Here is a 115,343-nt window from a genome sequence, read left to right on the forward strand (position 1 = left end):
CCAGGGCGGAGCGGGCCATGAAGGCGATGTTCGGCATGCGGAAGCTGGACATCCAGGCGCTCCGGGACGCCTGAGCGCCTTTCGGGGGAAGCGGTGCCGTGCCGTCACACGGCCCGGCCGCGCCCGGGGCAGTGCCCCGTGGATGTCCGACAGAACCGCGACCCGGTTCACCGTGTTCAGCATGGTGTCTGCCCTGCCCCGGTGTTCACGGCCCGTCACCTCCGGGTGCGGGCCCGGTCGGTAGTGTCTGGGCCATGCCACGTCGTTCACCGCTTCCCCCGCCCCCGCCCCCCGTGGAGCTGCGCTCCTGGCCCGACCGGCAGGCGATGCTGACCGACCGGGCGGTGGTTCTCGGCGCGTTGGTCAGGATGCACCTGGGGCACGCGCGGCTCGCGACGCTGTGGCTGTGGGGGATGCTGGCGGCGCTCGGCTGGTCGTTCGTGGGCGGGGCGATCGTCTCGTTCCAGGAGCCCGACGACCCGTTCGCCGCGATGCTGGGCCTGGTCGGTTTCGCCATCGGCGCCTGCCTGCTGGTGCCGTCGGTCGCGTTCGTCGCCGTCGGGCTCGGCCGGGACCGCCAGGTCCGCAGGCTGCTCGTCCAGTGGGGCGCGCTGGCCCGTGACCCGGCGGGCGATCTGCGGCTGCGGATTCCCGGCGTCAGCCTCCTCTGGATGCTGACGTCCTTCGCGCTGTGCGCCCTCGGCCTGTACGTGTGTGTGGTCGTCCCGGCGGGCGCGGAGGCGGGCGAGGAGACGTACGGGGAGGTGGCCCTGTTCATGGGCCTCGGTCTCATCTCCTGGCTGACCGGCCTGATCGGCGTGGTCAAGGCGTTCGCGCACCGCCGCTGGGTGCTCCGGGTGCTCGTCGGGACGCCCGGGACGCCCGGGACGCCCGGGACGCCCGCCGAACCGCCGGTCAGGGCCGCTTCAGGGGCTGACCGACCAGCATCGTAGGCGCCCCCGCCACCCGGGTCAGGAACACGGTCGCCGCGTTCGGCCCCTGGAGTTTCATCTTCCGGCGCAGCTCCTCCGGTTCGACCGCGGAGCCGCGCTTCTTGACGGTCAGGACGCCGACCTCCCGCTCCCGCAGCAGGGCCTTGAGCTTCTTCATGTTGAACGGGAGTTCGTCGGTGATCTCGTACGCCGTCGTGTACGGGGAGTCGTACACCTCGTCACTCGTGACGTACGCGATCATCTCGTCGAACAGCCGGCCGCCGCACCGGTCCACGATGCCGGCGACCAGATGCGCGCGGATGACGGCGCCGTCGGGTTCGTACAGATAGCGGCCGACGGGGCCGACGGGCGGGGCGGGCAGCGGGGCCGGGGCCGTCAGGGTGGCGCCCGCCGGGAGCAGTGTCGCCCGGAACGAGCCGGGTGCGAAGCCCTCGCCGAACCAGAGCACCGCCTCCTTCACATCGCCACCGTCCGAGATCCACTCGGCCTCGGCCCGCGGCCCGATCGCCTCGTGCGGGACGCCGGGGGCGATCTTCAGCGCGGCGCGGGGGGCCTTCAGCGCGGCCGCGGTCGCCCAGGACAGCGGGGGCGAGTACGCCTCCGGGTCGAAGATCCGGCCGCGGCCGCCGCGCCGGGCCGGATCGACGAAGACCGCGTCGTACGGAGCGGTGTCGGTCTCGGTGACATCGGCGCACCGCACCTCGATCAGCGCCTCCAGGCCGAGCGCCGCGGCGTTGGCGCGGGCGACCTCGGCGGTCAGCGGGTCGCGGTCGACGGCCAGCACCGCGATGCCCGCACGCGCCAGCGCGATCGCGTCGCCGCCGATGCCGCAGCACAGGTCGGCCACACTCCGTACCCCGAGTCCGGCGAACCGCTGTGCCCGGTAGCCGGCGACCGAGGTGCGGGTGGCCTGCTCGACACCGTTGGGGGTGAAGAACATCCGGTACGCGTCCTCGGCGCCGAACTTCGCGACCGCCCGCTGCCGCAGCCGGGCCTGCCCCAGGGCCGCCGACACCAGGTCGGCCGGGTGGCTGCGGCGCAGCCGGGTCGCGGTGGCCAGTTCCCGGGCGGGGTCGTGGTCGCGCAGCTCGGCCAGGAGCGCCGCGCCCTCGGGGGCGAGCAGGGCATGGAAGCCGGCGAGCGGGTCGGGGGCATCGGAGGGCGGGAGAGCGTTCACCCGGCCCATTGTGAGCCAGCCGGGGGACCGGGCGGGCCCGGCGGCGGTGTCGGGCCCGGCGTCCGGGCACGCACTGGCAGGATGCGGCGCCATGCAGCTAGTACGACAAACGGAAGAATCCGCCATGAAGCGGCACGGAACCGGCCGCCTCCTCCGTGAGCCGGTCCGTGCGGTCCTGATCGCCCTCCTCGTCACCGCCGTCGCCTCCGGGTGCGCCGCCGAAGGCGCGGACAGTGCCGCAGGCGGAAAGCATCCGGCGGCGCCCGCCGCGGGCCGGGAGGGGCCGCCCGCGCTGAAGGAGGCGCCGGCCGGGGCGCTGTCCGTGTACGCGGAGAAGCTGAAGCGGAAGCAGGCGGCGCGGGTCGCGGCGGCCAGGAAGTGGCGGCTGGCGAAGGTCCCGCTGATCGCCCCCGAGCCCCCGGCCGCCAAGCCGCGCATCACCACCCGCAAGGGCTTCGAGGTCACCGGCGGGGACGCGCTGCCGCCCGTTTTCACCACCGTGCCGACCAAGGAGAAGATCGTCTTCCTGACGATGGACGACGGGGCCGAGAAGGACCCCGCGCTGCTGCGGATGATGACGGAGCTCGGCATCCCGTACAGCGCCTTCCTCAGTGACTACCTGGTCAGGGAGGACTACGGCTACTTCAAGAAGATGCAGGCCCGCGGTGTCACCCTCAGCAACCACACGCTGAACCACCGCTATATGCCCGGTCTGTCGTACGCCGAGCAGAAGCGGGAGATCTGCGGCCAGCAGGACAAGATCGCGAAGCACTTCGGGAAACGGCCCACGCTCTTCCGGCCGCCGTACGGCAACTACAACCGCGACACCCTGCGCATCGCCAAGTCCTGCGGCATCAAGGCGGTGCCGCTGTGGTCCTCGGAGGCGTTCCCCGACCACATGGAATGGCGCGAGTGGGACCGTGACCTGCACCCGGGCGACATCATCCTCACCCACTTCCGGGGGCCCGGGGACTGGAAGGGCTCCATGCCGGACATGATCCGACGGGTCATGAAGACGATCACGGACAAGGGGTACGCGGTCGCCAGACTGGAGGACTACGTCTGACACGGGAGAGCGGCCGGTCCGCCACGCGGGGGTGGTGAATTGGCACTCCGCTTGACCGAGTGCTAATCGCGGTCATAGTCTCAGTGCTGGCACTCCCCACTGGAGAGTGCCAGCACCACCGCGCGACAGGGCAGGTCCGGCACCCGCGACGACGGATCGACCTGGTCGCCACCCCAAAGACTGTTAAACCCCGTGAGATCTCCGAAGGGGGAGACCGGATCGTGTCGACCACCAGCTCCAAGGTTGCGATCAAGCCGCTTGAGGACCGCATTGTGGTCCAGCCGCTCGACGCCGAGCAGACCACGGCCTCCGGCCTGGTCATTCCCGACACCGCCAAGGAGAAGCCCCAGGAGGGCGTCGTCCTGGCCGTGGGCCCGGGCCGCTTCGAGAACGGCGAGCGCCTTCCGCTCGACGTCAAGACCGGCGACGTCGTCCTGTACAGCAAGTACGGCGGCACCGAGGTGAAGTACAACGGCGAGGAGTACCTCGTCCTCTCGGCTCGCGACGTGCTCGCGATCGTCGAGAAGTAATTCACCCACGTTTGCTTCTGTTCTGCGCCCCTGGCCCCCTGCGAAATAACTAGCCGGGTGGTCTGGGGCGCAGTTCGTTTTGAGAGGACAGAAAACAGCCCATGGCGAAGACTCTGAAGTTCGACGAGGACGCCCGTCGCGCCCTTGAGCGCGGCGTCAACAAGCTTGCCGACACGGTGAAGGTGACGATCGGCCCCAAGGGCCGCAACGTCGTCATCGACAAGAAGTTCGGCGCTCCCACCATCACCAACGACGGTGTCACCATCGCGCGCGAGGTCGAGCTCGACGACCCGTTCGAGAACCTCGGTGCCCAGCTGGTGAAGGAGGTGGCGACCAAGACCAACGACGTAGCGGGTGACGGCACCACCACCGCCACCGTCCTGGCCCAGGCGCTCGTCCGCGAGGGTCTGCGCAACGTCGCCGCGGGCGCCTCCCCGGCCGCCCTGAAGAAGGGCATCGACGCCGCGGTCAAGGCCGTGTCCGAGGAGCTCCTCGCGACCGCCCGCCCGATCGACGACAAGTCCGACATCGCCGCCGTGGCCGCGCTCTCCGCGCAGGACACCCAGGTCGGCGAGCTCATCGCGGACGCGATGGACAAGGTCGGCAAGGACGGTGTCATCACCGTCGAGGAGTCCAACACCTTCGGTCTGGACCTCGAGTTCACCGAGGGCATGGCCTTCGACAAGGGTTACCTCTCGCCGTACATGGTGACCGACCAGGAGCGTATGGAGGCCGTCCTCGACGACCCGTACATCCTGATCCACCAGGGCAAGATCGGCTCCATCCAGGAGCTGCTCCCGCTGCTGGAGAAGGTCATCCAGTCGGGTGGCTCCAAGCCGCTGCTGATCATCGCCGAGGACGTCGAGGGCGAAGCCCTGTCGACCCTGGTCGTCAACAAGATCCGTGGCACCTTCAACGCCGTCGCGGTGAAGGCCCCGGGCTTCGGTGACCGCCGCAAGGCCATGCTCGGCGACATCGCCACCCTCACCGGTGCGACCGTCATCGCCGAAGAGGTCGGCCTCAAGCTCGACCAGGCCGGTCTCGACGTGCTGGGCACCGCCCGCCGCGTCACCGTCTCCAAGGACGACACGACCATCGTCGACGGCGGCGGCGACTCCGCCGACGTCAAGGGCCGGGTCAACCAGATCAAGGCCGAGATCGACTCCACGGACTCCGACTGGGACCGCGAGAAGCTCCAGGAGCGCCTCGCGAAGCTGGCCGGCGGCGTGTGCGTGATCCGTGTCGGTGCCGCCACCGAGGTGGAGCTCAAGGAGAAGAAGCACCGTCTGGAGGACGCCATCTCCGCGACCCGCGCCGCGGTCGAGGAGGGCATCGTCTCCGGTGGTGGCTCCGCTCTGGTCCACGCCGTCAAGGTCCTCGAGGGCAACCTCGGCAAGACCGGCGACGAGGCCACCGGTGTCGCGGTCGTGCGCCGCGCCGCCGTCGAGCCGCTGCGCTGGATCGCCGAGAACGCCGGCCTGGAGGGTTACGTCATCACCTCCAAGGTCGCCGAGCTCGACAAGGGCCAGGGCTTCAACGCCGCGACCGGCGAGTACGGCGACCTGGTGAAGGCCGGCGTCATCGACCCGGTCAAGGTCACCCGCTCCGCCCTGGAGAACGCCGCGTCCATCGCGTCGCTGCTGCTCACGACCGAGACCCTGGTCGTCGAGAAGCCGGCCGACGACGAGGCCGAGGCCGGCCACGGCCACGGGCACTCCCACTAGTACGCACCCGGTACACCACTGAGGCCCGGTACCCCCGTCGCGGGGGTACCGGGCCTCAGTGCTTTCCGGGGGCGGGTCACGCCGAGTGGCCCAGCGCCTCCGGAGTCACCTGGTCCGCGAACGGCCGTCCCTGGGCGAAGCGTTCCAGCTCGTCCAGCGCCTGATCCGCCATGCGGTGCAGCTCGTTGCCCAGCGAGCCCGCGACATGTGGAGTGAGCAGGACGTTCGGCAGGTCGTACAACGGGGAATCCGGCACCGGAAGTTCGGGCTCCGTCACATCCAGCACCGCGTGCAGCCGCCCGCTCACCAGCTCCGCGAGCAACGCGTCCTCGTCGACCAGAGAACCGCGCGCCGTATTGATCAGCGTCGCCCCCGCCGGCATCAGCGCCAGCTCCGCCGCCCCGATGAGGTGGCGCGTCTCGGGCAGCTGGGGAGCGTGGACGGAGACCACCGAGCTGCGGGCGCACAGCTCCGGCAGCGTCACCGCCCGCACTCCGAGGGCGGTGGCCTCGGCGGGGGAGACGTACGGGTCGTAGAGCAGCACGTCCAGGTCGAACGGGCGCAGCAGCTCGATCACCCGGCGGCCGATCCGGGACGCGCCGATGATTCCGGCCGTACGGCGGTAGTTGCCGCTGGCGTCGAGGTCCCGGAGCCAGTCGTGGTCGGCCCGCAGCGCGCGGTAGCGCTGGGCGGCGTGCAGGACCCGCTTGTTGGCGAAGAGGATCGCGGCGAGGGTGAACTCGGCGACGGGCAGGGCGTTGGCGTTGGCCGCCGAGGTGACGGCGATGCCGCGTTCCCAGCAGGCGTCGGTGATGTGGTGCTTGACGGACCCGGCCGCGTGCACGACGGCGCGCAGCCGAGGGGCGGCGGCCAGGATCTCCGCGGTCAGCGGGGTGGCGCCCCAGCAGGTGAGGAGCACGTCCGCCTCGGCGAGCGCGGCGGCCACCTCCGGGCCGGGGGCGGCCAGATCGTGGGCGACGAGGCCGGGGTCCGTGCGGGTGAGGGCGGCCAGCCTGGTGCGGTGGCGTTCCGCGAACAGCCGGCCGGCGATGCCGGGCCCCATCGCCAGCAGAGCGCGGGGCCGGTTGTCAGTGGCGTGGTGCATGGTGGAACTCGACTCCTCTGAGGCTCGCCTGACGGTCACTTGACACTTCCGGCCGTCAGTCCCGCCTTCCAGTGCCGTTGCAGTGAGACGAAGGCGACGATCAGGGGGATGACGGCGAGGAGGGAACCGGTGACGACGAGCGGATAGAAGCTCGGCTCGCCATGGGTGTTGGTGTTCCAGGAGTAGAGGCCGAGGCTCAGCGGGAAGAGCTCGCGGTCCGAAAGCATCACCAGGGGGAGGAAGAAGTTGTTCCAGATCGCGGTGAACTGGAAGAGGAAGACCGTCACGAAGCCCGGCATGACCATGCGCAGACCGATCGACCAGAAGGTGCGCAGCTCACCCGCGCCGTCGATCCGGGCGGCCTCCAGTGCCTCGTTCGGGATGTATCCCGAGCAGAAGACCCGCGCGAGATACACACCGAACGGGTTGACCAGTACGGGGATCAGCACCGACCAGTAGGTGTTGACCAGTCCGGTCTTCGAGGCCAGGAGATACATCGGCAGGGCGAGCGCGGTGGTCGGCACCAGCACACCCATCAGGACGAGGCCGAACAGCTTCTCCTTGCCCCGGAATTCGTACGTGTTGAAGGCGTAGCCCGCGGCGACGCAGATCAGGGAGCAGACGAGCGCCCCGCCGCCCGCGTATAGCAGGCTGTTGACGTACCAGCGGAAGTAGATGCCGTCCCCGTAGGCGGCGAGGCCCGACAGGTTCTCGCCGAGCTTGAAGCCGTCGAAGGAGAAGGCGTTGCCGGCGAGGAGGTCGCCGGTGTCCTTCGTGGCGGCGGTGACCAGCCAGACGAGCGGGAAGAGCATGTAGACGACGGCGAGCAGCAGGAAGCCGTTGACGGCGGTCTTCGACATCCAGCGGGTCGGGGGAGCTTTCGAGGGAGCTGTGGAGGAGCTTGAGGAGTTCATGCCTTCCTGCCCTTGCGTCCGGTGAAGCGGGTGACGACGAAGGACAGCAGCGCGGCGGTGAGGGCCAGCAGGATGGAGGCGGCGGCGGCGAGCCCGTAGTCGTTGCGTTCGAAGGCCGCGGTGTACGCGTACATGTTCGGCGTCCAGGTGGAGGAGACGGCGGAGCCGGTTCCCTTGTTGAGGATCAGCGGCTCGGTGAAGAGCTGGAGCGAGCCGATGACCGTGAACAGTGCGACCATCGCGACCGAGGCGCGGATCAGCGGCACCTTGATGGAGAAGGCGATCCGCCAGGCCCCGGCGCCGTCCACCGTGGCCGCTTCGAGCACGGAGCGGTCGACGGCCTGGAGCGCGGCGTAGAAGATCACCATGTTGTAGCCGAGCCACTCCCACAGCGCGATGTTGACGATGGAGGGAAGGGCGCCTTCGGAGGAGAAGAAGTCGAAGCCGATTCCCCCGGACTCCATGGCGCTGACCACCGGGCTGAGCTGGGGCGTGTAGAGGTAGACCCAGATCAGCGCGGCGATGATGCCCGGCACGGCGTGCGGGAGGAAGAGCGCGAGCTGGAAGAACCGGCGCGCGCGGGCGAGTGTGGAGTCCAGCAGCAGAGCGAGTGCGAGGGCTCCGACGAGCAGCAGCGGAATGTAGAAGAGGCAGTATCCGAGCAGGACGGCGAAGCCCTCGCGGAAGGCCCGGTCACCCAGCGCCGCCGCGTAGTTGTCGAGGCCGCTGAACACGGTCTCGGTGCCGCCGAAGCCCAGTCCGGACTGCTTCTCGGTGAACAGGCTGAGCCAGACCGCGTAACCGATCGGCACCACCATGACCACGGTGAACAGTGCGAAGAACGGGCCCAGCAGGATTGCGGCGGCTCTGGTTGTCCGGGCGCGCTTCATCAGCCGGCGTCCTCGACCTTCAGGCCGCGCTTCTTGAGCTCGGCGACCGTGGCGTCATGGCCGGCCTTCACCGCTTCGGCGATCGTCGTGTCGCCGCTCGCGACCTTGCCGAACTGGTCCTTGATGATCGTGTTGGAGGTGCCGGTCGTGGGGCCCCAGGCCCAGTCGGGCCGGATGGACGTCGCGGCGCCCTCGAAGACCTGGTAGATGTCCGTGCCGCCGTAGTAACTCGCGTCGAAGGCGGCCTTCGCCACCGGGCGCAGCTCGGCCGCGGCCGGGAAGGCACTCGATGTGCCGGACGCGATACGGGCCTTGATGCCCTCCGGTGTGGTCGACATCCAGGTGGCGAACTCGACGGCGGCCTCGGCCTTCCTGCTGTTCTTCGACACGGCGAAGGTGGACCCGCCGAGCATGCCGCTCGACGGTGTGCCGTCCCAGCTGGGCATCGGCGCGACCGCCCACTTGCCGCTCTGCTCGGGCAGCGTGCCCTTCAGGACGCCGGCGCCCCAGGCGGCCCCGAGGTAGCCGACCGTGCCGCCGCTCTTGAGCGAGTTGGTCCACTCCGGGCTGAACGAGGCGTTGGCCCTGATCAGGTCGTCGTCGAGCAGGCCCTGCCAGTAGTCGGCGGTCTTCGTGGTCGCCGGGTCGGTGGTGTTCACCTTCCAGGTGTCGCCCTCGGCCTTGTACCACTGCGCCCCGGCCTGCCAGGCCATCGCCTGGAAGGTGGTCGGGTCGTCGGGGAAGAAGGTGCCGATGCGGGCCTTCTTGTCGGCCCGCTTGACCTTCTCGGCGGCCTTGCGGAAGTCGTCCCAGGTCTTGGGCACCTCGACGCCGTACTTCTCGAAGAGGTCCTTGCGGTAGTAGAACGCCTGCGGCGAGGCGTCGAACGGGACGGCCCAGTTCTTGCCGCCGAGCGTGGTCAGTTCCACCGCCTGCGGAAGGAGCTTCTTCTTGATGTCGCCGGTGACGTACGCGCTGATGTCCTGGACCGCGCCCTGGCTGACGAACTCGGGCAGCTGCGGGTACTCGATGCTGACGAGGTCGGGGGCGTTGCCCGCCTTCACCGCGTTGGAGATCTTGGCGTAACCGCCCGCGTTACCGGACGGGATCTCCTCGTAGACGACCTTGACGTTCTTGTGCGAGGCGTTGAACGCGTCAACGACTTCCTTCGATCCCTTCGCCCAGCCCCAGAAGGTGATGCTGACGGGCTTGCCGTCGCTTCCGGGTGCGGCTTCGTCCTCACCGCTGCCGCCGCACGCCGTGAGAACGGCGAGGGCGGTGGCGGCACCGACTATGACGTGGGACGTTCTGCTCCAACTGCGGCTCACAGCGAGGCTCCTGAACAGGCGGCGACATGGGGCGTTGGCCGTGATCCTTGAACCAGTGGTGACCGAAGTCAAGAGCGAAAGATTGATTGATCGAAAAAAGATCAGAACGGTTATGTACGGAAGAGGCCCGGAGGGTTACGTCAGGGGGTCACCGCACGAGCTCCGGACCCGGAGCTGCGGGAGCAGCGTCAGATGGCGCCGGGGCGGCCCGGCACCGGTGTCCCGGGCCTGCGTGAGGCGTTCCACCAGCAGCTCCGTGGCATGCCTTCCCACGTCCCGCTTGGGCGGTGCCACGGCGGTGAGGGGGGTGTCCGCGAGCGCCGCCACCTCGTCGTCGTAGGCGATGAGCGCCAGGTCCTGCGGCACGCGGACGCCGAGCTCGGCCAGGCGCTGCACCACCTGGATGGCGTCCACGTCGTTATGGATCAGGGCCGCGGTCGCCACCCCGGAGACCACCGCCTCGCGCAGGGCCTGCACGGCCTCCTCGAAGGCGTCCGGCGCCTGGTCGGCCGGTACGGAACCGATCACGTCCTGCGGTGCGCGCAGCCCCAGTACGGCGAGCGCCTCCTCGTACCCGGACCGCACCGCGACGGCTGTCGGTGAGTCGGCGCGGGCCATCAGAAGCGGCGCCCCGTGACCCAGACCCACCAGGTGACGCAGGGCGAGCAGCACTCCGTGCCGGTGGTCCGAGCAGACGCGGTCCAGGGCGTCCAGCGGCGAGCCGGCGGCGGGCTGCCGTTCGATGAGCACCGTGGGCACGGGCAGCGAGGTGATCCAGTCGCCGAACGCCGCCGGGTCCCCGGGCCGCCGCCAGCCGGGCGCGACCAGCACCCCTTCGGCGCCGGCGGCGAGCAGACCCTGGGTGCGGGCGTGGTCCTCCTCGGGCCGGTAGTCCGAGATCCGCAGGATCAGCCGGGCACCGGAGCGAGCCGCCGCCTCGTGCGCCCCGCGGATCACTTCGGCGAAGTAGTACGTCGCGGAGGGCGCGAGCATGCCGAGAACCAGCCCGCCGCCCGCCCCGCCCACGCCCTCGGGCGCCGCGGCCGTACGGTCCTGCGGCCAGGAGACCGAGCCGTGCACCCGGTCGAGCAGGCCCCGGCCCGCGAGGTCCTCCACGTCCCGGCGCACCGTGACGGGTGAGACCCCCAGCCGGGAGGCGAGATCGGAGACGCGGGCGGAGCCCCGTTCCCGTACCAGCCCGAGCAGGCGGTCATGACGTTCAGCAGCACTTTCGCGCACGGCAGCAGTCCCCTCGACTTAGGTGTCCCCGACCCTAGACCACAATGATCGAACGACGGGAGTTTCGATCATTCAAACGCTTTCCATTGACGTTCGATCAGTGCGAGTCCAGGATTCCGGGCGATGCCGGTCCGATCCGACTCTGACTCTTCGTACGGAGGAATTGTGAGACATCGCCTCACCGCGGCAGTGCTCGCCGCCCTGACCGCCGCCGGTCTGACGGCCACGGCCCAGAGCGCCGCGCAGGCCGCGCCCGCGGGCCGCACCTTCCGCGTCGACTGCTCCGCCACCGCGCAGGGTGGGGACGGAAGCGCGCGGCGCCCCTGGACGACCCTCGCCGAGGCCAACGCCGCCACGTACGGCCCGGGCGACCGGCTGCTCTTCAAGCGCGGCACCACCTGCACCGGGACGCTCGCTCCCCGGGGCGCGGGCGCGGCCGACGCCCCCTTCACCATCGCCGACTACGGCGACAGCCCCCGGCGCGCGAAGATCGACGGGGCGGGCGCCCACGATGCCGTGCTCCTCGCCGACACCGAACACGTCCGGCTGACCAGGCTGGAGATCACCAACGCCGCGAACCCCGGCAGCGAACGCAACGCCGTACGGCTGCGTCTGACGGACTACGGCACGGCCCGCGGATTCGAGATCGACCACCTGTACATCCATGACGTGCGCGGCGGCGACTACAAGACCGTCACCGGTTCCAGCGCCATTCACGTGGCTGTCCAGGGCACCGCGAAGGCCAGCAGGTACGACGGGGTCGACATCCACCACAACCTCATCGAGGACGTCGACCGGGAGGGCATCTACTTCAAGTCGACGTTCTCCAAGCGCGCGCTGGTCGGCAACCAGCAGGACCCGAACGTCTACCCGGGCGCCTGGACCCCGTCCACCGGCGTGCGTATCCACCACAACACCCTCAGGTCGCTGGCCGGCGACGGCATGAAGCTGGACACCACCGCGGGCGCCCGCGTCGACCACAACCGCATCGACGGCTTCCAACTGCGCTCGCCCTCCGCCAACGCGGGCATCTGGACCTTCAACACCGACGACACGACCGTGGAGTACAACGAGGTCTCGGGTGGCGGAAACACCCACGACGGCATGTCCTTCGATGCCGATGGCGCCTCCAACCACACGGTCTTCCAGTACAACTACAGCCACGACAACAAGGGCGGCTTCCTGCTGGTCTGCCCGTACAGCGGTGCCAAGACCCTCAACACGGTCGTCCGGTACAACGTCAGCCGCAACGACGGGGCCCGGCTCTTCCAGAACTGCTGGGGCCCCATCCTCAACACCCAGATCTACAACAACTCCTTCTACAACAAGGAGAAGATCCCCGCCTATCTGGTGCAGGACGACAACGGCAACCCGTCCGCCACCGTCCACGAGCAGTCCATCCGCAACAACGTCTTCGTCAGCGAAGGCACCGGCGGATACGGCTTCACCAACCCCACCCCGGGTCTGTCCTTCGACCACAACGCCTTCCACGGCATCACGATGACCCGCCCCAACCCCGGCGGCATCACCGTGAACCCGCTGCTGCGCGAGGACTGGAGGCTCGGCACGGGCTCCCCCGCGATCGGCGCCGGGGCCGTCGTCGAGGACAACGGCGGCAAGGACTACTTCGGCAACCCGCTGCCGGACACCGCCCCGAACCTGGGCGCCTACGAAGGCCCCGGGCTTCCGTAACGCCCTACTGGGGACCGTACTTGCGGCCTGTCCGGGAGCTGACACCTCCGAGCAGGCCGCGAGGCGCCACCTTCACCAGACCCATGAGCGCCTTGTACCGGGCGTCCGGCACCGACACGGTCCTGCCGCGCGCCAGATCCGAGAGCGCGCTCGTCACCAGCTTGTCGGCGTCGAGCCACATCCAGCCGGGGATGCTGTCCGTACCCATTCCGGCCCGCTCGTGGAACTCCGTCCGTACGAACCCGGGGCACAGGGCCATCAGCCGCACCCCCGACCCGGACAGGTCCCTGGCCGCTCCCTGGGTGAACTGCACGACCCACGCCTTGGACGCTCCGTACGTCCCGCGCGGCACGAAGGCGGCGACGGAGGCCACGTTGATGACTCCGCCGCGCCCGCGCTCCTTCATCCCGGCGGCGGCGGCGGACGTAAGCCGCAGCACCGCCTCGCAGTGCACCTTCAGCATCGCCAGCTCATCGGCCATGGAGACCTCCAGGTAGCGCCCCTTGTTGCCGAACCCGGCGTTGTTGACCAGGAGGTCGACAGCCTGGTGGCGGTCCCCGAGCCGGGCCTCGACCGCCGCGATCCCCGTGTCCTGGGAGAGGTCGGCCGTCAGGACCTCGGCCTCGATGCCGTGCCGGTCGTGCAGTTCGGTGGCCTGTACCCGCAGCCGCTCGGTGTCCCGGGCCACCAGCACCAGGTTGTGTCCCTCGCCCGCGAGCCGCCGCGCGAAGGCGGCCCCGATCCCCGCCGTCGCGCCTGTAATCAGTGCAGTCGTCATACGCGGCACGTTAGTGCCCCGCGTGCGCCCGCGGCCGACGAGTCCGCAACCCCCGTCAACTCCTGCGGCCGTCGGCCGTCAGACCCCGTGCTTCTCCACGTACGCCCGTGCGTCACGCAGGGCCTCGGGGTGCAGCGCGTCCCCCGCCGCGAGCAGTTGGGACAACAGCTTCCGCTCGGTCGTGACGGCCCGGAACACCAGGGAGACGGTGACGTCGTGGTCCGGCCGGTGCACTATCTCGATCGGGTCCCCGGCGCTGATCGTCCCCGGTTCCAGTACCCGCAGATACGCGCCGGGTGCCGCCTCCTGGGTGAACCGCTTGACCCACCCCTTCTCACCGAGATGACCGGCGAACGTACGGCACGGAATGCGCCCCGTGGTCACCTCCAGGACGAGGGCGGAGCCGATCCGCCAGCGTTCCCCGATCCTGGCCCCGCTCACATCGATCCCCAGGGTCGTGAGGTTCTCCCCGAACGCACCGTTGGCCAGGTCCCGGCCGAGCACCGCCTCCCAGGCGTCGAGCTCCTCGCGCGCGAAGGCGTACACCGCCTGGTCCGTGCCCCCGTGATGCCGCAGATCGCACACCGCGTCACCCGCCAGGCCGCTGCCGCCGCTTCCCTTGGGGCCCGGGTCCGAGACCTGTACGGGGCCATCGGCCGGGTGCTTGTCGATACCGGTGAGGCCATCAGGGCCATTGGTGTGTTCGGACGCCCTGGGGCGGCCCAGGTTCACGGTCAGCAGCTTCATGGCGTACACGCTAGCGAGTCGTCACCCAAAGACGCACAGCAATTATTCGCACCTGCTACAAGAGTCGCTTATGGTGGAAGGGTGATCGAAGCCCGTCATCTCCGAGTCCTGCGCGCCGTGTCCACGACCGGTTCGTTCTCCGCCGCCGCGCGTGAACTGGGCTGCACCCAGCCCGCGGTCAGCCAGCAGATGAAGGCCCTGGAGGCATCGGCGGGGACCACGCTGCTGATCCGCACGGGCCGCGAGATGAGGCTCACCCAGGCGGGCGAGGCCCTGGTGCGTCATGCGTCGGGCATCCTCGCCGGACTGACCGCCGCCGAGGAGGAGGTCGCCGCGATCGCCGGACTGCGGGCGGGCCGGGTCCGGCTCGTCTCGTTCCCCAGCGGCAGTTCCACCCTGGTACCGGGCGCGCTCGCGGCCCTGCGCGCCGCCCACCCGGGCACCCGGGTCTCGCTCGTCGAGGCGGAGCCGCCGCGCTCGGTGGAGATGCTCCGGGACGGCGACTGCGACATCGCGCTGGCGTTCCGTTACGGGGCGTCGGGCGGCGAATGGGACGACCTGGTCGTCCGCCCGCTGCTGGCCGACCGGCTGATCGGGCTGGTCCCCGAGGGGCACCGGCTGGCGGGCGCGGCGGCCGTGGGTATCGCGGAGCTGGCCGACGAGCCGTGGATCGCGGGCTGCCCCCGCTGCCGCCGGCAGCTCGTGGAGGTCTGCGAGGCGTCCGGCTTCACCCCCCGGATCGACTTCGCCACCGACGACTACCCCGCGGTGGTCGGACTGGTGGGGGCGGGCCTCGGAGTGGCCGTCCTGCCGGAGCTCGCCATCGAGTCGGTACGCCCGAAGGGGGCCCGGACCGTCACGGTCGAACCCGCCATCGAGCGCGAGATCGTCGCGCTGACCCTCCCGGACCTGGCCCAGGTGCCTGCGGTGGCGGCCACCCTGGACCAGCTGTCCCTGGCTGCCGCGCGCTGAAGCGGGCAGCCCCATGGGCCTGAAGCTGCCCGCGTCGGTGGATGTGTGGGGAAACGTTCACGAAGAAACGTTTCTCTGTCTGGGTGGGGGCGCCGGTGTCAGGCGTGTCCGGGCCCGGCCGCGAGGCCCGAGTGGGCCGTGATCAGCCGGTTGCGCGCCCGGCCCATGAGCTCTTCGCGCTCGTCCTCGGTCAGGCCGCCCCACACGCCGTAGGGCTCCCGTACCGCCAAGGCGTGTGCCGCACACTCGGCCCGTACCGGGCAGCGCATGCACACCTCTTTCGCTGAGGTCTCGCGAGCGCTCCGGGCCGCCCCGCGCTCACCCTCCGGATGGAAGAACAGCGAGCTGTCCACCCCTCGGCAGGCGGCCAGCAGCTGCCAGTCCCACAGATCTGCATTGGGTCCGGGAAGGCGGGAGAAATCTGCCATTGCTTGTCCCCTCGAAACCGTGCTGCGTCGGAAACGGCATCCTCGACCGTTGTTGATCGTCGGTGACCGGAGTCCCGACCGTACATCTACGGTGCTAGTAGATGTAAATATGACTGATTGCGAATCTAGCCACAGACACCCTCGAAAGGGAAGAAAACCCGCTAAATGGGGCATACCTTTAGGTGAAGTTTCCGTTGACGCCCGGACGATCCGCGCCGCTCTCCTCCGTGTGCGGCCCCTCACGTAGAGTGCCGAACTCGACCTTCCGACCCGTAACTCTTTCGAGTGACCATCGTTGAGAGTGCGGAGGCGGTTGACGAAGAACGAGCTCGGGCAGATGTCCGAGGGGGTCAACCGCACAGGTGACGACTTGTATCAGCCTGGAGGCTCAAGGTGACGCGCATCAGCTGCGGAGGACGGTCATGACATCCGTCCTCGTCTGCGACGACTCCCCGCTTGCCCGAGAAGCGCTCCGCCGCGCGGTTGCCACCGTGCCCGGTGTCGAGCGCGTGACGACGGCGGCCAACGGCGAGGAAGTGCTCCGCCGCTGGGGGGCCGACCGTTCGGATCTGATTCTGATGGACGTACGCATGCCCGGTCTGGGGGGTGTGGAGACGGTCCGGCGGCTGCTCTCCGCCGACCCGGGGGCCCGGATCATCATGCTGACCGTCGCCGAGGACCTGGACGGTGTCGCGCTCGCGGTCGCCGCCGGTGCCCGCGGCTATCTGCACAAGGACGCCTCGCGCGCCGAGCTGCGGGCCACCGTGACGCAGGCCCTGGCCGATCCGACGTGGCGTCTCGCCCCGCGCCGGCTGCGGTCCGCCGAGATGGGTGCCGCGCCGACGCTCACCGCGCGTGAGATCCAGGTGCTCGAAGGCATGAGCCACGGCCGGTCCAACGCCGAGATCGGACGCGAGCTGTTCCTCTCCGAGGACACGGTGAAGACGCACGCGCGGCGCCTCTTCAAGAAGCTCGGCGCCTCGGACCGCGCCCACGCCGTGGCGCTCGGCTTCCGCTGGGGCCTGGTCCGCTGATACCGGGCCACGGCCGACGGCCGCATCCACCCCCGTCCGCGCAACGGCGGGCGGGGTGACGGTGACGGTGGGGTGGCGGGCCCGCGATCCGGCCGCTCCGACCAGCGATATGTGACGCTTCCCGGCCGATGACGCATCCTTGAGACGTGGAGTTCCTCGGGAACGATTCGGTCGAGCGGAAGGGGAGGGCGCAGGACATGACATCCGGCGCACCCGCTCATAACGCTTCGGTGCACAACTCAGGACGCGGTGCCGCAGATCCGGCGGCACCAAGGCACCATGGTTCGATGCGCGACGACGAGACGACGGTGATCGGTGCTCTGGTGCACCGTGCCGTCGACGGCGACGCGCAGGCCACCCACGATCTATTGGCGCATGTCCACCCCCTCGCGCTGCGCTACTGCAGGTCCCGGCTGAACCGGCTGCCCGGTGATGCCCGTCACTTCGTGGAGGACCTGGCGCAGGAGGTCTGTGTCGCGGTACTGATGGCGCTGCCCCGGTACAAGGACACAGGCCGGCCCTTCGAAGCCTTCGTCTTCGCCATCGCGGGTCACAAGGTCGCCGACCTCCAGCGCGCCGCCATGCGGCACCCCGGGTCGACGGCCGTTCCCTCCGACGAGATGCCGGAGCGGCCCGACGATTCGCTCGGCCCGGAAGAGCGTGCCCTGCTCAGCAGCGACGCGGCCTGGGCCAAGAAGCTCCTGGCCAACCTTCCGGAGAACCAGCGCGAGCTGCTGGTCCTCCGGGTCGCCGTCGGACTGACGGCCGAGGAGACCGGACAGATGCTGGGGATGTCCCCGGGCGCCGTCCGCGTCGCCCAGCACCGCGCGCTGAGCAGGCTGCGCGCCCTCGCGGGACAGTAGCCGCGCCCGCCCGCGCTCACGTAGGAACGTACAGAACCGCTTACCGATCTTGATCGTGGAATGAGACACCCCGGAAGCCCGTTAGCATGGACATCCGCACCGATCAAGGCCATTTGGGGAAGGTGTCATGACTGCAAACGTCGACGGAGTGCCCGAGAAATTCGCGACGCTCGGGCTGACATACGACGACGTGCTGCTGCTGCCGGGCGCGTCCGACATGGCGCCCGATCAGATCGACACTTCCTCGTACATCTCGAAGAACGTCCGGGTGAACATCCCGCTGCTCTCCGCGGCGATGGACAAGGTCACCGAGGCGCGCATGGCCATCGCCATGGCCCGTCAGGGCGGCGCGGGCGTGCTGCACCGCAATCTCTCCATCGCCGACCAGGCCAACCAGGTCGACCTGGTGAAGCGTTCCGAGTCCGGCATGGTCACCGACCCGATCACGGTGCACCCGGACGCGACGCTGCTGGAGGCCAACGACCTCTGCGCCAAGTTCCGCATCAGCGGTGTCCCGGTCACCGACGCGGCGGGCAAGCTCCTCGGCATCGTCACCAACCGTGACATGGCCTTCGAGCCGGACCGTACGCGCCAGGTGCGCGAGGTCATGACGCCGATGCCGCTCGTGACCGGCAAGGTCGGCATCTCCGGCGTGGACGCCATGGAGCTGCTGCGCCGTCACAAGATCGAGAAGCTTCCGCTGGTCGACGACCACGGAATCCTCAAGGGCCTCATCACGGTCAAGGACTTCGTCAAGGCCGAGAAGTACCCGAACGCCGCCAAGGACAAGGAAGGCCGGCTGCTGGTCGGCGCCGCCGTCGGTGTCGCGGGCGACGCCTACGAGCGGGCCCAGGCGCTCGTCGAGGCGGGCGTCGACTTCATCGTCGTCGACACCGCGCACGGCCACTCCCGGCTCGTCGGCGACATGGTCGCCAAGATCAAGTCGAACTCCACGGTCGATGTCATCGGCGGCAACATCGCCACCCGTGACGGTGCCCAGGCACTGATCGACGCGGGCGTCGACGGGATCAAGGTCGGCGTCGGCCCCGGCTCCATCTGCACCACCCGTGTGGTCGCCGGCATCGGCGTCCCGCAGGTCACCGCCATCTACGAGGCCTCGCTCGCCGCCAAGGCGGCCGGTGTCCCGGTCATCGGTGACGGCGGCCTCCAGTACTCCGGCGACATCGCCAAGGCCCTGGTGGCCGGCGCCGACACCGTGATGCTCGGCTCGCTGCTCGCGGGCTGCGAGGAGTCGCCGGGCGAGCTGCTCTTCATCAACGGCAAGCAGTTCAAGTCGTACCGTGGCATGGGCTCGCTCGCCGCGATGCAGACCCGGGGCGACCGCAAGTCGTTCTCGAAGGACCGTTACTTCCAGGAGGGCGTCGCCTCCGACGAGAAGCTGGTCCCCGAGGGCATCGAGGGGCAGGTCCCCTACCGGGGCCCGCTCTCCGCGGTCGTCCACCAGCTCACCGGCGGTCTGCGCCAGTCGATGTTCTACGTTGGCGGCCGGACGGTACCGGAGCTCCAGGACAACGGCCGTTTCGTACGGATCACCTCGGCGGGTCTCAAGGAGAGTCACCCGCACGACATCCAGATGACGGTCGAAGCACCGAATTACAGCAGGAAGTAGCCGCACCGTCGCCCGAGGGGCGGCCCCGGGGGGTTCCCGGGGCCGCCCCTCCGACGTGTGTCGGGGATACTGGCATGGCAGACGTAGAGGGAAAGGCCACACCATCGTGACTGAGATCGAGATCGGGCGCGGCAAGCGCGGCCGCCGGGCGTACGCATTCGACGACATCGCCGTCGTACCGAGCCGTCGTACGCGGGACCCGAAGGAGGTCTCGATCGCCTGGCAGATCGATGCCTACCGGTTCGAGCTGCCGTTCCTGGCCGCCCCCATGGACTCCGTGGTCTCTCCGCAGCACGCCATCCGGATCGGCGAGCTCGGCGGCCTGGGCGTTCTCAACCTGGAAGGGCTGTGGACCCGGCACGCCGACCCGCAGCCGCTCCTCGACGAGATCGCCGAGATGCCCGTCGAGTCCGCGACCCGCCGGCTCCAGGAGATCTACTCCGCTCCCATCCAGGAGGAGCTGATCGGGCAGCGCATCAAGGAGGTGCGCGACTCCGGTGTCGTCACCGCCGCCGCGCTCTCCCCGCAGCGCACCGCCCAGTTCTCCAAGGCGGTCGTCGACGCGGGTGTGGACATCTTCGTCATCCGCGGTACGACGGTCTCCGCCGAGCACGTCTCGGGCGCGGCCGAGCCGCTGAACCTCAAGCAGTTCATCTACGAGCTGGACGTCCCGGTGATCGTCGGCGGCTGCGCCACGTACACCGCGGCGCTGCACCTGATGCGTACCGGCGCGGCCGGTGTCCTCGTCGGCTTCGGCGGCGGCGCGGCGCACACCACGCGCAACGTGTTCGGCATCCAGGTCCCGATGGCGACCGCGGTCGCCGATGTGGCCGGGGCGCGCCGGGACTACATGGACGAGTCCGGCGGCCGGTACGTGCACGTGATCGCGGACGGTGGCGTCGGCTGGTCGGGTGACATCCCGAAGGCCGTCGCCTGTGGCGCGGACGCCGTGATGATGGGCTCCCCGCTGGCCCGTGCGACGGACGCGCCCGGTCGCGGCCGGCACTGGGGCATGGAGGCCGTCCACGAGGACGTGCCGCGCGGCAAGCTGGTGGACCTGGGTTCCGTCGGGACGACGGAGGAGGTCCTCACGGGCCCCTCGCACACCCCTGACGGCTCGATGAACCTCTTCGGCGCCCTGCGCCGCGCGATGGCCACCACGGGCTACAGCGACCTCAAGGAGTTCCAGCGCGTCGAGGTGACGGTGGCGGACTCGCAGCACCGCCGCTGATCCCGCCCGGACATCCGGACACGACGGGAGGGCCCGGACCACACCTGTGGTCCGGGCCCTCCCGTCATGTGCGGCGCGGCGACTAGTCGGCCTTGCGGGCGCCACCGATCGCGGCGATCGGACCGAGGGCGAGGAAGAGGTACGTCATGAAGTCGGCCTCTTCCTTCCAGATCTTCGTCACGTCGCCGAAGTGGTCGAAGAAGACGCCGGAGAACGACAGGCCGGACGCGTCCGCCAGGATCATCGACATGCCGACGAGCTGGCCGAGGTAGACGGCGCCGAGGGAGAAGGCGGCGCCCGCGACGGTCACGATCGGGTTGGTGCCGCCGACCTTCGTCGCCGCGAAACCGACCAGGAAGCCGACGCCGACCGCCGCGTACCCGACCTCGCGCTCGATGGAGCCGGCGATGACGCCGTAGAGGATGGCCGCGACGATGGCGGTGCCGAGCGCGGTCAGGATGCCGAGGCCGAGGTTGTTACGGGCCGGGGGCGCCGGGGGGAACGGGGCGCCGGCACCGAACTGGCCGGGCTGCTGACCCGCGAACGGGTTGCCGGTCGGCGCACCGGGCTGAGCCGGCTGCTGGGCGTACGGGTTGCCGTCGGACGGCTGGCCGCCGTAGGGCTGCTGGGGCTGGTTCGGCGGCACGGGCTGGCTCATGGTGGATTTCCCCCTGGGACGGATGCGCACGACTGTGCGAGAAGCGACGCCGCAGGCTAGCAGTCCCCTCGGACATCGCCCACCAAAATCCCTTGCGGGGATTGGGCGGGTGGCCGGTGTCAGAGCCGGTGCGCGGCCCCCGCCGGGGTGGCTCCCCGGGTGTCCAGGAGGAGTTGGGCCTTCACCGCGAGGCCCTGGAGGTCGTACGTGCGGTGGTGCTGGAGGAGCACCGTCAGGTCGGCGCCGGCCGCTGCCTCGTACAGCGAGTCCGCGCGCGGGACGGGCAGTTCGCGTACGCGCCAGTCCAGGACGTGCGGGTCGTGGTAACCGATCTGCGCGCCCATGTCCATCAGCCGGCCCGCGATCTCGCGGGCTGGGGACGCCTCCTGGTCGGCGAGGTCCGGCTTGTAGGTGACCCCGAGGAGCAGCACGCGGGCGCCCCGGACGGACTTGCCGTGTTCGTTGAGGAGGGTGGCGCAGCGCTGGATCACGTACTGGGGCATCCGGTCGTTGATCTCCTGGGCGAGCGAGACCATGCGCAGGGGGTGGCCCGGGGTGCGGCTGTTGTACGGGAGGTAGCCGGGGTCCACGGGGGCGCCGTGGCCGCCGACGCCGGGGCCGGGGCGGAAGGGCTGGAAGCCGAAGGGCTTGGTCTCGGCGCACCGGATGACGTCCCAGAGGTCGACACCGAGGTCGTGGCAGAGCACCGCCATCTCGTTGACCAGCGCGATGTTGACGTGCCGGAAGTTGGTCTCCAGGACCTTCGTCATCTCCGCCTCGCGGGGTCCGCGGGCCCGGACGACCTTGTCGGTGAGCCTGCCGTAGAACGCCGCGGCCGACTCGGTGCACGCCGGGGTGAGGCCGCCGATCACCTTGGGGGTGTTGGCGTAGACGTGGGTGCGGCTGCCCGGGTCGAGGCGGCTGGGGGAGTAGGCGAGGTGGAAGTCGCGCCCGGCGCGCAGCCCCGAGCCCTCTTCCAGCAGGGGCCGCAGGAAGCTCTCGGTGGTGCCGGGGGGCACGGCCGATTCGAGCAGCACGGTGGTGTGCGGGCGCAGCCGGGCGGCGAGGGCGCGGGCCGCGTCGCCGAGGGCGCCCAGGTCGAGGGTGCGGTCCGCGCCGAGAGGGGTGGGGGCGCAGATGACGGCGGTACGGACCCGGCCGAGTTCAGCCGCATTGGTGGTGGGCCGGAATCCTCCGGAGAGCATCCGGCGGATGTCCGAGGCCGTGAGCGAGCCCTCGACGGGGCTGCGGCCTGCGGAGAGTTCGGCGAAGGACCGGGGATCGGTGTCGTAGCCGACGGTCTCGATACCGGCTGCCGCGGCGGCTTGGGCGAGGGGCAGGCCGAGATGACCGAGTCCGATGACAGCGAGGTCTGCGGGCATGTGGATGGTCGTCCTTCCCTAGGGCCTGTCGTGTGGATCATGCCGGGCTCGCAGGGCCAGGCACGCGCCCTAAGACCATGAGGCCGGAAAGCGCAACTGCTGGGGACAGCGCAATGTCAGACTAAGCGTAAATATGACCTATATGTCGCATTGCGTGACTCCAGTCGCCGGGGTGTTGTCCACAGGCGGTGGCTGAAGTCGCGGTCCGCGGACAGAATCGAGGCGTGGGCACAGTCGGCCGGCCACCCGCGCCGACCGCGGCACCGTGCCGGACACCCGATCTACCGGGAGGCAGCAGTGAGGACAGCGACACTGGGACCCGCCGAGCGCGCCGAGGCGCTCGCCGCGATGGCCGAGCGCGAGTTGGACGTGCTGGTCGTGGGGGCGGGCGTGGTCGGCGCCGGGACCGCACTGGACGCGGCCACCAGAGGGCTCTCCACCGGTCTGGTCGAAGCGCGTGACTGGGCGTCCGGCACGTCGAGCAGGTCGAGCAAGCTGATCCACGGCGGTCTGCGCTATCTGGAGATGCTCGACTTCGCGCTCGTACGGGAGGCGCTGAAGGAGCGCGGGCTGTTGCTGGAGCGGCTGGCGCCGCATCTGGTGAAGCCGGTGCCGTTCCTCTATCCCTTGCAGCACAAGGGCTGGGAGCGGCTCTACGCGGGCTCGGGCGTGGCCCTCTACGACGCGATGTCCGTGTCCTCGGGGCACGGACGCGGACTGCCGGCCCACCGGCATCTCTCCCGCCGCCAGGCCCTGCGGGTCGCCCCCGCGCTGAAGAGGGACGCCCTCGTCGGGGCGTTGCAGTACTACGACGCCCAGATGGACGATGCCCGCTATGTGACCACGCTCGTGCGCACCGCCGCGATCTACGGCGCGCACGTGGCGAACCGGGCGCGGGTCATCGGATTCCTCCGGGAGGGTGAACGGGTCGTCGGCGCGCGGGTGGAGGACGTCGAGGCCGGTGGCGTCTACGAGGTCAGGGCCAAACAGGTGGTGAACGCGACCGGGGTGTGGACGGACGACACCCAGGCGCTGATCGGCGAGCGCGGGCAGTTCCACGTCCGCGCGTCCAAGGGCATCCATCTGGTCGTACCGAAGGACCGCATCCACTCCTCGACCGGGCTGATCCTGCGGACCGAGAAGTCCGTGCTGTTCGTGATCCCCTGGGGCCGGCACTGGATCGTCGGCACGACGGACACCGACTGGGACCTGGACAAGGCGCACCCGGCGGCGTCCAGCGCGGATATCGACTATCTGCTGGAGCATGTGAACTCCGTACTCGCCACGCCCCTGACCAGGGACGACGTGCAAGGGGTCTACGCCGGGCTGAGGCCCCTGCTGGCCGGGGAGTCGGACGCGACCAGCAAGCTGTCCCGCGAGCACACGGTGGCGCACCCCCTGCCGGGGCTCGTCGTCGTCGCGGGCGGCAAGTACACGACGTACCGGGTGATGGCGAAGGACGCGGTGGACGAGGCGGTGCACGGGCTCGACCAGCGGGTGGCGGCCTGTGTCACCGAGGACATTCCACTGCTGGGCGCCGAGGGCTACCGGGCCCTGTGGAACGCGCGGGCCAGGATCGCGGCCCGGACGGGGCTGCATGTCGCCAGGCTGGAGCATCTGCTCAACCGCTACGGCTCGCTGACCGAGGAACTCCTCGACCTGATCGCGGCCGACCCTTCGCTGGGCGAACCGCTGCCCGCCGCGGACGACTATCTGCGCGCGGAGATCGTCTACGCCGCCTCGCACGAGGGGGCACGTCACCTCGACGACGTACTGACGCGCCGCACCCGGATCTCCATCGAGACCTTCGACCGGGGCACCCGCAGCGCACGGCTCTGCGCGGAGCTGATGGCTCCCGTGCTGGGCTGGGACAGCGGCCAGATCGACCGGGAGGTCGAGCACTACGAGAAGCGGGTGGAGGCGGAACGGGAGTCGCAGCGCCAGCCGGACGACCAGACCGCCGACGCGGCACGGCTGGGGGCACCGGACATCGTGCCGATCTAATGCCGTGACCCCGTATCAGCCCCTGGAACCGGCCGAGGAGTAGAAGTCGTACGGAGGGTAGGCGCTGTTACGGGGCAGAAGGGCCGCCGCCCCTGACGGCCGACCGGGAGAGGTGGGACGCTGCGGGGGCCGAGTGTGGTTCGCTGGGCAGCCTCGCCGGACCCGGCACCAGGACCGGTCCCGGGGTGAGGGACAATGAACGCTCTGCCAGGGCGGGTTGATCGCAGAGGGGACGCATGTCGGAGGCGGAGCAGGCACGGGAGCCCCAACGGGACAAGGAAGACCGTCTTCTCGCGGGGCGCTACCGGCTCGGGGAGGTGCTCGGCCGGGGCGGTATGGGCACGGTCTGGCGCGCCGTCGACGAGACGCTGGGCCGCACGGTGGCGGTCAAGGAACTGCGGTTCCCTTCGGCCATCGACGAGGACGAGAAGCGCCGGCTGATCACGCGCACCCTGCGTGAGGCGAAGGCGATCGCCAGGATCCGCAACAACGGCGCGGTGACGGTCTACGACGTCGTCGACGAGGACGACCGGCCGTGGATCGTCATGGAGCTCATCGAGGGCAAATCCCTCGCCGAGGCGATCCGCGAGGACGGGACGCTGACGCCGAAACGCGCCGCCGAGGTGGGTCTCGCCATCCTCGACGTGCTGCGCCAGGCGCACCGCGAGGGCATCCTGCACCGCGATGTGAAGCCGTCCAACGTGCTGATCTCCGAGGACGGCCGCGTCGTGCTGACCGACTTCGGGATCGCCCAGGTCGAGGGCGACCCGTCGGTCACCTCGACGGGCATGCTCGTCGGCGCCCCCTCGTACATCTCGCCGGAGCGGGCGCGGGGACACAAGCCGGGACCGCCCGCCGACCTCTGGTCGCTCGGCGGACTGCTGTACGCGAGCGTCGAGGGCTGCCCGCCCTATGACAAGGGGTCGGCGATCGCCACCCTGACCGCCGTGATGACCGAACCGCTCGACCCGCCCAAGAACGCGGGACCGCTGGAGGAGGTCATCTACGGCCTGCTGGCCAGGGACCCCGACCAGCGGCTCGACGACGCCGGTGCGCGGGCATTGCTCAACGATGTGATCAACGCTCCCCAGCAGCCGGAGCGGCCCGTGCCGCCGCCGGCCGACTCCACGCAGGTCATGGCCCTGCCGACGACCGCCGACGTCGCGGCCGGTGCCGGGGCTCCGCCGAAGCGGACCCCCAAGGCTCCGTCGAAGTCCGTCCCGAAGCCCGCCGCCAAGTCGGCATCGGTTGCGGCCGGCGCCGCCGGCGGATCGGTCGACGGCGCCCGGGACCGGCTGCGCGGCGCGCTGCGCTCCGTACGGAACGCCAAGACGGCGCCCACGGCGGCCGCGGCGACGGCTTCGGCCGCGGGCGTGCCCCCGCAGCGTCCGGCGACCTCGCCCACCACCCAGACCCGCGCCTCGCTCACGGACGTGGTGCCGCGCCGCACGCTGGCCGTCATCGCGGGCATCGTCGTGCTCGCCGTGATCGGCACCGTCCTCGCGCTCAGCCTCGGCGGCGACGAGGACACCCAGGGCGGCGGCTCGACCGGGGGCGACACGTCCGCTTCGGCGGGAGCCGCCGCGGGCGGCTCCGACGCCTCCGGCAAGGGCGAGGACAAGGGCAAGGCCACGGACGGGAGCGGAAAGAACGGCGAGGACAAGGGCCAGCCCACGGACAAGGCGTCGGACAAGCCGTCCGAGGACCCGAAGACCGACAAGCCGGACCCGGCCGACGCACTGCCCGCCGGATACCGCGAGGTTACCGACAAGCGGTTCCACTTCACGATGGCGATGCCCGAGGACTTCAGACGCAACGACATAGCGGGCAGCAACTCGGGCGGCATCTACAACGTCGACGGCGGCTTCCCGCGCGTCCAGGTCGACTACAACAGCTCCCCCAAGGACGACGCCGCTGCCGCCTGGTCGGCAGCCGTGGCGGGAACCCGCGCCTTCAGCGACGGCTACAAGCACCTCGGCATAGACACGGTCGAGTTCAACGGCTATCCGACCGTCGCCGACTGGAAGTTCGAGCGGGATCAGCAGGGGCAGCGCATCCGGGTCCTGAACCGGGGCTTCAAGGTCGACGCCACGCACGGCTACTCGATCATGATCAGCTGCAAGGCGAGCGAGTGGAACGGCAAGGAGTGCCGGACGCTCCGCGAGACGGCGTTCGCCACCTTCGAACCGACCGACTGAGGTGCGGCGGAACGGCCGGGTTGCGGTGACCCGGCCGCGCGGCCGGGACTTGCCACGTATCGTGAGAGGCCGAGGACCGTACGCAGCCGGAACGATGGGTCAATTGCACGGCAAGTGACCGGAACTGACGGCTTTATGTGATCTCGGTGACCGGGGGACAGCGCGCTCTGGGGAGGCGTCGTGGACGACTACGCGGGTCGGGTACTTGCCGACCGCTACCGCCTTCCGCTGCCTCCGTCCGATGAGTACGAACTGGTCGAGACCCGGGCGTTCGACACATACAGCGGCCAGGAAGTCCTGGTGCGGCAGGTGCCGTTGCCGGAGGTCGTGGACGCCGAAGTGCTCGACGACGGCCGTGACCCGCGCGACTTCCGCGCGGAGGGACCGCCCCCCGCCGCCAGACGCGCCACGGGCCGTACGGTGCGCAGGTCCACGGACCCCGCGGTGCGGCGTGCGATCGAGGCGGCGCAGGCCGCGGCCCAGGTCCCCGATCACCCCCGACTCGACCAGGTCTTCGACGTGTTCGCCGAGGCGGGATCGCTCTGGATCGTGAGCGAACTGGTCGCCGCCCGCCCACTCGCGGCGCTCCTCGCGGAGCGGCCCCTGAACCCGTACCGGGCCGCCGAGATCGGCTCCGACGTGCTGACGGCCCTGCGGGTGCTCCACGCGCACGGCTGGACCCACCGGAACATCACCGTCCGTACGGTGCTGATCTGCGACGACGGCCGCGTCGTGCTGACCGGGCTGGCCGCCGGGGCGGCCGAGGAAGCGCTCTGCGGGTATGTCCCGGCACCGCAGTTCGACGACGAGGACGGCTACGCCGCCCCGGCGGTCGAGTCCGGTCCCACCGGCCCGTACGTACCGCCGGCCGACCCGGAGCCGTACCGCCCCGCGCCCGCCGCCGAGGTCCCGGCCTCCCGGGCCCCCGCGGAGCTCGACCCACCGGTCGCCCCGCCGTTCGGGTCCGCACCGACGGCGGCCGACGGCCAGGAGCTCGTGCCCCGCCCCGCGCACCCCGCCGTCCCCGTCGCCGAGCCGGGCGCCGGGAGCGCCGCCCATCTGCGGGCCGCGCGCGCCGGGGCCATCGCGGCCTATCGCGCGGGCGCCGCGCGTGCCGCGGGCCGGGTCGACGAGGAGCGGGACGACGGCGCGGACGCCCCGGCCGGCGACGAGGACGGGCGGGACGCCCTCCCGGTCCAGCGGCCTCCCGCCGAGCGGACGCTCCTGCCCGGAGCGTGGAGCTCCACGGCCGAGGACCCGTACGACGACGAGGACGACGAGGACGAGGACAGCGGCCCGGACGAGCCGCCCGGCCGACGGGTGCACCTGGCCGGCACCTGGGGCGACGGCCCCGGCGCCGGGCGCCCCGTGCCCGCCGGCGGCTCCGGCGAGGACGCACTGCGCGCCGACTCCCGCCGTCTCGGCGCCGGCGCCCCCCAGGACCACCGCGACCGGCAGCCGCGGCCCGTGGGCGCGGCGGCCCCTTCGGGCCGCTGGGAGGAGGTCGTCGCGGGCAGCCGCGACACCCCGGCCTACCGAGGCCCCGCCACACCGCTCGCCGCCGAGCGCGCACGCCAGGCACGCATCGCCGTCGTCGGCGCGGTCACCGAGCGCTGGGCGCCCGAGCAGGCGGGCCCGGTCCACGAGAACTGGCAGCTCGCGCCGCCCATCGGCCCCTCCACCGACCTGTGGGCACTCGGCGCCCTCCTCTACCGGGCCGTCCAGGGCCACGCCCCGTACCCGGAGGAGAACGCGGCCGAGCTCGTCCAGATGGTCTGCGCCGAACCGCCCGCCTTCGCGGAGGAGTGCGGGGCGCTGCGCCCGGTCGTCGAGTCCCTGCTGCGTCAGGACCCCACCGAGCGGCCCGACTTCGAGGAACTGCGCGGCTGGCTGCGCTCCCTCATCCGCTCGGCGCCCGAGCCGGAGGCGGGCACCGACGTCGTACCGCTGCCGTCGCCCGACGACACCCGGCTGCCGGTCGTACGCCGCCGGGGCGAACTGGTCCGCAGGCGCCGCGGCCGGTCGGGCGGCGCCGCACACGGCCGCCACCGTCAGGCGAAGCAGAAGCCGCGGTACGAGAAGGAGCGGTACGAGCGGCCCCGGTACGAGAAGCCGCAGCGTGAGCCCCGGCTGCCCCGCGAGCCCAAGGGGCCCAAGGCGCTGCGCACGCCCCCGCCCCGCCGGGACGGCGGGCACTCGCCGCGACGGCTGGGACGTCTGCTGCTGGTGCTCATCCTGCTCGTCATGGCCGCCGCCGTCACCTACGCCCTGATGTTCATGCCGAAGACCGAGCCGGACCAGGACACCGGGAGTCAGGGTGCCCCGTCCGGTTCGGCGGCCCCGAGCGAGCCGGGGAGCCGGCCGCCGTCCGACGACGCCTCGGAACCGGCCGGTTCGCAGCAGCCGCAGACCAGCCGCTCCGCCGTCGCGCTCGCCCCCGGCTACGCGCTCCGCAAGGACGCGGAGGGCTTCGAGATCGGGGTGCCCAAGGAGTGGCGGCGCAGCCCGGCCAACGCGGACCGTCAGATCCGTTACGGCAGCGACGGGTTCAGCCTGCTGGTCGTACCGGGCCGGGACACGGTCAAGGCCAACGGCAGCGATCCGCTCGACTACCAGCGCGACAAGGAGCCCGAGCTCCAGCCGTTCCGCGAGTCCAGCTGGTCCTCCTCGACCGGGCTGCGCCGGGTCGACGTCGGCCGACAGGCCATGGCGGAGGGCCAGTTCACCTGGCAGGAGAGCGGCGGCCGCGAGGTCTACGTCCGCAACCTCGTGATGATCGTCGACGGCCGCTTCCACACCATCCAGGCCATCGGCCCGGAGAACGAGCGCGACCGGGTCACCGAGATCTACGAACAGGCCATCGCCTCCTACCGTGTTGCTCCGTGAGCGGCCGGCGCACCGGCGGGCGGGGCGACAAGCATCACAGTGCGGTCTCGTGAGCGGTGCGAGGTTCCATGGCCGTCCGTCCCCTCCGTAACCTGGCACCCGAAGGAACGGGGCGGGGACACACGTGGAACATTCGCAGGGCACTGGCGCGGGACTCGTACTGGCCGGGCGGTACCGGCTCGGTGAGGTCCTCGGACGGGGCGGCATGGGCAAGGTCTGGCGCGCCCACGACGAGGTGCTGCACCGGACCGTGGCCGTCAAGGAACTCACCGCGGGGCTGTACGTGGCCGAGGCCGACCGGGCCGTGCTGCACGCCCGTACGCAGAAGGAAGCGCGCGCGGCGGCCCGGATCACCCACCCCGGGGTCGTCACCGTCCACGACGTGATCGAGTACGACAACCGGCCCTGGATCGTCATGCAGTACGTCGACGGGCCCTCGCTCGCCGACGCCGCCAAGGAGTCCGGCGAGATCGAACCCCGGGAGGCGGCCAGGATCGGCCTCCATGTGCTGGGCGCCCTGCGGGCCGCGCACAGTGCCGGGGTGCTGCACCGTGACGTGAAGCCCGGCAACGTCCTGCTCGCCCGTGACGGGCAGGTGCTGCTCACCGACTTCGGGATCGCCGCGATCGAGGGCGACTCCACCATCACCCGGACCGGCGAACTCGTCGGCTCCATCGACTATCTGGCGCCCGAACGGGTACGCGGCGGCGACCCGGGGCCCGCCTCCGACCTCTGGTCGCTCGGTGCCACGCTCTACACGGCGGTCGAAGGGCGCTCGCCCTTCCGCAGGACGTCGCCCATCTCCACCATGCAGGCCGTCGTCATCGAGGAACCCTCCGCGCCCCGGCGGGCGGGTCCGCTGGCCCCCGTGATCACCGCGCTGCTGCGCAAGGAGCCCGGGGACCGGCCGACGGCGGCCGAGACGGAACGCATGCTGCTGGACGCCATGGAGGGCCGCGAGCCCCGGGCGGCGCAGGCCTTCGTACCGACCCAGCGGGTTCCCGACGAGGTCCTGCGGGGACTCGCCGTGCCCGACGGGTCGACGGCCCGACTGCCGCAGCCGGTTCCGGCGGACACCGCGGCGGGCCCCGCTCCCTCGTCCCCGGGCCGGCGCGGTGGACGGTGGCTCGCGGCTCTCGCCGTCGTCGTCGTGCTCGGTGCGGCGGCCGGTCTCGTGGCGACGAAGTACGGGGGCGGCGAGGAGGGTTCACGTGCGACGGACGCCTCGGGGCCCGTCACCCGCACGCCCACCACGGCTGCGCAGGCGCCCGTCGAGGACCCGAAGCCGTCCGCCGACGAGATACCCGGCGTCCCCGACGGCTGGAAGCGGATCAACGACCCGGCGGGCTTCAGTCTCGTCGTACCGGTCGACTGGCAGCGGCAGACGGACGGCAGCCAGATCGACTACACCCCGGACAACGGCAGGCACCGCATCCGGATCAGCATCGATCCGGAGCCGGACTTCGAGAGCGCGTTCGCGCACACGCAGAACATCGAGAAGGACCTCCGGAAGCGGCTGCCCGGGTACACGCGTCTGGCCCTCCACTCGAACATCTACCGGGACCGCCCCGGGTCCCTCTGGGAATTCACCTGGGTCGAGTCCAAGGACCACCCGGGCCCGCGGCACGGGCTGGACCAGATGTACTACGCGGAGACCGGCGGACCGGAGTACGCGCTCTATATGACGGGCCCCGAGGAGGACTGGCCGGCCAGCCGCGAGCGGTTCGACACGATGCTGCGCAGCTGGCAGCCGCCGGGCGACGGCGACTGACGCCACGAAGATTTCCGGTGAGCGCGGAGCAGGCCCGCGCGGGTGCGCTTTCCGGCCGCGGGCGCGGACCGTCGGTGCGGGGATAGCCGCTGATCAGCACTTATGTGGCCAGCGATCACTGGCTCGGTTGGCGATGCGGAGGCGTGGCCGCTCACGGGGCGGTTGTGGGGATGGTGAAAACCTATTACCGACGGGTACCCAAAGAGTGCGGCTGCACATACTCTCGCCCTCATGACGGACTCGCAGGCACCCACGGCCACCCCCGGCGCCTCCCTGGGCACGAACCCGGTCGCCCCCGCCCCGGCGCGCGCGCGCACCGCCGCCGACGTGGTCACCCCCGAGGTGATCGCCCAGCTGACCCGTGGCGTCGTCGGTTCCGGCCGCACCGCCAACCACACCCCCCTCACCGGGGAGAAGCTGGCCGACCTGCCCGAGTCCACCCCCGAGGACGTGGCGACCGCCTTCCAGCGGGCCCGCGCCGCCCAGCCCGTATGGGCCGCGACGCCCGTACGCACCAGGGCCGCCGTGCTCCTGCGCTTCCACGACCTCGTCCTGGAGCGTCAGGGCGAAGTCCTCGACCTCATCCAGCTGGAGACGGGCAAGGCCCGGCTGCACGCCCACGAGGAGGTCCAGGCCGTCGCCGTCGCCGCCCGGCACTACGGCCGCAAGGCGTCCTCGTACCTCAAGCCCAAGCGGCACACGGGTGTCATCCCGACGCTGACCAAGGTGACCGAACTGCGGCAGCCGCGTGGGGTGATCGGTCAGATCGCCCCGTGGAACTACCCGCTGGAACTGTCCGTGGGCGACGCCCTGCCCGCCTTCGTCTCCGGCAACGCCGTCGTGATGAAGCCCGACACGGAGACCGCGCTGACCGCCCTGTGGGCCCGTGACCTGCTCATCGAGGCCGGGCTGCCCGCCGAGGTGTTCCAGGTCGTGCTCGGGGAAGGCCCCGTCGTCGGTCCCGAGGTCGTCAAGCACGCCGACTACGTGTCGTTCACCGGCTCGACCGGCACCGGACGCCAGGTCGCCCAGGGCGCCGCCGCCCGGCTGGTCGGGGTCTCCCTGGAGCTGGGCGGCAAGAACGCCATGCTCGTCCTGAAGGACGCGGACGTGGAGAAGGCGGCGGCGGGCGCGGTCCGCGCGTGCTTCTCCTCCGCCGGTCAGCTCTGCATCTCCATCGAGCGGCTGTACGTCCACGAGTCCGTCGCCGACGACTTCGTGCGGCGTTTCGCCACGCGCACCAAGGCCATGCGGCTCGGCAACTCCCTCGCCTACGGCGCCGACATGGGCTCGCTCGTCGGTGAACGTCAGCTGGAGACCGTCACCCGGCATGTCGCCGAAGCCGTCGAGAAGGGCGCCAGGCTCGTCGCGGGCGGTGTCGCCCGGCCCGACATCGGCCCGCTCTTCTACGAGCCGACCATCCTCGACGGCGTCCAGGAGCCCATGGCCGTCTGCAACGAGGAGACCTTCGGACCGGTCGTCTCCATCTACCGGTTCAGCGACGAGGACGAGGTCGTCGAGCTGGCCAACGCCACCCCGTACGGCCTCAATTCGAGCGTGTGGACCAAGGACGGAAAGCGCGGGCACCAGATCGCCGCCCGGCTGCGGACCGGCACGGTCAACATCAACGAGGGCTACGCGCCCGCCTACGGCAGCGTCCAGTCCCCGATGGGCGGCATGAAGGACTCCGGCCTCGGCCGCCGCCACGGCTCCGAGGGCATCCTCAAGTACACCGAGGCCCAGACCGTCGCCCAGCAGCGGCTGATCCCGCTCGCACCGTCCTTCGGGATGGACGACGAGAAGCACGCGGCCTTCATGAGCGTCAGCCTGAAGGCGATGAAGGCGTTCCGCCTGCGCTGACCGGCCCGTCACACCGCAGCACTTTCTTCCTTTTCGTACCGAGGAGAGCCATGTCCCAGGACAGCCCTGCCCAGAAGCGGTCCGTGCACGACGGAGCGGCCGACGACGACGCCGCGTTCGACTACGACGTCCTGATCGTCGGTTCGGGTTTCGGCGGCGCGGTGTCGGCGCTGCGGCTGACCGAGAAGGGGTACCGGGTCGGGGTCCTGGAGGCGGGCCGCCGCTTCACCCCGGCGACCCTCCCCAAGAACTCCTGGGACATCAAGAACTTCCTGTGGGCCCCCGCTCTCGGCCTCTTCGGCATCCAGCGCGTCCATCTGCTCGGCAATGTGATGGTGCTGGCGGGTGCGGGCGTCGGCGGCGGCTCCCTCAACTACGCCAACACGCTGTACGTTCCGCCGGCCCCGTTCTTCCAGGACCGGCAGTGGGCGGACATCACCGACTGGCAGGACGAGCTGAAGCCGTACTACGACCAGGCCACGCGGATGCTGGGCGTGCGGCTCAACCCGACCACGACCGCGTCCGACGTCCACCTGAAGGCGGTCGCGCAGGCCATGGGCGTCGGTGACACCTTCCACCTGGCCCCGGTCGGGGTCTTCTTCGGGGACGGCGAGGACGCCGACGGTACGGCGAAGGCGCGGCCGGGCGGGGTGGTCGCCGACCCGTACTTCGGTGGCGTGGGCCCCGACCGCAAGGCATGCACCGAGTGCGGCGAATGCATGACGGGGTGCCGGCACGGTGCGAAGAACACCCTCAACGAGAACTACCTCCACCTCGCGGAGAAGGGCGGCGCCGTCATCCACCCGATGACGTCCGTCGTCGCCGTCACGGACGACCCGGACGGCGGCTACCTCGTATCGACCGTCCCCACGGACCGCCGCAGGAAGGCGAAGCCCACCCGGCTGCGCGCCCGGAAGGTGATCGTGGCGGCGGGTACGTACGGCACGCAGACCCTCCTGCACACGATGAAGGACCGGGGGCTGCTGCCCCGGCTCTCGTCCCGGCTCGGCGAGCTGACCCGTACCAACTCCGAGGGCCTGGTCGGCTCACAGACCAGCGACCGCAGGTACCGCAAGAAGCACGGCGCGGCGAAGGCCGACTTCTCCCGGGGCGTCGCCATCACCTCGTCGATCCACCCCGACGAGAACACCCACATCGAGCCGGTCCGCTACGGCAAGGGCTCCAACGCCATGGGCGCGCTGACCATCCTCCAGGTGCCGTACGGCAGCCGGCGGGTCCTGCGCTGGGCCGGCAGCATGGTCAGGCACCCCCTGCTGGCCGCGCGTTCGCTCTCCAACCGCCGCTGGTCGGAGCGGACCATCATCGGGCTGGTCATGCAGTCGCTGGACAACTCGCTGACGACCTACCGCAAGCCGGGCGGCCTCGGAAAGGGCCTGCTCACCGCACGTCAGGGGCACGGCGCGCCCAACCCCACGCAGATCGAGGCGGCGACGCGCGGGGCGACACTGCTCGCCGAGGAGATCAACGGCTTCGCCGGTTCGAACATCGGCGAGCTGATGGGCACCCCGCTCACCGCGCACTTCCTGGGCGGCTGCCCGATCGGCGCGGACGCGGAGAGCGGCGTCATCGACCCGTATCACCGGCTGTACGGGCACCCCGGGATCTCGGTCGTCGACGGCTCGGCGGTCTCCGCGAACCTGGGCGTCAACCCCTCGCTGACCATCACCGCGCAGGCGGAGCGCGCCATGTCCTTCTGGCCCAACAAGGGCGAGACGGACCCGCGTCCGGCGCAGGGCGAGGCGTACCAGCGGCTGGCGGCGGTCGAGCCGCGGACACCGGCGGTGCCGAAGGAGGCGTTCGGAGCGCTGAGGCTGCCGTTCCTGGGCATCCCCCCGGTCCCGCCGAAGGCGAAGCGGTAGCGGTCCCGCACGGAGTGTTTCCGGCGCGCCCGCGGCAGCCCTGGCCGCGGGCGCGCCGCGAACCGGTGAGCGGCGCCGGGGGGAGCGCCGCGGGTACGGGTGCGCAGGTGTGAGGGTGCCCGGGGCAGCAGCGGTGCGCGGATGGCGGGGACAGTGGGGGACCTGCCCTGGGCGTCGAGCGGGAGGGTTGCGGCCCGCGCAACCGGGGGACCGGATGCGGCCGGTTCGGGCGTCCCCGAAACCGACCGCACTTGGGGTGACCGGGCTGCTGTCCCCTGCCGACCGGTCACGCGCGCCGGGATGCGGTCCCACGACGTACCTGCGGTACGTCACACACCCCGGCGGAGCCACGCGTGGTTTTGTGACGATGCCGCCCCTGGTTGGCACGGACACCCGGACCAACGAAGCCGGTGCGGCCCCGGTCACGCGCCGTACGGGTGAGACCCGGCCCGAACGCAGATCCGGCCGTACAGCCTCCCCGTACCTCACACCCGGCCGCGGCACAGCTCCAGCAGCGTCATGGCGAGCGAGGTGCCCGGCTTGCCGAGCGCCTCCCTGTAGTGGCTGAGGACGTCCATCTCGCGGGAGAGGTTCACCCGGCGCCCCCCGGAGGTGATCCGCGCCTCCTGGATGACCGCCGAGACGGCCATCCGTTCCTGCACGAGGCCGATGATCCGGTCGTCGAGCATGTCGATGCGGCTGCGGGCGTCGCCGATCAGCGAGGCGGCCTCCTCGGTGTGCGCGCCGGTCTGCTCGGTGGCCGTCTTGGCGGGGGCGGTGCTGCTCATGGTGTGACTCCTGGTGGGGTGCGGCCCCCCGGAGCGACAGGCCCGGAACGCCAGAACGCCCCGGGCCTGTCGGCCCGGGGCGCCTGGAACGTTGCTTGTCAGTAGCTCAAGCAGCACGACCATGGCAGCCGGCGGGCCGGGTGCCATAGGTAAAGACGAAGGTCGTGTGCTGACGCATGGGGCCAGTATGGCCCGGCCCCGGCCTCCGGGCCAAAGCCCGGCCCGGATGGTGAGACGGCGGGCGGGCGCCGAGCGTCGGCTCGCGCTTCTCACGGGCTCGGTGCGCTTTTCACGGTGAACGGGAATCCGCCGGGCGGGGGGAGGGGTTCCACGGCCGGTAGAATCGACAAATACCGACCCCCTCTCCACCGCCGGAAGGCCGCCCCGTGCCAGCAGCACCCCCCGCCGCCCCCGACACCACCACCGACGTGGTTCTCGTTGTCGACTTCGGCGCGCAGTACGCCCAGCTCATCGCCCGCCGTGTCCGTGAGGCGCGGGTCTACAGCGAGATCGTCCCGTCCACGATGCCGGTGGCCGAGATGCTGGCCAAGAACCCGCGCGCGATCATCCTGTCGGGCGGCCCGTCCTCGGTGTACGCGGAGGGGGCACCCACCCTGGACCGTTCGCTGTTCGAAGCCGGGGTCCCCGTCTTCGGTATGTGCTACGGCTTCCAGCTGATGGCCACCACGCTCGGCGGCACCGTCGACGACAACGGTGCCCGTGAGTACGGCCGTACCCCGCTCTCCGTCTCCAAGAGCGGTTCCACGCTCTTCGAGGGCACGCCCACCGAGCAGCCGGTGTGGATGTCGCACGGCGACGCCTGCTCCGCCGCCCCCGAGGGCTTCACCGTCACCGCGTCCACCGACGTCGTACCGGTCGCCGCCTTCGAGAACGACGAGAAGAAGCTGTACGGCGTCCAGTACCACCCGGAGGTCATGCACTCCACGTACGGCCAGCAGGTCCTGGAGCACTTCCTCTACCGCGGCGCCGGCATCGAGCCGACCTGGACGACCACCAATGTCGTCGAGGAGCAGATCGCGCTGATCCGCGAGCAGGTCGGCACCAAGCGCGCCATCTGCGGCCTCTCCGGCGGTGTGGACTCCGCGGTCGCCGCAGCCCTCGTCCAGAAGGCCATCGGCTCCCAGCTGACCTGCGTCTACGTCGACCACGGCCTGATGCGCAAGGGCGAGACCGAGCAGGTCGAGAAGGACTTCGTCGCCGCGACCGGGGCGAAGCTCAAGGTCGTCGACGCGGAGAAGCGCTTCCTCGACGCCCTGGCCGGCGTCTCCGACCCGGAGCAGAAGCGGAAGATCATCGGCCGCGAGTTCATCCGCGTCTTCGAGCAGGCCCAGCTGGAGATCCTCCAGGAGGACGGCCCCGAGGTCGCCTTCCTCGTGCAGGGCACGCTCTACCCGGACGTCGTCGAGTCCGGCGGCGGCACCGGCACCGCCAACATCAAGTCGCACCACAACGTGGGCGGCCTCCCCGACGACATCGAGTTCGAGCTCGTCGAGCCGCTGCGCCAGCTGTTCAAGGACGAGGTCCGGATGGTCGGCCAGGAGCTCGGCCTGCCCGAGGAGATCGTCCAGCGCCAGCCCTTCCCCGGCCCGGGTCTCGGTATCCGGATCGTCGGCGAGGTCACCAAGGAGCGGCTCGACCTGCTGCGCGACGCGGACGCCATCGCCCGCGAGGAGCTGACCGCGGCCGGTCTGGACCGTGACATCTGGCAGTGCCCGGTGGTCCTCCTCGCGGACGTGCGGAGCGTCGGCGTCCAGGGCGACGGCCGTACCTACGGCCACCCGATCGTCCTGCGCCCGGTCTCCTCCGAGGACGCGATGACGGCCGACTGGTCGCGCCTGCCCTACGAGACGCTGGCGAAGATCTCCACCCGCATCACCAACGAGGTCGCCGACGTCAACCGCGTCGTCCTCGACGTGACGAGCAAGCCGCCGGGCACCATCGAGTGGGAGTAGTCCCACCCGGACCCGTTGGCCGACGCCGCCGCCCTCCCCGGAGGGCGGCGGCGTCGCCGCGTTCCGAGGAAGATCCAAAAACCGGTGGCGGTGCGCGCGCGCCCGTGGGAAGCTCCGCGCTCATGTCTTCAGAACAGATCCGCGCGCTCATGTCCGCCGCCCACAACGACCGTCTGACCTGGAACACCCCGCTCTCGGAAGAGCACGCCGCCCAGCTGATCGCCGCCTGCGCACCCGCCGCGGGTGCGCGGATCGCGGACCTCGGCAGTGGCTGGGGCGAGCTGCTGATGCGGCTCGTCGAGGCCGCCCCCGGCGCCACCGGTGACGGCGTGGAGACCGACGCGGAGGCCGTGGAGCGCGGCCGGCGCCTCGCGCGGGAGCGGGGCCTCGCCGAGCGGGTCCGGTTCCACGAGGTGCCCGCGGCCGACTGGACCGGTGGCGACTACGACCTGGCCGTGTCGATCGGTGCCGCGCACGCCTGGCCCGGTTCCACCCCGGAGGCGCTGAAGGCCCTGCGTGCGGCCGTGCGGCCCGGCGGCCGGGTGCTGTTCGGCGACGGGTTCTGGGAGAAGGAGCCCTCCGCGGCCGTGCTGGAGGGGCTGGAAGCCGAACCGGGCGACTTCCCCACCCTGCTCGAACTGATCCGGCAGGCCGAGGCCGCCGGGCTGCGCCCGCTCCAGGTGACCGTCGCGGACCAGCGCGAATGGGACCTCTTCGAGTCGAACGCCAACATCGGGCGGGGCGAGCGCTGGGCCCTGGCGAACCCCACGCACCCGCTGCACGACGGAGTCGTCGCCGCCGTCGACGCCCGCCGCACCGGTTACTACGGCGGCTACCGGGGAACGCTCGGCCTCGCCTACCTCGTGCTGAGCACCTGACCCGTACCGAATCAGTGGCGTGAGCACTCTGGCCACCGGGGGCGACCGGCGGTACCTTCCGGTTCCGTACGCCCCGGGAGCCAGAGGAGCCGCCGTGTCCGAGCCCGCCGCCACGCCCGTCCGTGCCGCCTCCGTACCCGCCCCCGTGCCCGTGGAGCAGCTGCGGTTCGCGATGCCGCCCGCGCACGCGTCGGCCGACGAGGAGCGCGCGTACCGCAAGGAGCGGCTGGCGGGCGCGCTGCGGCTGTTCGGGGAGTACGGGTACGAGGACGGCGTCTCCGGGCATCTCACCGCGCGGGACCCGCAGCACCCGGACTGCTACTGGGTCAACCCGTTCGGGGCGCCCTTCGACGGGATCGCCCCGCAGGACCTGATCCTGGTCAACGGCGACGGCCAGGTCGTCCAGGGCAACTTCCACGTCAACCAGGCGGCGTTCGCCGTGCACGCCCAGGTGCACCGGGCCCGCCCGGACGTCGTCGCCGTCGCGCACACCCACTCCCTGCACGGGCGGGCGCTCTCCACGCTCGGTGAACTCATCGAACCGATCACCCAGGAGGCCTGCGCCTTCTACGAGGCCCACGCCCTCTACGACGCGTACACGGGCGTGGTCGTCGACGAGGCCGAGGGCCGGCGGATCGCCAGCGCGCTCGGACCCCACAAGGCGATCATCCTGCGTAACCACGGGCTACTGACCGTCGGGGACTCGGTGGACGCGGCGGCCTGGTGGTTCCTCACGATGGAGCGCTCCTGCCAGGTCCAGCTGGCCGCGCGGGCCGCCGGGAAGCCCGTGCCGATCGAGCACCGGGACGCCGTGGCCACCCGTGAACAGCTCGGCAGCGACCTCGTGGCCTGGATCAACTACCAGCCCCTGTGGCAGCGGATCAGTCGCACATTCTGACGAAACACGCTGCCCCTTCGCCCCGATGCGGTACCCAGCCGTCCCGTGCGGCACAATTCGCAGGAATCGTAGGCGAGTTGATCCGGAACCGAGCGAAAAGGGCGGCGTTCTCCGTGGCGTTGGACGAGGCGAGAAAGAGCAGCACGCACGGCGGTGGCTGTACGTGCGGCGACTGCCCGCACGGAGCACGCGAAGGTCACAGGCGTGCGGTCGCGGCCTTCCTCGCCAAACGGGACGAACTGGCCGCGGGCAACGGACTTCCCGCGGGGGTCGCCCAGTCGGCCTCCGCGTCCCGGCAGTGGGTCTCGGACGAGCTGACCGAATCGGCCCGCGCCGTCGCCGACCGCGGCCGTGAGGCGGGCGACGCCTGGCTCCTCCAGGTCTGGCGGCGCACGCTGCTCGTCGTCTGGGGCGGGGTCATCGCCCTCGTCATCGGTGAGACCGCCACCGCCATCGGCGCGGGCTGGTCCACCGCCCGCACCGCCGGTCTGGTCGCCGGACTCCTCACCGCGGGCCTGCTGACCGGCGCCGCCCGCTTCCACCGGGGCCGCGGCGGTCTCCTCGCCCCGCTGATCGGCGAGGACAACCGGCTCTCCACCTCCCGCACCGTCGCCGCGTCCTGGGTGCTCCTCGCCGTCTTCTCCGTACTCGTCCTCGCGCTCCAGCTGGCGGGCGCCTCCGCGCACGCGGAGCGCGACGAGCTGATCGAGGGCCTGGACCTGGTGCGCTCGGCCGGGGTGCTGACCGTGCTCGCGCTGGTGTGCGCCGTCGCCGTCCTCGTACGACGGGTGGTGACCGTACGTGTCCTGGCGCAGCGCCTGCAGAAGCTGAAGGCCGAGCGGCCGCGCGCCGCCGATCTGCTCACGGACGACTCCGGGCGCGGCAGCTTCACGGATGTGCAGTACGTGCTCGTCAGCGCCGTCGCCGTACTGTTCGCCGCGGTCCGCCTGGCCCGCCGCCCCGAGCAACTGCCCGACCTGCCCTGGGGTCTCGCGCTGCTGGTGGCGGTCTCCGCGGCGACGTACTTCGCGGGGAAGTACGCGGAGGGCGGCCGTCCCGTCATCCTCTCCGTCGTACGGACCCGCGAGGCCGGGGACCTGGACGCCCCGATCCGTACCGGTGACGACATCGAGATCCGCGGCGCCGGTTTCGTACCGCCCGGGGCGGGAAGCCCGGACCGGCTGGCCCGGATGGTCGTCAGGATCGGCCGGGTCCATGTCCACGTCCCGCTGATCCCCGTCGCCGGAGGCTTCGCCAACCCCACCGACACCGTGCTCACCGTGCCGGTGCCCGTGGAGGTGGAGCCCGGTGTCGTGGACGTCCAGGTCGTCACCGCGGCCGGGGTGGAGACCAACCGGGTCGCCATCGACGTGACGGACTGACAACGACGCGAGGGCGCACTCCGGTTGGCCCGCCGCCAGTACGATTCCAGGAGTCGGGCAGGCGGCGGCGACGGGATGCGTGACCGGTATGACAGTGAACAGCTCAACAGCACCTCCGACCGGGACACGCTCTTCGCGCCGGGCGTTGCTCCTGTTCGTACCGGAGTACGCCTCCACGGCCTGGCAGCCGCTGGACTACCTCCACGACGAGTACCGCGATCTGCGGAGCGCGCTCACCGACCAGGGGTACGCGATCGACCCGGCGAGCGGCTGCCGGAAGTCCGAGAGCAAGGAACTCGTGCGGGCGATCGGCCGGTTCATGGCCGACGCGCGCGAAGGCGACCATCTGATGGTCTACCTCAGCGGCCACGGATTTCACCACTCCGGGCAGCACTGGTTCGCCGGGACGGACTCCTGCGTGGAGACCTGGAGCGAGCAGGCGCTCTCGACGACCAACCTCAACCTGGAAGGCGACTGGGCGGATCAGGCCGGGCGCAGTGCGGCCGCTCAGGTCCTCTTCGTCGTGGACGCCTGCCGCGACCGCCTCGTGGACGACGGGAACGCGTTCAAGGTGCCGGCGGGCACGGACAAACTCGGCTATCTGATGGCGTGCGAGCCCGACCGGCCCGCAGCCGTCGCCGGACCGGACGGGGCCCGCTTCAGCCTCTTCACGCAGGCCATGCGGGAAGTGCTCGCCGACGCCCAGGGGGAACTCCTCGCCGACCGTCTGTGCGCCCTGCTGGAATCCGCGATGGCCGACCTGCGCACCCGGCAGTCGAACCCGCCGCCCCCGCAGGTCCCCCGGCTCGGCGGTGAGACCGGCGCGCCCCGGTTCGTCGTGCTGCCCGAACGGTCCACCGCGGGCCGGCGGGTCCGGCTGGTGCGCGAGCACCCGGTGTGGCGCAAGGTCGCCGACCCGCTGGAGGCCAAGGAGTGGCGGGAGCAGGCGGAGACCGTGGTCCGCACGCTCGACCGTGAGCTGACCGCCGAGCGGCAGGGGCTGCGGGACGACCCGTGGCTCGACTGGGAGTCGGACCTGCGGGCCTCGGCGCGGCTGGCCGAACTGGTGGACCGCCCCGAGGTCGCCGCGTTCACCCCGGCGGAGGCGGCGCTGCTGGCCGTGGCGCCCGCGCTGTACTTCGGCTTCCGGGTCCGGCTGGCGGCGCGGGCCGACCACCGGGACCTGCGGACGGAGTGGGATCAGTACCCGCGCCTCCAGCGCCAGACCGACCCCGGGGCCGGGCCGGGCAGCCCGCTCAGGGACCGCAAGGTGGCGGGCGCGTGGGTGCTGCACCAGACCCGCTGCGATCCGGGCAACGCCCACGACCACCTCAGCGAACTCGTCAACTTCCTCCGCACGGTGCTCGACGGCACCGACGAGCTCGACGACGAGTGCAGCCCGCCGGTCGTGTCCTGGCTGTTCCGCGCCATGCGGCACGGCGGCGGTGTGCTGGCCGAGCCGCCGGCCCTTGCGGCGCAGGCGCGCAAGGACGAACCCAACTACCAGCGGGTCGGGCTCATGCTGTGCGTCGCCCGCCTGATGGCGCTCGACCGCAGCGAACTCCCCTCCGTCCTGGTCGAGCACCTGGGCGGCCGGGAGCCCATCGGGCTGGTGCGCGTCCGGCTCTCCGTCGACGGGGCCCGGTGGTCCATGCCGACCGAGAGCAGGGGCACCCTGACGCTCGCGGCGGAGTGCGGCCACCAGGCGCTGATGGTCGCGCTCCAGGAGCAGGTGCAGGCCCTGGACGGGCTGTTCTGCAGCAATCTGCGGATTCCCGGGCTCGCCGATCTGCCGAGCAGGGCCTCCGACGTCGAGGTACGGCCGGAGAAGGACCCGGAGACCGGGGAGCAGCGGTTCTACCCGGTCGCCACCCGGTTCGGCCTCGACGCCACCCGCGTACGGGACCTGCTCACCGGCGAGGCGCTGTACGGGGACCGTCATCTCGCCGTCCGCGAGCTGTACCAGAACGCGATGGACGCCTGCCAGGTCCGCCAGGCCAGGGAACTGGCCCTGCTGAAGCACGGTGACACCCCCGACTGGCGGGGCGCCATCCAGTTCACGCAGCAACTCGACCGGACGCGGGGGCGCTGGTACGTCGACTGCGTCGACAACGGCTCGGGCATGGGACGCGGCGAACTGCTCCACTCCTTCGCCCAGGGAGGCGTCAGGCTCTCCCATCTGAACTCGTTCCAGGAGGAGATGCTCGAATGGCAGAAGCGCGGCATCTCCTTCCAGCAGAACAGCCGTTTCGGAATCGGCGTCCTCAGCTACTTCATGATCGCCGACGAGATCGAGGTGGTGACCCGCAAGTTCCAGCGTGACGGCACCCCGGAGGCCACCGCGCTGCGCGTCACGATCGACGGCCCCGAGCATCTCTTCCAGGTGGCACAGCACCAGGAGGACACGGCGTTCAACGGGGACGACTGCGGCACCCGTATCCGCCTCTACCTGCGCGAGGACCTGAAGAACTTCTCGTGCGTGAAGGTGCTGCGCTCGGTGCTGGGCGTGGCCCGGTTCCACACGGTGGCGGAGCACGCCGGCAGCGACGCGGAGACCTGGGAGCCGGACGAGTACGGCAGCAAGCCCGACACGGGCGCCGACCCCGTCATCGGGGCCGAGGGCGCCGTCGTGCCGGTCGACGGCGGACTGGTGTTCTGGTGCGAGCGCGGCGGGGCGCTGCTGGTCGACGGCATCTCGGTGCAGGGGCAGTGGTTCCGGGGGGACGGGGCCGGGGGGCGGAGCAGGTCGGGGCCGCTGGTGGTGCGAGGAGCCGTCGTCAATCTCCGCGGTCCGGTGATCCGGTCCTCGGGGAAGAAGGCCCTGCCGCGGCTCTCGGTGAACCGGTCCGAGATCCTCGACGAGGTCGCGCCCACGGTGTTCTCGCTGCTGAGCAAGAGGGACGCGGCCGAGGCACTGAGCGCCGGCGGACTGCTCACGGAGGCGTGGCTGGAGGAGATCGCGCACGACCAGGTCCGGATCGCCGACGCGATCGTGGCCGGTCTGGTCAGGGTGGGCGCGAAACTCGCCTACGCGGATGGCGTCGCCGACCTCTCCCGGACCGGCTACCTGGTGGGGGACCGGGAACTGCGGGCCCTGTGGGCGGGGGACTGGCCCCGCGCACGGCCCAGGGCGGAGTACCGGTTGCGGGATCTGGCGTCCCACCTGCCCAGTCACCTCGCGCTCTGGCGCTACACCGCCCACTTCCCGGACGAGGTCCGCGCGGCCCTGGGCGAGGTGTGCCCGGACGATCTCGGCACCGCGCGTCTGTGCCCGGCAGCGCCCTCGGACTCCGTCCTCCTCGGACACAGCTGGAAGGGCACGCGCGGGACCTTCGCCACCTGGGACGCGTGGGTCGCGCCCGGGCTGCTGTACCAGCGTGCCGAGGAGCTGCACGAATCACCCGCCTGGGCCGCCGCCCGCCTGGCCGAACTCGGGCTGCGACTGCCGCTGACCGACCGGGCCACGGTGCTCACCCCCTCCGAACTGACCCGGCTGACCAGCGCGGACACCGACGGTCAGCGACCGTCGATCCGCCCCGGCGAGCGGGTGGGACCGGGCCAGCTGATAAGCGTGTGCGGGGACTTCGAGCCGGAGGCGCTGGCCGAGGTGCTGGAACTGCTCAGCGACCTCGGTTACGACGCCTCGCCCTGCTCCACACTCCTGGAGCCGGACTCGGTCGAGTGCGGACTGATCCGCGCCTACGCGCAGCGGACCCCGCGTCGTGCCTCCTGGCTCCTCGTGAGCACGGGCCTTGAGCACATGGTGGACCTGGCGGAAGAGCGTGGGCTGCCCGTCCCCGAGGTGCTCAGGATCCTCTCGGAGCACGGATACAACACACCGAGCCACGCCGAGCTGGCCAACCTCAGCGACGGCTGGCGGATGACCCGGCCGGTCCCGGGAGAACGCCGTACGGTGGCCTCCCTCGCGGACGTCCACCGCATGGCGCGGGTGAAGGAATGCACGCTGGACCGGGCGGCCCGGCTCCTGGAGGCGTTCGGCTGCACCGTCCCCGCCGAGATCCCCGAAGGCGCCGAGCCCTCACCGGTCGACACCGAACTGCTGGTGCTCCCGGCCGCGGGAGGGCGGCGGCTCGATCTGCGGAAGCCGGCGACGCTCCTGGACCTGCACGCCCTGGGGAAGGAGGCACATCTGCCGCTTCCCGAGGTCGCCCGGCGGCTCAGCTCCCTCGGAGTCGAGGTCCCGTCCGGAGAACTGCCGGAGACCCTCCACCGGGACGACCTCGTGGTGCTGGCCGATGCCCACAGTTCGGACAGCACCCACCGCCACGGTCTCGACCCCCGTGTCCCGGTGCCGGTCGCCCATCTGACGATCATGGCCGGCCGTCTCGGCCGGCCCCTCACCGACGTACGGGACCAGCTGTGCGCCCGGGGCATGACGGTCGCCGAACTGCCCCAGCCCCACCCCGTCCTCTTCGACGAGCGGACGGAACGGGTCCTGGCCGGTCCCTGGATTCCGTACGGTGACGAGGCCGGGGACGACATGGTCCCGTTCGGTCATGTCATCCAGGTCTCCGCCGAGATGGGCTGGGAGCTGGAAGCCACCGTGGAGGCGATGCGGGCCAGAGGGCTGCCGATGCCCGGAGCCTGGGCCGACGCCCTGCCCGAGACACAGGACACCGACCAGATCCTGTTGAAGCAGGAGGGGGACCGGCACAGCGCCTGGCTGGGCCCGCTCGACGACGTGTCCTTCCTCCACGTGGTCCCCGCCGCGGACGCGGCGGGGATGACGGTGGACGAGGTCCGCTCCCGGCTGGAGGCCCTCGGCGTCACCGTCCAGACGCTGACCACCGACGAGGACGGCTTCCGTGAGGAGCACTGGATGGGCGAGATCCTGGACGGTGGTTACCTCGCCGCGTCGACCGGCCCCAAGAGCGGTATCCGCGACGACCTCTCCGTCCGCCCCGCCTACGTCCGGATCGTCTCGCGGCTCACCCGCCTCTCCCCGTACGACGTCGCCCGCTATCTCCGGGCCGCGGGCGCGGACATCGCGCCCGACGACCATCCGCACGAGCCGCCCCGTCCGGACGAACTGCTCCTGCTGCGGGAGGACGCCTCCCAGAACGGTGAGTGGCTGCCCCTCGGCGAACCCGTGAGCCTGGAACACCTCCTGCTCTGCGCCCACCGCCTCTCCACGACCGTCACGGACATCGCCGGCCGGCTGCGGGCGCTCGGTCTGGAGGTGCCCGACGTGGCCACGTCGGTGGCCGAGGCGTGGGCCCTGGTGCCCCGGGCCGCGGACTGCTGCTGACCGGCCGCGCACCCGGTGAGCAGCGCGATCAGCGCGTACGTATGGTCGGGTGACGGGTCAAGGGAAGGCAGGACGGCCATGGGCGGCTACGGAACCAACGGCTACGGACTGAGCGAACCGAGGAGCCTGCGCGAGCGGGCGCGGGAGCACGCGCTGCTGCCGCTGCGGATCTTCCTCGGTGTCACCTTCGTCTACGCCGGTCTGGACAAGCTGACCGACAGCGCCTTCATGTCCGCCGACGGCTCCGGCTCCATCGGCGAGATGATGAACGCGGTCCGGGACTCCTCCGCGATTCCGGCCCTCGTGGACCTCGCGCTGAAGAGCCCCGTCGGCTTCGGCTACGCCATCGCCATCGGTGAGCTCGCCGTCGGGATCGCCACCCTCGCCGGACTGTTCGCACGGCTCGCCGCGCTCGGCGGCGCGCTGATCTCGCTCAGCCTGTGGCTGACCGTGAGCTGGCAGACCGAGCCGTACTACTACGGCAACGACCTGGTCTACCTCATGGCCTGGCTGCCGCTGGTGCTGGCGGGCGCCGCCGCGTTCTCCGCGGACGACTTCCTCGCGGCGCGCCGGCGGCGGACCCTGTAACTGACCCACGTCGCCGTGGCGGCCAGCCAGAGACCGCCGAAGAACAGCGGGAGGAAGAACGTCCACGGGGCGTCCCACTCTCCCGCCGCGTCCGCCGCGTAACCGGCGGCCAGGGCGAGCATCACGACGCCCGCCACCGCGCGGCCGGGCCGGAACTCATGACGCAGCACGGATGACCTCCACTTGTCCGACGCCGACTTCCAGTCCCAGCTCGACCGTGCCGGCCGGTTCGGCGCCCCTGGGTGGCGCGATGGTCTGCTTCCGTCGCTGGTCCGGGCCCACGTCCACGTCGTCGGGCTTCTGGGCCGGCAGCTGGATGTCCCCGAGGCCCGCCTCGGCGTTCACCTTCACCGTGACTCCCTCCGGTACGACGACGACCGCGCGGCCCGCGCCGACCTCCAGCTCCGTGACGACGGTGTCGCCCGCGGGGACGACGACCCCGGACAGGTCGAGCCGGGCGACGCCGGTGCCCAGTTCGTACCGGGGCTGGACCGCCGCGACCGAGGCGGGACTCCACTCCGTGCGGACCCAGTCGGTGCCGATGTCCTTCGGTACGGCCGACGCACCGGCCAGCAGTCCGGCCGTGACGACCGTGAGGAAGACCGTGCCGAACCCGGTCCGGCCCACGAACGAGCTGAGCACCAGTCCGAGCGCGAACACCATGAGCGCGGCGCAGAGACCGATCTGAAGGCTCGTCCCGAGGGGATGGTTCTCCCAGCTCAGGCCCGTGCCGACGCCGCCCGCGACCATCGCGAGGCAGAAGACCAGGCCGCCGATCGAGCGCGGCCCCCGGGTCCCCGGCGGACGGTAGGGGGCGCTGTACGGGGCATCCGCCGTCGCCGTCCGGGCTCCTGGCGCCCGGGAGGAGGTCTGTGCGTCCTGCGGGCCCCACAGGTAGCCGGGTCCGACCGGCCCCGACGTACCGTCCTTGACGATCGGGTCGCGCCACCAGGAGGGGCTGCCCGGCGTAGGCGGAGCCTTCACCTCCGGCGGCGCCCCGTGGCCCGCCGTGGGCCCTGCCGTCTGCGTCGCGGCCGTGTCGAGCGGGGGGTCGGGCGGAGCCGTCCTGCGGTACCGCGCCCAGACGGTGGAGCCGATGACGGCGAGCGACAGCATCGCGGCGAAGGCCAGCATCCCGCCGTTGTGCAGCATGGAGAGGAACAGCCCGCAGCCGACGAGCGCGAGCACGAGAGCGATCAGCGAGGCGCCCTCGACCCGGCCCGACAGCAGTCTGCGCGCCTCGTTCTCCTCCTCGCCCTCCAGCGGGAGCAGCAGCCAGGCGAAGCCGTAGAAGATCAGTCCGATGCCGCCGGTCACCGAGAGGACGCCGAGCACGATCCGGAAGATCACCGGGTCGACGTCGCAGTACCGGCCGAGCCCGCCGCACACCCCGGCCACCACTTTCTGCCGCGAGCTGCGGTGCAGCTGCGGTTTCGGCTCGGGGGGCGGCGTGACACCGGGGGAGGCGTCCTGGGTAGCGGTCATGTCCCCATGGTGACGGTCCGTACGCCCGCGCGGCACCCGCCCCGACCCTGGCCGGTCCCTGATATTGCCTTCCCAGGACCCCTGGGGGCCGCGACGCGCTCCCGGGCGGGCGTCAGGGTCGAGTAGGGGCCGACCCTGATGCCACGGCCGGTGCGTACGTGTGACGATCGTCGTATGCCAGCCGCCACGACCCGAGCCGCAAGCTCCCTCGTCTCCGACCCGGAGGAGCCGCCCGTACGCAAGCTGTACCGCAGCGCCGACGGACGGCTGCTCGGCGGCGTCGCGCGCGGGCTGGCCGGCCATCTCGGGCTGCCCGTCGCCTGGGTGCGGTTCCTCTTCCTCGGACTGTTCTTCGCGGACGGTCTCGGCGCCCTGCTGTACGCCGTGTTCTGGATCGTCGTCCCGCTCGGCATCGGCGGTGTGGACGCGCCGCGCTCCGTCTTCGAGACCGCTCCGGACGGCCGGCGACGGCTCCGCAAACCGGACAAGGGGCAGTTCTTCGCGCTCGTGGCGCTGCTCATCGGCGCCGTGGTCTTCGTCGGCAACGTCGACATGGGCAGCGAGGCCGACCGCTACATCTGGCCGACGCTCCTGATCGGCGCCGGTTCCGTACTGGTCTGGCGCCAGGCCGACAACGCCCGGCGCGCCCGCTGGATGGAGGTCGGCCGCCACCGCCGGGTGCTGCACCTGGCCCGCGGCCTGGCCGGTGTGGCCCTCGTCGGTCTCGGCCTCGCCGTCTTCATGGTGGTCCGCGGCTCGGCGGCCCAGCTCGGCAACGTCCTGACCGCGGCCATCGCCGTGCTCACCGGTATCGCCCTGCTGGCCGGCCCCTATCTCGTGCGGATGACCCAGGACCTCTCCGAGGAACGGCTCATGCGCATCCGCGCCCAGGAGCGCGCCGAGGTCGCCGCGCACGTCCACGACTCGGTCCTGCACACCCTCACCCTGATCCAGCGCAGCGCGGACGACGGCGGCGAGGTCCGCAGACTGGCCCGTGCCCAGGAGCGCGAGCTGCGCAACTGGCTGTACAACCCCGAGGGCACCGGCAAGGACGAGGACGACGAACCGTCGAGCCTCGCCGAAGCGGTCAAGCGCGCCGCCGCCGAGGTCGAGGACAAGCACGGCGTGCCCCTGGAGGTCGTCGTCGTCGGCGACTGCCCGCTCGACGAGAAGCTGGCCGCCCAGATGCAGGCCGCACGCGAGGCCATGGTCAACGCCGCCAAGTACGGTGGCGAGGGAGGCGCGGTCCAGGTGTACGCGGAAGTCGAGGGCCGCACCGTCTTCGTCTCCGTGAAGGACAGAGGTCCGGGATTCGACCTGGATTCGGTCCCGGGCGACAGGATGGGCGTACGAGAATCAATCATCGGCCGGATGCAGCGCAACGGCGGTACGGCCCGGCTGCGTTCGGTGCCCGGTGGGGGCACGGAAGTCGAGCTGGAGATGGAGAGGACGGGCGAATGACCGAGAACACCGAAGCGACCGGGGGCCCGGAGCGGCGGGTACGGGTCGTGCTCGTCGACGACCACCGGATGTTCCGTACCGGGGTCCAGGCCGAGATCGGCCGCACCGAGGAGACCGGCGTCGAGGTCGTCGGCGAGGCCGCCGACGTCGACCAGGCGGTCACGGTCATCACCGCGACCCGCCCGGAGGTCGTCCTCCTCGACGTCCATCTGCCGGGCGGCGGCGGCGCCGAGGTACTGCGCCGCTGCGCCCCGATGATGGGCGCGGCCGAGAATCCGGTGCGCTTCCTCGCGCTGTCCGTCTCGGACGCCGCCGAGGACGTCATCGGCGTCATCCGCGGCGGCGCCCGTGGCTACGTCACCAAGACGATCACCGGTACGGACCTGGTCGACTCGGTCTTCCGGGTGCAGGACGGCGACGCGGTGTTCTCGCCCCGGCTGGCCGGCTTCGTGCTGGACGCCTTCGCCTCGACCGACGCACCACCGGTCGACGAGGACCTGGACCGGCTGACCCAGCGTGAGCGCGAGGTGCTGCGGCTGATCGCCCGGGGGTACGCGTACAAGGAGATCGCCAAGCAGCTCTTCATCTCGGTGAAGACGGTCGAGTCGCATGTCTCGGCGGTGCTCAGGAAGCTCCAGCTGTCCAACCGGCACGAGCTGACCCGGTGGGCGACGGCGCGCAGGCTGGTCTGATCGCGCGGGCGTTCACGCTGGTCCGGCTCGCGCGGAGGCCGGTCCGGGGCCGGTCCGGCCGCTCCGGTGCTCAGGCCGGGTCGAGCGAGATGTTCAGCTTCTCGCCGATCCGGCGGTAACCGATGCCCGCGTAGATCCGTTCCACGTCGGGGCCGCCCGGCTCCAGCCACACCGCCCGGCAGCCCTGGGCGAAGGCCCTGTCCGTCAGCCACGCGGAGAGCGCGGCGCCGACGCCGCGGCGGCGGACGTTCTCGGCGACCGCGAGTCCGGCGAGTTCGCTGAGGCCGTCCACCGCGACCGAGCAGCCGCCCGCTCCGGCGGAGGCCCCGTCCAGGACGGCCAGGGCGGCGACCCCGCCCTCGGACGCCGCCGTGCGCAGCCAGTCGGTCATGCCCCCGTCGGGCTCGCCCTCACCGCCGAAGCCGTGGTGCTGGACGCGGGCGGCCTCGGTGAACTCCGCTTCGGTGACCGGCACGGCGATCCGGAGGCCGTCCACCGGCTTGGGCGTGAGCAGGTCGCCGGGTGAGCAGGCCAGCAGCGGGGCCCGGTTCTCCATGGTGAAACCGGCTGCCAGCAGCGCCGGTTCGACGGCGGGGGCCCAGTTGGGCAGGTACTCCAGGCGCGGGAGACGGTTCCGCTCACGGAAGGCGGTGATCAGATCCGCCACGTCGAGGGCGGTCGGTTCGGCGCCCTGGTCGGGAATGGCGTAATTGGCGTACTTCAGCTCCCAGCCCGGGTTGTGGCGCACGGTGAACGGGCCGACCCGGTAGTGGTCGGGGGAGCGGAGGGTGAGGGTACGCGCGTATGTCTGGACGTCGATGTCCATGGCCATGTGGTGGATGTGCCCTTCTCCAGGTCCCGCCCCGGCCGGGGCGGCGCCGGGAGCCTATGCCACCCGGGTCGCTCCCGCGAAGGGCATTTCGTCGATCGGCGCGATACGGACGGGGGCACCGGGGCGCGGTGCGTGGATCATCTGGCCGCCGCCGATGTACAGGCCGACATGACTGACGCCCGAGTAGAAGAACACCAGGTCCCCCGGGGCGAGTTCGGAGCGGGACACGCGCTGTCCTGCGTTGATCTGCGTGTACGTGGTGCGGGGCAGCGAGACACCCGCGGAGCGCCAGGCGGCCTGGGTGAGGCCGGAGCAGTCGAAGGAGGAGGGGCCGGTGGCGCCCCAGACGTACGGCTTGCCGAGCGCCCCGTACGCGAAGTCGACGGCCTGCGCGGCACGGGCGTTGGGGGCGCCGACCGCTCCGCGCGGAGTGCTGCGGTCGGCTCGCACGGCCGCGCCGCCGTGCCCGGCGTCGGCCGCGCGCTCGTAGCCGGTGCGCTGGGCGTCGGTCAGGGTGTCGAGGAGGCGCCTGGCGTCGGCCAGCTTGGTGCGGACCGTCTCCTTGTGCCTCGTCAGTTCGGCCCGGCGGGCCGTGAGCGTCGCCAGCTCGTCCTCGGCCCTCGCGCGGAGCTGGGCGACGCCGGTGACCTGTCGGCGGATTCCGTTGAGCATCCTGGCCTGGCGGTCGCCGGCCCGGTCCAGGAACGACGCGCGTTCCAGGTACTGGTCGGGGTCGGAGGAGAGCGCCAGCTGTACGGCGGGGTCGAGGCCGCCTGAGCGGTACTGCGCGGTGGCCAGCGAACCGAGGGTGTGACGTGCGGAGTTGAGACGTTCGGTCCTGCGGGCGGCCTCGTCGCGCAGCGCGTCCACGGATCTCGCGGTCGCGGTCGCCTTCTCCTTCGTGCCGTTGTACCGCTCGGTGGCGACCTCGGCGTCGTGGTACAGCCGGTCGACCTTGGCCCTGACCTGGGCCGGGGTGAGCTGTGGTTCGGCGTGCGCGGCCCCGTCGAAGGCGGTGGCGGTCGCGGCCCCGGCGAAGGCCAGGGTCGCCGCTGTACGGGCAGCAGGGCCGGTGAACGGGCGCTGCTTGGGTTTTCGGTGAGCGGCTTTCCGGTGTGCTGCCACGAGGGCCGCGTCCTTCCTGTTCGGCTGCCCGCCGGGAGCTGCCGACGGGCCTGGGAAGGGACGCTAAACCCAGGACACGGGAAAGGGTCGTCATGACAACTATTGCCTTGATGTGGCGTTTCGCTACCTCTGTGCGACCGGAAAAACAGCGCCGGAATCAGGCAATTCGTACAGGCGCGAGCGAAGTGGCCGGGACGTGGTACCTGGCCGTCCTGGGGTGATAAGGGCCCGGCTAGGCTGCCGGGTCATGGACGTACTCATCAATGTCTTCGTCGCCCTGCACATCATCGGTATCGCCTCGCTGCTCGGCGGTTTCCTGACCCAGATGAAGGCGATGGGTGCCGGCACGGCCCGCTTCGTACCGGCCATGCTGCACGGCGCGCTGACCATGCTGGTCACGGGAGTCGCCCTGGTCGGCCTCAACCAGGCCGACGACCAGACCGTGAACAACATCAAGATCGGCGTCAAGCTGCTGATCCTGGTCGTGATCCTCGGGATCGTCTACGTCAAGCGGGACGAGGAGCGGGCCGGAAAGGGCGAGTTCGCGGCGGTCGGCGGTCTGACGGTCGCCAACATCTTCATCGCCACCCTCTGGACCTGAGTCCCGAGCGAGGCCCCGGCCCCGCTCAGGACCGCGTCGCGATTCCGCACCCCTCGTCCCCGGCCTTCATCCGCTCGGCCATTGGCGTACTGCGGTCGTAGGGGTCCATCTCGTCACCCGCTCCGGTGTCCGGCCGGCCCGCGCCGAACGCCGGGGTGAGGTAGCCGTTGAAGGTCTCGCAGCCGCCGTTGGCCGTGTCGGCCGAGTACGAGACGAGGGAGAAGGTGCCCGGCTCGGTGACCACCTTCGCGGGGTCGTCCCAGTTCAGCACCAGCTCACGGCGCACGATCGTGCGCGCGATCTCGTCGCTGTCCGCGGCCCGCGCGACCGGATACACGTACGTGACGTCGGTGGTCACCTGAAGGGCTCCGCGCTCGCCCTCCCGGTACGTCATCCGCCCCCGGGTCCTGACCACGTCCCCGACCAGGCGCGCGTGCGACGTCTCGAACCGGCTGAAGAGCAGCAGCGGGTTGTTCTTCCTGCTCGGAGTGCGGAACGCGGCCGCCAGATAGGCCTGGACGTCCTTCTGGTGGGGGTTGATCAGCGCGATCGCCCTGTCCGGGTGCTCACCCCGCAGCACGCCCGGTTCCAGACCGGACGCGTCGAGGAAGTCGAGGGTCCGCCCGAGAGCCTCCTCCACCTGCGCCGTGTTCATCCACCCGGTCGCCCTGGCCGCGGGGACCGTGATCCCGGCCGTGCCGCCGGCCCAGCGCGCCGCAGGAGAGCCCTTGAACGGTTCCTCGCGCGTGGGCCGCTGGGCCCCCGTACCGGCATTCCCGGGAGGCGGCTGGTCCGGGCGTTCCGACTCCGCCGCGAGCGGCTCGCCGGCTCCGCCGTCCCCGCCGAACCATCCGGTCACCCGGTCCGGAGCCACCGCCACGACCAGTAGGGCCAGTACGACCACCAGGCCGACCGCGTACCAGCCCGCCTTCCGCCGCGGCCGGGCCGGGGAGTACGCGCGCCACGCCTCCGGAGACGCGGACTCCTCGCGCAGCCGCCGCGCCACGAGGCGAGCCCGCGCCGACGGCTCCTCGGGTGCGTCCGCCGTGCCCTCCGCCGACTCCCGGAGGAATCGCTCCCACTCCTCGTCAGGCACGGACGAACCGCCCCGCTCCCCACCCGTGTTCACACCGAACTCCTCGTGTCCACCACCGCTTCGCCCCCCCCAGGGGTCGTCATGCGGATGGTCCCACAGCGGTTCGCGGGGCGACTGCCCGGTTCAGGCGGGCCTTACGGCCGGTCCTGACGTGAGCGGGACGGGTGCGGGGGCCTCGGCGTCACGCCGGCCGCACGCTCCCGTAGATCGGCATGTAGTAGATCGACTCCTCGCGCACGTTCGCCCCCGGCTTCGGCGCGTGGATCATCATGCCGTCGCCCTTGTAGATGCCGACGTGGCTGATGTCGTCGTAGAAGAAGACCAGGTCGCCCGGCCGCAGATCCGCCGTGGCCACCCGGGTGCCGACCTCCACCTGGTCCCAGGTGGTACGGGGCAGGTCGACGCCCGCCGCCTTCCAGGCCGCCTGCGTCAGCCCCGAGCAGTCGTACGAGGCGGGGCCCGTCGCCCCCCAGACGTACGGCTTCCCGATCTGGGCCCGTGCGAAGGCGAGGACCTTCTCCGCCTTCGCCGCGTAGCCGCTGTCCGCGTCCGTACCGCTCCCGGTCCCGGTGTCCGTGCCGCTGTCGGGCTGCCCGGCGTCCTCCTTCGCCGCGTCCTCCTGGGCCTGGCGCTCGGCCTCCGCGGCGGCGGCCTGCTGACGGGCCAGCTCCTGCGCCTTGCGCTCGGCCTCCGCCTCCTTCTCGCGCTCCAGCTCCGCGAGCCGCGCCTTCTCCTTGGCGGTCAGCTCCGACAGCAGGCTGCGCGCCTCGGTCAGCTTCTCCTGCACCTGCTGCTTGCTGGCCCGCAGCGTGGTCTGCGCCTCGGTGAGCGTCTCCAGGCTCTTGGTGGCCTCGACGCGCTTCTTCGCCGCCGCCTTCTGCTGCGTACGGAAGTCCGAGACCGTCTTCTGCTGCTGGCTGGTCATCCGCGCCATCAGCTGGTCCTGGTCGAAGTACGACTGCGGGTCGTCCGCGAGGAAGAACGTGGCCGTCGGCGCGACCGCACCGCTGCGGTACTGCGCCGCCGCGAACCGCCCCAGTTCGCGCCGCGTCTCGTTCAGCTTCTCGGCGCGCTTCGCCGCGGCGTCCAGCAGCCCGTCGACCTTCGCGCGCTGCTGGGTGGAGGCGGACTTCGCCTTGTTGTACTGCTGGGTCGCGGTGCCGGCCTGCCGGTAGAGGTCGTCGACCTTCTTCTGTACGTCCTCGATGCTCGGCCGGGGCGCAGCGGGCGCGGCCGTCGCGGTCTGCGTGGAGATCAGCGTCACAGAGGCCAGCGCGGCCGTCGTGAGTCCGATGCCGTGTGAGGTGGTGCGCATACGGGTGCGCGGTTTGCGATGCGACGACAAGGCCGGCATCTCCTTCCGTGGACCGCCTACCGGGTTAGCTGTCGGGTTCGGGCGGAACGGAAGGCTGCCCTACGGTCCACGTGAGGGCTGTGGACCGATTCACCCCGGTGCTGCGTGTGGGTCCCCGGTTCCGAATGCCCCTGGGGGCAGCTGGATTCGGCGTGGGCGCCCGCTCGGCGTGGTTCGCCTCAAGGGAGTACGGGCCGCCCGACGACGCACGCTAGCCAACCCGTGGCGTCCCTGTGAAGGTTGATGTTCGATATGCCCGATACATTTTCGTGACCTTGCGGGAAGCGGTACGGCCGGACCGTCGAAGGCCCTCGCCGCCCTCACGCCGTGTGGCCGCCCGGTCTCCGTGCGCGCATGCCCCGGACGCCTTCCTGCGGAATGCGGCCCCGGGGTGTCAGTGGGGCCGCCTAGACTCGTCAAGCGATGAGCAGCCTCTTTGACGACAGCTTCCTGACCGGCCTCCAGAACTCGGAGGAAGGGCCCCCGCCGCCTCCCGAGGACCACGCACCCGAAGCGGTGCCGGAGGGTCTCTTCGAGGGCGTCTTCGACGCGCCCCCGCCGCCCCGCGAGGGGTACTACCGCGACGGTGCCCCCCGTCCGGTCATCGACGCCGCCGCGCTGCTCGACGGGCTGAACACCGAGCAGCGTGCCGCGGTCGTGCACGCCGGTTCGCCGCTGCTCATCGTCGCCGGTGCCGGATCGGGCAAGACCCGCGTGCTCACCCACCGGATCGCCCATCTGCTGGCCGAGCGGGGCGTCCACCCCGGCCAGATCCTCGCGATCACCTTCACCAACAAGGCCGCGGGCGAGATGAAGGAGCGGGTCGAGCAGCTCGTCGGGCCGCGCGCCAACGCCATGTGGGTCATGACCTTCCACAGCGCGTGCGTACGCATCCTGCGCCGCGAGTCCAAGAGGCTCGGCTTCACCTCCTCGTTCTCGATCTACGACGCCGCGGACTCCAAGCGGCTGATGGCGCTCGTCTGCCGCGATCTGGACCTCGACCCGAAGCGCTACCCGCCGAAGTCGTTCACGGCCAAGGTCTCGAATCTGAAGAACGAGCTGATCGACGAGGAGACCTTCGCCGGGCAGGCGGCGGACGGCTTCGAGAAGACCCTCGCCCAGGCGTACGCGATGTACCAGGCACGGCTGCGCGAGGCCAACGCCCTGGACTTCGACGACATCATCATGACGACGGTGCACCTGCTCCAGGCGTTCCCCGATGTCGCCGAGCACTACCGCCGCCGCTTCCGGCACGTCCTGGTCGACGAGTACCAGGACACCAACCACGCGCAGTACACCCTCGTACGCGAGCTGGTGGGCCCGGCCGGTGAGGCCGACGCCCCCGCCGAGCTGTGTGTCGTCGGTGACGCGGACCAGTCGATCTACGCCTTCCGGGGCGCGACCATCCGCAACATCCTCCAGTTCGAGGAGGACTATCCGAACGCCACCACGATCATGCTGGAGCAGAACTACCGCTCCACGCAGACGATCCTGTCCGCGGCCAACGCGGTCATCGAGCGCAACGAGAGCCGCCGCCCCAAGAACCTCTGGACGAACGCCGGCACCGGCGCCCGGATCACGGGGTACGTCGCGGACACCGAGCACGACGAGGCGCAGTTCATCGCCGACGAGATCGACCGGCTCACCGACGCCGGTGACGCGAAGGCGGGCGACGTCGCCGTCTTCTACCGTACGAACGCGCAGTCCCGTGTCTTCGAAGAGATCTTCATCCGGGTCGGCCTGCCCTACAAGGTCGTCGGCGGTGTGCGCTTCTACGAGCGCAAGGAGGTCCGCGACGTCCTGGCCTACCTCCGGGTCCTCGCCAACCCGGAGGACACCGTCCCGCTGCGCCGCATCCTGAACGTGCCGAAGCGCGGTATCGGTGACCGCGCCGAGGCGATGATCGACGCCCTGTCGATGCGCGAGAAGATCTCCTTCCCGCAGGCCCTGCGCCGCGTCGACGAGGCGTACGGCATGGCGGCCCGCTCGTCGAACGCCGTGAAGCGCTTCAACACGCTGATGGAGGAGCTTCGCACCATCGTCGAGTCGGGGGCGGGCCCCGCGGTCGTCCTGGAAGCGGTCATGGAGCGCACCGGATATCTCGCCGAGCTCCAGGCGTCGACCGATCCGCAGGACGAGACGCGCATCGAGAACCTTCAGGAACTGGCGGCCGTCGCCCTCGAATTCGAGCAGGAGCGCGCGGCGGCTGAGGAGGGCGCGGGCACGCTCGCCGAATTCCTGGAGAAGGTCGCACTCGTCGCCGACTCCGACCAGATCCCCGACGAGGACGAGGAAGGCTCCGGCGTCATCACGCTGATGACGCTGCACACGGCCAAGGGGCTGGAGTTCCCGGTCGTCTTCCTCACCGGCATGGAGGACGGCGTCTTTCCGCACATGCGGGCGCTCGGCCAGGCCAAGGAGCTGGAGGAGGAGCGGCGGCTCGCCTATGTCGGCATCACCCGCGCCCGCGAGCGGCTGTATCTGACCCGGGCCGCGATGCGCAGTGCGTGGGGCCAGCCCTCGTACAACCCGCCCTCGCGGTTCCTGGAGGAGATCCCGGACCAGCATCTGGAGTGGAAGCGCAAGGGCCCGATGGCCGCTCCGGCCGGACCGACGTCGGGGATCACGTCCTCGCTGTCGTCCTCGCGCTCGAAGTCCGGTCCCTCGGGCTTCGCCACCCGGCGCACCGCGGACAAGCCGGTGGTCACGCTGGTGGTGGGGGACCGGGTCACGCACGACCAGTTCGGTCTGGGCACGGTGACGGCGGTCGAGGGCTTCGGCGATCAGGCGAAGGCCACGGTCGACTTCGGGGACGAGCGGCCGAAGAAGCTCCTGCTGCGCTACGCGCCGGTCGAGAAGCTGTAGTTCCGCGGCGCTCGTGCGGATTGGCTGTGGCCCCGTCCTCCTGGACGGGGCCACAGCCAATCCACCCTGTGGTGATCAGTTCGGGTTGAGGCCGTGGCTCCGGAACCAGGGCATCGGGTCGATCGCCGAGCCGCCGCCGGGCCGGACCTCGAAGTGCAGGTGCGGGCCGGTGGAATTCCCGGAATCCCCGGCGTACGCGATGGTGTCGCCCGCCTGCACCGTGCCCGAGCGGATTCTGATGCTGCTGAGGTGGCAGTACCAGGTCTCGGTGCCGTCGGCCGCCGTCACGATGGCCATGTTGCCGTAGGCGCTGTTCAACTGGGTGCGGACGGTGCCGTCGGTCGCGGCCATCACCGGAGTGCCGTACCCGACGGGGAAGTCGACGCCCGTGTGCACGGACATCCAGTTGACGCCCGCCTGGCCGTAGTACGCGCTGAGACCGTGCTGCGTGACCGGCAGCGCGAACTTGGGGCGCAGTGCCTCGCGGCGTGCGGCCTCCTCCTGGCGCTGCTTCTTCTCGGCGGCCTGCCGCTCCCGCAGGTCGATGCGCTCCTGGGTGCGGCTGGCGCGGTCGGCGAAGTCGTCGGCGTCGGCGCTGAGGTTGGCGAGCTGGGTGTCCAGCTCGTTGTTGGCGGCCACCGGCTTGACGGTGGCGGGGTCGGCCGCCGCCACCGAGGTGGTGGTGTCCTTCTTCTCCTCGCCGGCGGAGATTCCGCTGACCGAGGCGGCCGCGATGCCCGCGACGCTCATGACGCAGGCCGAGGGGACGGCGACGGTCAGGAGTGCGGACCGCTTGGCGGGGGTACGGCGTCGGCCACGGCTGCCCGCGCCGCCGCGGGGCGCTCGGCCGGCCGGGCGGGGGGTGGTGGTGGAGTGCGAGGCCGCGGTCAGGAGCTCGGGTTCGTCGGTCCCGGATTCGGATTCGGGATCGGCCGCGGTCTCGTGGGCCTCGGGGTGCGGGCGGGTGTCGGCGTCGGTGTCCGCGTCCACGGTGCTGAACTCGGCTGTCGCGTACGGCTCGTAAGCGGCCTGCTGCTCGGCCGGCTGTTGTTCGTACGAGGAGTACGACAGCTGTTCGGGCTCGTACGGCGCGTTCTCGGGCGTGGCGCCGGAGTTCCAGGCGGTGGCGTCGTAGGCGCCGGTGTCGGCTCCCGCGTCCACGAATGCCGTGGTGGCGTACGCGCCGGTCTCGTAGCTCGTGGCGTCGAAGGTGGTGGTGGGGAACGCGCCGGTGTCGGTCGTCGCCCACTGCTCGGCCTGACCGGTCTGGCCCGCCTGGGCCCATCCGGAGGTGTCCCACTGCCCGGTGCTGTCGTATTGCTGCTGGTGCTCGTGCGGCTCGTGCGGGTGGGCGGCGTACGCGTCGTACGAGGCGGTCTGATGCGCGCCGGTGTCCCACTGAGTGGAGTCGTACTCGCCGCTGTGGCCCTGCCCGGCGGCCGGGTAACCCTGGTCGTAGCCGTACGTGGCGCCCTGGGCGGTGTCGTAACCGCTCCCGTAACCGCCGCCGGCCTCGTAGCCGTGGGTGGAACCGCTGTCGTAACTGCCGTCGTGTTGACCGGGAAGAGCGCCGAAGAGTGGATCGGTGGCGAAGCTGCCGGTGGGGTTGTTGTCGTAGTCGACGTACCCGGCGTGGGGGTGCTGGTCGTTCACCAACTTCTCTCTCGCCTCGGCAGCAGGACCTGTTCCGGTGTCCGTGGGGGACTCCAGGGGAAAGCAGTGGCCGCGACTGTACCCGGCGGTACGTGACGACGACAATCTTCGCCGGGTTCCAGCCGTTCAGGAAACGGGCAATCGGCCGCCTTTCGGTGGAGAGCAGGCGCAGCCTTGGCGGTACGTTCGAAATAAGTTCTATTTGCGTGTCCGAATTCAGGCCGGTCATGCGCCTGTTCAGGCCACCGAAGCGGCCCCGGATCCGCTGCTGGAGGCGTCCTGGGCCTCCAGGGCGCCTCGGATACCGGCGGCGACCGTCGGGTGCACGGGCAGGGCGAGATGGCCGATTCCGGTGACGCGCACGTTGACCACGTCGAGGTCGGGGTGGTCCATGCAGGCGGTCTCGACCGGCACCATCACTCGGTCCAGTTCACTCCAGAAGTTGACGAACCGGGTCCGGCAGCCGGGAGCGGGCAGGCGCAGTTCCGCGATGAGAGGGGAGCCGCCGCGCATCTGCCGCACGATGGGGTGGGCGCTCGCCGGCGGGGCGACGGAGGTGCCGTTGTGCGGGGTGCCGAGCGTGACCAGGGTCCGCACCCGCTGGTCACCGCCGAGCCGCTGCACGTAGTAGCGGGCGATCAGCCCACCGAGGCTGTGTCCGACGATGTCGATCTCACGGTGTCCTGTGCGGGAGCAGATCTCCTCCACGTGCCGGCCCAGCAGCTCGGCCGCCGTGCGGACGTCGCAGGTCAGCGGCGAGTAGTTGAGGGACTCCAGGTGGCGCCAGCCGTGCCGGGCGAGCGAGCGCCGCAGCAGGACGAACACCGAGCGGTTGTCGATGAACCCGTGCAGCAGCACGACGGGCGGCCGGCCGCTTCCCCCGCCGGTGCCCCCGCCCGCGAGCAGGGCGGCGGGTCCTGCGGGCTTCGTGCCGGTCCGCCCCGGGGCGTCCGCGTCCGCGTCGGGGCCCGGTTCCGGGAGGGGGGCCGGCGTTGGGTCCCGGCGCTCAGGGGTGATGCCGGAGGGGTAGATGAGGATGTGCCCGGCGAGGATCGCCAGCTCCAGCACGGTGGCTTTGACCAGCGCCGATGACAGCCGGGCGGGGAGCGTGCAGGGCGTGCGCAGCAGTGAGGGAAGGGGTGTGCGCAGCAGCGGGGAGAGGGGCGTGCGCAGCAATGGGGAAAGGAAGGACAGGACCTTCATGGCCGACCTCCTGCAATGACACACAGGAGCGGCTCCGGTCCCGTATGCCCTCATGGGGTGTCGGTGCGAGGCGGCGATCGTCGGATGATCGGCCGTGAGGCCGTACCACCGTGCCGTGCGGCTGACGGCGCGGTGGTACGGCGACCTCGCAGCGGCTCCCTGTGCGGCTGCCCCCGGCGAGACGGATGGGCCGCCTCGGCCGGGAACGACGCGTAGCGAACATGTCCCATGTGTGATTTCCCCCTCCCCGTCCACCGCGAAACGGCGGCTTGCGGGATGCTGGAGATAACGTTCGTTCACATCCCCGGCCCTTCAGGCGCGGGAGATCCATGTGGAGGCAGTGATGGGTGTGACCGGTCCGATCCGTGTGGTGGTGGCCAAGCCGGGACTCGACGGCCACGACCGTGGAGCCAAGGTGATCGCGCGGGCGCTGCGGGACGCCGGTATGGAGGTCATCTATACCGGCCTCCACCAGACGCCCGAGCAGATCGTCGACACGGCGATCCAGGAGGATGCCGACGCGATCGGTCTCTCGATCCTCTCCGGTGCGCACAACACGCTCTTCGCGAAGGTGATCGAGCTGCTGAAGGAGCGCGAGGCCGAGGACATCAAGGTGTTCGGCGGCGGCATCATCCCCGAGGCGGACATCGAGCCGCTGAAGGACCAGGGTGTCGCGGAGATCTTCACCCCGGGTGCGACGACGACGTCGATCGTCGACTGGGTGAACGCCAACGTGCGACAGACGGCGGGGGCCTGACCCGACCGCTCACGGCCGACGGACCGCCCGGGTCCGTCGGCCGCGCGGGGCGGCACGTCCTGTTCACGGCGCCCCGGAGGCCAGCTCCCTGTCCATGGCCGAGCGCAGGCGCAAGGTGGAGACCAGGCGCTGGAACGCCTCCGACCAGTAGCCCCCCGCTCCTGGTGAGGCGCCCTCCGGCTCGTCCGGGGTGGTGGTGAGCACTTCGAGGCGGTCCGCCTCGGCCGGGTTCAGGCAGCGTTCGGCGAGGCCCATCACCCCGCTGAAACTCCATGGGTAACTCCCGGCGTCCCGGGCTATGTCGAGGGCGTCGACCACCGAGCGGCCGAGCGGCTCCGCCCAGGGCACCGCACAGACGCCGAGCAGCTGGAACGCCTCCGACAATCCGTGCGCCGCGATGAAGTCGGCCACCCAGACCGCCCGTTCCTCGCTCGGCAGGGTGGCGAGGAGCTTCGAACGCTCGGCCAGCGAGGCCGTCCCCGGACCGTTCGCCGGGGGTGTCGAGGGGGCGCCGAGCAGGGCGCGGGCCCACTCCGCGTCCCGTTGCCGCACCGCCGCCCGGCACCACGCGGCGTGCAGCTCCTCGGTCCAGCCGTCGGCGACCGGCAGTCCCACGATCTCCCGTGCGGAGCGCCCGCCGAACCGCTCCCGCCAGGTGGCCAGGGGGGTCGCCTCCACCAGCTGGCCGAGCCACCAGGACCGTTCCCCCCGTCCCGACGGCGGCACCGGCACCACGCCGTCCCGCTGCATCGACGCGTCGCATTCGTGCGGGGCCTCCACCGCGATGGACGCGACCCCGCCCGTACGGTCGGGGTTCACGCAGGACAGGGCGCGGGCGGCCATGCGCTCGGCGAGGGCCGAATGCGGCAGCGCGGACAGCAACTCGGCGGCCGTCGCGCGGACATTGCGGCTGCGGTCGGCGAGGGCCTGCTCCAGGAACGCCTCGTCCGCGCCGGAGAGACCCGTCCGGAGCGAGTCGAGGAACATCAGCCGGTCCTCGGCGCGTTCCGTCGACCACGTGGTGGAGAGCAGGACGAGCGCGGCAGCCGGCTCCTGCCGCCGTACGGCTCCGAGCAGCGCGACCCGTTCGGCGAACAGGCCCTCCTCCCACAGGCGCCGCACCGCGTCCGGGTCCGTCGCGACGGACGGGGGCGGGCCGCCAGGAGCGCCGCGCAGCGCGAACTTCCACTCCGGGTTCAGCCTGGCGAGCCAGAGCCCGCGCGGACCCGCGAAAGCGAGGACATGCGCCCGGAGGTCCGTGCGCGCCCGCGCCGCGTCCAGCAGAGCGGGCAGGACGACCGCGGGCGCCCGGAAGCCGTGCTGATGGGCCGCGGCCAGCCACTGCGGAAGGAGCTCCGTGAGATTCGGAGCCGTGCCGCGCCGCCCGCCGCCCCCGGACGGCGCGGACCGGTCGGAGAGCAGCTGGACGAGCCTGCGCCGGGCGGCGGCGGGCAGTGGCGGACGTGGATCGGCGGGCGCGGGGTCCGGCCGCTCGGCCGCCACGGCCGGCAGCAGCCCGGCTCTGCGGCGAACGGTGTGGAGCGCCGCCGCGTCCAGCAGGGCGACCGGGCCGTCGGCGCCCGCGGGTCCGGGGTCCGGCGGGCGGCGGTCGGTGCCGAGCAGCGCCGAGGTGACGAGCTCCTCCCACGCCATCGGCGTGGCCGCCCTTGTGGTGGTGACGGTGTTCGTGTCGGGTGGGGTCATCGGTCCCGTCCAGGTGTCAGGGAGTCACGGAGCCGGATATCCGGTTCACGGGTCCAGGGTTCGCAGGGCCGCAGGTGTCAGATGAGCGGAACGGGCCGACCGTCGCTGTCGTCGTCCTCGCCCGTCGTCCAGGCCGCGAGCGGGGCGAAACCGCGGTGGCCGCACTCGCCGAAGACGGTCACGGGGCCGCCGCCCGACAGGGCGACGAGCTTCCACAGCCCCGGTCCGGACAGCGCCGACGCCGCGAGCGGAAGGGCCGATGTGCCGTCCGCGTCGGCCAGTTGCCAGCCGCCCTCGGACGGCGTGGGTATGACATCGCGCAGCGTCACCGGCCAGGAGTCCAGCCATGGATCGTCCCGCAGCGCGTGCCCGTACGCCGCGACCGCCGAGGCCGTCGCGCCCCCCGCCGGTGGCGTCCCCCTCGTGGCGGGCGGGTCGAACTGCCGCCCCAGCTCGGCCCGTGGCTGACCGGCGCCGGAATACGGCGTGAGCTCGGCGTCGATCGTCAGGCCCACCGGCAGGGCCTGGCCGGGGGAGCGTCCCGCCGCCCCGAAGGAGAGCAGCAGCGCGGTGCGGCCCGACTCCCTCCCGTACAGCCAGATGCGGCGAGTGACGATCTTGCCGTCCGGTGTGTCGTACTGCGCGAGGACCAGCCAGTGGTCACGGACCGGCGCCCCGTCGGCGGAGGCCGTCAGCCCCACGCGCGTACGAACGGTCGCGGCCAGGGGGTCCGGCAGCCGGTCGACGCCCAGCCAGGCGCTGTCCAGCAGGTGGAGCAGGGCGCACTCCTCCAGGAGCCGCACCGGCCACCCGGGTCCGGAGGCGGGTATGGCCCCCAACTCCCGGACGCGAGCAGCGAGTCCCGGGGCCTGGACGTCGACCATGCGGGCCGCGGTCTCCTCCCACAGCCCGTACCCCGCCTGATCGGCGGCGGCGAGCCCGCCGCGCAGCAGGTCGGTGAGGCGCTGCTCCAACTCCTGCGCGCCTGCGGTGATCCGCGCCGCCCGGCGCTCGGCCCGCCGCCTCGCCGCCTCCGGATCGGCCGGGCCGGGGGCAGGAGCCCCGCTCCCGGCCGACTGCTCCGCGGCGCGCTCGCGCCGGCCGTCCAGCCACGCCCGCGCCCAGTCCGGCGCCTCGCCCGGCAGGACGGCCGCGCCGTCGGACGCCCAGAGCAGCAGCAGTCCCAGCGCGTGTTTGCAGGGGAACTTGCGGCTGGGGCAACTGCACTTGTACGCGGGCCCGGCCGTGTCGATCACCGTTCGGTACGGCTTGCTGCCGCTGCCCTTGCACAGCCCCCACACCGCGCCCGAGGCCTCATGGCCCGTCTCGGACCACGGACCCGCCGAACTCAGCTTGTTGCCGGCCTTGCGTGATGCTTCGTCAGGAGCCAGGGCCTGTACCTGCTCCACCGTCCAGCGCACCACCGGACCAGCGGTGCGCAAGGGTTCTCCCCCGTGAGATAGCAGCATGGGTACGACGGTAGGGCGCACCACTGACAATCGCCTCTGACCTGCGGCGGAGCCTGATTGTCAGTGGCATGGTGCACGGTGGGAACCACATCGGGTCGAACGATCTGGAGGGGGATCCATGACCGTGTCCGCAACCACCGCCGCCGTCGCGAACGAGGCGCTGCGACCGCATGCCGAGGACGCTTTCGCCGACGAGCTGAAGGCGCTCGCCGCCGCCGACGACCGGCCGAGGCCCGCCCGTTGGAAGCTCTCGCCGTGGGCCGTATCGACCTATCTGCTCGGCGGCATGCTCGCCGACGGGACAGTGATCACACCGAAGTACGTGGGTCCGCGCCGTCTCGTCGAAGTCGCCGTGACCACGCTCGCCACCGACCGGGCCCTGCTTCTCCTCGGCGTGCCGGGCACCGCCAAGACCTGGGTCTCCGAGCACCTCGCCGCCGCCGTGAGCGGCGACTCGACGCTGCTCGTCCAGGGCACGGCGGGCACCCCGGAGGAGGCCGTCCGCTACGGCTGGAACTACGCCCAGCTGCTCGCCCACGGGCCCAGCCGTGACGCGCTGGTCCCCAGCCCCGTCATGCGGGCCATGTCCGAAGGCATGACCGCCCGGGTCGAGGAGCTGACCCGTATCCCCGCCGACGTGCAGGACGCGCTCATCACCATTCTGTCGGAGAAGACGCTCCCCGTGCCGGAGCTGGGGCAGGAGGTCCAGGCGGTGCGCGGCTTCAACCTCATCGCCACGGCGAACGACCGCGACCGCGGGGTCAACGAGCTGTCCAGCGCGTTGCGCCGCCGGTTCAACACCGTCGTCCTGCCGCTGCCGGCCACCCCCGAGGACGAGGTGGACATCGTGTCCCGCCGCGTCGACCAGATCGGGAGCTCGCTCGACCTGCCGGCGGCCCCCGACGGCCTCGCGGAGATCCGCCGCGTGGTCACCGTCTTCCGCGAGCTGCGCGCCGGCATCACCACCGACGGCCGCACCAAACTCAAGTCGCCCTCCGGGACGCTCTCCACGGCCGAGGCCATCTCCGTCGTCACCAACGGGCTCGCGCTCGCCGCGCACTTCGGTGACGGCGTGCTGCGGCCGGGCGACGTGGCGGCGGGAATCCTCGGCGCGGTCGTCCGCGACCCGGCGGCCGACCGGGTGGTCTGGCAGGAGTACCTGGAGACGGTCGTCCGGGAGCGGGACGGCTGGAAGGACTTCTACCGCGCCTGCCGTGAGGTCTCCGCATGACGGGGGTCACCGCGTCCGCCGGGCCGCTGCTCCTGGGGGTGCGCCACCACGGCCCCGGGTCCGCCCGCGCGGTCCTGGCCGCGCTGGAGGCCGCCCGGCCGCGGGTCGTCCTCATCGAAGGCCCGCCCGAGGGTGACGCACTGCTGCCGCTCGCCGCCGACGAGCAGATGAAGCCGCCGGTCGCGCTGCTCGCCCATGCCGTGGACGATCCGGGGCGGGCCGCGTTCTGGCCGATGGCGGAGTTCTCACCCGAATGGGTGGCGATTCGCTGGGCCCTCGCGCACGAGGTCCCCGCACGCTTCATCGACCTCCCCGCCACGCACTCCCTGGCCCTCACGGAGGCCGTGCCCGAGGAGCCGCCCGGCTCGCCCGCCGTCGACCCGATCGGCGTGCTGGCGGAGACCGCCGGGTACGACGACCCGGAGCGCTGGTGGGAGGACGTCGTCGAGCACCGGGCCCCCGACGGCGGCGCGGGCGACCCACTGGCACCGTTCGCCGTCCTCGCCGACGCCATGACCGCCCTGCGCGAGGTGTACGGGGACGGCGGCCACCCCAGGGACGCCGTCCGGGAGGCGTACATGCGCATCCAACTGCGCGCCGCCCGGAAGGAGTTCGGCGACGACATCGCCGTCGTCTGCGGCGCCTGGCACGTCCCCGCCCTCGCCGCGCGGACCACCCTCGCCGCCGACAAGGCGCTCCTCAAGGGCGTCCCGAAGGTCAGAACCGAGCTGACCTGGGTGCCGTGGACCCACCGCAGGCTCGCCCGGCACAGTGGATACGGCGCGGGGATCGACTCGCCCGGCTGGTACGGGCACCTCTTCGGCACCCCCGACCGGCCGGTCGAGCGGTGGATGACGAAGGTCGCCGGACTCCTGCGCGACGAGGACCGGTTCATCTCCTCCGCCCACGTCATCGAAGCCGTCCGGCTGGCCAGAGGGCTGGCGGCCGTGCGGGGCCGTCCGCTGCCCGGCCTGACCGAGACGACCGACGCGGTCCGGGCCGTGATGTGCGAGGGCTCCGACGTACCCCTGGCCCTCGTCCAGGACCGGCTCGTCGTGGGCGAGACGCTCGGAGAGGTGCCGGACAGCGCCCCCGCCGTCCCGCTGCAACGCGACCTGAGCAGGCAGCAGCGCACGCTCAGGCTGAAACCGGAGGCGTCCGAGCGGGAGTTGGAGCTCGACCTCCGCAAGGACACCGACGCGGCCCGCAGCAGACTCCTGCACCGGCTCCGCCTCCTCGACGTGGGCTGGGGCGACCGCGCCGCCGGCCGGGGGAGCACGGGCACCTTCCGGGAGACCTGGCGACTGCGCTGGGAGCCCGAGCTGTACGTACGGGTCGCGGAGGCCGGCGTCTGGGGCACCACGGTGCTCTCCGCCGCGACCGCCAAGGCCGAGTCGGAGGCCGTTTCGGCGACCGCGCTCGCCGAAGTCACCGCCCTCGCCGAGCGCTGCCTCCTCGCCGAACTGTCCGAGGCGCTTCCCGTCGTGATGAACGCCCTCGCCGACCGGGCCGCTCTGGACGCCGACGTCAGTCATCTGGCGGAGGCGCTGCCCGCCCTGGCCCGCTCGTTGCGGTACGGGGACGTGCGGGCCACGGACACGGCCTCGCTCGGAGCGGTCGCCATCGGACTCGCCGAGCGGATCTGCGTCGGCCTGCCCCCGGCCTGCACCGGTCTCGACGCGGACGGAGCCGCGGAGCTGCGCCGGCGTATCGACGGCGTGCACACCGCCATCGGGCTCCTCGCCGGAGCCGGAGCCGGAACCGGAACCCGAGAAGCCGGAGACGCGGACGGGCTGCGCGGGCGCTGGGCGGCCGTGCTGCGCAAGCTGGCCGCCAGGGACACCGTCGCGGGCGTCATCCGGGGCCGCGCGGCCCGGCTCCTGCTCGACGACGGACAGCTCACCCAGGACGAGGCGGCGCGGCTCATGGGCCTCGCACTCTCACCCGGCACCCCTCCCACCGACGCCGCGGCCTGGATCGAGGGCTTCGTCGGCGGGGCGGCGGGCGGCGGCATGCTGCTCGTCCACGACGAGCGGCTGCTGAGCCTGATCGACACCTGGCTGACCGGAGTGGGGGCATCGGCGTTCACCGATGTGCTGCCCCTGCTGCGGCGCACCTTCTCCGCCTACGAGCCGGGTGTACGACGCACCCTGGGCGAGCTGGTCCGCCGCGGCCCGGTTCCCGAGGGGCAGCACCGCGGCAGCGCGGAGGCATCCCGGTCAGGCTTCGGGCCCGGACTCGACGAGCGGCGGGCGGACGCGGTGGTGCCGGTGCTCCGCCTGCTGCTCGGCCTCGACACCGAGCCCGTTTCACGCGACGACCACACCGAGCGACCGCTGGGGGCGACGGCATGACCACCCGGACCGTGACGACGACGGCATCGGAGAAGCCGGACGACGGGGAGGCGACGACGGGGACATCCGCCCACGACGAACGGATGCGGCGCTGGCGGATGGTGCTGGGCGGCGACAGCGCCGAGAGCACCGGCCACACCCTCACGGGCCGCGATGCCGCGATGGACGGCGCACTGGCCGCGCTGTACGGCGGCGGAGGCAGGCCCGCGGGGCGCGGTGGCCAGGAGCGCTCGGCCGGACTCGGCGCGTCCGCCCCGTCCGTCGCCCGCTGGCTCGGCGACATCCGTACGTACTTCCCCAGTTCCGTCGTCCAGGTCATGCAGCGCGACGCGATCGAGCGGCTCGGGCTGTCCGCGCTGCTGCTGGAGCCGGAGATGCTGGAGGCCGTCGAGGCCGACGTCCATCTCGTCGGCACCCTGCTCTCGCTCAACAAGGCCATGCCCGAGACGACGAAGGAGACGGCGAGAGCCGTCGTGCGCAAGGTCGTCGAGGACCTGGAGAAGCGGATCTCCACCCGCACCAAGGCGACACTGACCGGCGCCCTGGACCGGTCGGCGAGAATCAGCCGGCCGCGTCACCGGGACATCGACTGGGACCGGACCATCCGGGCCAACCTCAAGAACTATCTGCCCCTCCCGGGAGGAGACGGCGCCGGCACGGTCATTCCGGAGCGGCTCATCGGGTACGGGCGAGCGTCCCGGGCCGTGAAGAAGGACGTCATCCTCTGCATCGACCAGTCGGGTTCCATGGCGGCGTCCGTCGTCTACGCCTCGGTGTTCGGGGCGGTGCTGGCGTCCATGCGCACCCTGGCGACCCGGCTCGTCGTCTTCGACACGGCCGTCGTCGACCTCACCGACCAGCTCGACGACCCGGTCGACGTCCTCTTCGGCACCCAGCTCGGCGGTGGCACGGACATCAACCGGGCCCTGGCCTACTGCCAGTCGAAGATCACCCGCCCCGCCGACACCGTCGTCGTCCTCATCAGCGACCTCTACGAGGGCGGCATCCGCGACGAGATGCTCAAGCGCGTCGCCGCGATGAAGGCGTCCGGTGTGCAGTTCGTGACGCTGCTCGCACTCTCCGACGAAGGGGCGCCCGCGTACGACCGGGACCATGCCGCCGCCCTGGGCGCACTCGGCGCTCCCGCCTTCGCCTGCACTCCGGACCTCTTCCCCGACATCATGGCGGCGGCGATCGAAAGGCGCCCGCTGCCCGTACCGGACAAGGAGACCTGTCAGTGAGGGCGGACTTCAGGACCCGGTCCGTATGCCGGGGTCCCGGGTCCGGTGACCGGTCACGTGCGGGGTCGCCACCCGCCGTTCTGTCCACCGCGACTCGGCCCGGAGGGTGATCTGTGACAGTTATCACCGCCCAGGTGTGATCTGCGATTTAGGGTCCTGCGGAGCGCGGAGATAACCTGCCGGATGGACATGCCGCGTACTCGGACACCGTGTGCGCCTCCCTGGTGACAGCGCAGTCACGTTGCCCTTCGCGGCACTGCCCACGCAGAAGAACGAACCGCGAGACCACTAAAAGGGACGGACGCGCGTGGACCTGTTCGAGTACCAGGCGAGGGACCTCTTCGCCAAGCACGGTGTACCGGTGCTGGCCGGTGAAGTCATCGACACGCCTGAGGCAGCCCGCGAGGCGACCGAGCGGCTGGGCGGCAAGTCTGTCGTCAAGGCGCAGGTGAAGGTCGGTGGCCGAGGCAAGGCCGGTGGCGTCAAGCTGGCCGCCACCCCCGACGAGGCGGTCGCCCGTGCGACCGACATCCTCGGCATGGACATCAAGGGCCACACGGTCCACAAGGTGATGATCGCCGAGACCGCGCCGGAGATTCTGGAGGAGTACTACGTTTCGTACCTCCTCGACCGCACCAACCGCACCTTCCTGGCCATGGCCTCGGTGCAGGGCGGCATGGACATCGAGGAGGTCGCGGAGAAGACCCCCGAGGCCCTCGCGAAGGTCCCGGTCAACGCCGTCGACGGCGTGACGATCGAGAAGGCCCGCGAGATCGTCGCGCAGGCGAAGTTCCCGGCCGAGGTGGCCGAGAGCGTCGCCGAGGTCCTGGTGACGCTGTGGGACACCTTCGTCGCCGAGGACGCGCTCCTCGTCGAGGTGAACCCGCTCGCCAAGGTCGCCAACGGCGACATCCTGGCGCTGGACGGCAAGGTCTCGCTCGACGAGAACGCCGACTTCCGCCAGCCCGGCCACGAGGCTCTCGAGGACAAGGCCGCAGCCAACCCGCTCGAGGCTGCCGCCAAGGCCAAGAACCTCAACTACGTCAAGCTCGAGGGCGAGGTCGGCATCATCGGTAACGGTGCCGGTCTGGTCATGTCGACCCTGGACGTCGTCGCGTACGCCGGTGAGAACCACGGCAACGTGAAGCCCGCCAACTTCCTCGACATCGGTGGCGGCGCCTCCGCAGAGGTCATGGCGAACGGCCTGGAGATCATCCTCGGCGACCCGGACGTCAAGTCCGTCTTCGTCAACGTCTTCGGTGGCATCACCGCCTGTGACGAGGTCGCCAACGGCATCGTCCAGGCTCTGGCGCTGCTCGAGTCCAAGGGCGAGAAGGTCGAGAAGCCGCTGGTCGTGCGTCTCGACGGCAACAACGCGGAGCTGGGTCGCAAGATCCTTTCCGACGCCAACCACCCGCTCGTGCAGCGTGTGGACACCATGGACGGCGCGGCCGACAAGGCCGCCGAGCTCGCCGCGGCTGCGAAGTAAGGGACGAGGGACTCCAACACCATGGCTATCTTCCTCACCAAGGACAGCAAGGTCATCGTCCAGGGGATGACCGGCGCCACGGGCATGAAGCACACCAAGCTCATGCTGGCTGACGGCACCAACATCGTCGGCGGCGTGAACCCGCGCAAGGCCGGCACGACCGTCGACTTCGACGGCACCGAGGTTCCGGTCTTCGGTTCCGTCAAGGAAGCGATGGAGAAGACGGGCGCCGACGTGTCCGTCCTCTTCGTGCCGCCGGCCTTCGCGAAGGCCGCCGTGGTCGAGGCGATCGACGCCGAGATCCCGCTGGCCGTCGTCATCACCGAGGGCATCGCCGTCCACGACTCGGCCGCCTTCTGGGCGTACGCCGGCTCGAAGGGCAACAAGACCCGGATCATCGGCCCGAACTGCCCCGGCCTCATCACCCCCGGTCAGTCCAACGCCGGCATCATCCCGGGCGACATCACCAAGCCCGGCCGCATCGGTCTCGTGTCCAAGTCCGGCACGCTGACCTACCAGATGATGTACGAGCTCCGGGACATCGGTTTCTCGTCCGCCGTCGGCATCGGTGGCGACCCGGTCATCGGTACGACGCACATCGACGCCCTCGCGGCGTTCGAGGCCGACCCCGAGACCGACCTCATCGTGATGATCGGTGAGATCGGTGGCGACGCCGAGGAGCGTGCCGCCGACTTCATCGCGAAGAACGTCACGAAGCCGGTCGTCGGTTACGTCGCGGGCTTCACCGCCCCCGAGGGCAAGACCATGGGCCACGCGGGCGCCATCGTCTCCGGCTCCTCCGGCACCGCCCAGGCGAAGAAGGAGGCCCTCGAGGCCGCCGGCGTGAAGGTCGGCAAGACGCCGACCGAGACCGCCAAGCTGGCGCGCGAGATCCTCGGCGCCTGATTGCCACGGTGCGGCGGACCGTCGCCGCGCCACCGCGTCACCGCACAGACGGCGTGGGCCCACACCCTGATCGAAGGGTGCGGGCCCACGCCGTTTTCGTGTGCGCCGGGTGGGGAACGCGTCACGGAATCCGCGGCACCAGCCGCTCCGGGCCGTGCGCGAGCTCGCCGCGCAGCGCCTTCTGCAGTTCCAGGTCCTGCGGGGTGAGCTGCTGAGGGCCGCCTCGGGGCGGCACGCCGCCGACCCGTTCGGCGGGCGCCAGCGGCTGTTCGTACTGGGTGGGGGCCGTGTGCAGCGTGAGGGCCGTGACGCCGACGAGGAGCGCCACGAAGGCGATGGCCGCCCGGGTCCACAGTGCGGCCTTGCGCTCGCTGCCGGTCCGGACGGCGCGCGCCGCGGCCGGCGTGGGTACGTGCTCGGCGAGGGCGAGCGCGCCGAGCCGGTCGCGCAGCAGTGCCGACTGCTCCTCGGAGGACACGCTGTCCGCCAGCTCGGGCAGCCGCTCGGCGACCACGGCCCTCGCGGTCATCAGCCGGCCCGCTGCCGCCGGGGTGCTCGCCTCGGTCTCGGCAGCGGTCTCCGGGAGGTCCAGGCCCATCCCGTCGTAGAGCAGCAGCGTGCGGCGGTACGCCGGGGGCAGGTCGAGCAGCGCCTCGAACAGCGCCCGGCGTCGCGGCTCGGTCGGCGGCGGGTCCGGGTGCCGGTGGGCGCGGCGCAGCCGGTGCCAGGGCGACATCGCGTACTCGTACGCGGCGGCCCGTACCCAGCCCGCCGGGTCACGGTCCACGGCCACCTCGGGCCAGCGCTGCCAGGCCACCTGGAACGCGCGCTCGACGGACTCCCGGGACAGACCGCGCCGGCCGGTCAGCAGGTACGTCTGGCGGACCAGCCCGGGCGCGGTGTGGGTGTACAGCGCGTCGAATGCCTCTTCGGCCGAGATGCCGGCGGAGTCGGTCGAGGTCTCGGCGTTCTGAGGTTCCTGAGGTGCCTGAGGCTCTTGGGGTGCCTGAGGCTCTTGGGGTGCCGGAGGGTCTTGGGGTGCCGGAGGTACCTCGGGGGCCTCCCGGGCCTCAGGAGGATCAGCCGTGGTGAGGGGTTCGGCCGTGGTGAGGGGCTCGGCATCGGTACCGGTGTCGGGCTCGGTCGGGGACATGGTGGTGCTCCCGGGGGCTTCGACGGAGGGCTGCGGTGTGCCCCGCACCGGGGTGCGGGGCACTGTCGACGGTGGGGACTGCTCCGGTGGCTGTGGTTCCCCGGCGGAGCCGATCAGCCGGGCGTACGCCGCACGCTTGCGCCCTTTGGGGCTCGCGCGGCCCGCCTCCCAGGAGCGGACGGTGGCACGGGTGACGCCGACGGCGGTCGCCACCTGCTCTTCACTCAGGGACTGCTCCTCGCGCAGCCTGCGCCGCTCCTTGGGGGAGGGCAGCGGCGTGGCGGCGCCGGACGCGGCGGTGCTCCGAGTCATGAGGCGCCCCCGGGAGCGCTCCACTGGGTGAAAAAGTACATAAACGTATATTGAGCGACACAACGGCTGTTCGCCTGTTACGCGGAATAAGCGCGTGTCGTTGGGAGCATGGCGGGCGTGACCCAAGTGACCGAGCGCAGCCCCATGTTGTCGGCCGAGCGCAGCCGGACCGTCGTGCTGGCCTCCTCCTTCCTGCGGGGAGTGATCGCGGCAGGTCTCGGGCTCGGCTCGCTCGCCGTGCTGGTCACGGTGCTGTGGATCAGCTCCCCGTACCCGGACAGCGGCCCCGGCGGCGCCCTCCACGTCGCGGCCGGGCTCTGGCTGCTCGCGCACGGCGCCGAGCTGGTCAGGACCGACACCCTCAGTGGGATTCCGGCCCCCGTCGCCACCGTCCCGCTGCTGCTCGTCGTCGGCCCGGTGTGGCTGACGCACCGGGCGGCCCGTGACGCGCTGGAGCCCGAGGAGGGGCGCTCCGTCCCCTCGGCCGGTGGTGTGTTCTGCGCGGTGACGGCCGGATACCTGCTGGTCGCCGCAGGTGTCGCCGCCTACGCGCGGGGCGGCCCCATGCCCCCGGTCCGCTTCTCGCTCGGCTTTCCGCTCGCCCTGGTGGTGGCCGGTTCGGCGGCCGCCGGGGTGTGGACGGCCCTGGGCCGGCCGTTGGGCCCGCTGCCGTCCTGGGCGCCGCTGTGGCTTCAGGAAGGCGTGGCGCGGACCCTGTTCCGTACCCGGGTGGAAGCCGCGTTCCGGTCCGCCGCCGCCGGGGTGGCGGTGCTGCTCGGCGGCGGTGCGCTGGTGGTCGCGGTGGCCCTGGTGTGGCATGTCCAGGCTGCCCAGGATTCGTTCCTGTCGCTCGCCGGTGACTGGTCGGGGCGGGCCGCCGTGCTGCTGCTGGCCCTGGCCCTCGTACCGAATGCGGCGATGTGGGGTGCGGCCTACGGTCTGGGACCGGGTTTCGCCCTCGGTGCGGCGTCGACGGTCACGCCGTACGCCGTCGAGGGGCGCCCGGCGCTTCCGGACTTCCCCCTGCTCGCCTGCGTGCCGTCGCCGGGTCCGGGAACGGCTGCCGACTGGGCGGCCCTGGCGGTCCCTCTCGCGGCCGGTCTGACGGCCGGCTGGTTCACAGCGGGGCGGGCGGCTCCCGTCCAGGCGGCACGCGACGAGGTCTGGAGCGGGCGCGAGACGGCTCTGGTGGCGGTGCTGGCCGCGGTGGGCTGCGGTGCCGGTACGGCGCTGCTGACGGCGGCGTCGGGAGGTCCGCTCGGTTCGGGAACGCTGGCGGAGTTCGGCCCGGTGTGGTGGCTGGTGGGCCCGGCAGCGCTCGCCTGGACGGCCCTGATCGGCGTACCGGTGGCGCTGTTGCTGAGGTCGTGGCGGCTGCGGGAGCGCGGCTGGGCGTGGCGCCGGGACCGCGTGGGCGCGGACACCGGACCGGACGCGAAAGCCGCGGCCGAGGCCCCGGCCGCGGCGGACGGAAAGACCGAGGCCGCCGGGGAGCCGGAGCGGAGTCGTGGCAGGCGGTGGTGGCGGCGGGGAGCGGACGGCGACGCGGCCGTGGCCGCCGCGGTGGGCCCGGCCGTCCCGGCCCCGGTGTCCGGGGCCGACGACGACGGCGCGGCCTTCGAGCCGTACGACTTCCTGCCGGCCGGCCCGTGGCACGAGAAGACGGCAAGGGAGGTCCGCTGGGCCTCGCTCAAGAAGGACTCCGGCGGGCTGATGGCGGACTTCCCGGCTCCGGGGGCGCCGACGGCGGACCTTCCGGTCGCCGAGGCCACGCGGAACGGCCGGGCTCCGGAGGCGTCGGAGCCTCCGGAGCCCGGCCGGGATACCGCGTCCTGAGAACCGGATCCCCTCGGGGGCCGGCTCCGGGGCGGGTTACTTCTTGACGCCGAAGAAGGGTTCCAGCGGCTTGGGCAGCAGATCGTTGCAGGCCAGCGCGCCGGACTTGGTCAGCGCGTCGTTCACGCAGGTGTAGTAGTCGCGGTAGACCAGCTGCACGGTGAACGTGGTCGCCACGATCGACAGCGCGAGCAGGGCCGTCACGAGGCCGCTGACCGCGGCGGTCGTCTGCGGCCTGCCGTAACCGGCGCGGCCGGTGCCGGGCGCGGCCCCGCCCGTGGGCGCGGCCGCGTCGCCGTCGGCCGTCGGTCGCGCGATCCCCGCGACGTCCTCCGCGGTGGCGCGGGTGGTGGTGGAGGTGGAGGTCGAGGTGGAGGACGGGTTCTTCGGCTTGGCCCGCAGGGCGCTGATCGACCAGTACACCGACAGTGCGCCGAGGAGCAGTGCGATCTCGGGGAAGTCGAAGAGAGCGAAGAAGAAGGCCCACATGCCGCCCAGTACGGCGTAGCGGGCGCGCCGCTGAGCGGGATCGGTCGGGTCCCAGCGCATGCCGCCCGACCCACCGTCCGGGCCGCCCTTTCCGCCGCCCTCGCCGGGGCCGGGGCTGCCGGGCCGGCTGCCGAAGCCGCCGCTCTGCCGGCCGGGCTGCTGGTTGCTCCACTGGCTGCCCCAGGCGGGGCGGTCACCGGAGCCGCCGGACGTGTCGTCGTCGCCGTCGTTCCCGTTTCCGTTCCCGTTGCCGCCGCCGCTCTGCGCGGGGTGGCGCGGCTGCCAGGGCTGGTCGGGACGGTTCTCGGGCGGCGCCGCGAACGGGTTGTCGTCCTGCGGTCCGGCGGAGGCCGGGGCTCCGCCGCCGGCGCCCGAGGACCCGGAGGAGCCCGAGGAACCGGAGGAGCCGGAGGACCCGGAAGAAGAGGAGGAGCCCGGCGAGGAGGACTGGCGTTCCCGCAGCATCATCGGGGCCCGCTCGGGCAGCGGGAGGCGGAAGGCGGTGCGGCGGCGTCGGTCCGGCATGTGAAGAACGTCTTCCCCATCTCGTCGTTTCCCGCCCGGCGGACGGTTCGCTGTCCCCAGACGCTACCCCCCGGCCACGCCCCCGTCCCGTGGGGGCCGCTGGGTGTGCCGGTATCGTTGCTGACGGTCGGACCGTTCGTAGAGTTCCCCGTATCAAGGGGCGAGATTCTTTCGTACGACCGTACAAGTAGCACCGCAAGCATTCGCACCTGCGTTACCACGCGAGAAAGGGCCCAGCCGTGGCCTCCCCGCCCCCTTCCGCCGCTCCGGCCCGCCTGGTCGTGCTGGTCTCCGGTTCCGGTACGAACCTCCAAGCCCTGCTCGACGCCATCGGTGACGACCCCGAGGGCTATGGGGCCCAGGTCGTCGCCGTCGGCGCGGACCGCCCCGGTATCGCCGGTCTGGAACGCGCCGAGCGCGCCGGGCTCCCGGCCTTCGTCTGCCGGGTCCGCGACCACGCCACCCGCGAGGAGTGGGACGCGGCGCTCACCGAGGCCACTGCCGCGTACCGCCCGGACCTCGTGGTGTCGGCGGGTTTCATGAAGATCGTGGGCAAGAGGTTCCTCGCCGAGTTCGGCGGCCGGGTCGTCAACACCCACCCCGCCCTGCTTCCCAGCTTTCCCGGTGCCCACGGAGTGCGTGACGCTCTCGCGTACGGCGTGAAGGTCACCGGGTGCACCGTCCACTTCGTCGACGACGGCGTCGACACCGGTCCGATCATCGCGCAGGGCGTGGTCGAGGTGACCGAAGAGGACACCCCGGAGGGCGAAGCCGCCCTCCACGAACGCATCAAGGAAGTCGAGCGCACGCTGCTCGTCGAGGCCGTGGGGCGGCTCGCCCGCGACGGCTATCGCATTGAGGGACGAAAGGTTCATCTCGGTCATGTCGGTGAATAAGCCCATCCGTCGCGCCCTGGTCAGTGTCTACGACAAGACGGGGCTCGAAGACCTCGCGCGCGGTCTGCACGAAGCGGGTGTCGAGCTCGTCTCCACCGGCTCCACCGCCGGGAAGATCGCCGCCGCCGGCGTGCCGGTCACCAAGGTCGAGGAGCTCACCGGTTTCCCCGAGTGCCTCGACGGCCGGGTCAAGACGCTCCACCCCCGTGTGCACGCCGGCATCCTCGCCGACCTGCGCCTGGAGGCCCACCGCGAGCAGCTCGCCGAGCTCGGTGTGGAGCCCTTCGACCTCGTGGTCGTCAACCTGTACCCGTTCAAGGAGACCGTCGCCTCCGGCGCCTCCGACGACGAGTGCGTGGAGCAGATCGACATCGGCGGCCCCTCGATGGTCCGCGCGGCGGCCAAGAACCACCCGTCCGTGGCCGTCGTCACGAGCCCGGAGCGTTACGCCGACGTCCTCGCCGCGGTCAAGGCGGGCGGCTTCGACCTGACCGCGCGCAAGCGCCTCGCCGCCGAGGCGTTCCAGCACACCGCCGCGTACGACGTGGCCGTGGCGTCCTGGTTCGCGGCCGACTACGCCGCCGCCGACGACTCGGGCTTCCCCGACTTCTTCGGTACGACGTACGAGCGCGGCAACGTCCTGCGGTACGGCGAGAACCCGCACCAGCCCGCCGCCCTCTACACCTCGGGGGCCGGTGGCCTCGCCGAGGCGGAGCAGCTGCACGGCAAGGAGATGTCGTACAACAACTTCACGGACACCGACGCCGCGCGCCGGGCCGCGTACGACCACGCCGAGCCGTGTGTCGCGATCATCAAGCACGCCAACCCGTGCGGCATCGCGATCGGCGACGACGTCGCGGCGGCGCACCGCAGTGCGCACGCCTGCGACCCGCTGTCCGCCTTCGGCGGGGTCATCGCGGTCAACCGCCCGGTGACCGTCACCCTGGCGGAGCAGGTCGCGGAGATCTTCACCGAGGTCATCGTCGCCCCCGCCTACGAGGACGGCGCGGTCGAGGTGCTCGCCCGCAAGAAGAACATCCGGGTGCTGCGCTGCCCCGACGCCCCGGCCGCCCGGGTCGAGGTCAAGCCGATCGACGGCGGTGCGCTGCTCCAGGTCACCGACCGCCTCCAGGCCGACGGCGACGACCCGGCCAACTGGACCCTCGCCACGGGTGAGGCCCTGTCCGCCGACGAGCTCGCCGAGCTCTCGTTCGCCTGGAAGGCGTGCCGCGCGGTGAAGTCCAACGCGATCCTGCTCGCCAAGGACGGCGCATCGGTCGGCGTCGGCATGGGCCAGGTCAACCGTGTGGACTCCGCGAAGCTGGCCGTCGAGCGGGCGGGCAAGGAGCGGGCGCAGGGTGCCTACGCCGCGTCCGACGCGTTCTTCCCGTTCCCCGACGGCCTGGAGATCCTGACCGCGGCCGGCGTCAAGGCCGTGGTCCAGCCGGGCGGGTCGGTCCGCGACGAGCTGGTCATCGAGGCGGCGCAGAAGGCCGGCGTGACGATGTACTTCACCGGTACGCGCCACTTCTTCCACTGAGCCGCTCCGGCACCGTCCACCGAGCCGTCTCCGGCGCCCCCGGGGGCCCGTAGCCGGTACCGCGCAGGCCGTACCCCGTACACCGGGGTGCGGCCTGCGCCGCGTCCCGGCGTGCCGCTCCGCTTCGGCTCTCTGTTCTAATTAACGGCCAGTGATTCCGTTGCGGGGGCGTTGTGCTCGAACTGAACAAGAGCGAACTGGACCGGTCCGAAACGGACGTCGGCCCTCCGGCTCCCGCGTCGGCGACCGGTCCCGGGGTGCCCGGGGACCGTGTCCCACTGCGCCCGTATCTGATCGCGGCGGCCGTCCTGTGCGCGCTGTACTTCCTGTACTCGTACCTCCAGTACAGGAACTTCGGCTCGCCCTCCTGGGACCTGGGGATATTCGAGCAGGAGGTCCGCGCCTACGCCGGACTGAACGCTCCGGTCGTGGACATCAAGGGCCCCGGCTATCTCATACTCGGCGACCACTTCAGCCCGGTCGTGGCGCTCCTCGTGCCGCTCTACTGGATCTGGCCGTCGGCCCTGGCCCTGCTGTTCGCCCAGGCCGCGCTGTTCGCCGTCTCCGCCGTCGTCGTGGGCCGCACCACCCAGCAGCTCCTCGGCGGCCGCTCGGGGCTCTGCGTCACCGTCGCGTACGGGCTGTCCTGGGGCCTCCAGGAGGCGGTGAAGTCCGACTTCCACGAGATCGCGTTCGCTGTGCCGCTGCTCGCGCTCGTCTGCCGGGCCCTGCTCACCCGGCGCTGGACGGCGGCCGTCCTCTGGTCGCTGCCCCTGGTACTGGTCAAGGAGGACCTGGGCGCCACCGTCGCGGTGGTCGGCTTCCTGCTCTTCCTCTACGGCCGTCGCCTCCAGGGCGCCCTGCTCGCCGCCTTCGGTGTGCTGGCCTTCGCCCTCACCGTGCTGGTCCTCATACCGGCGGCCAGCAGCCAGGGGACGTACGACTACTGGCAGAAGATCGACAAGAACGGCGAGCAGGACGTCTCCCTGATCGACTCGGTCCTCGGCATCCTCAACTCCGCCGTCAAGCTGGAAATGCTGGTCTTCCTCGTCGGCATCACCGCGTTCATGGCACTGCGTTCACCGCTGACCCTCCTCGTCGTGCCCACGATCGGCTGGCGGCTGCTGTCCCAGGACTCCAACCACTGGGGCATGGTCTGGCACTACAGCGCCATCCTGATGCCGGTGCTCTTCCTCGCCATGGCCGACGGCGTCCGCCGCAGCCGTGGCTCGACGCGGCCCTGGCTCGTCTCGTACGCGAAGGTCGCCGTGCCCGTCGCCACGGCGATCGCCGTGGCCCTCACGCAGCACCTGCCGCTGCGTGACCTGCTGCGCCCCGAGAGCTACCGCACCGACGCCCGTACCCACGCGGCCCGGGAGGCGCTGGAGGCCATCCCCGCCGGGGCGCGCGTCGAGACGGACATCACGCTCATGGCGCACCTGACCGGCGACCGCACGGTCTACTGGATCGGCGGAGCACCGGGCACGGCGCCCGACATCGTCGCCGTCAACCTGGACTTCAGCTGGTCGCGGCCGATCGAGGACCCCGCGGCGTACGCGGAGCAGCTCCACCCGGAGGCCCGTTACCGGCTGAAGCAGCGGTCGGGGTCGTTCGTGGTGCTGGAGCGGACCTCGCCCGCACCGGCGGGTTACGGCCGCTGAGCGGACGGGGCGGCCGGGCCGTACCGGGCCCCGGAAAGGCCGAAGGCCGTAATCCCGCGGTGAGCGGGGTTACGGCCTTCGCGCGTACGGGCGGGGGGCCGGTCGGAGCCGGCCCCGACCGGTCAGTACTGCGGCTGCTGCTGGCGGTTGAACCAGGCGCCACCGTCGGACTTCGCCACGAAGACGATGACCAGGATGGCGAGAACCGTGTGGACGAGGCCGACCACGATGAACGGGTAGATACCGAGCAGAGCGGTGATCGAACCGAACACGATGGCGGCGATACGGATTCCGTTGCCGCCCTTGCCGAACTTCGCGGCGAGGAACACGGCGAACACGCCCCAGAGGAGCACGACGACCGTGAGGCCCCACAGCGCCCCGCCGGAGTAGTCGGCGAGCTGCTGGAACTGGACGTCGTCCTGGAGCGCCGCGTCGTTCTTCGCCGCGTTCACGGCGACGGCGGAGAGGGCGAAGAGGATCACGCCGATCAGCTGGAGGCCGGCGATCACGTACAGCATGACGCGGGCGGCCTTCACGCTGCCGGGCATCTCGGTGGGTGCGCCCGGGAAGCCGTAACCGGCCTGGACGGGCGGGGCGGCGGGGTAGCCGTAGCCGGGCTGCTGGCCCTGCGGCGGCACACCCTGGGGGGCCTGCTGGGGGTAGCCGTAACCCGGCTGCCCGCCCTGCTGCTGCTGGCCGTAGGGGTTGTTCGGGTCGCCGAAGCTCATGGCGAGATTCCTCCGTTGGAAATTGCGGGGACGACGCGGTCCGGGCGGAGGAATTGCACGCAAATTGAACGGTTTGTCCCCCCGACACTGTCCGCGGTATGCGCGCCTCATCGTGGTCTTGACATCGGGTTTTTGTCCAGCCGATTGCAGAATGTGTTGTGCAAGTGCAATCTCGCGTCCATCCTCGGCACCCAGAATTGGTATGCGGGCGGGGTCATCCGCGAGGATGTGTCCCATGACTGCCCAGATTCTCGATGGCAAGGCCACCGCAGCTGCGATCAAATCCGATCTGACCGTCCGCGTGGCGGCCCTCAAGGCGCAGGGCATCACGCCGGGCCTGGGGACCCTGCTGGTCGGCGACGACCCGGGCAGCCGGTGGTACGTGAACGGCAAGCACCGTGACTGCGCACAGGTCGGCATCGCCTCGATCCAGCGCGAACTCCCCGACACCGCCACCCAGGAGGACATCGAGGAGGTCGTACGCGAGCTCAACGACAACCCCGAGTGCACGGGTTACATCGTGCAGCTTCCCCTCCCCAAGGGCATCGACACCAACCGCGTCCTGGAACTCATGGACCCGGCCAAGGACGCCGACGGCCTCCACCCGATGAACCTGGGCAGGCTCGTGCTGAACGAGACCGGCCCGCTGCCCTGCACCCCGCAGGGAGTCGTCCAGCTGCTCCGCGCCCACGGTGTCGAGATCAACGGCGCGCACGTCGTGGTCGTCGGACGGGGTGTCACCATCGGCCGTTCGATCCCGCTGCTGCTGACCCGTAAGTCCGAGAACGCCACCGTCACCCAGTGCCACACCGGCACCCGTGACCTCGCCTCCCACCTCAAGCAGGCCGACATCATCGTCGCCGCCGCGGGAGTGCCCCACCTCATCAAGCCCGAGGACGTGAAGCCGGGCGTCGCCGTGCTCGACGTCGGCGTCAGCCGCGACGAGAACGGCAAGATCGTCGGCGACGTGCACCCGGGAGTCGCGGAGGTGGCCGCCTGGGTCGCCCCGAACCCCGGTGGCGTCGGCCCGATGACCCGCGCCCAGCTGCTGGTCAACGTGGTCGAGGCAGCCGAACGTGCCGCTGCCGACGCCGCTGCCGTCTCCGGCTGACCCGACCCCCGGAAGGAACGTCATGGGTGCTGGTACCAGCCCGGCCGGCCAGGACTCCGCCGACCCGAAGTCCGAGGACCGGGAGACACCGGTGACGCCCGCCCCGGACGCCGGGGAGCCGACGGAGGAGCCGCTCGCGGAGCCGACGAGCGGTTCGACGCGCCGGGAGGCGACGGACGAATCGAGCGCGGACGGCGAACCGGGCGCGGACAGCGAACCGGGGGCCGGCGAGGAATCGAGCGCGGACGGTGAACCGGGTGCGGACCGTGACGCGGGGGAGACCGTCGCTCCGCGCTCCCGGCGGTTCCCCTCGCTGACCCGTGACACCGCGCGGCCCGAGGGCGGCGGACGGGCGGCGCCGGGCGATGCGCCCGCCCCCGCCCGTCAGTGGCCGCTGCTCACCGTGCTCTGCATGGCCGGGGCCGGGCTGCTGATCGTCGCCGCCGATCCCTTCGACCAGGCATTCCGGATCGGTACGGCACTGATCGGGATCGCCCTGATCACGGGCGCCGTGCTGCGCTGGGTGGTCCCGTCGGTCGGCATGCTCGCCGTACGGTCCCGGTTCACCGACATGGTCACGTACGGGCTGATGGGCACGCTCATCGTGCTGCTCGCGCTGATGGCGCAGCCGAAGCCGTGGCTGGACGTCCCGATCCTTGAGGACGCGGTCCACTTCACCATCCGCTAGGCCCGGTCGGCCGCGCTGTGCTGAGGGTGTCCGTCCCCTCCCCCGAGAAGGGACGGACACCCGAGGACGGGGATTCCGTGGGGTAAGCCCCGGAACGCGGCGACTTGAGCGGCCTTGCCCCGTCCGGAATCCAGGGTCATGGACATGTCGTGGTGGGACAAGGGATGCTTGGCGCCTGTGGCACGGAAGTGACCATTCCGCCACGGTGTGATCGCCGCGCAACGGTGGCAGACTGTCACGGCATCCGGCCCGGGGCGCTCGACGGAGCGCACTGACGTACCGAATGCTCCCGTGCGCTCCCTTCCCAGGAACTGGGCGCCGGGCGCCGCGCATCCTCTTGGGTAGCCCAGAACGGAAGACCGCCGGATCGGGGCAGGGGGCGTCGGGGCCGGCGTCGCGGAGCGGGGCACATCAGGCACGTTCGGGGGAACACAAGGGGGAGCAATGCCTCGTTGGAAGGCACTACCGGAGGAACTCGACCCGCAGGTCAAGGAGTTCGCGGACCAGCTGCGCGGGATCGTCGACCGCAGCGGCCTGAGCCTCGCCGCGGTCGCCGACCGCACGGGCTACAGCAAGACGTCGTGGGAGCGCTATCTCAACGGCCGGCTGCTCGCGCCCAGGGGGGCCATCGTCGCGCTGGCCGAGGTGACGGGCACCCACCAGAACCATCTGACGACGATGTGGGAGCTGGCGGAGCGCGCCTGGAGCCGCGCCGAGATGCGCCACGACATGACGATGGAAGCCATCCGGATCTCCCAGGCACGCGCCGCACTCGCCGAGTCCGCCACCGCGGGGCCGGGCGGCCGCGCCGGTACGGGGGTGTCCACCGCCCCCGGCGCGGGCACCGGCCGAGGAGGCGAGGTGCTCGACGGAATCCGGCTGCCGTCCGTACCGCTCCAGCGCGGTCCGATGCACGCGGCCCCGCGGCAGCCTCCGCGCCAGGGGACCGGGGTGCCACCGCACGGCCCGGACGGCTTCGGGGCCGGAGCGGCCGGCGCGGGGGTCCGGGTGCCCGCAGGCCGTCGCAAGCCGGCGATGCTTCTCGTGGGCGTGGCCGGGGCATTGGTGGTGGCCGTCGGCGCGGTGCTGCTGGCCGGTCAGGGCGACGGCGAGGAGGGCAGGGCGAGCGAGGCGACGCCGTCCGCCTCGCCGACGACGAAGGCGCCGGTCCTTCCCGCGGGTGTCGAGTGCGCGGGCGCCGACTGCACCGGGCAGGACCCGGAAGCCATGGGCTGCGGCGGCGAACTCGCCCGTACGGTGGCCAGCGCGACGGTCGGCGGCAGCCTCGTCGAGGTCCGGTACAGCGAGACCTGCGCGGCCTCGTGGGCCCGGATCACCAAGGCCGCGCCGGGAGACTCCGTACGGATCACTGCGGGAGCCGGCGGGCAGAACGGCACGGTGGACGCGGGCGCGGATACGCGGACGGCCGCCGACACCGACGCGTACACCCCGATGGTCGAGACGAGGAAGCCGGCCGACGCCACGGCCTGCGCGACCCTCGCCTCCGGCGCGAAGGGCTGCACGGCGCCTCGCTAGTGGCGCCTGTGCGCTGTCCCACAGGGGGGCGGGCGGCCGTGGCCCCCCGGGTCCGATAGCCTGACCGCTGGATATCTCTTCACGTCAAGATTCAGAGGTATCCAGCACCAGGGGCAGGGACCCCCACCGCCAGCTGTCTAACGGAGATCGCCATGACCCGCACTCCCGTGAATGTCACCGTGACCGGCGCAGCCGGCCAGATCGGCTACGCGCTGCTCTTCCGCATCGCTTCCGGCCACCTGCTCGGCCCGGACGTGCCGGTCAACCTGCGACTCCTCGAGATCCCGCAGGGCCTCAAGGCGGCCGAGGGCACCGCGATGGAGCTCGACGACTGCGCCTTCCCGCTGCTGCGGAACATCGAGATCACGGACGACCCCAACGTCGGCTTCGCCGGTGCGAACGTTGCTCTGCTCGTCGGCGCCCGCCCGCGCACGAAGGGCATGGAGCGCGGCGACCTGCTCTCCGCCAACGGTGGCATCTTCAAGCCGCAGGGCAAGGCCATCAACGACAACGCCGCGGACGACATCAAGGTCCTCGTCGTCGGCAACCCGGCCAACACCAACGCGCTCATCGCGCAGGCCGCCGCCCCGGACGTACCGGCGGAGCGCTTCACCGCGATGACCCGCCTGGACCACAACCGCGCGATCTCGCAGCTGGCCGCCAAGACCGGCGCCGCCGTCTCCGACATCAAGAAGCTGACGATCTGGGGCAACCACTCGGCGACCCAGTACCCGGACATCTTCCACGCGGAGATCGCCGGCAAGAACGCCGCCGAGCTCGTCGACGACGAGGCGTGGCTGGCCGACACCTTCATCCCGACCGTCGCCAAGCGCGGCGCCGCGATCATCGAGGCCCGTGGCGCGTCCTCCGCCGCCTCGGCCGCCAACGCCGCCATCGACCACGTGTACACGTGGGTCAACGGCACCGCCGCCGGCGACTGGACCTCGATGGGTATCCCGTCGGACGGCTCCTACGGTGTGCCCGAGGGCATCATCTCGTCCTTCCCGGTCACCACGGCGAACGGCACGTACGAGATCGTCCAGGGCCTGGACATCAACGAGTTCTCCCGTGCGCGCATCGACGCGTCGGTGAAGGAGCTCACCGAGGAGCGCGACGCGGTGCGCGAGCTCGGTCTGATCTGACCGGTTCCACCCGTTCGGCCTTTCCGTTGGACTGGACGTTCGACGAAGCGCCCCCGGCAGCACACGCTGCCGGGGGCGCTTCGCTGTACGGGCGTCAGTGGTGGCGCAGCCTCCCGCCCATCTCCCGTACCGCCGCCGTGGCCTGTCGCTGCATCAGGGGGCCGAAGGTGATGCGCGCGGCCCCCAGCTCACCGAGGTGGCGCAGGGCCTGCGGGTCGTCGGGTGAACCGTGGGCGTTGAGCGGGACCGGGATCGCCGCGGCAAGCCGGGGGAGGGCGGCCGGGGGTGCGGTGATCGGGTAGACGCAGTCCGCGCCGGCCGCCACGTAGAGGCGGGCGCGGTCGACCGTTTCGGTCTCCGGGGCGGGGACGCCGCGGAGGTACGTGTCGACGCGGGCGTTGACGAAGAGACGGTCGCCCGCGAAGGAGCGCACCTCCGCCAGCCGGTCGGCCTGCCGGTGCGGGTCGACGAGGACACCGTCCACGGAGTCCTCCAGATTGCATCCCACGGCGCCTGTTTCCAGGAGGCGTTCCACGAGCTCCTTCGGGTCGAGACCGTAACCGGCCTCGATGTCCGCGGACACGGGAACGGACACCGACCGCGCGATCCTGGCCACGGCGGCGAACATCTCGGCGGCGGGTGTCCGGCCGTCCTCGTAACCGAGCGAGGCCGCGACGGCGGCGCTCGGCGTCGCGAGCGCGGGGAAGCCGGCCTCCTCGAAGGCGCGGGCACTCGCGGCGTCCCACGGGCCGGGAAGGACCAGCGGGTCGCCGGCCGGGCGGCCCTGGTGCAGTGCGCGGAAAGCGGAGACCGGATCGGTCGTGGACATGAGAGGACTCCCAGGGAGGCGGCCGACGGGGATGGTCCGGGCGCGGCGTGGCGGGGCTTGTACGGTGCGGACGGTGCGTGAGGTGGTCAGTGCTTGGTGTCGCCGGGGGTGTAGTGGCCGGGCGTCAGCCGGGCTGCCACACCGAACCGGTTCCAGGCGTTGATCACCGTGATCGCGGCGATCAGCTGGGCGAGTTCCGCCTCCTCGAAGTGCTTGGCGGCCTTCGCGTACACCTCGTCCGGTACGAAACCGTCGGTCAGGACCGTCACGGCCTCGGCCAGTTCGATCGCCGCGAGCTCCTTCTCCGTGTAGAAGTGCTGCGACTCCTCCCAGGCGCTGAGCTGGATGATCCGCTCGACGGACTCGCCCGCCGCCAGCGCGTCCTTCGTGTGCATGTCCAGGCAGAACGCGCAGTGGTTGATCTGCGAGGCCCGGATCTTCACCAGCTCGACCAGCTTCGGGTCGAGACCCTTACGGGAGGCGACGTCCAGCCGGACCATGGCCTTGTAGACCTCGGGGGCGAGCTGGGCCCAGGGCAGGCGGGCAGGGTGTTCGGGGGCGTAGTCGGCAGAGGTGCGGCCGTGCTCGTGCATCGTCATGGGTATGACGCTACGGGCTAGGTGGCACACGGGTATGGTCCATTTCCATGACGGATTCCTGGGCCACTTCGGGGACGGCTTTCGGGGCCGACCTGCATATCGAACCGCTCGGCGGGGGCCTGCGCAGCGGGCTCATGGAAGCGCTGCGGGAGGCGGTGCGCAGCGGACGGCTGGCTCCCGGCACCCGGCTGCCGTCGTCCCGTGCGCTCGCCGCCGATCTCGGGGTCGCCCGGAACACCGTGGCCGACGCCTATGCCGAGCTCGTCGCCGAGGGCTGGCTCACCGCCCGGCAGGGTTCGGGCACCACGGTCGCCCAGCGGGCCGTCCCGCGCCGCGCGGCCACCAAGGCGCCGAGATCGCGGCCGGTACGGCGCCGGCCCGCCTACAGCCTCAACCCCGGCACCCCCGACCTCTCGTCCTTCCCCCGCGCGGACTGGCTCAAGGCGGCCCGGCGCGCACTGACCGCGGCGCCCAACGAAGCCCTCGGTTACGGAGATCCGCGCGGGCGGATCGAGCTGCGCACGGTGCTGGCCGACTATCTTTCGCGGGCCCGCGGCGTGCACGCGGACCCCGAACGGATCGTGATCTGCTCCGGGTTCGTCCACGGCCTGATGCTGATGGGGAAGGTGCTGCGAAAGCGCCGGGTGCGGGACGTCGCCGTCGAGTCGTACGGGCTGGATGTGCACTGGAATCTCCTGAGGGAAGCGGGGCTGCGCACCCCGTGCCTGCCGCTGGACGAACTGGGTTCGCGCACCGATGAGCTGGCGGCGATGAAGGGAACGGGCGCGGTCCTGATGACTCCCGCCCATCAGTTCCCGATGGGCGTCTCGCTCCACCCCGACCGGCGGGCCGCCGCGGTCGACTGGGCGCGCTCCTCGGGGGGCCTGATCCTGGAGGACGACTACGACGGGGAGTTCCGCTACGACCGGCAGCCGGTCGGCGCGCTCCAGAACCTCGATCCGGAACGCGTCGTCTACCTGGGTACGTCGAGCAAGTCCCTGGCCCCCGGCCTGCGGCTGGCCTGGATGGTGCTCCCGGAAGCGCTGGCCGGGGAGGTGGCCGAGGCGAAGGGCGTCTCCGACTGGGCGACCAGCGCACTGGATCAGCTGACCCTCGCGGAGTTCATCGCGTCGGGGGCGTACGACCGCCATGTCCGGTCCATGCGGCTGCGCTACCGGCGTCGGCGCGACCAACTCGTCGCCGCGCTCGCGGAACGCGCGCCGGACATCCGGGTCAGCGGTATCGCCGCCGGCCTGCACGCCGTGCTCGAACTCCCCGAAGGCACCGAACGATCGGTGACCCAGGCCGCCGCCTTCCAGGGCCTGGCCCTGGAAGGTGTGTCCCGCTACCGGCACCCGGAGGCGGCGCCGGGACGCGACGCCCTGGTGATCAGCTACGGATCACCCCCGGACAGCGCCTGGTCGGGCACGCTGGAGGCCCTCTGCCGCGTACTGCCCTGACCCCGGGAGGGCGGCGGCGGGCCGAGCATTAAGGGCGGGCGCGGCCCGGGGCTCAGCCGCGGAGGACGCCGCGGAGCTGGTCCAGGCCCCAGTCCAGGTCCTCCTTACTGATCACCAGCGGCGGGGCGATGCGGATCGTCGACCCATGGGTGTCCTTCACCAGCACGCCGCGATCCATCAGCTTCTCCGAGATCTCCCGGCCCGTCCCGTGGGCCGGGGAGACATCGACACCCGCCCACAGGCCCCGGCCACGGACGGCCTCCACCGCCCCCTGACCCACCAGCAGGCCCAGTTCGCGGTGGAGATGGTCGCCCAGCTCGGTCGCCCGCTGCTGGAACTCACCGGTGCGCAGCATCGCGATGACCTCCAGCGCGACCGCGCAGGCCAGGGGATTCCCGCCGAACGTCGAACCGTGCTCACCCGGTCGGAACACCCCCAGCACCGCCGCCGACGACACCACCGCCGACACGGGCACGACGCCCCCGCCGAGTGCCTTGCCGAGCACGTACATGTCGGGCACCACGCCCTCGTGCTCACAGGCGAAGGTCCTGCCGGTTCTCCCCAGGCCCGACTGGATCTCGTCCGCGATGAACAGCACGTTCCGCTCGCGGGTCAGCTCACGGACCCCGGCGAGATACCCGGCGGGCGGCACCAGCACCCCGGCCTCTCCCTGGATCGGCTCCATCAGCACCGCCACGGTGTTCTCGGTCATCGCCGCACGGAGCGCGGTGAGGTCCCCGTACGGCACGATCTCGAACCCCGGTGTGTACGGGCCGAAGTCCGCGCGCGCCTCGTGGTCCGTGGAGAAGCTGACGATCGTGGTCGTCCTGCCGTGGAAGTTGTCGGCGGCGACGATGATCTTCGCCATGCCGTCGGGCACGCCCTTGACCCGGTACCCCCACTTGCGGGCGGTCTTCACCGCGGTCTCCACGGCCTCCGCCCCGGTGTTCATGGGCAGGACCATCTCCATCCCGCACAGCTCCGCGAGCCGCGTACAGAAATCGGCGAAGCGGTCGTGGTGGAAGGCGCGGGAGGTGAGCGTCACGCGTTCCAGCTGGGCCTTGGCGGCGTCGATCAGCCGCCGGTTGCCGTGGCCGAAGTTGAGCGCCGAATACCCGGCGAGCATGTCGAGGTAGCGGCGCCCCTCGACATCGGTCATCCAGGCACCCTCCGCCGAGGCGACGACCACGGGCAAGGGGTGGTAGTTGTGCGCACTGTGCGCCTCGGTGGAGGCGATGGCTGTTTCCGTGATCGACACGGGATCTCCGTTCGTCGTGCGGCGGGGGCGGGCGGCGTGCTCACTTTGTATCGTCGGTCGGTTACCTGACGAGGAAACCTTCTCCGCGCGGCGCGCCCCCAGTCCCCGAGTGGCGTCGAGCCCGCCGACCGCACTGTGTTTCTCGTCTCATTCACGACGATCCGTAACAATCATGGACGAAACGACGCACCACCCAGGAAACGCCCGAAGACCTGATCGGCCTTGGAGGAGGCGGACGGCGCCGCCCCCGGCGCCGCCGTCGACGGTGCGGCCCCCTCCGGCCCCTGGTGCAGAGCCCCCTCCCGCGTCCTCACGCCTTTCATACACCGGTTGCCGGAGATCGGTTCCGCACCTGAGACAATGAGTGTTATGGCCTCTGAACGCCCCCGCGTGCTCTCCGGAATCCAGCCCACCGCAGGCTCGTTCCACCTCGGCAACTATCTCGGTGCGGTCCGCCAGTGGGTGGCGCTCCAGGAATCCCACGACGCCTTCTACATGGTGGTGGACCTGCACGCGATCACCGTGCCGCAGGACCCGGTGGAGCTGCGCGCGAACACCCGGCTCGCGGCCGCGCAGCTGCTGGCAGCCGGTCTCGACCCCGAGCGGTGCACGCTCTTCGTCCAGAGCCACGTCCCCGAACACGCCCAGCTCGGCTGGATCATGAACTGCCTTACCGGCTTCGGTGAGGCGTCCCGCATGACGCAGTTCAAGGACAAGTCCGCCAAGCAGGGTGCCGACCGGGCGACCGTCGGCCTCTTCACGTACCCGGTCCTCCAGGTCGCCGACATCCTGCTCTACCAGGCGAACCAGGTCCCGGTCGGCGAGGACCAGCGTCAGCACATCGAGCTCACCCGCGACCTCGCCGAGCGCTTCAACGGCAGGTTCGGGCAGACGTTCACCATCCCGGCGCCGTACATCCTCAAGGAGACGGCGAAGATCTACGACCTCCAGGACCCGGCGATCAAGATGAGCAAGTCGGCGTCGACGCCGAAGGGCCTCATCAATCTCCTGGACGAGCCGAAGGTCACGTCCAAGAAGGTCAAGAGCGCGGTCACCGACACCGACACGGTCATCCGTTTCGACGCGGAGAAGAAGCCGGGCGTCAGCAACCTCCTGACCATCTACTCCACCCTGACGGGGACCGGTATCGCGGATCTGGAGCAGAAGTACGAGGGCAAGGGCTACGGTGCGCTGAAGACCGACCTCGCGGAGGTCATGGTGGAGTTCGTCACCCCCTTCCGTACCCGGACGCAGGAATATCTGGACGACCCTGAGACGCTGGACTCGATCCTGGCCAAGGGCGCGGAGAAGGCCAGGGCCGTCGCCGCCGAGACCCTGGCACAGACCTACGACCGGATGGGCCTTCTGCCCGCCAAGCACTGAGTCCAAGGACCCTGGCGAGAACGCGGTCCCAGGCGGCACACTGGCGTCGGAACGACCGAAAATCGACCATCGAAGACTGAGGAGAACGACGTGGGGACCGTAACGCTTGGCGTTTCGATCGCGGTCCCGGAGCCCTACGGCAGCCTGCTCCAGGAGCGGCGCGCGAGCTTCGGGGACCCTGCCGCACATGGCATTCCCACCCACGTCACCCTTCTCCCGCCGACCGAGGCCGAGGCGGCCGACCTGCCCGCGATCGAGGCGCATCTCGCGCAGATCGCGGCGGCCGGCCGCCCCTTCCCGATGCGGCTGTCCGGGACCGGGACCTTCCGCCCCCTCTCCCCGGTCGTCTTCGTCCAGGTCGTGGAGGGTGCCTCCGCCTGCTCCTGGCTCCAGAAGCGGGTCAGGGACGCCTCCGGGCCGCTGGTGCGCGAGCTCCAGTTCCCGTACCACCCGCATGTGACCGTGGCGCACGGCATCGCCGAGGAGGCGATGGACCGCGCCTACGAGGAGCTGTCCGTCTACGAGGCGGCCTGGACCTGCGGTTCCTTCGCTCTGTACGAGCAGGGCGCCGACAGTGTCTGGCGCAAGATCAACGAGTTCCCGTTCGGCGCGGGGGGCGCGGCGCCCGCCGTGCCCGCCCAGGGCGGCAGCTCCGTCGACCAGACGTCCCTGCACACCTGACCCGGCCCCGGCGAGCGCACCGGCTAGACCGGGAGCCGTCGGAACAGCGGACGCGGTACGTGGCGCAGCGCCGACATCACGACCCGTAGCGTCCCCGGCACCCACACCGTCTCCGAGCGCCGCCGCAGCCCCGTCACGATCGCGTCCGCGACCGCCTCCGGTGTCGTTTCGAGCGGTGTCTGCGGCATGGCGGCCGTCTTCCTCGACCGTACGAAGCCGGGGCGCACGACCATCACCTGGACCCCCGTGCCCTGCAACGCGTCCCCCAGGCCCTGGGCGAACGTGTCCAGGCCCGCCTTGCTCGACCCGTAGATGAAGTCGGCGCGCCGGGCGCGTTCGCCCGCCACCGAGGAGAGCACGACCAGCGAGCCATGGCCCTGCGCCTCAAGCGCGCCGGCGCACACCAGCCCGGCCGAGACCGCCCCCGTGTAGTTGGTCTGGGCGACCCGGACCGCGGCGAGGGGTTCCTCCTCGTCGCGCGCCTGGTCGCCGAGCACGCCGAACGCCATCAGCACCATGTCGATGTCGTCCTCGGCGAAGAGCGTGCCGAGCACCGTCTCGTGCGACGCCGGGTCCAGGGCGTCGAAGGCGACCGTACGGACGTCGGCGCCGAGCGCCCGCAGACCGGCGGCGGCCTGCTCCAGAGCGGGGGACGGCCGCCCGGCCAGCCGGACCGTGCGGGCGCGGCGGCCGATCAGCCGGCGCGCGGTGGCCAGGCCGATCTCCGAGGTGCCGCCGAGGACGAGCAGGGACTGCGGAGCACCGAAGGCGTCCTTCATGGAAACACTCCTGGTCGTGGCGGAGGGAAGACCGGACATCAGAGGGCCAGACGGCGGGACAGGTCGGAACGGAACGCTCCGTCCGGGTCCAGTTCCGCCCGAAGCGCGCGGAACTCGGGCAGCCGCGGATACATCGCGGCGAGTGTCTCCGGGCGCATCCGCGAGTCCTTCGCCAGATGGACGCGGCCGCCGGCGGCGGCCACCTCCTCGTCGAGTCCGTCAAGGAAGCCCGCCAGACCGGGGAGAGCGGCGGGCAGGCCGAGGGCGAGGGTCCAGCCGGGCATGGGGAACGACAGATAGCCCGGGTCGCCCTCGCCGAACCGTTGGAGCACGGCCCGGAACGAGGGACAGCGGCGCAGCGAGATCCGCCGGACGATGCGCCGCAGCGTCTCCTCCCGGCCGTGCCCGACGACGAACTGGTACTGCACGAATCCGCTGCGGCCGTACAGACGGTTCCAGTGCGGGACACCGTCGAGGGCGTGGAAGAAGGAGGAGATCCGCTGGAGCTCCCCGGTACGGCGCCTGGGGGCCGTGCGGTAACGGAGTTCGTTGAACAGGGTGAGGGACGCCCGGCCCAGCAGCCCTTCGGGTACGTACGGAGGGACGGCGGGCAGGTGCGAGGGGCGGAACAGAAGGGGGGTGCGCCGGGCGCGCGCCGGGAGTGCGTCCAGCGGCGCGTGCTCCCCGCGCGTGAGTACGGCGCGCCCCGTGGACCGGCCGCGCGCCAGGAGATCGATCCAAGCGGCCGTGTACGTCGCGCGGTGGTCGCTCGCCGTGAGACGGGCCATCAGATCGTCCAGGTCGGTGGCGCGTTCGGTGTCGACCGACATCAGTGAGGTGGTGACGCGACGGAGGCCGAGGGTGGCGGAGAGGATGACGCCGGTGAGCCCCATGCCGCCCGCCGTCGCGTCGAAGAGGGCGGTGCCGGGGCGGACCGTACGCACCTCGCCGTCGGCGGTCAGCAGCTCCAGGGCGTGTACGTGCCGGGAGAAGGACCCGGAGACGTGCTGGTCGCGGCCGTGGACGTCGGCGCCGATCGCGCCGCCCACGGTGACGTAGCGGGTCGCCGGGGTGACCGGCAGGAACCAGCCGAGCGGCAACAGCGCGTGCATCAGCCGGTGCAGGCTCACCCCGGAGTCGCAGACCACCGTGCCGGCGACGGGGTCGACGGTGCGGATGCGGTTGAGGGCGGTCATGTCGAGGACGGAGCCGCCCGCGTTCTGCGCGGCGTCGCCGTAGGCGCGGCCGAGGCCGCGGGCGATGGAGCCGCGTGGTCCGCAGCCGCGCACCACGGCCACCGCCTCCTCGTACGTACGGGGCCGGAACCGCAGTGCGGTCGTCGGGGCGGTGCGGCCCCAGCCGGTCATGGAGACGGTGTCGACAGACATGATGGTGACGTTATCGCCCGAGAAAACACCTTTGAGGGATTTGTTACAACGCCTCACCGAAATGGGGGATTGAGTGGGTGTCACGGTCCGCTGAGGTGAAACTTTCGTCGGTCGCCGGAGAGGGGCGCCCGATTTTCCGTGGCCCGGGGGGTACGCGTAGATGATGGACTGGCTGAAGAAACTTCCCGTCATCGGGCCGCTCGCCTCCCGGCTGATGCTGACGCACGCCTTTCGCTCGTACGAAACGCTGGACCGCGCCCACTGGACGCGGCTCGCCGCGGCGATCACCTTCATCAGCTTTCTCGCGGTCTTCCCGCTGATCGCGGTCGGCGCGGCGATCGGTGCGGCGCTGCTCTCCGACGGCCAGCTGAAGAAGATCGAGGACAAGATCTCCGACCAGGTGCCCGGCATCTCCGACCAGCTCGGCATCGACAACCTGGTGGCGCACGCGGGCACGGTCGGACTGGTCGCCGGTGTGCTGCTGCTCTTCACCGGCATCGGCTGGATCGGCTCGATGCGCGACTGCCTGCGGGCGGTCTGGGGCATCGACGACGCGGACGAGGGCAACCCGGTCCTGCGCAAGCTCAAGGACGCCGGGGTGCTCGTCGGGCTGGGCGGCGCGGCACTCCTGACGCTCGCCGTCTCAGCGGTCGGGTCCACGGCGGTCGGCTGGACCGCCGACCGGCTGGGCATTCCGGGTGACGGCTGGGGCGGTGTGGTGTTGCAGGTGGCCGCCCTCGCGGTGGCGGTGCTCGCCGACTTCCTGCTGCTGCTCTACCTGCTGACGCTGCTTCCCGGCGTGGAGCCGCCCAGGCGCCGGCTGGTGGTCGCGGGGCTGATCGGCGCGGTCGGCTTCGAGCTGCTCAAACTGTTGCTCGGCAGCTATATGAGGGGCGTCGCGGGGAAGAGCATGTACGGCGCGTTCGGCGTGCCGGTCGCCCTGCTCCTGTGGATCAACTTCAGCGCGAAACTCCTGCTCTTCTGCGCCGCCTGGACGGCGACGCGGAGCCAGGAACAGGCCGGGGAACCGGACGGGGCGCAGGACGACGGGGCGTCGGACGCGGCGAGGGACGTCAGCGGCGGGGGAGACGCCGGACCAGGTCGGGCAGCGGCCAGCGCCGGTTGACCAGGAACACCCCGGCCGACAGCACCAGCAGCAGCCCGCCGACGATCGCCAGGGCGATCCCGACGCCGCTGGAGCCGGCCTCGGCGGCGACCGCCTTGGCGTCCTTCCCGTCCTGCTCCGCGGTGTTGGCGCCACTGGCGGGCTGGGCACCCTTCCCGGGGCCGGTGTCCGCCGACTTCGGGGGGACCAGCTCGCCGACCGGTGTCACCTTGCCGCTCGCGGCGAAGCCCCAGTCGAGGAGGCTCGCCGCCTCCTTGTAGACGGCGTGGCTCTCCTCGGACGACGGATTCATGACCGTGACGAGCAGCACCTTGCCGTCGCGCTCGGCGACACCGGTGAAGGTGTTGCCCGCATGGGTCGTGTAGCCGTTCTTGACGCCCGCGATGCCCTTGTACGGGTCCACGCCGATGTCACCGGTGATGAGCCGGTTGGTGTTCTGGATCTCGAAGGTCTCGCGCTTCTTCCCCTTCTTCCTCTCGCCGGGGAAGGTGGCGGTGGCCGTCGCGGCGTACTCCCGGAAGTCCGGCTTCTGCAGCCCGCTGCGGGCGAACAGTGTGAGGTCGTACGCGCTGGAGACCTGCCTGGGGGAGTCGTAGCCGTCGGGCGAGACCACCGTCGTGTCGAGGGCCTGCAACTCGTCGGCGTGCTTCTGCATGGCGTCCACCGTCTTGGGAACGCCGCCGAACATCGACGACAGCACGTGCACCGAGTCGTTGCCCGAGCGCAGGAACACACCGAGCCACAGGTCGTGCACCGTGTAGTCCTGGTCCTCCTTGAGGCCCACCAGGCTGCTTCCCTCGCCCACGTCGGCGAGTTCCGGCCCGAGCACCGTGTGCTTCCTGGTCTTCGGCAGCAGCTCCGGCTGCGTCAGGAGGGTGTCCGCGAAGAGCATCTTCAGCGTCGAGGCGGGTGGCAGCCGCCAGTGGGAGTTGTGCGCGGCCAGTACCTGGCCGTTCTCCGCGTCCGCGACGATCCACGACCGGCCGGTGAGTTTCTTCGGCAGCACCGGGGCGCCGGGCCCCAGGTTCACCTGCGTGCCGACCCGTCCCAGCTGCTCCCCGCCGACCTGCGACATCCGCTTGGTGGGCTTCGGCTGTTTGTCGTCGGTCTTGTCCTTGTCGGCCGCGGAAGCGGGGCTGATGACAACGGCGGACAACAACGCGGCGGAGGTGACCGTCAGTACGATCTTTTTCAGTGCAGACACGGTCGGAAACGTACAGGGCGAAGTTCTGGATGGGGACCCCGATGCTCTGACCCGCCGGGCGTACCGCCGGGACAGCCCACCCGGGGCACCGGCCGGACCCCCTTCGCGGTCCGCACCCCGGGCGAGCCGTCCGGCGGGCGAAGGCGATACTGAATCCATGAAGCTCAGCCGCCCCGTCTCCTGGTTCCTGCTCGCGTTCGGGGTGTGGAGCTGGTTCATCTGGATCACTTTCGTCAAGAACCTCTGGAAGGACGGCAGCGGGCTCGCCTTCGACGACTCGGGCGACCCAACGGCGTACTTCTGGGTGCATCTGCTGCTGGCCATCGCCTCGTTTCTCCTGGGGACGGCAGTCGGCGTGATCGGGTTCCGTGGCGTCAGGGCTTTGCGCGCGGAGCGCACATAACCAGCCGGGGACGAGCAGCAAGCCGGGGCGCGAGCGGGTTCCGGCCGACGTGTGGGTGGGGGAGCGGAAGTGGCAGTGGTCTTCGTGCTGGTGGCGGTCGCGGTACTGGCGCTGCTCGCGGGCGTGCACCGCTATGTGTGGCGGCGCTTCGTCGGTGACACGACCGTGCCGGGCAGTGCTCCGCGCAGGGCGGGCACGGTGGCGGCCTTCGTCCTGCCGCTGCTGTCCGTCGGGGCGCTGGTATCCGGCCGCGCGGGTTTCCCTTTCTGGCTACAGCAGGTGCTGGCCTGGCCGGGCTTCCTGTGGCTGGCGGCGCTGCTGTACCTGACGCTGGCCCTGCTCGTCGGCGAGGCCGTACGGCCTGTCCTGCGCGGGGTGCTGGACCGCCGGGACCGTGCCGCGGTGGCCGAGCGGCAGACGGAAACCGGAGTGGTGGGTACGGGTACGGAGCCGGGCACCGAGCCGCGCGCCGACACCAGGACCCGTGACGACGCCCTGGTCCCGTCCGGCGCGCCCGCGCGCGCACCCCGGACCCCCGAGCCGGACAGTGCCGCCGCGGCCCCCGGGCCGGACACATCCACGGCCCCCGGGCCGGACAGTGCCGCGGGCCCCGGGCCCGTCGCCGCCCCCTCCCTCGCGTCGCCCTCACGGCGGCTGTTCGTCGCCCGCGCGGTCGGCGGCGCAGCGGCCGTCGCCGGGCTCGGCACCGTCGGCTACGGCACCTACGGTGTGCTGCGCGGCCCCCGGGTCAAGCGGGTCACGGTGCCCCTCGCCAAGCTGCCGCGCTCGGCGCACGGCTACCGGATCGCCGTCGTCAGTGACATCCACCTCGGACCCGTCCTCGGGCGCGCCCACACCCGGCGGATCGTCGACACGATCAACCGGACGCGGCCGGATCTGATCGCTGTCGTCGGAGACCTCGTCGACGGCTCCGTAGCCGACCTCGGCACGGCGGCCGAGCCCCTGGCCGGGCTCGAAGCCCGTCACGGAAGCTACTTCGTCACCGGGAACCACGAGTACTTCTCCGGCGCCGCCCAATGGGTCGACCACGTGCGGGAGCTGGGCCTGCACCCACTGGAGAACGCCCGGGTGGAGATCGACGGCTTCGACCTCGCCGGAGTCAACGACGTGGCGGGGGAGAGCGAGGGCCAGGGCCCGGACTTCGTACGCGCACTCGGCGACCGGGACCGCAGCCGTGCCTCCGTGCTCCTCGCCCACCAGCCCGTCGTCATCCACGACGCCGTCGAACACGGCGTCGACCTCCAGCTCTCCGGGCACACCCACGGCGGTCAGCTCTGGCCCGGCAACCTCCTTGCCGAGCTCGCCAATCCGACGGTCGCCGGGCTCGAACGCTACGGCGACACCCAGCTCTACGTCTCGCGCGGCGCCGGGGCCTGGGGTCCGCCCGTGCGGGTGGGCGCGCCGTCCGACATCACCGTCGTGGAGCTCGCCTCCCGGCAGGCGTAGCACCCGCCGGGGTATGCGCAAAAAACACACAGAGCCATCACGGTCAGCGACGAAATCTCCTGGCTCGGGGCCCTAATTCAGCCATTTCGGACCCGAGTGGTTTCAAGCGCCGAACAAAAGGCTGTGAGTGTCCGATTTACTCTTCCAGATGTGAAAATCGTGTGATTGGGTAGGCGCGAGCATGCGGTGATGTGCGCGTCTGAGCACATCTGCCGAGGTGGGGCTGGTAAGGGAGAGCACGGCAATGCGGTCGATCCGGGTACGGATTCTCGCGATATTCGCGGTATTGGTCATCGCAGGCGTCGGCGCCTGGCAACTGCTTCCCTCGGACGAGGTGAAGAAGGACCCCATCGCGGTCGGCACGACGGACTCGGTCACCTCGCTCGACCCGGCGGGTGCGTACGACGCGGGTTCCTGGGCCATCTACAGCAACCTGTACCAGTCCCTCATGACCTTCAAGTCCGGTGCGATCGTGCCGGAGCCCGACGCCGCGGAGAGCTGTGGCTTCATCGGGCAGAAGCTCCAGACGTACCAGTGCAAGCTCCGCGACGACCTGACGTTCTCCAACGGCCGGAAGATCACGGCGAAGGACGTCGAGTACTCCTTCGAGCGGATGCTCAGGATCAAGACGGACGTCGGCCCCTCGGTGCTGTTCCCGAGCCTGGAGTCCGTCGTGGCCGAGGGCCGGACGGTCACCTTCAACCTCTCCGCGCGCGACGCGACGTTCCCGCAGAAGCTGGCGACGGGCGCCGGTTCCATCGTCGACCGCGAGCAGTACCCGGCCGACAGGCTGCGCCCCGGAACCCAGGTCGACGGTTCGGGGCCGTACGTCCTCAAGGCGTACGAGCGTGGTGTGAGCGCCGAACTGGTGCCCAACCCCAGGTACAAGGGCGCGCTGAAGGAAACCGGGGTGCCGGTCACCGTCCGCTACTACAAGGGGTCCGAAGAGCTCCTGACGGCGTGGAACGCCTCCGCGCTGGAGGTCACGCACCGTCAGCTGCCGCCCTCCAGGCTCGCCGAGCTGAACCCGGGCGACCCCGACCTGCGTATCACCGAGGCGGACAGCGCCGAGATCCGCAACCTGGTCTTCAACGTCCGCGAGGGCTCCCCGATGGCGAACAAGAAGGTCCGCCAGGCCATCGCGTCGATCATCGACCGCGGGCCGCTGGTGACCGACGTGTACAAGAGCACCGTCGAACCGCTCTACTCGCTGATCCCGCAGGGCTACATCGGGCACAGCACCCCGTTCTTCGACGCGTACCCCCAGCCCGACGCCAAGCGCGCCAAGCGGCTGATGCAGGAAGCCGGCGTGCAGACGCCGCTGCACATCAACTTCGCCTACCGCGCCGACTCCGCGTACACGAAGGAGACCGCGGAGCTGCGCCGCCAGCTGGAGAAGGACGGTCTGTTCAAGGTCTCGGTGAAGGCCGTGGCGTGGGAGGACTTCCAGAAGGGGTACGCGGCGGGCGACTACGACGCGTACACCGTCGGCTGGCTCCCCGACTACCCGGACCCCGACACCTTCAGCCAGCCGCTGGTCGGCCGCGAGAACAGCCTCCACAACGGCTACACGAGCAAGCAGATGGACTCGCTGATCACGTCGACGCTCCAGTACAGCGACCGCAGCCGCACCTCGTCCGACTTCAAGGCGCTCCAGGCGCTGGTCGGCGAGGACGTGCCGCTCGTACCGCTGTGGCAGAAGAAGGACTACGTCGTCAGCAAGACGGACGTGTCCGGTTCGCAGTACCTCTCGGACGGCACCGGAATCTGGCGCCTGTGGGAACTGGACTGGATCTGACCGGTCTGTAAGCGAAGCGGCCCCGCACCTTCCCCCGAAGGAAGGTGCGGGGCCGCTCCGCGTGTACCGGGCAGGGACTAGGACCTCTTGCGGGCCGTTGCCGTCTCTGCCATGCCCGGCAGGAAGTCGGTGAACAGCTCGTGCACCTCGTGGACCAGCGGCCGCAGCACCCGGAACCGGGCGAGTGCGACGCCCCGGGTGGTGAGGCGGGCGCCCCGGGCCGCGAGGCGGCGGCTGCGCTCGCGTTCCGGTGAGCGGTCGAACACCCAGTACAGGACGAGCCCCATCTGGGAGAGCCACATCAGCTCGGGGAGGATGTCCTCCAGCTCCGCGGGGATCTTCGCCTTCGAGCCGGCCAGCACCTCGCGGTGGATCGCGATGGACGCCTCGCGGGCGGGCTCCGATTCGGCGGAGAAGGGGCTGAGCGGGCTCTCCGGATCGGCGGCGTTCTTGAAGAACTGCGCCGCGAACTCGTGGTACGGCGCCGCGATGTCCAGCCAGGCCGTCAGCACCCCGGCGAGCCGGGTCTCCAGGTCCGTCTCCTTGTCTAGGACCTCGCGGGCCGCCGCCCCGTGCTCGGCGCCGATCCGGTCGTAGAAGCCCTGGACGAGGTGTTCCTTGCTGGCGAAGTAGTAGTAGGCGTTGCCGACGGAGACCCCGGCCTCCTTGGCGATGGCCCGCATCGTCGTCTTGTCGAACCCGCGCTCCTGGAAGAGCCGGAGCGCCGTTTCGAGGATGAGGGTGCGGGTCTGCTCGCTCTTCTGGGCCTTGACCGGCTTGGCTTCTTTCCCGCCCTGCTCGACTGTCACGCCCGGCTCGTCCGTCTCGTCCCGCTCGTCGCTCGCCACGGCCCCAAGGCTAGCCGCCCGTCCTGGCGCCCGCCCCGCCGCCCGCCCCGCCGCCCGGGGCCGGGACCTCGCAGGCCGAGCCCTCGTCGCCGCACGGAGCGGCCGTGACCGAGCGGTACTTCGCGGCTGCCAGCACCATCGCGCGGGCGAAGGGCCGGCCCGCAGGGGTGGCCAGCCAGTGGGCCCGGTGCCGGTGCTCGGCCAGCGCCCAGAGGCAGACGATCCACGCGGAGGTCCCGCGGTAGATCTGGCCCCGGTCGCCGATCACCGTGATCTCGGTGAGCGTGCTCGCGTGGTCGAGCCGGGGGAAGCGCCGACGCGCCTCCTCGGAGGCGGCCGGCACGAGGTCGAGCGGGACGAGCTGACGCTGATTCAGCAGCCAGTGCCGCACATGGACGCAGAGCGAGCACTGGGCGTCGTACAGCACGGTGAGGCGCGCGACCGGGATGTGCGGTGCGGTGGTCACCCGTCACCTCCCGGCGGCCGGTGCGGCCCACGGGCCCTGGTTCGCGGGTCCGGTCCAGCCCTGCGGCGGTACGGGCGGGGTCTGCCTGCGCTCCATCAGACCGCGGCGGCGGATCTTGTTGAGTACGTAGACGTTGCCCAGGTGCATCGCTCCGAGGACCAGCAGCACGACCCCGACCTTCGTCGACAGCGCGTCGAAGAGCTGCCTGGCGTCGGTCACGCTGTCGGCGTTCTTCAGGTAGAGCGTCACGAAGCCCAGGTTCACCAGGTAGAAGCCCACCACCAGAAGGTGGTTGACGGCATCGGCCAGTTTCTCGTTCCCGTGCAGGACGTCGGCCAGGAAGACCTTGCCGTTGCGGCTGAGCGTACGGGCGACCCAGATCGTGAGGGCGACGCTGATCAGCAGGTAGATGACGTAGGCGACAACGGTGAGATCCATGCCCCGAGCTCCCTTGAACGTGTTCAAAAGCTGTTGTCATGGACTGTAGACCTAACTTTGAACATGTTCAAGACGGCTGGATGCTGCGAGCGCGTATCCGAGGGGCATCGCGCCGAGCGAGAGCAGCCAGTCGTACGAGGTCACCCGGGCCAGCGCGTGAGCGGGCACCGCCGACTGGACCGAGGTGTCCCACACCGGGCCCAGGAAGCCCAGTCCGGCCAGGGCGACGCCGTACGCGGTGATCGGCAGCCAGGCGGGCGCGGACGCGGCGAGCAGTGCCAGGGGGAGGGCGTACGTGGCGAGGCCGAGGTTGGCGGCGAGGACGGGGCGGCGTGGCCGGGCCCGGCCCGCGAGCAGTGAGCCGAGCAGCAGGCCCACGGCGCCGGCCTGGAGCAGCGTGATCCAGATCTCCCGGCCGCCGGGCTCGCGGAGGGCGAGGGCGGGCCCGAGTGTCATCAGGACCGCCGCCGCTCCGTTCCAGGCGGCGTGGGCGAGCAGGCTGGTCCAGTACCAGTCGCGCGAACGCACTTCGCCCCAGCCCTCCTTGAGGTCGGCGAGCAGGGAGCGCCGGGGGATCGGCACGTGCCGGACCTTGATGACGGCGAGCAGGGCGGCGCTGACGGCGAAGCTCGCGCCGTCCAGTACGAAGGCCCAGCCGGGGCCCACGGTGAGGATCAGGGTTCCGGCGACCGCCGGGCCGCCGAGGCGGGTCGCGCTGCCGGCCACGGCCATCAGGGAGTTGGCGCGCAGCAGCCCCGGGGGCGCCACGGTGCCCCGGATCAGCGGCGCCGCGGTCGGCATGGCGAAGGCGCCGGCGGCGCCGCCGAGCGCCTCGGCGACCGCGAGCTGCCACAGCTGCGGTGTGCCGCCGAGGAGTTCGACGCCGACGAACACCTGGGTGGCGCACCGGACTACGCGAACAGGCCCTGCTCGACTTCGAGCTGGACCGTCAGGAGTTCGACACCCTGCACAAGCTCGCCGGGCGCGGCGGCACGGCCGCCCCCTCCGAACTCGCCGCGGACCTCGACCTCGCCCCGGCCTCCGTGACCGGCCGCCTGGACGTGCTGGAACGCCGGGGCTTCGTACGGCGGACACCGTCCACGACGGACCGGCGGAGGGTCGTCGTGCAGCTCACCGAGGAGGGCCACTCGACGTGGCTGGGGGCGATGGGCTTCCTCGGGAACGAGGAGTCCCGGCTGCTCGGCGTGCTCGGACCTGACGAACGGGTCCTGCTCAACGACATGCTGCGGCGCGTCATGCTCGTCGCCGAGGACCGGGACTGACGGGGCCTCTGCTCAGGCGCTCATCGAGCGCGCCGAGTTGAGCTGGGCCATGACCATCGGGAAGGTCTCGGGGCCCGTCGCCGGGATCAGCGTCGCGTGGTGCCTGCCACCGCTGGTGACCGTGACCTGGATGAAGCCGGTGGTCTTCTTCTCCTTCATCAGGAGGAAGAGCAGGCCGATCAGACACAGCAGTGCGAAGACGATCGCCAGCACGATCGCGACGGTCGGGATCTTCTCCTCCGTGCGCGACATGTCGGTGGCCGTCCACACCGCTCCCTTGAGGGGCATGGTCCCGGACGGCGTGACGATCGAGTCGTTCATGACGGTGATGTCGCCGAACGCCAGCATCGGCACCCCGCCCTGCATCCCCATCGGCTGCTGAAGGTGGTGGCCCGGCATCGTCGGCTGGCCGTGGCCGGCCGCGGGGTAGCCGTAACCGGGGCCGGGCTGCGCCGCGTTGTCCGGCAGGGCCTGCGGGTAGCCGTAGCCGGGAGTGGCACCGCCCGCCGGATAGCCGTAACCCTGCCCGTCCGGCATCGTGGGCGGGTTGCCGGGCTGCTGCTGCGGCGGTCCCCACGTGTATGAGTCGTCCGCGTACGGATTCGGATCGCTCACAGCATTCCCCGTTCTCTTTTCGTCACAAGCTCCGCATGACCGTACCGCCCACGTGTGGCGGGCGCAGCAGGAGGCCCCGTTCTCCACCGGGACGCGGTGGAGAACGGGGCCTCTGAGCACTCCGTGAACCAGGAGGGGATCAGAAGCGACGCGTGATCAGCGCGCGCTTCACTTCCTGGATCGCCTTGGTGACCTCGATGCCACGGGGGCAGGCGTCCGTGCAGTTGAACGTCGTGCGGCAACGCCACACACCGTCACGGTCGTTGAGGATCTCCAGGCGCTGCTCGCCGCCCTCGTCACGCGAGTCGAAGATGAAGCGGTGCGCGTTGACGATCGCCGCCGGGCCGAAGTACTGCCCGTCGTTCCAGAACACCGGGCACGAGGACGTGCACGCGGCGCACAGGATGCACTTGGTGGTGTCGTCGAAGCGCTCACGGTCCTCGGCGGACTGCAGACGCTCGCGGGTCGGCTCGTTCCCCTTGGTGATGAGGAAGGGCATGACATCGCGGTACGCCTGGAAGAACGGGTCCATGTCGACCACGAGGTCCTTGAGGACCGTGAGGCCCTTGATGGCCTCGACCGTGATCGGCTTCTCCGGGCTCAGGTCCTTGATCAGCGTCTTGCAGGCGAGCCTGTTCTTGCCGTTGATCCGCATCGCGTCGGAACCGCAGATCCCGTGCGCGCAGGAACGGCGGAAGGTCAGCGTGCCGTCCAGCTCCCACTTGATCTTGTGAAGGGCGTCGAGAACACGCTCCTTCGGGTCGATCGAGATCTGGAAGTCCTGCCACTGGGCCTCTTCGGAGACCTCGGGGTTGAAGCGGCGGATCCGGAAGGTGGCCGTGATGTACGGGGAGTCGGCGAAGCCGGCCTCGGGCTCGGGAGCCTTGTCGGACTTCTCCAGGGTGGGGGTAGCCATCAGTACTTACGCTCCATCGGCTGGTAGCGGGTCTGGACGACCGGCTTGTAGTCGAGCCGGATCGACTCGGTGCCGTCGTCGGCGACCTCGCGGTACGCCATGGTGTGGCGCATGAAGTTGACGTCGTCGCGGTTCGGGTAGTCCTCGCGGTAGTGACCGCCGCGGGACTCCTTGCGGGCCAGCGCGGACGTCGCCATGACCTCGGCCAGGTCGAGCAGGTTGCCCAGCTCGATGGCCTCCAGGAGGTCGGTGTTGAACCGCTTGCCCTTGTCCTGGATGGACACGTTCAGGTAGCGCTTGCGCAGCTCGGCGATCTTGTCGACGGCCGTCTTGATGGTCTGCTCGGTGCGGAACACCATCACGTTGGCGTCCATGCACTCCTGCAGCTCCAGGCGGAGCGTCGCGACCCGCTCGGTGCCCGTCGAGTTCCGCAGGCGCTCGACCTGGTCGATGACGAGCTGCGCCGGGTTCTCGGGAAGGTCGACGAAGTCGTTCTTCGCGGAGTACTCGGCGGCGGCGATGCCCGACCGGCGTCCGAAGACGTTGATGTCGAGGAGCGAGTTGGTGCCCAGACGGTTGGCGCCGTGCACGGACACGCACGCCACCTCGCCCGCGGCGTACAGGCCCGGGACGACGGTGGTGTTGTCCGCCAGGACCTCACCCTCGACGTTGGTCGGGATGCCGCCCATGGCGTAGTGCGCGGTCGGCTGGATCGGGATCGGGTCCGTGTAGGGCTCGATGCCGAGGTACGTACGCGCGAACTCGGTGATGTCCGGGAGCTTCGCGTCCAGCTGCTCCGGCGGGAGGTGCGTGAGGTCGAGGTAGACGTGGTCGCCCTCGGGGCCGCAGCCGCGGCCCTCACGGATCTCCGTGTAGATGGAGCGGGACACGACGTCACGGGACGCGAGGTCCTTCATGACCGGCGCGTACTTCTCCATGAAGCGCTCGCCGTCCTTGTTGCGGAGGATGCCGCCCTCACCGCGGGCGCCCTCCGTCAGCAGGATGCCCATGCGCCAGATGCCCGTCGGGTGGAACTGGAAGAACTCCATGTCCTCCAGCGGCAGACCACGGCGGTACGCGGCGGCCTGGCCGTCACCGGTCAGGGTGTGGGCGTTCGACGTCACCTTGAAGAACTTGCCGGTGCCGCCGGAGGCGAAGATGATCGACTTCGCCTGGAAGACGTGGATCTCGCCGGTGGCCAGCTCGTACGCCACGACGCCGGCGGACTTCTTCAGGCCGGTCTCGGGGTCCTCCTGGAGCAGGAGGTCCAGGACGTAGAACTCGTTGAAGAACTCCACGCCCTCCTTGACGCAGTTCTGGTACAGCGTCTGGAGGATCATGTGGCCGGTGCGGTCCGAGGCGTAGCAGGACCGGCGGACCGGGGCCTCGCCGTGGTTACGGCTGTGACCGCCGAAGCGGCGCTGGTCGATCTTGCCCTCGGGCGTGCGGTTGAACGGCAGGCCCATCTTCTCCAGGTCGAGGACGGAGTCGATGGCCTCCTTCGCCAGGATCTCGGCGGCGTCCTGGTCGACCAGGTAGTCGCCGCCCTTGATCGTGTCGAAGGTGTGCCACTCCCAGTTGTCCTCTTCCACGTTGGCGAGCGCGGCGGCCATGCCGCCCTGCGCGGCGCCCGTGTGGGAGCGGGTGGGGTAGAGCTTCGTCAGCACGGCGGTGCGGCTGCGCTTGGTCGACTCGATGGCCGCGCGCATGCCGGCGCCGCCGGCGCCGACGATGACGGTGTCGTACTTGTGGATCTGCATGGTTTCCTCTGGTCCCTCTGTCCCGGCGCCTAGCGGATGTTCGGGTCGAAGGTGAAGATCACCAGCGTGCCCAGCAGGACGGTGAACACCGTGGCGGTGTACAGGAGCATCTTCAGCCAGAACCGGGTGTTGTCCCGTTCGGCGTAATCGTTGATGACCGTACGGAGGCCGTTGGCACCGTGCAGCATGGCGAGCCACAGCATGGTGAGGTCCCAGACCTGCCAGAACGGCGAGGCCCAGCGGCCCGCCACGAAGGCGAAGCCGATCTTGGACACGCCGCCGTCCAGCACGAGCTGGATCAGCAGGTGGCCGAGGACCAGAACGACCAGCACGATGCCCGACAGGCGCATGAAGAGCCAGGCGTACATCTCGAAGTTGGTGCGCGAGCCCTTGGGCGTCTTGCCGGTCCGCTTGCGCGGCGGCTCGATGACCGGGGCCGGATGGTCGACATCGTAGAGGCTCACGCCCTCGACATCGCCGATCGCGGAAGTGCTCTCGGTGGACATTGGCATCAGCTCCCGAAGACTTCGCGTACGGCGTGGCCGAGGACGGGATACAGCGCCCCGACCATCAGCACGACCCAGATGCCCAGCACGGTCCAGAGCATCTGCTTCTGGAAGCGCGGGCCCTTGGCCCAGAAGTCCACGGCGACGATGCGGAGACCGTTCAGCGCGTGGAAGAGAATGGCGGCCACGAGGCCGTATTCGAGGAGCGCGACAAGCGGCGTCTTGTACGTGGCCACGACTTCGTCGTATGCCTCGGGGGAGACGCGGACAAGAGCGGTGTCCAGGACGTGTACGAACAGGAAGAAGAAAATGAGGACACCGGTGACTCGATGAGCCACCCACGACCACATGCCTTCCCGGCCGCGGTACAGCGTTCCAGCCGGCACGGAAGAACCCTCCGGGAGCGGGGATTAGGGTCGGCCGGCTTGACTGTCGGTCTGACCCGGCCGGGTACGGTCCACCGGCCCCGGCCATCGTAGCGACGCTTTGTCGGTTCGTTCGCCCCGGGGCCTCTGGTGTGATCAAAGTGGCAATCAAACAGGCACGGACGGGCTAGAGCATCCCAAATGGCACACCGGGAAGCGGGCCCCTCGTCGGATCCTCGTCCGTCACCAGCTCGATGATGCGCGCCCGGGCCAGCCGCCGCATCTCGTCCGCCGTGACAGCCCGCTCCTCGTCCGGGTCGTGTGCCAGTCTGGCCCTGATCCCGGCGAGCACCTGATCCACGTGCTGGGAGGGCCGGTGGGCGTCCAGGCTGATCACGAAGACATGGCCGAACCGGCTCTCGTACGCGGCGTGGGCGGCCCGGAGCGCGAGGTGGGCGGCGCGCGGCGCGGCGTGGTGGAGGCAGGGGGCGGTCTCTCCGGCGAGCGCCTCGGCGATATCCGTGGGAGACAGGTCGTAGCCCGCTTCGTCGGAGGCGGCGAGCAGGGCGCCGAGGTCCGGGTACGGGCGGTGGGCGGCCATCCGCAGGGCCCAGCGGTGGCTGCCGCAGCACTCCAGGAGGGCCGCTTCGGCCTCGTCGCGCGGCGCCGTGTTGAAGCGGGTGAGGCCCGCGGAGTGGTCGCCCGCCGGTGCGGGCGCCGGTGCGGGACGCCGGTTCTGGACCGGTATGGCCGCCCGCCCGGCCCGCTGCGGCGGTCGCTTCGGCAGGCCGGCGTGGGACTCGCTGGACCTGGACAGCGTGGACTCCTCGAACGGATGGCATCTGTGCCCCTGAAGAGGGGGCGGAGGGCAACGAGGTTGCATGGGTGGAGAGAGTGAAGAAGGTGAAGGGAGAGGCGAATGTGCCGTAACGCTAGCGAGAGAGGGCGACGGCCGTCCGGGGTGCGGCGGAAAATCACCCGGACGGCAGAGTTTCGGACCACTGCTGTGCGGCTTCTGGACACCCGATGGAACGATCCGGAATCAGGCAGACCGCTTTACCCTCACATATGACCCGTTGTCCCCTATTTCGGAGGTACTGACCGATGTCGCCCTCACGCGGTGCGCTTCTGACCGGTGCGGCTGTCACGGCTGCCGCCGCCGTCGCCCTCACGGTCGTCGTCTGGCCGGACGACTCCGACGACGAGCGCAGAGGCAGCACGGCGGCGTCACCGGCCCGTGCCACTCCCTCCCCCTCCCCGTCGCGCAGCTACCCGCTCTCCTCGGAGCCCCGCACCATCCCCGCCGTACGCGAGCACGAGGCGGCCCGGGGGCCGGGATGGCAGCCCGGACGCGGCAGCGCGGTCGTCATAGCCGACGGCAGCGACGCGCTCAAGGACGAGGCCGAGCTCCTCGCCAAGGAGCTGAAGATCAGCTACCGGGGCGAGGTTCCCGCCCGCGCGGGCGATGTCGAGCTGGCGCTCGGTACCGCGGGCAAGGGCGCCCCCGAGTCGTACACCCTGAAGACGGGTGACGGGCGCGTCACGATCAGCGGACCCGACCAGGCGGGTGTCTTCTACGGGACCCGCACCCTGAAGCAGGCCCTGCGCACCGGAGGGGTCGTGCCCGAGGGGGAGGTGCGTGACGAACCCGACCGGCCCCAGCGGGGACTCAACCTCGACATCGCGCGCAAGCACTACACCGCGGACTGGATCGAGGACCGGCTGCGCGACATGGCCGACCTGAAGCTCAACCAGCTCGGCCTGCACTTCTCCGACGACCAGGCGTTCCGTATCGAGTCCCAGTCCCACCCCGAGATCGTCTCGGCGGATCACCTGACCCAGGCCGAGGTGCGGCGGATCGTGGACCTCGCCCGCTCCCTGCACATCAAGATCGTCCCCGAGATCGACTCACCGGGACATCTCGGCGCCGTGCTCCGCGCCCACCCCGATCTCCAGCTGCGCAACGCGCAGGGCGTGGCGTCGACCGGCTCCCTCGACATCTCGAAGCCCGGAGCGGCGAAGATCATCGACGAGCTGATCGACGAGTACACCAAGCTGTTCGGCGGCTCGTACTTCCACCTCGGCGCCGACGAATACCGGGCGCTGACGGTGCAGAACCCCGCGGCCTCGTACCCGCAGCTGCTGCGCGCCGCCCAGCAGAAGTACGGCGCGCAGGCCGACATCGAGGACCTCGCCACCGGCTGGCTCAACGACCGCGCCGCGGTGGTCCGTGGCGACGACAGGACGCCGAAGGCGTGGAACGACGGGTTCTTCCGCGGCGGAACCGTCGCCGCGGACAAGGACATCGAGGTCGAGTACTGGACGGGCAAGGAGATCGGCGCCCGGGAGCCGCAGGAGTACCTGGGCGAGGGGCGGCGCGTGGTCAACCTCAACGACGAGTACCTCTACTACGTGCTCGGCGAGCCCAACCAGTTCGTCTACCCGACCGGGGAGCGGATCTACGAGCAGTGGACCCCGCTCGTCCTGCGCGGCACCCGGCCGGTGGACTCCCGCTACTCCGACCAGATCCTGGGCGGCCGGTTCGCCGTCTGGGGCGACCTGCCGAACGCGCAGACAGCGGAGCAGGTGGCGCAGGGCATCCGGATGCCGCTGCGCGCCGTCAGCCAGAAGCTGTGGGACCCGCGGACGCCGAAGCTGAGCTGGGCGCGGTTCCAGGACCTGGCCCGGGAGATCGACCGGACGGGCTGACCGGCAACCCCATGGACAGGCTCGTGCGCCGACGGCTAGGTTCCGCATGCCGTGCGCTCCGGGGAGGGGCGTCGGCTCATACGCCGGCACCACGCCCTGGGGGGCTTCCACAGCATGCTCTGCACCACATGCGGCACCAGACCGTCCGTCACCGCTGACGGGCGCTGCGCGCTCTGTGCCGGTACCAGCACGGCCCCGCCGCACGGCCTCATGGCCCCGATGCCGGTGCCGATGGCCGAGGCACGGCATCGGCTGCGTTCCCCGGAGGGGCTCGCCAAGGCCGTCGTGAGCCTGCTCGCCCTCGTCATCGTGACGGACGTGGTGGCCATCGCCGCCGGGCTGAACGTCCGCGGCCTGCTCGGTGACGCCATCGCGGACGACTTCGAGACCTTCGACGAGGCCGCCGCCGACCGCGCCGACCTGCTCTACACCGGCGCGGGCGCCTTCCAGGTCCTCGCGCTGCTGGCCACCGCCGTCGTCTTCGTCATCTGGTTCCACCGGGTGCGGCTGAACGCCGAGGTGTTCGACGCGGGCGCACAGCCGATGAAGCCGGGCTGGTCGATCGGCGCGTGGTTCGTCCCGATCGCCAACCTCTGGCTGCCGCGCAGGATCGCGGGCGGCATCTGGACCGCGAGCGCCCAGACCAACGCCGACGGCAGCTGGCGCACCGTCTCGCAGGCGCCGATGAATCTCTGGTGGGGCGTGTGGGTCGTCTCGGTGCTCTTCACCCGCTACACCTCCAAGCGGTACGAGAAGGCCGAGCTGCCGCAGGAGATCATGGACGCGGCCGGACTGGTCCTCGCGTCCGACGCACTCGACATTGTGGCCGCGGCGCTGGCGATCCTCTTCGTCCGGACGCTGACCCGGATGCAGGGGGAGCGAGCCGCGCTCGGCACCGTTCCGCGATGACCTGAATTCGCCGTCCGTCTCCCGGTGTACTCCCACCCCGGCAGCGAACACTTCCGGACGAGTGACGATTTTCAGCCACTCGGCGCAGTACGGGGCAAGGGCAATGCCATGCCCCGAACGAGGGAGACGTCGATGAGCCTGCTGGAACGGATCGCCGAGGCGGACGAGCGGGGGCTGGCCGCGAGCGCGCTGGCCTGCCTCGAACGCTGCTCGCCGCCCGCCGCCGACGGCGCATCCGAACCGCTGCGCCCGCTCTGGGCGAGCTGCGCGGACGGCCGGGAATGGGCCGCCCGTCTGACTGCGGCTCGTGCGGCGATGACGGACGGGGGCGAGGACGAGCCGGCCTCGCCCGTACGGAAGATGCTCGACGCCGCCCCGTCCGACTGGGCCGCCGAACCGCTGCGGGAGTGGGCGCGCACCTGCTCGCTGCTCTCGCTGGAGTTCCACGGCCGCTTCGACATGGCCGTCGGCGGGGACACGGGCGAGGACGCCGACGAGCGGCGGGCGCGGTGGAGCGCGGGTGACGTGCGGGATGCCGGGCCCCTGGTGGCGGGCGAGCTCCGGCGCCAGACCGAGATCCTGGAGACCCTCGCGGAGCCCGCGGACCCGGCCGGTGGCGCGAGCGGACTGCGCGGCGCCCTGGAGCGGGCGACCGAGGGCCGGCGTGTGCTGCGCGCGGTGATGTCGCGCCGGGCGCGCGGCAGGTCCTGACCGACGAGGCTCCCGGCCCGGCTCGCCTGCCCGACCGTACAGCCCCGGACACAGGCCGGAGCCCCTCGGGTCAGGCCGAGGGGCTCCGGTGTCGGTGGGCGCGAGGTGACGCGCACCGGTGGGGTGTGACGGGGCGTTACGGGGCCAGCGGAGTCAGTCCGATCCGGAGGCCCTTGGGTGCGCCCAGCTGGTACGTCCCGTAGTACACGGTCGTCGAGGGCAGGATGCCCTTGGTGACGTGGTTGTCGAGCTGGAGCAGCGTGCCGTTGTTGGCGTCCTCGCCGTCCGCACCGAGGGTCATGTCCGCCCGGGTGTCGCCCGTGACGTCCGCCAGCGAGACGGACGAACCGAGCCGGTCGTCGGTCTCACTGGTCCCGGGGATGTCCGTGGTGTCCTGACCGATCAGGACCGCCCCCGAACTGGTGGGCCCGGTGGCCGTGCCACGGACCAGGAGGGCGGTGCCGGCGTTGCTGCGGAGCGCGCCGGACCGGGTGACGTCCTCCCCCGGGACACCGGCGAGGATGTCGGCGTAACCGTCGAGGTTGACGTCGCCCACGGAGACCGACCAGCCCATGTTGTCGCCGCTCTCGCCGCCGCCGGGCACACCCGAGGTGTCCTGGTGGTACAGCTTGCGGCCGGTCGAGGTGAGACCGGTCGAGGAGCCGTACACGACGCTGACGGCGCCGCCCTTGGCGGTGTGGCCGGACTCGCTGTTGTACGGCTGGCCGACCACGAGGTCGGTGGCGCCGTCGCCGTTGACATCACCCGCGGCGAGCGAGCGTCCGCCGCGCGCGTCGAGCACGCCGACCCGCTGGAGACCGGTCGCGGAGCCCTTCAGCCACAGCAGCCGGCCGATACCGCCCGGGTCGCGGAAGCTGACGGCGACGTCGGTGTAACCGTCCTTGTTGAAGTCGCCCGTGGCGGAGGTCGGGTAGCCGACGGCGCCGCTGTACGCGGAGGAGCCCAGGTAACCCGCCTTCGGGGCCCCGGTCCTGCTGTCCCAGGCCCACCAGCGGCCCGGCTTTCCGGGGGCGACGGAGAAGACGTCGTCCATGCCGTCGGCGTTGAAGTCGCCCGCGGCGACCGAGAAGCCGAGCTTGTCGCCGCCGACGCGGGACGAGCTGGTGATCGCGTGGCCCTTGCCGGTGTTCAGGGCGGGGCCGTACATCGCGATGACCGTGCCGTTGTCCGCCTGCGTGATGTTCTCGCCCGGCGAGCCGATGACCAGGTCCGCGTATCCGTCGCCGTTCAGGTCGCCCCAGGCGTTGGAGTAGCCGAAGTTGTCACCGGCCTCGGAGCCGCCGGGTACACCGGCACTGCCCTGGTCGAGGGTGCGCTTCGTGGCGGCGTCGGGGCCGGCCTGGCTGCCCGGCAGCACGGTGATCCGGCCGTCGCTGCCCGACGCCTTCGGGAGGCCGACGATCAGGTCGCTGATGCCGTCCCGGTTGAAGTCGTCGGTCGCGATGGCCGAGTTGCGGCCCGCTCCGGTGGCGAAGGCACGGATCGCGGGCAGCTTGTTGTACAGGTTGATGCCGGGGCACTCCGTGGCGAAGCCGTCGCGGTGACCGGAGATGGTCCTGAGCGTGGCCTTCGCGCCCTTCTTGTACACACCGGTGTCGGCGGCCGCCGTCAGGGTGACCGAGGTGTTCGGGCTCACGCCGTACTGGCCGAGCTTCCACGCGGCAACCCGGGCGGCCGAGTCGAGGGCGGCCGGGGTGGGCTTGCCCGTCTCGAAGTTGCCGAGCAGCGCGATGCCGGTGGAGTAGGAGTTGAAGCCGTACGTGTGCGCGCCGAGGACGGGCAGGTCGGCGCCGCCCTCACGGCCTTCGAAGATCTGACCGCACTTGTCGACGAGGAAGTTGTAACCGATGTCCTTCCAGCCCTCGTAGTCGTCGGCGGTCGTCGCGGTGTCCTTGCCGCGCGGGGTGACGTGGTACGCGTAGATGCCGCGGACGAGCGCGGCGGACTCGGCGCAGCTGTAGTCGTTCGAGCCCACCGTGTGGTGGACGAACACGGCCTGGATCTTCTCGATGTACTCGGGGTCGCTGTAGTTCGTCGCGAGCGACTTGTCCGGGCCCCAGCCGGCGCGCAGCGTCATCGCGGGCCGGTTCACCGTGGAGGGCGGCGCGGTCGGGACGGTCGGCGTGGGCGACGGGGTGTCGGTCGGGGTCGCGGTCGGCGAGGTGGTGTCCGTCGGTGTGGCGGTCGCCGTCTCGGTGGCCGTCTCCGTCGGCGTCGCGGTCTCCGTGGCGGTCTCGCTCGGAGTCTCGCTCGGTGTCGCGGTCGCCGTCTCGGTGTCCGTCGGGGTTGGTGTCAGGGTCTCCTCGACGGCGAACGACGCGCTCTGCGCGTCGGCGCCCGGGGCCGCGGCCTCCTTGGCGGTGACGCCCGGGTCGACCAGGGACAGTTCGAGTCCCTTGGGCAGCCCGTCGGCTGCCGTGCCGTCGGCCCGCAGGACCCGCGCCTCGACCGCGTCGGAGGGCCCGACCCACAGGGGTTCCGACATACCGGGCAGCTTCGCCTCGTCGTCGTCACGTTCCGCGCCGAGGTGCTGCTCCAGGTGCACTTCCAGCCAGTTGCTCCACAGGCCGGTCTCACGGCTGCGGGTGCGTACCTCCGCCGTGCCGTCGACCGTCGCCTCCGGGTCCGCCCAGACGACGCCGACCATCGAGAAGGGGGCGGTGTCGGTGCGCGGCAGGGCCCGCTTGGAGTCGCCCGTGCCCTTGAGGGTCAGCTCGTGGACCGATGCCTTGCGGACCTTCGCCCCCTGATCCTCGGGAGCCTCGGGATTGGCTATGGCGACGGTGACCGCCCCCGCGCCACCGAGCACGACCGCGCCGATGGTCAGCCAGGCGCGACGCTTCAAGTTCATCGGTCTGTACGCATGCGAACTGCGCGGGCTCAAATGCCCCACCCCTCAAGAGAGTTCAAGTACCCAGAAGTCCATCGAGCCCCACCCGCCACAGCGGCGGCCCGGGGTACCCAGCGAGGCCCGGGGCTCAAACGTCACACCGAAACCCGTGAAGGTGACGCGCCTCACAGGGGTGGCCGATGGGCCTGCTTCGGGTGCGGAGAGAGTGACGTACGAGGTGGGCGAATGGTTGTACGTATGTGAGCGGTTCCTTGAGCCCTGGCTCGTGAGAACGAACACAGTCCTCTTCGCGTGATGTTTCGGGGCTCCCCGTCGCTGGGTCAGTGTCGGCGATCGCCGGCACGGCGAGGGGCAGGGGGAATCATGGATGGGGACGAGCGGGCGCCGTTGCCCGGGGCCTCGGCGATGCGCGCCTACACATCGGCGTTCGTCACCGGGCTCACCGCGCGCAACCGGTTACCTCTGGACTACTCCGTCGCCAGCCTCCGGCTCGTGGACCTCGTCGTCGACGGCCTGCGGCGCGACCGGCCCCGGCGGGACCAGGTCGACGGGATCCTGCTGGGCCTCGGCGCGTACACGGGCGAGGTGATCGTCCGCAGGGCCGGTGGTGTGTGGGTGGACTTCGACGCCGCGCAACGGGAGCTGTTCCGTCAGACGGTCGGGGTGCGCATGCCCGACGGGCGGGTGTGGAATCCGCTCGGCAAGGTGGTCAACCGCTT

Annotated in this window: 94 protein-coding genes, 1 pseudogene and 1 riboswitch (2 of these 96 cut by a window edge); of the genes and pseudogenes, 53 read left to right on the plus strand and 42 right to left on the minus strand. The window is 71.2% G+C overall.

Annotation, left to right across the window (positions count from 1 at the left end):
• On the plus strand, nt 1-74 hold the end of the coding sequence (locus tag AC07FA_RS24140; protein ID WP_479078112.1) for a VOC family protein. 391 nt of this gene lie to the left of the window's left edge; 74 of the gene's 465 nt are visible here — the last part of the coding sequence; its start codon lies beyond the left edge, outside the window; it ends in the stop codon at nt 72-74.
• Nucleotides 75-254: 180 nt separating this feature from the next.
• A complete protein-coding gene (locus AC07FA_RS24145) occupies nt 255-953 on the plus strand; it encodes a hypothetical protein (RefSeq protein ID WP_479078114.1) in 699 nt (232 codons plus the stop codon).
• On the opposite strand, the gene AC07FA_RS24150 is transcribed toward AC07FA_RS24145, so the two are convergent.
• Nucleotides 916-2,139, minus strand: a complete 1,224-nt coding sequence (locus AC07FA_RS24150; RefSeq protein ID WP_479078274.1) for a THUMP-like domain-containing protein — start codon at nt 2,137-2,139, stop codon at nt 916-918. The two genes, AC07FA_RS24145 and AC07FA_RS24150, sit on opposite strands and share 38 nt — an antisense overlap.
• A gap of 115 nt (nt 2,140-2,254) precedes the next feature.
• Between AC07FA_RS24150 and AC07FA_RS24155 the strand changes: the two genes are divergently transcribed.
• From AC07FA_RS24155 to groL, 3 genes are all read left to right on the plus strand, one after another.
• On the plus strand, nt 2,255-3,196 hold the full coding sequence (locus AC07FA_RS24155) for a polysaccharide deacetylase family protein (RefSeq protein WP_479078116.1): 942 nt from the start codon (nt 2,255-2,257) through the stop codon (nt 3,194-3,196).
• A gap of 221 nt (nt 3,197-3,417) precedes the next feature.
• Complete coding sequence (gene groES / locus AC07FA_RS24160; RefSeq protein WP_003966899.1) at nt 3,418-3,726, plus strand: co-chaperone GroES; 309 nt, start codon at nt 3,418-3,420, stop codon at nt 3,724-3,726.
• A 101-nt stretch (nt 3,727-3,827) separates the two neighbouring features.
• Nucleotides 3,828-5,450 carry a chaperonin GroEL gene (gene groL / locus AC07FA_RS24165; protein WP_479078118.1) on the plus strand — a complete coding sequence of 541 codons (1,623 nt, stop codon included), beginning with the start codon at nt 3,828-3,830 and terminating at the stop codon, nt 5,448-5,450.
• Between the two features lie 76 nt (nt 5,451-5,526).
• Here the strand turns inward: groL and AC07FA_RS24170 are convergent, their stop codons facing one another.
• The 5 genes from AC07FA_RS24170 to AC07FA_RS24190 form a co-directional block, all read right to left on the minus strand.
• Nucleotides 5,527-6,555, minus strand: a complete 1,029-nt coding sequence (locus AC07FA_RS24170; protein WP_479078119.1) for a hydroxyacid dehydrogenase — start codon at nt 6,553-6,555, stop codon at nt 5,527-5,529.
• 35 nt (nt 6,556-6,590) lie between these two features.
• Complete coding sequence (locus AC07FA_RS24175; protein ID WP_479078120.1) at nt 6,591-7,469, minus strand: carbohydrate ABC transporter permease; 879 nt, start codon at nt 7,467-7,469, stop codon at nt 6,591-6,593.
• The gene (locus AC07FA_RS24180) at nt 7,466-8,359 is read right to left on the minus strand and encodes a carbohydrate ABC transporter permease (RefSeq protein ID WP_479078121.1); all 894 of its coding nucleotides are present in this window, start codon (nt 8,357-8,359) and stop codon (nt 7,466-7,468) included. Before AC07FA_RS24180 ends, AC07FA_RS24175 begins: the two co-directional genes overlap by 4 nt.
• A complete protein-coding gene (locus AC07FA_RS24185; protein ID WP_479078123.1) occupies nt 8,359-9,687 on the minus strand; it encodes an ABC transporter substrate-binding protein in 1,329 nt (442 codons plus the stop codon). Before AC07FA_RS24185 ends, AC07FA_RS24180 begins: the two co-directional genes overlap by 1 nt.
• Nucleotides 9,688-9,822: 135 nt before the next feature.
• Nucleotides 9,823-10,926, minus strand: coding sequence for a LacI family DNA-binding transcriptional regulator (locus AC07FA_RS24190; RefSeq protein WP_479078125.1), 1,104 nt, complete (start codon nt 10,924-10,926; stop codon nt 9,823-9,825).
• 165 nt (nt 10,927-11,091) lie between these two features.
• Here AC07FA_RS24190 and AC07FA_RS24195 point away from each other — a divergent pair, with 165 nt between their 5' ends.
• Nucleotides 11,092-12,618 carry a right-handed parallel beta-helix repeat-containing protein gene (locus tag AC07FA_RS24195; RefSeq protein WP_479078126.1) on the plus strand — a complete coding sequence of 509 codons (1,527 nt, stop codon included), beginning with the start codon at nt 11,092-11,094 and terminating at the stop codon, nt 12,616-12,618.
• Between the two features lie 4 nt (nt 12,619-12,622).
• Here the strand turns inward: AC07FA_RS24195 and AC07FA_RS24200 are convergent, their stop codons facing one another.
• Both AC07FA_RS24200 and AC07FA_RS24205 read right to left on the minus strand, forming a co-directional pair.
• A complete protein-coding gene (locus AC07FA_RS24200; protein ID WP_479078128.1) occupies nt 12,623-13,396 on the minus strand; it encodes an SDR family NAD(P)-dependent oxidoreductase in 774 nt (257 codons plus the stop codon).
• Nucleotides 13,397-13,474: 78 nt separating this feature from the next.
• Entirely contained in the window at nt 13,475-14,143 is a 669-nt protein-coding gene (locus AC07FA_RS24205) for an MOSC domain-containing protein (RefSeq protein WP_479078129.1), read from the minus strand.
• Between the two features lie 81 nt (nt 14,144-14,224).
• On the opposite strand from AC07FA_RS24205, the gene AC07FA_RS24210 reads away from it, so the two are divergent.
• Nucleotides 14,225-15,115, plus strand: a complete 891-nt coding sequence (locus AC07FA_RS24210; RefSeq protein WP_479078130.1) for a LysR family transcriptional regulator — start codon at nt 14,225-14,227, stop codon at nt 15,113-15,115.
• A 98-nt stretch (nt 15,116-15,213) separates the two neighbouring features.
• Here the strand turns inward: AC07FA_RS24210 and AC07FA_RS24215 are convergent, their stop codons facing one another.
• The gene (locus AC07FA_RS24215; RefSeq protein ID WP_479078132.1) at nt 15,214-15,543 is read right to left on the minus strand and encodes a WhiB family transcriptional regulator; all 330 of its coding nucleotides are present in this window, start codon (nt 15,541-15,543) and stop codon (nt 15,214-15,216) included.
• A gap of 422 nt (nt 15,544-15,965) precedes the next feature.
• Between AC07FA_RS24215 and AC07FA_RS24220 the strand changes: the two genes are divergently transcribed.
• The 4 genes from AC07FA_RS24220 (at nt 15,966) to AC07FA_RS24235 (ending at nt 20,301) form a co-directional block, all read left to right on the plus strand.
• A complete protein-coding gene (locus tag AC07FA_RS24220; RefSeq protein ID WP_003948568.1) occupies nt 15,966-16,577 on the plus strand; it encodes a response regulator transcription factor in 612 nt (203 codons plus the stop codon).
• A 287-nt stretch (nt 16,578-16,864) separates the two neighbouring features.
• Nucleotides 16,865-17,440 carry a sigma-70 family RNA polymerase sigma factor gene (locus AC07FA_RS24225; protein WP_056796454.1) on the plus strand — a complete coding sequence of 192 codons (576 nt, stop codon included), beginning with the start codon at nt 16,865-16,867 and terminating at the stop codon, nt 17,438-17,440.
• Between the two features lie 127 nt (nt 17,441-17,567).
• A complete protein-coding gene (guaB, locus tag AC07FA_RS24230) occupies nt 17,568-19,070 on the plus strand; it encodes an IMP dehydrogenase (protein WP_479078133.1) in 1,503 nt (500 codons plus the stop codon).
• Nucleotides 19,071-19,176: 106 nt separating this feature from the next.
• A complete protein-coding gene (locus AC07FA_RS24235) occupies nt 19,177-20,301 on the plus strand; it encodes a GuaB3 family IMP dehydrogenase-related protein (RefSeq protein ID WP_479078134.1) in 1,125 nt (374 codons plus the stop codon).
• 82 nt (nt 20,302-20,383) lie between these two features.
• Here AC07FA_RS24235 and AC07FA_RS24240 read toward each other — a convergent pair whose 3' ends face one another.
• Both AC07FA_RS24240 and AC07FA_RS24245 read right to left on the minus strand, forming a co-directional pair.
• Nucleotides 20,384-20,959: a hypothetical protein gene (locus AC07FA_RS24240; RefSeq protein WP_479078136.1), complete on the minus strand. Its 576-nt coding sequence runs from the start codon at nt 20,957-20,959 to the stop codon at nt 20,384-20,386.
• Nucleotides 20,960-21,078: 119 nt separating this feature from the next.
• A complete protein-coding gene (locus tag AC07FA_RS24245; RefSeq protein ID WP_479078137.1) occupies nt 21,079-22,341 on the minus strand; it encodes a nucleotide sugar dehydrogenase in 1,263 nt (420 codons plus the stop codon).
• A 297-nt stretch (nt 22,342-22,638) separates the two neighbouring features.
• On the opposite strand from AC07FA_RS24245, the gene AC07FA_RS24250 reads away from it, so the two are divergent.
• The 6 genes from AC07FA_RS24250 (at nt 22,639) to AC07FA_RS24275 (ending at nt 34,940) form a co-directional block, all read left to right on the plus strand.
• Complete coding sequence (locus AC07FA_RS24250) at nt 22,639-24,345, plus strand: glycerol-3-phosphate dehydrogenase/oxidase (protein ID WP_479078138.1); 1,707 nt, start codon at nt 22,639-22,641, stop codon at nt 24,343-24,345.
• Between the two features lie 236 nt (nt 24,346-24,581).
• Nucleotides 24,582-26,543 (plus strand): serine/threonine-protein kinase, encoded by a 1,962-nt coding sequence (locus AC07FA_RS24255; RefSeq protein WP_479078140.1) that lies wholly within the window; start codon nt 24,582-24,584, stop codon nt 26,541-26,543.
• A 180-nt stretch (nt 26,544-26,723) separates the two neighbouring features.
• Nucleotides 26,724-29,429 (plus strand): protein kinase, encoded by a 2,706-nt coding sequence (locus AC07FA_RS24260; RefSeq protein WP_479078142.1) that lies wholly within the window; start codon nt 26,724-26,726, stop codon nt 29,427-29,429.
• A 124-nt stretch (nt 29,430-29,553) separates the two neighbouring features.
• Nucleotides 29,554-31,200, plus strand: a complete 1,647-nt coding sequence (locus tag AC07FA_RS24265) for a serine/threonine-protein kinase (protein ID WP_479078143.1) — start codon at nt 29,554-29,556, stop codon at nt 31,198-31,200.
• Between the two features lie 231 nt (nt 31,201-31,431).
• Complete coding sequence (locus AC07FA_RS24270; RefSeq protein WP_479078144.1) at nt 31,432-33,060, plus strand: succinic semialdehyde dehydrogenase; 1,629 nt, start codon at nt 31,432-31,434, stop codon at nt 33,058-33,060.
• A gap of 50 nt (nt 33,061-33,110) precedes the next feature.
• Nucleotides 33,111-34,940 carry a GMC oxidoreductase gene (locus AC07FA_RS24275; protein ID WP_479078145.1) on the plus strand — a complete coding sequence of 610 codons (1,830 nt, stop codon included), beginning with the start codon at nt 33,111-33,113 and terminating at the stop codon, nt 34,938-34,940.
• A 485-nt stretch (nt 34,941-35,425) separates the two neighbouring features.
• On the opposite strand, the gene AC07FA_RS24280 is transcribed toward AC07FA_RS24275, so the two are convergent.
• Nucleotides 35,426-35,728, minus strand: a complete 303-nt coding sequence (locus AC07FA_RS24280; RefSeq protein ID WP_328905375.1) for a chorismate mutase — start codon at nt 35,726-35,728, stop codon at nt 35,426-35,428.
• Nucleotides 35,729-36,114: 386 nt separating this feature from the next.
• Here AC07FA_RS24280 and guaA point away from each other — a divergent pair, with 386 nt between their 5' ends.
• The 6 genes from guaA (at nt 36,115) to AC07FA_RS24310 (ending at nt 46,716) form a co-directional block, all read left to right on the plus strand.
• On the plus strand, nt 36,115-37,701 hold the full coding sequence (guaA, locus tag AC07FA_RS24285; protein ID WP_479078147.1) for a glutamine-hydrolyzing GMP synthase: 1,587 nt from the start codon (nt 36,115-36,117) through the stop codon (nt 37,699-37,701).
• Between the two features lie 122 nt (nt 37,702-37,823).
• On the plus strand, nt 37,824-38,579 hold the full coding sequence (locus tag AC07FA_RS24290; RefSeq protein WP_479078149.1) for an SAM-dependent methyltransferase: 756 nt from the start codon (nt 37,824-37,826) through the stop codon (nt 38,577-38,579).
• Between the two features lie 94 nt (nt 38,580-38,673).
• On the plus strand, nt 38,674-39,477 hold the full coding sequence (locus AC07FA_RS24295; RefSeq protein ID WP_479078150.1) for a class II aldolase/adducin family protein: 804 nt from the start codon (nt 38,674-38,676) through the stop codon (nt 39,475-39,477).
• 113 nt (nt 39,478-39,590) lie between these two features.
• On the plus strand, nt 39,591-40,859 hold the full coding sequence (locus AC07FA_RS24300; protein ID WP_479078151.1) for a hypothetical protein: 1,269 nt from the start codon (nt 39,591-39,593) through the stop codon (nt 40,857-40,859).
• Nucleotides 40,860-41,004: 145 nt separating this feature from the next.
• Nucleotides 41,005-46,128 carry a wHTH domain-containing protein gene (locus tag AC07FA_RS24305; protein WP_479078152.1) on the plus strand — a complete coding sequence of 1,708 codons (5,124 nt, stop codon included), beginning with the start codon at nt 41,005-41,007 and terminating at the stop codon, nt 46,126-46,128.
• Between the two features lie 78 nt (nt 46,129-46,206).
• Nucleotides 46,207-46,716: a DoxX family protein gene (locus AC07FA_RS24310; protein WP_479078153.1), complete on the plus strand. Its 510-nt coding sequence runs from the start codon at nt 46,207-46,209 to the stop codon at nt 46,714-46,716.
• On the opposite strand, the gene AC07FA_RS24315 is transcribed toward AC07FA_RS24310, so the two are convergent.
• Both AC07FA_RS24315 and AC07FA_RS24320 read right to left on the minus strand, forming a co-directional pair.
• Nucleotides 46,623-46,886: a hypothetical protein gene (locus AC07FA_RS24315; RefSeq protein WP_479078155.1), complete on the minus strand. Its 264-nt coding sequence runs from the start codon at nt 46,884-46,886 to the stop codon at nt 46,623-46,625. The two genes, AC07FA_RS24310 and AC07FA_RS24315, sit on opposite strands and share 94 nt — an antisense overlap.
• Nucleotides 46,873-48,201, minus strand: coding sequence for a PspC domain-containing protein (locus AC07FA_RS24320; protein ID WP_479078157.1), 1,329 nt, complete (start codon nt 48,199-48,201; stop codon nt 46,873-46,875). The genes AC07FA_RS24315 and AC07FA_RS24320 overlap by 14 nt, the downstream gene beginning before the upstream one ends.
• 174 nt (nt 48,202-48,375) lie before the next feature.
• Between AC07FA_RS24320 and AC07FA_RS24325 the strand changes: the two genes are divergently transcribed.
• Nucleotides 48,376-49,662, plus strand: a complete 1,287-nt coding sequence (locus AC07FA_RS24325; RefSeq protein ID WP_479078159.1) for a PspC domain-containing protein — start codon at nt 48,376-48,378, stop codon at nt 49,660-49,662.
• Nucleotides 49,659-50,354 (plus strand): LuxR C-terminal-related transcriptional regulator, encoded by a 696-nt coding sequence (locus AC07FA_RS24330; RefSeq protein WP_479078161.1) that lies wholly within the window; start codon nt 49,659-49,661, stop codon nt 50,352-50,354. The genes AC07FA_RS24325 and AC07FA_RS24330 overlap by 4 nt, the downstream gene beginning before the upstream one ends.
• A gap of 70 nt (nt 50,355-50,424) precedes the next feature.
• On the opposite strand, the gene AC07FA_RS24335 is transcribed toward AC07FA_RS24330, so the two are convergent.
• Nucleotides 50,425-51,186, minus strand: a complete 762-nt coding sequence (locus tag AC07FA_RS24335; RefSeq protein WP_479078162.1) for a GNAT family N-acetyltransferase — start codon at nt 51,184-51,186, stop codon at nt 50,425-50,427.
• 54 nt (nt 51,187-51,240) lie between these two features.
• Nucleotides 51,241-52,311, minus strand: coding sequence for a C40 family peptidase (locus AC07FA_RS24340; protein ID WP_479078163.1), 1,071 nt, complete (start codon nt 52,309-52,311; stop codon nt 51,241-51,243).
• Between the two features lie 247 nt (nt 52,312-52,558).
• On the opposite strand from AC07FA_RS24340, the gene AC07FA_RS24345 reads away from it, so the two are divergent.
• Nucleotides 52,559-52,912, plus strand: a complete 354-nt coding sequence (locus tag AC07FA_RS24345) for a hypothetical protein (RefSeq protein ID WP_479078164.1) — start codon at nt 52,559-52,561, stop codon at nt 52,910-52,912.
• 25 nt (nt 52,913-52,937) lie between these two features.
• Here AC07FA_RS24345 and AC07FA_RS24350 read toward each other — a convergent pair whose 3' ends face one another.
• Nucleotides 52,938-54,041 (minus strand): hypothetical protein, encoded by a 1,104-nt coding sequence (locus AC07FA_RS24350; RefSeq protein ID WP_479078166.1) that lies wholly within the window; start codon nt 54,039-54,041, stop codon nt 52,938-52,940.
• 148 nt (nt 54,042-54,189) lie between these two features.
• Complete coding sequence (locus tag AC07FA_RS24355) at nt 54,190-55,362, minus strand: C40 family peptidase (RefSeq protein WP_479078167.1); 1,173 nt, start codon at nt 55,360-55,362, stop codon at nt 54,190-54,192.
• Nucleotides 55,361-55,525: riboswitch (cyclic di-AMP (ydaO/yuaA leader) on the minus strand. (Overlaps the previous gene by 2 nt.)
• Before the next feature lie 260 nt (nt 55,526-55,785).
• Between AC07FA_RS24355 and pcrA the strand changes: the two genes are divergently transcribed.
• Nucleotides 55,786-58,227, plus strand: coding sequence for a DNA helicase PcrA (pcrA, locus tag AC07FA_RS24360; RefSeq protein WP_479078168.1), 2,442 nt, complete (start codon nt 55,786-55,788; stop codon nt 58,225-58,227).
• A gap of 75 nt (nt 58,228-58,302) precedes the next feature.
• Here the strand turns inward: pcrA and AC07FA_RS24365 are convergent, their stop codons facing one another.
• Together AC07FA_RS24365 and AC07FA_RS24370 are read right to left on the minus strand one after the other, a co-directional pair.
• Nucleotides 58,303-59,880 carry a M23 family metallopeptidase gene (locus AC07FA_RS24365; RefSeq protein WP_479078169.1) on the minus strand — a complete coding sequence of 526 codons (1,578 nt, stop codon included), beginning with the start codon at nt 59,878-59,880 and terminating at the stop codon, nt 58,303-58,305.
• A gap of 237 nt (nt 59,881-60,117) precedes the next feature.
• A complete protein-coding gene (locus AC07FA_RS24370; RefSeq protein WP_479078170.1) occupies nt 60,118-61,083 on the minus strand; it encodes an esterase/lipase family protein in 966 nt (321 codons plus the stop codon).
• 343 nt (nt 61,084-61,426) lie between these two features.
• Here AC07FA_RS24370 and AC07FA_RS24375 point away from each other — a divergent pair, with 343 nt between their 5' ends.
• Entirely contained in the window at nt 61,427-61,840 is a 414-nt protein-coding gene (locus AC07FA_RS24375) for a cobalamin B12-binding domain-containing protein (RefSeq protein WP_479078172.1), read from the plus strand.
• Between the two features lie 63 nt (nt 61,841-61,903).
• Here the strand turns inward: AC07FA_RS24375 and AC07FA_RS24380 are convergent, their stop codons facing one another.
• Nucleotides 61,904-63,544, minus strand: a complete 1,641-nt coding sequence (locus AC07FA_RS24380; protein ID WP_479078173.1) for a DUF5691 domain-containing protein — start codon at nt 63,542-63,544, stop codon at nt 61,904-61,906.
• 77 nt (nt 63,545-63,621) lie between these two features.
• Nucleotides 63,622-65,013 (minus strand): SWIM zinc finger family protein, encoded by a 1,392-nt coding sequence (locus tag AC07FA_RS24385; RefSeq protein WP_479078174.1) that lies wholly within the window; start codon nt 65,011-65,013, stop codon nt 63,622-63,624.
• A 118-nt stretch (nt 65,014-65,131) separates the two neighbouring features.
• Between AC07FA_RS24385 and AC07FA_RS24390 the strand changes: the two genes are divergently transcribed.
• The 5 genes from AC07FA_RS24390 (at nt 65,132) to sucD (ending at nt 72,234) form a co-directional block, all read left to right on the plus strand.
• Nucleotides 65,132-66,244 (plus strand): ATP-binding protein, encoded by a 1,113-nt coding sequence (locus tag AC07FA_RS24390; RefSeq protein ID WP_479078175.1) that lies wholly within the window; start codon nt 65,132-65,134, stop codon nt 66,242-66,244.
• Entirely contained in the window at nt 66,241-68,598 is a 2,358-nt protein-coding gene (locus AC07FA_RS24395) for a DUF5682 family protein (RefSeq protein ID WP_479078176.1), read from the plus strand. The genes AC07FA_RS24390 and AC07FA_RS24395 overlap by 4 nt, the downstream gene beginning before the upstream one ends.
• Entirely contained in the window at nt 68,595-69,839 is a 1,245-nt protein-coding gene (locus tag AC07FA_RS24400; RefSeq protein WP_479078177.1) for a VWA domain-containing protein, read from the plus strand. The genes AC07FA_RS24395 and AC07FA_RS24400 overlap by 4 nt, the downstream gene beginning before the upstream one ends.
• 307 nt (nt 69,840-70,146) lie before the next feature.
• Nucleotides 70,147-71,328, plus strand: coding sequence for an ADP-forming succinate--CoA ligase subunit beta (gene sucC, locus AC07FA_RS24405; RefSeq protein ID WP_479078178.1), 1,182 nt, complete (start codon nt 70,147-70,149; stop codon nt 71,326-71,328).
• A gap of 21 nt (nt 71,329-71,349) precedes the next feature.
• A complete protein-coding gene (sucD, locus tag AC07FA_RS24410) occupies nt 71,350-72,234 on the plus strand; it encodes a succinate--CoA ligase subunit alpha (RefSeq protein WP_326679219.1) in 885 nt (294 codons plus the stop codon).
• Nucleotides 72,235-72,355: 121 nt separating this feature from the next.
• Here the strand turns inward: sucD and AC07FA_RS24415 are convergent, their stop codons facing one another.
• Nucleotides 72,356-73,699 (minus strand): helix-turn-helix domain-containing protein, encoded by a 1,344-nt coding sequence (locus tag AC07FA_RS24415; protein ID WP_479078180.1) that lies wholly within the window; start codon nt 73,697-73,699, stop codon nt 72,356-72,358.
• Between the two features lie 108 nt (nt 73,700-73,807).
• Here AC07FA_RS24415 and AC07FA_RS24420 point away from each other — a divergent pair, with 108 nt between their 5' ends.
• A complete protein-coding gene (locus AC07FA_RS24420; protein WP_479078181.1) occupies nt 73,808-75,535 on the plus strand; it encodes a cell division protein PerM in 1,728 nt (575 codons plus the stop codon).
• Nucleotides 75,536-75,571: 36 nt separating this feature from the next.
• On the opposite strand, the gene AC07FA_RS24425 is transcribed toward AC07FA_RS24420, so the two are convergent.
• Nucleotides 75,572-76,549, minus strand: coding sequence for a hypothetical protein (locus AC07FA_RS24425; protein ID WP_479078182.1), 978 nt, complete (start codon nt 76,547-76,549; stop codon nt 75,572-75,574).
• Between the two features lie 239 nt (nt 76,550-76,788).
• Between AC07FA_RS24425 and purN the strand changes: the two genes are divergently transcribed.
• The 3 genes from purN (at nt 76,789) to AC07FA_RS24440 (ending at nt 80,646) form a co-directional block, all read left to right on the plus strand.
• Nucleotides 76,789-77,445, plus strand: coding sequence for a phosphoribosylglycinamide formyltransferase (gene purN / locus AC07FA_RS24430; protein ID WP_479078183.1), 657 nt, complete (start codon nt 76,789-76,791; stop codon nt 77,443-77,445).
• Complete coding sequence (gene purH / locus AC07FA_RS24435; protein ID WP_479078184.1) at nt 77,432-78,985, plus strand: bifunctional phosphoribosylaminoimidazolecarboxamide formyltransferase/IMP cyclohydrolase; 1,554 nt, start codon at nt 77,432-77,434, stop codon at nt 78,983-78,985. Before purN ends, purH begins: the two co-directional genes overlap by 14 nt.
• 173 nt (nt 78,986-79,158) lie before the next feature.
• Nucleotides 79,159-80,646, plus strand: a complete 1,488-nt coding sequence (locus tag AC07FA_RS24440) for a DUF2079 domain-containing protein (RefSeq protein ID WP_479078186.1) — start codon at nt 79,159-79,161, stop codon at nt 80,644-80,646.
• Between the two features lie 122 nt (nt 80,647-80,768).
• On the opposite strand, the gene AC07FA_RS24445 is transcribed toward AC07FA_RS24440, so the two are convergent.
• The gene (locus AC07FA_RS24445; protein ID WP_479078187.1) at nt 80,769-81,374 is read right to left on the minus strand and encodes a hypothetical protein; all 606 of its coding nucleotides are present in this window, start codon (nt 81,372-81,374) and stop codon (nt 80,769-80,771) included.
• Nucleotides 81,375-81,609: 235 nt separating this feature from the next.
• On the opposite strand from AC07FA_RS24445, the gene AC07FA_RS24450 reads away from it, so the two are divergent.
• From AC07FA_RS24450 to AC07FA_RS24465, 4 genes are all read left to right on the plus strand, one after another.
• Nucleotides 81,610-82,485, plus strand: coding sequence for a bifunctional methylenetetrahydrofolate dehydrogenase/methenyltetrahydrofolate cyclohydrolase (locus tag AC07FA_RS24450; protein WP_479078188.1), 876 nt, complete (start codon nt 81,610-81,612; stop codon nt 82,483-82,485).
• A gap of 22 nt (nt 82,486-82,507) precedes the next feature.
• Nucleotides 82,508-83,173, plus strand: coding sequence for a DUF3017 domain-containing protein (locus tag AC07FA_RS24455; protein WP_479078189.1), 666 nt, complete (start codon nt 82,508-82,510; stop codon nt 83,171-83,173).
• A gap of 444 nt (nt 83,174-83,617) precedes the next feature.
• Nucleotides 83,618-84,709: a helix-turn-helix domain-containing protein gene (locus AC07FA_RS24460; protein WP_479078190.1), complete on the plus strand. Its 1,092-nt coding sequence runs from the start codon at nt 83,618-83,620 to the stop codon at nt 84,707-84,709.
• 152 nt (nt 84,710-84,861) lie between these two features.
• Entirely contained in the window at nt 84,862-85,851 is a 990-nt protein-coding gene (locus AC07FA_RS24465; protein ID WP_479078191.1) for a malate dehydrogenase, read from the plus strand.
• A 94-nt stretch (nt 85,852-85,945) separates the two neighbouring features.
• On the opposite strand, the gene AC07FA_RS24470 is transcribed toward AC07FA_RS24465, so the two are convergent.
• Entirely contained in the window at nt 85,946-86,680 is a 735-nt protein-coding gene (locus tag AC07FA_RS24470; protein WP_479078192.1) for an isocitrate lyase/PEP mutase family protein, read from the minus strand.
• A gap of 86 nt (nt 86,681-86,766) precedes the next feature.
• Nucleotides 86,767-87,279 (minus strand): carboxymuconolactone decarboxylase family protein, encoded by a 513-nt coding sequence (locus tag AC07FA_RS24475; protein ID WP_479078193.1) that lies wholly within the window; start codon nt 87,277-87,279, stop codon nt 86,767-86,769.
• Between the two features lie 47 nt (nt 87,280-87,326).
• Here AC07FA_RS24475 and pdxR point away from each other — a divergent pair, with 47 nt between their 5' ends.
• Nucleotides 87,327-88,739 (plus strand): MocR-like pyridoxine biosynthesis transcription factor PdxR, encoded by a 1,413-nt coding sequence (pdxR, locus tag AC07FA_RS24480; protein ID WP_479078194.1) that lies wholly within the window; start codon nt 87,327-87,329, stop codon nt 88,737-88,739.
• Between the two features lie 52 nt (nt 88,740-88,791).
• Here pdxR and rocD read toward each other — a convergent pair whose 3' ends face one another.
• Nucleotides 88,792-89,997, minus strand: coding sequence for an ornithine--oxo-acid transaminase (gene rocD / locus AC07FA_RS24485; RefSeq protein ID WP_479078195.1), 1,206 nt, complete (start codon nt 89,995-89,997; stop codon nt 88,792-88,794).
• Nucleotides 89,998-90,366: 369 nt separating this feature from the next.
• Here rocD and trpS point away from each other — a divergent pair, with 369 nt between their 5' ends.
• Together trpS and AC07FA_RS24495 are read left to right on the plus strand one after the other, a co-directional pair.
• On the plus strand, nt 90,367-91,380 hold the full coding sequence (gene trpS, locus AC07FA_RS24490) for a tryptophan--tRNA ligase (RefSeq protein ID WP_479078196.1): 1,014 nt from the start codon (nt 90,367-90,369) through the stop codon (nt 91,378-91,380).
• A gap of 90 nt (nt 91,381-91,470) precedes the next feature.
• A complete protein-coding gene (locus AC07FA_RS24495) occupies nt 91,471-92,061 on the plus strand; it encodes a 2'-5' RNA ligase family protein (RefSeq protein ID WP_479078197.1) in 591 nt (196 codons plus the stop codon).
• 23 nt (nt 92,062-92,084) lie between these two features.
• Here the strand turns inward: AC07FA_RS24495 and AC07FA_RS24500 are convergent, their stop codons facing one another.
• Together AC07FA_RS24500 and AC07FA_RS24505 are read right to left on the minus strand one after the other, a co-directional pair.
• Nucleotides 92,085-92,840 carry a decaprenylphospho-beta-D-erythro-pentofuranosid-2-ulose 2-reductase gene (locus tag AC07FA_RS24500; protein ID WP_479078198.1) on the minus strand — a complete coding sequence of 252 codons (756 nt, stop codon included), beginning with the start codon at nt 92,838-92,840 and terminating at the stop codon, nt 92,085-92,087.
• A gap of 38 nt (nt 92,841-92,878) precedes the next feature.
• On the minus strand, nt 92,879-94,228 hold the full coding sequence (locus tag AC07FA_RS24505) for an FAD-binding protein (RefSeq protein WP_479078199.1): 1,350 nt from the start codon (nt 94,226-94,228) through the stop codon (nt 92,879-92,881).
• A gap of 163 nt (nt 94,229-94,391) precedes the next feature.
• Between AC07FA_RS24505 and AC07FA_RS24510 the strand changes: the two genes are divergently transcribed.
• Nucleotides 94,392-95,354: a YihY/virulence factor BrkB family protein gene (locus AC07FA_RS24510; protein ID WP_479078275.1), complete on the plus strand. Its 963-nt coding sequence runs from the start codon at nt 94,392-94,394 to the stop codon at nt 95,352-95,354.
• Here the strand turns inward: AC07FA_RS24510 and AC07FA_RS24515 are convergent.
• On the minus strand, nt 95,302-96,558 hold the full coding sequence (locus AC07FA_RS24515) for a D-alanyl-D-alanine carboxypeptidase family protein (RefSeq protein ID WP_479078201.1): 1,257 nt from the start codon (nt 96,556-96,558) through the stop codon (nt 95,302-95,304). The two genes, AC07FA_RS24510 and AC07FA_RS24515, sit on opposite strands and share 53 nt — an antisense overlap.
• A gap of 157 nt (nt 96,559-96,715) precedes the next feature.
• On the opposite strand from AC07FA_RS24515, the gene AC07FA_RS24520 reads away from it, so the two are divergent.
• The 3 genes from AC07FA_RS24520 to AC07FA_RS24530 all read left to right on the plus strand — a co-directional run bounded on the left by AC07FA_RS24520 (nt 96,716) and on the right by AC07FA_RS24530 (nt 100,226).
• On the plus strand, nt 96,716-96,961 hold the full coding sequence (locus AC07FA_RS24520) for an SCO4848 family membrane protein (RefSeq protein ID WP_479078202.1): 246 nt from the start codon (nt 96,716-96,718) through the stop codon (nt 96,959-96,961).
• A 75-nt stretch (nt 96,962-97,036) separates the two neighbouring features.
• Nucleotides 97,037-98,428 (plus strand): metallophosphoesterase, encoded by a 1,392-nt coding sequence (locus tag AC07FA_RS24525; RefSeq protein ID WP_479078276.1) that lies wholly within the window; start codon nt 97,037-97,039, stop codon nt 98,426-98,428.
• Nucleotides 98,429-98,672: 244 nt separating this feature from the next.
• The gene (locus AC07FA_RS24530) at nt 98,673-100,226 is read left to right on the plus strand and encodes an ABC transporter substrate-binding protein (protein ID WP_479078203.1); all 1,554 of its coding nucleotides are present in this window, start codon (nt 98,673-98,675) and stop codon (nt 100,224-100,226) included.
• Between the two features lie 77 nt (nt 100,227-100,303).
• Here the strand turns inward: AC07FA_RS24530 and AC07FA_RS24535 are convergent, their stop codons facing one another.
• The 4 genes and pseudogenes from AC07FA_RS24535 to AC07FA_RS24550 all read right to left on the minus strand — a co-directional run.
• The gene (locus AC07FA_RS24535) at nt 100,304-101,035 is read right to left on the minus strand and encodes a TetR/AcrR family transcriptional regulator (protein ID WP_479078278.1); all 732 of its coding nucleotides are present in this window, start codon (nt 101,033-101,035) and stop codon (nt 100,304-100,306) included.
• Between the two features lie 49 nt (nt 101,036-101,084).
• Nucleotides 101,085-101,540, minus strand: a complete 456-nt coding sequence (locus tag AC07FA_RS24540) for a thiol-disulfide oxidoreductase DCC family protein (RefSeq protein ID WP_479078204.1) — start codon at nt 101,538-101,540, stop codon at nt 101,085-101,087.
• A gap of 3 nt (nt 101,541-101,543) precedes the next feature.
• Nucleotides 101,544-101,978, minus strand: a complete 435-nt coding sequence (locus AC07FA_RS24545; RefSeq protein WP_479078205.1) for a hypothetical protein — start codon at nt 101,976-101,978, stop codon at nt 101,544-101,546.
• Between the two features lie 84 nt (nt 101,979-102,062).
• A pseudogene (locus AC07FA_RS24550) lies at nt 102,063-102,893 on the minus strand (MFS transporter); the annotation flags it as partial.
• Between AC07FA_RS24550 and AC07FA_RS24555 the strand changes: the two are divergent.
• Complete coding sequence (locus tag AC07FA_RS24555; protein ID WP_479078206.1) at nt 102,839-103,261, plus strand: MarR family winged helix-turn-helix transcriptional regulator; 423 nt, start codon at nt 102,839-102,841, stop codon at nt 103,259-103,261. The pseudogene AC07FA_RS24550 and the gene AC07FA_RS24555 sit on opposite strands and share 55 nt — an antisense overlap.
• Nucleotides 103,262-103,273: 12 nt before the next feature.
• Here AC07FA_RS24555 and AC07FA_RS24560 read toward each other — a convergent pair whose 3' ends face one another.
• The 6 genes from AC07FA_RS24560 to AC07FA_RS24585 all read right to left on the minus strand — a co-directional run bounded on the left by AC07FA_RS24560 (nt 103,274) and on the right by AC07FA_RS24585 (nt 108,171).
• Entirely contained in the window at nt 103,274-103,876 is a 603-nt protein-coding gene (locus AC07FA_RS24560; protein WP_479078207.1) for a hypothetical protein, read from the minus strand.
• A gap of 139 nt (nt 103,877-104,015) precedes the next feature.
• Nucleotides 104,016-104,792 (minus strand): succinate dehydrogenase iron-sulfur subunit, encoded by a 777-nt coding sequence (locus tag AC07FA_RS24565; protein ID WP_479078208.1) that lies wholly within the window; start codon nt 104,790-104,792, stop codon nt 104,016-104,018.
• Nucleotides 104,792-106,552 carry a succinate dehydrogenase flavoprotein subunit gene (gene sdhA, locus AC07FA_RS24570; protein ID WP_479078210.1) on the minus strand — a complete coding sequence of 587 codons (1,761 nt, stop codon included), beginning with the start codon at nt 106,550-106,552 and terminating at the stop codon, nt 104,792-104,794. Before sdhA ends, AC07FA_RS24565 begins: the two co-directional genes overlap by 1 nt.
• Before the next feature lie 29 nt (nt 106,553-106,581).
• The gene (locus AC07FA_RS24575; protein ID WP_383792754.1) at nt 106,582-107,058 is read right to left on the minus strand and encodes a succinate dehydrogenase hydrophobic membrane anchor subunit; all 477 of its coding nucleotides are present in this window, start codon (nt 107,056-107,058) and stop codon (nt 106,582-106,584) included.
• Between the two features lie 5 nt (nt 107,059-107,063).
• Entirely contained in the window at nt 107,064-107,444 is a 381-nt protein-coding gene (sdhC, locus tag AC07FA_RS24580) for a succinate dehydrogenase, cytochrome b556 subunit (protein WP_453531430.1), read from the minus strand.
• A gap of 166 nt (nt 107,445-107,610) precedes the next feature.
• Entirely contained in the window at nt 107,611-108,171 is a 561-nt protein-coding gene (locus AC07FA_RS24585) for a 2-oxo-4-hydroxy-4-carboxy-5-ureidoimidazoline decarboxylase (RefSeq protein WP_479078280.1), read from the minus strand.
• Nucleotides 108,172-108,527: 356 nt separating this feature from the next.
• Between AC07FA_RS24585 and AC07FA_RS24590 the strand changes: the two genes are divergently transcribed.
• From AC07FA_RS24590 to AC07FA_RS24600, 3 genes are all read left to right on the plus strand, one after another.
• Nucleotides 108,528-110,132 carry a beta-N-acetylhexosaminidase gene (locus tag AC07FA_RS24590; protein WP_479078211.1) on the plus strand — a complete coding sequence of 535 codons (1,605 nt, stop codon included), beginning with the start codon at nt 108,528-108,530 and terminating at the stop codon, nt 110,130-110,132.
• A gap of 114 nt (nt 110,133-110,246) precedes the next feature.
• Nucleotides 110,247-111,041: a DUF4328 domain-containing protein gene (locus tag AC07FA_RS24595; protein WP_479078212.1), complete on the plus strand. Its 795-nt coding sequence runs from the start codon at nt 110,247-110,249 to the stop codon at nt 111,039-111,041.
• A 132-nt stretch (nt 111,042-111,173) separates the two neighbouring features.
• Entirely contained in the window at nt 111,174-111,752 is a 579-nt protein-coding gene (locus AC07FA_RS24600) for a hypothetical protein (protein ID WP_479078213.1), read from the plus strand.
• A 136-nt stretch (nt 111,753-111,888) separates the two neighbouring features.
• Here the strand turns inward: AC07FA_RS24600 and AC07FA_RS24605 are convergent, their stop codons facing one another.
• Complete coding sequence (locus AC07FA_RS24605; protein ID WP_479078214.1) at nt 111,889-114,624, minus strand: FG-GAP-like repeat-containing protein; 2,736 nt, start codon at nt 114,622-114,624, stop codon at nt 111,889-111,891.
• A gap of 363 nt (nt 114,625-114,987) precedes the next feature.
• Here AC07FA_RS24605 and AC07FA_RS24610 point away from each other — a divergent pair, with 363 nt between their 5' ends.
• Nucleotides 114,988-115,343: the 5' portion of a hypothetical protein gene (locus AC07FA_RS24610; protein WP_479078215.1), read on the plus strand. Its footprint extends 85 nt past the window's final position; the window shows 356 of its 441 coding nt (coding positions 1-356); its start codon is at nt 114,988-114,990; its stop codon lies beyond the right edge, outside the window.

The sequence above is a fragment of the Streptomyces sp. NPDC045968 genome (assembly GCF_056430475.1).

Excerpts from the sequence above, each read along its gene's own strand:
- pcrA (WP_479078168.1), top strand. The coding sequence starts at position 55,786 with ATGAGCAGCCTCTTTGACGACAGCTTCCTGACCGGCCTCCAGAACTCG.
- AC07FA_RS24335 (WP_479078162.1), bottom strand. The coding sequence starts at position 51,186 with ATGGCCATGGACATCGACGTCCAGACATACGCGCGTACCCTCACCCTC.
- AC07FA_RS24310 (WP_479078153.1), top strand. The coding sequence starts at position 46,207 with ATGGGCGGCTACGGAACCAACGGCTACGGACTGAGCGAACCGAGGAGC.
- AC07FA_RS24460 (WP_479078190.1), top strand. The coding sequence starts at position 83,618 with ATGCCTCGTTGGAAGGCACTACCGGAGGAACTCGACCCGCAGGTCAAG.
- AC07FA_RS24370 (WP_479078170.1), bottom strand. The coding sequence starts at position 61,083 with ATGAAGGTCCTGTCCTTCCTTTCCCCATTGCTGCGCACGCCCCTCTCC.
- AC07FA_RS24170 (WP_479078119.1), bottom strand. The coding sequence starts at position 6,555 with ATGCACCACGCCACTGACAACCGGCCCCGCGCTCTGCTGGCGATGGGG.
- AC07FA_RS24425 (WP_479078182.1), bottom strand. The coding sequence starts at position 76,549 with ATGCCGGACCGACGCCGCCGCACCGCCTTCCGCCTCCCGCTGCCCGAG.
- AC07FA_RS24510 (WP_479078275.1), top strand. The coding sequence starts at position 94,392 with ATGGACTGGCTGAAGAAACTTCCCGTCATCGGGCCGCTCGCCTCCCGG.
- AC07FA_RS24470 (WP_479078192.1), bottom strand. The coding sequence starts at position 86,680 with ATGTCCACGACCGATCCGGTCTCCGCTTTCCGCGCACTGCACCAGGGC.
- AC07FA_RS24280 (WP_328905375.1), bottom strand. The coding sequence starts at position 35,728 with ATGAGCAGCACCGCCCCCGCCAAGACGGCCACCGAGCAGACCGGCGCG.
- AC07FA_RS24395 (WP_479078176.1), top strand. The coding sequence starts at position 66,241 with ATGACGGGGGTCACCGCGTCCGCCGGGCCGCTGCTCCTGGGGGTGCGC.
- pdxR (WP_479078194.1), top strand. The coding sequence starts at position 87,327 with ATGACGGATTCCTGGGCCACTTCGGGGACGGCTTTCGGGGCCGACCTG.
- AC07FA_RS24150 (WP_479078274.1), bottom strand. The coding sequence starts at position 2,139 with ATGGGCCGGGTGAACGCTCTCCCGCCCTCCGATGCCCCCGACCCGCTC.
- AC07FA_RS24400 (WP_479078177.1), top strand. The coding sequence starts at position 68,595 with ATGACCACCCGGACCGTGACGACGACGGCATCGGAGAAGCCGGACGAC.
- AC07FA_RS24600 (WP_479078213.1), top strand. The coding sequence starts at position 111,174 with ATGAGCCTGCTGGAACGGATCGCCGAGGCGGACGAGCGGGGGCTGGCC.
- AC07FA_RS24330 (WP_479078161.1), top strand. The coding sequence starts at position 49,659 with ATGACCGAGAACACCGAAGCGACCGGGGGCCCGGAGCGGCGGGTACGG.
- AC07FA_RS24465 (WP_479078191.1), top strand. The coding sequence starts at position 84,862 with ATGACCCGCACTCCCGTGAATGTCACCGTGACCGGCGCAGCCGGCCAG.
- AC07FA_RS24475 (WP_479078193.1), bottom strand. The coding sequence starts at position 87,279 with ATGACGATGCACGAGCACGGCCGCACCTCTGCCGACTACGCCCCCGAA.
- AC07FA_RS24200 (WP_479078128.1), bottom strand. The coding sequence starts at position 13,396 with ATGACGACTGCACTGATTACAGGCGCGACGGCGGGGATCGGGGCCGCC.
- groL (WP_479078118.1), top strand. The coding sequence starts at position 3,828 with ATGGCGAAGACTCTGAAGTTCGACGAGGACGCCCGTCGCGCCCTTGAG.
- AC07FA_RS24565 (WP_479078208.1), bottom strand. The coding sequence starts at position 104,792 with ATGGCTACCCCCACCCTGGAGAAGTCCGACAAGGCTCCCGAGCCCGAG.
- AC07FA_RS24245 (WP_479078137.1), bottom strand. The coding sequence starts at position 22,341 with ATGCCCGCAGACCTCGCTGTCATCGGACTCGGTCATCTCGGCCTGCCC.
- AC07FA_RS24375 (WP_479078172.1), top strand. The coding sequence starts at position 61,427 with ATGGGTGTGACCGGTCCGATCCGTGTGGTGGTGGCCAAGCCGGGACTC.
- AC07FA_RS24545 (WP_479078205.1), bottom strand. The coding sequence starts at position 101,978 with ATGGATCTCACCGTTGTCGCCTACGTCATCTACCTGCTGATCAGCGTC.
- AC07FA_RS24145 (WP_479078114.1), top strand. The coding sequence starts at position 255 with ATGCCACGTCGTTCACCGCTTCCCCCGCCCCCGCCCCCCGTGGAGCTG.
- AC07FA_RS24345 (WP_479078164.1), top strand. The coding sequence starts at position 52,559 with ATGGACGTACTCATCAATGTCTTCGTCGCCCTGCACATCATCGGTATC.
- AC07FA_RS24175 (WP_479078120.1), bottom strand. The coding sequence starts at position 7,469 with ATGAACTCCTCAAGCTCCTCCACAGCTCCCTCGAAAGCTCCCCCGACC.
- guaB (WP_479078133.1), top strand. The coding sequence starts at position 17,568 with ATGACTGCAAACGTCGACGGAGTGCCCGAGAAATTCGCGACGCTCGGG.
- AC07FA_RS24240 (WP_479078136.1), bottom strand. The coding sequence starts at position 20,959 with ATGAGCCAGCCCGTGCCGCCGAACCAGCCCCAGCAGCCCTACGGCGGC.
- AC07FA_RS24290 (WP_479078149.1), top strand. The coding sequence starts at position 37,824 with ATGTCTTCAGAACAGATCCGCGCGCTCATGTCCGCCGCCCACAACGAC.
- AC07FA_RS24215 (WP_479078132.1), bottom strand. The coding sequence starts at position 15,543 with ATGGCAGATTTCTCCCGCCTTCCCGGACCCAATGCAGATCTGTGGGAC.
- AC07FA_RS24180 (WP_479078121.1), bottom strand. The coding sequence starts at position 8,359 with ATGAAGCGCGCCCGGACAACCAGAGCCGCCGCAATCCTGCTGGGCCCG.
- AC07FA_RS24530 (WP_479078203.1), top strand. The coding sequence starts at position 98,673 with ATGCGGTCGATCCGGGTACGGATTCTCGCGATATTCGCGGTATTGGTC.
- sucD (WP_326679219.1), top strand. The coding sequence starts at position 71,350 with ATGGCTATCTTCCTCACCAAGGACAGCAAGGTCATCGTCCAGGGGATG.
- AC07FA_RS24575 (WP_383792754.1), bottom strand. The coding sequence starts at position 107,058 with ATGTCCACCGAGAGCACTTCCGCGATCGGCGATGTCGAGGGCGTGAGC.
- AC07FA_RS24520 (WP_479078202.1), top strand. The coding sequence starts at position 96,716 with ATGAAGCTCAGCCGCCCCGTCTCCTGGTTCCTGCTCGCGTTCGGGGTG.
- AC07FA_RS24155 (WP_479078116.1), top strand. The coding sequence starts at position 2,255 with ATGAAGCGGCACGGAACCGGCCGCCTCCTCCGTGAGCCGGTCCGTGCG.
- AC07FA_RS24590 (WP_479078211.1), top strand. The coding sequence starts at position 108,528 with ATGTCGCCCTCACGCGGTGCGCTTCTGACCGGTGCGGCTGTCACGGCT.
- AC07FA_RS24320 (WP_479078157.1), bottom strand. The coding sequence starts at position 48,201 with ATGACCGCTACCCAGGACGCCTCCCCCGGTGTCACGCCGCCCCCCGAG.
- AC07FA_RS24390 (WP_479078175.1), top strand. The coding sequence starts at position 65,132 with ATGACCGTGTCCGCAACCACCGCCGCCGTCGCGAACGAGGCGCTGCGA.
- AC07FA_RS24505 (WP_479078199.1), bottom strand. The coding sequence starts at position 94,228 with ATGTCTGTCGACACCGTCTCCATGACCGGCTGGGGCCGCACCGCCCCG.
- AC07FA_RS24275 (WP_479078145.1), top strand. The coding sequence starts at position 33,111 with ATGTCCCAGGACAGCCCTGCCCAGAAGCGGTCCGTGCACGACGGAGCG.
- AC07FA_RS24445 (WP_479078187.1), bottom strand. The coding sequence starts at position 81,374 with ATGAGCTTCGGCGACCCGAACAACCCCTACGGCCAGCAGCAGCAGGGC.
- AC07FA_RS24420 (WP_479078181.1), top strand. The coding sequence starts at position 73,808 with ATGGCGGGCGTGACCCAAGTGACCGAGCGCAGCCCCATGTTGTCGGCC.
- AC07FA_RS24415 (WP_479078180.1), bottom strand. The coding sequence starts at position 73,699 with ATGACTCGGAGCACCGCCGCGTCCGGCGCCGCCACGCCGCTGCCCTCC.
- AC07FA_RS24385 (WP_479078174.1), bottom strand. The coding sequence starts at position 65,013 with ATGCTGCTATCTCACGGGGGAGAACCCTTGCGCACCGCTGGTCCGGTG.
- AC07FA_RS24255 (WP_479078140.1), top strand. The coding sequence starts at position 24,582 with ATGTCGGAGGCGGAGCAGGCACGGGAGCCCCAACGGGACAAGGAAGAC.
- sdhA (WP_479078210.1), bottom strand. The coding sequence starts at position 106,552 with ATGCAGATCCACAAGTACGACACCGTCATCGTCGGCGCCGGCGGCGCC.
- purH (WP_479078184.1), top strand. The coding sequence starts at position 77,432 with ATGTCGGTGAATAAGCCCATCCGTCGCGCCCTGGTCAGTGTCTACGAC.
- AC07FA_RS24380 (WP_479078173.1), bottom strand. The coding sequence starts at position 63,544 with ATGACCCCACCCGACACGAACACCGTCACCACCACAAGGGCGGCCACG.
- AC07FA_RS24595 (WP_479078212.1), top strand. The coding sequence starts at position 110,247 with ATGCTCTGCACCACATGCGGCACCAGACCGTCCGTCACCGCTGACGGG.
- AC07FA_RS24355 (WP_479078167.1), bottom strand. The coding sequence starts at position 55,362 with ATGCCGGCCTTGTCGTCGCATCGCAAACCGCGCACCCGTATGCGCACC.
- AC07FA_RS24325 (WP_479078159.1), top strand. The coding sequence starts at position 48,376 with ATGCCAGCCGCCACGACCCGAGCCGCAAGCTCCCTCGTCTCCGACCCG.
- AC07FA_RS24605 (WP_479078214.1), bottom strand. The coding sequence starts at position 114,624 with ATGAACTTGAAGCGTCGCGCCTGGCTGACCATCGGCGCGGTCGTGCTC.
- AC07FA_RS24450 (WP_479078188.1), top strand. The coding sequence starts at position 81,610 with ATGACTGCCCAGATTCTCGATGGCAAGGCCACCGCAGCTGCGATCAAA.
- AC07FA_RS24455 (WP_479078189.1), top strand. The coding sequence starts at position 82,508 with ATGGGTGCTGGTACCAGCCCGGCCGGCCAGGACTCCGCCGACCCGAAG.
- AC07FA_RS24205 (WP_479078129.1), bottom strand. The coding sequence starts at position 14,143 with ATGAAGCTGCTGACCGTGAACCTGGGCCGCCCCAGGGCGTCCGAACAC.
- AC07FA_RS24220 (WP_003948568.1), top strand. The coding sequence starts at position 15,966 with ATGACATCCGTCCTCGTCTGCGACGACTCCCCGCTTGCCCGAGAAGCG.
- trpS (WP_479078196.1), top strand. The coding sequence starts at position 90,367 with ATGGCCTCTGAACGCCCCCGCGTGCTCTCCGGAATCCAGCCCACCGCA.
- AC07FA_RS24270 (WP_479078144.1), top strand. The coding sequence starts at position 31,432 with ATGACGGACTCGCAGGCACCCACGGCCACCCCCGGCGCCTCCCTGGGC.
- AC07FA_RS24225 (WP_056796454.1), top strand. The coding sequence starts at position 16,865 with ATGCGCGACGACGAGACGACGGTGATCGGTGCTCTGGTGCACCGTGCC.
- AC07FA_RS24500 (WP_479078198.1), bottom strand. The coding sequence starts at position 92,840 with ATGAAGGACGCCTTCGGTGCTCCGCAGTCCCTGCTCGTCCTCGGCGGC.